Below are 115,343 nucleotides of genomic sequence, written 5' to 3'. Positions count from 1 at the left end.
CTGGGTTAAAAAATTGCCATGTGAATATGCAGTTTTCAGAATTAAGCCAGGCAGAGAGAGAATCTATCGTTGAAGCGTTGAATGACTTAATTGAGTTTACTCGTTCGTTGCCGCCATTTGTCAGTAATGATGACTGCACACTGAATATTATTAATTAACCAAAGTGATAATATATGGCGTTTTACTCGCTGGGTTTCGTATTGCCTAAAAACAGGAGTTATCAATCAAAAATATAAGCAGCAAACGGAATTAATCAGATATGAACGCTCGCCTGCGGCTATGAACTCACTGGAGTTATTACTAAATGAAGCTGGATGGATGAGCGAAAAAAAATCAGGCAACACTGGTTTCATCGCGTTTGGGAAAAGTCGCAAATCAAATATATATTGAGGCAGATAAATCTTGATTTTCTCTAGTGTCATCAAAAATACACACCGTGCTTATTATTATAGAGCTACTAAAGTAGTTGTCGAAAAATAGCCTCTATACTGTCTTACTGGTAATTATTGAATCGTGAGGCACTATGAAAAGATTCATCATATTAGTATACGGAATAAGTTGTTACATCATCGGGATGTTAAGTTTCGTTTTTATTATCAGCTTATTGTTTGGCTGGAAGTTTACAGCCATGGCTGTACCCAGCGAACATTTTACTCTTCAGCACATCAGCATCAATATTGGGCTATTACTGTTATTTTCGGTTCAGCACTCTTTTATGGCTCATAAAACATACAAAACCAGAGCCAATATTTCCCCAGCCGTAGAGCGTTCAACCTACGTTCTATCTTCTGGTATTCTATTAATTTTGATCTCTTTTTGTTGGCAACCATTGCCAGGGAAAATATGGATGTTAGATGATAGTTCACCGCTCGCACTATTACTGCTTATTTTGGAGAGCCTAGGATGGCTATTAACTGTAATTTCAACCTTCTTAATCAGCCATACAGATCTTTTCGGCTTACGCCAATCATGGATGCAATGGCAACGAAAGTCTTATACTCAACTCCCCTTCAAGCTTAATTTCTTTTATTCTTTATGTCGTCATCCAATGATGTCAGGATTATTACTCGCCTTTTGGGCTACGCCCAATATGACCAGCAGCCGTTTACTCTTTGCATCAGGTATGACAGTTTACATTCTGATTGGTATTTATTTCGAAGAGAAAGGATTACAGCAAGAACTCGGGAAACCCTACAGGGAATATTGCCAAAGTACCCCGAAACTTATTCCGAAAAATTTTAACAGGCGGAAAAATTCCGGAAGCTAATCCGGCATTAAGACCACAGATGACGCAATAATTATTTCATAATTCCGACCATCTCTTCCGGTCGGACTCGGATCCACTCATCAAATTGCTCACTTGTTAGATAACCTAGCCTAAGCGCAGCCGCTTTTAGTGTTAGCCCTTCTTTTTTCAGTTCTGCACAAACCAATAGCAATCTTTTTCTAATCCACGGCGGGTGTACTTGCCCGGGCTGGAGGTCGGGGCGCAGTGATGCGCCCAGTTGGTTACGGTACACCTCTAAAAACGCATGCCGAATACCAGATAATCCAGCGCATAGCGGCTAAACGCCTGCTGACTGAGCATTGAATGTGGAATAAAGGTACTTGCCAGAATATTGTGTTTCACATACATCGGCGAGCTGTGATGCACCGCGGCCCGGAAGCTGCGCGCTAGCCCGTCAAAGCTGATAGGCGGGCCATACGGTGCATTCGACGTAACCCAGTATTTCCCGCTTATCGAGCACAGCGGAGGGTTCGCCAAAGGTGAACGCCTCCACTGGCTGCTTTGCCTGCTGATGTTATCCGGTTGCACCACCACCCCGCGTTCGCCAGTCCCGGCGATTATCTACGCTGGCCGCCCGACGGTCAGCACTCCAGCGGTTAACGGGGATTTAAGCGGCGACATTCTCCAACGGGAAAACGTACTGGTGTCCTGTGGGCTGCAAGTGGAAGCGATTAAACACTGTCAGGAACAGCATCATGTTAAAGCCCCCCAATTACTCCGCGCCGCGCTGACTGACAGCCTGCCGCTGTTACACCCCTCCCGGGACAGCCTGAAAATGTTTATCGATGGTGGCAGCATCCATTCCACGCTGGCGCAGTCTTTACCCTTTGAGCAGCGTTATATTGCCGTTCAATCTGCTGAGCGGCATTCTTGTCGCTCTGACAACACAAACCCAACACTCCGAAACCCTGCGCCTGCTGCGCAACCTAATTCGTATTGGTACGGGGCATAAGGTGGATTTAGAAAAAGCCTTTTGCCGCGTCGCCACCGGGGATAACGTCACCGGCTGGTTAAACTGGCTGACGGCTCGCGCCGGTCAATCCCGTTCGTGGTGGGCGCCTTCGGTTCGCGAACAAGTATTAATTTTCTCGCTCGGCGGTGAGCTGGATACCGCTTTTGTGCTGCCGGGCATTTTCTCTGATGAGTTCCCGCTGCCGTCGGCCTCGGCGGATGGGATTTACCTGTTGTTCCCCGATGTCCCAACCCTTCACTATGAATCGGAAACCGGCGAACTGCGGGTCGCTGGCATTAAAACCGCCGAGGTCAATGCCAGTGAAAGCGTCACCGTGACTGCGCCCAATATTACCTGCACCGCCTCGGTCAAAATCACGCTGGATACGCCCGAAGTGGAATGCACCCATAACCTGACGACAAGTTAGATTTTGACTTCACTTTCCATGATCTGAAAGCTAAGGCATATCTGACTTAAGTGGTTCTCTTTACGACAAACAAGCAATTTCAGGGCACAAAAACACAGCTCAGACCGCGCGATATGATGGGAAAATAGCAATAGTTCCAGCAGTGGGGGATCAGTAGAGCGGGAATAATATTATGAAGGTATATTATGAAATGGAATCTTAGAAACAAAAAAACCGCCTCTCGGCGGTTAACGACATACTCATACTGCTTTGTTTTACTTATATATTTTTCCATGGTGCCCGGGGCGGGACTTGAACCCGCACAGCCATAAGCCGAGGGATTTTAAATCCCTTGTGTCTACCGATTTCACCACCCGGGCTCAGGAAAATTGGAGGCGCGTCCCGGAGTCGAACCGAGGTAGACGGATTTGCAATCCGTAGCATGGCCACTCTGCCAACGCGCCGTATTCTTCATTGCCTTACTGCTGAGGCTCGCATTTCTGCAATACCTGCCAAATTTGGAGCGGGAAACGAGACTCGAACTCGCGACCCCGACCTTGGCAAGGTCGTGCTCTACCAACTGAGCTATTCCCGCAACATCAGAACTTACTGATTTTTTTGCTATCTTTCGGCGTTTCGCTGCTGCCGTCTGATGCGATGCATTCTACTTACCTGACGCAATGAGTCAATAAAATTATCAACCTAAAACGTCCGTTTGCTGATTTTTACGGCACTTCGATCAAGGTTCGAGCAAATCTTTCCAGGCTGCGCTTAAATATTGGAACATTGACCAGAAAGTCAGCACCGCAGCGATATAAAGTAGGACAAAACTAGCCAGCTCTACGTAAGCCGTTGGACGCCATAATAAACCAACCAATGACATCATTTGCGCCGTCGTTTTGACTTTACCAATCCAAGATACCGCAACGCTGCTACGCTTGCCGATTTCTGCCATCCACTCGCGTAGAGAGGAAATGATGATCTCGCGAGCGATCATGGTGGCTGCCGGTAAAGTAATCCACCACTGGTGATAATATTCAGCAACCAGCACCAATGCTACGGCAACCATCACTTTATCCGCGACTGGATCAAGAAACGCACCAAAACGGGTAGTTTGCTTCCAGCGGCGAGCTAAAAACCCATCAAACCAATCGGTTGCAGCTGCGAATACAAAAATGCCAGCACACAAGACCGGGGCCCAAACGAACGGCAGGTAAAATGCCAGAACAAAGAATGGGATAAGTGCAACACGAAACAGGGTAAGCCAAGTCGGTATATTCAATTGCATAATGCTTCTATAGCTATATGGCGAGTATGGATATTATGAGTATGGTGCAATATTACGTTCAGTGTTTCAATGCATTGTAGATTTTTTCTGCCAATGCTTGTGAAATACTTGGCACTTTTGCAATTTCCTCAATGCTGGCGTTAAGTAACGGTTGAAGTCCGCCCATATACTTCAACAGTATTTGCCGCCGTTTCGGACCAACACCTTCAATCAGCTCTAATGCACTGGTATTTTTTACTTTTGATCTTCTCTGTCGGTGACCCGTAATTGCATGATTATGCGATTCATCACGAATATGTTGGATCAAATGCAACGCTGGCGAATCAGAAGGTAGCGATACCCCCTCGCCTTCAGCGGCAAAAAAGAGCGTTTCCAATCCAGCCTTACGGTCACTCCCTTTAGCAACACCTATTAATAAAGGTTTTTGCTTGTTCCAAGACACATCCAGTTCGGAAAAAACCTCAATAGCTTGAGCCAACTGACCTTTTCCGCCATCGATAAAAATAACATCGGGAACTTTTTGCTCATCTATTGCTTTGCCGTAGCGACGCTTTAACACCTGATTCATTGCCGCGTAATCATCACCCGGAGTAATTCCAGTAATATTGTAGCGCCGATACTCTGACTTCACCGGCCCATTCGCATCGAAAACAACGCATGAAGCAACCGTCTGCTCCCCCATGGTATGGCTAATGTCAAAACACTCCATGCGGTTTATCTCATTCAACTTCAACGTTTCCGCCAATGCTTTCATTCGCTGGTGGATAGTTGACTGTTGCGATAGCTTGGTGACTAACGCAGTCGCCGCATTGGTCCGCGCTAGTTTAAGATAACGCGCTCTATCACCTCGAGGTCGGCTTTGAATCTGAATTTTTCGTCCCGCAAGTTCGCTTAAGGATTCAGCCAGTAAATTTTTTTCTGCCAATGCAAAATCAAGCAAAATCTCGCCAGGTAAGGTTCGCGCCTGACTGCCCTGTAAATAAAACTGACCAACGAAAGTCTGAACGACCTCACTCAGCTCAGTACCATTCGGCACTTTAGGAAAGTAACTACGGCTTCCCAGTACTTTACCTTGCCGGATAAACAGAACGTGCACACATGCTAACCCCGAGTCAAAGGCGACACCAATCACATCCAGATCTTCGCTGTTCCCAGAAACAAACTGTTTTTCTGTGACTCGTCGAACAGCTTGGATTTGATCCCGAATGCGAGCCGCCTCTTCAAAATGCAGCTGTTGGCTGGCATTTTCCATGCGAGAAATCAATTGAGTCAGCACTTGTTGATCTTTACCGGAAAGAAATAGCCTAACGTAATCAACCTGACGTTGATATTCCTCATCGCTAACTAACCCACTCACACAGGGTCCTAGGCAACGACCAATCTGGTACTGTAAGCAAGGACGGGAGCGATTACGGTAAACGCTGTTTTCACACTGTCGAATTGGAAAAAGCTTTTGTAACAAAGCTAGCGTTTCGCGCACAGCATGGGAGTTTGGGAAAGGACCAAAATATTCACCCTTCTCATGTTTGGCTCCGCGATGCGTAGCAAGGCGAGGATGACTATCTGCGCTGAGAAAAATAAGTGGGTAAGATTTATCATCCCGCAGCAAAACATTATATCTAGGTTGGTAAAGCTTGATGTAATTATGTTCAAGCAACAGCGCCTCAGTTTCTGTATGCGTAACAGTGACATCAATTTGGGCGATGTTCTTAACTAATGTTTCGGTTTTGCGGCTATTAACCTGTGGGCGGAAATAGCTGGTAAGCCGCTTTTTCAAATCTTTCGCTTTACCAACATAGATAACCGTGCCCTTGGCATCATACATACGGTAGACGCCAGGCTGGCTGGTTACTGTTTTTAAAAACTCTTTTGCATCAAAGCATTCAGTCACTATTCGACAATGTCTCCGCGTTAAACAGACCGTGGCGAATCGCCAAATGGGTCAATTCAACATCGCCACTTATATTTAGTTTACTAAACATCCGGTAACGATAGCTATTTACTGTTTTAGGACTGAGATGAAGTTGCTCCGAGATTTCATTTACCTTTTGACCTTTCGTTATCATTAGCATGATTTGCAGTTCACGCTCGGAAAGACAGGCAAATGGTGTATCAACCTGCGGCTCCAGCTGACTCAATGCCATCTGTTGCGCGATATCAGAAGCGATATAACGCTGGCCCGAATGAACAGCTCGAATCGCATTGATCACATCTTGCGGCGCAGCGCCTTTGCTCAGATACCCCCCCGCGCCAGCCTGCATCACCTTGGCCGGTAAGGGATTCTCCGTATGAATGGTTAACATGATGACTTTGATATCTGGGGAGAAACGTAGAATTTTCCGCGTGGCTTCCAGCCCACCAATACCAGGCATATTCATATCCATCAAAACAATATCAACAGTATTATTGCGACACCATTTTACCGCATCCTCGCCACACTGCGCTTCACCCGAAACTTTGATACCCCTGATATCTTCCAGAATGCGTCGTATCCCTGCGCGCACCAGTTCGTGGTCATCAACAAGAAGAACGCTAATCAAAGAAAATTCTCCAAAAAAATAAGGGAGTAACCTAATCACTCTTTGTTTACGGCAGTGATATTACTTGTTTTCAGCCAAAGAATGAATACAGAATAATTGCAATTTTACATCTCTATTTTTGGTCTGATTTATTTTTATCGCGATCGCTTTTCATACGCCAATAGTTTGGCAAGTAGCCCTATTAAAGGGCGCGTTCAACGAAAGGAAAATACATCCCAAAATAAGTGATGAATTTTACAACACAATCTACTCAAATAACTAATTATTAGTGCAATAAATAGTTTACAACAAGTTATTTTTCTAATTAAAAAAAGGCAACCATCTGATACTGTTATGAATAATTACTTTCTGAACAAACATTCATCATATAAGAATAATTCCTAGCGAGCCAACTCTGCCACAGTTACAGGATTACCACATTAAAAACATGAATTAGTCTTCTATTGGCATTATTTAAACATATGGCTAACTGTAAACTTTATGAACTTAATTAAGTGAACGCACAAGTTCTTAGTTATTTAGCATAAAAATTCATTTTGACACTCAGTTGAGAATTATCCGAATCCCGTAGTGAGTATTCAGTATCTGTGCGTATCCTAACAAATAATTACCATGCGCAGAGTTATTCATAACGCTGTGATATAATGTGGTAACTGTAAAAAAATGCTGCTTTTAACCTCAATGGCACGCCAATATGAGGATAAGCCACGCGGCAACAATGTCCATTAGGAGACACTATGAGTAACACAGACTTCACTACTGCCGCCGATCTTGAGACTTTAGCTCACGAAGTTACATGCCTGAAAACCACGCTGACATTGATGCTCAAGGCAATTGGCCAGGCAGACGCAGGTAAAGTTATTCTGAAGATGGAAAGATCCTTACCTCTGATAGAAGACAAAACCCAGGCAGAAGTGTTCGAAAATACCATTGCGCAAATCAAACACGCCTTCCGTCAATAGCATCCCGCGCGTCTGATACAGACCCAAATCCCCATTGGGTCTGTTAGTTACAATTTATATAATTATCAACAAGTAAACCGTTACCCTGCTGATTCCATCTATTGGTATGAGTCTTATATGAGTCTGTTACTCAAAGCATTGTTAGGCGCAGTAGTCGTGATTCTTATTGCCCTGTTATCCAAAACGCGAAACTACTATATTGCCGGGTTAATTCCACTGTTCCCAACCTTTGCTCTAATCGCACATTATATTGTTGATAGCGAGCGCTCTATCGAAGCTCTACGCCTCACTATCATCTTCGGAATATGGGCGATAATTCCGTATCTTATCTACTTAGTTTCCCTGTATTTCTTTCTCGACCACCTGCGCCTTTCTCTAGCACTGAGCGCAGCAGTAATCTGCTGGGGTTTCGCTGCATGGATGCTCATACTCGGCTGGAGCTATTGGCATAATTAGTCATATTCAAAAGAACCTGTATAAACAGAAATAAATGGCTTAAAAGACAGGTTCGAACAGAAATTAAACAAAACATCGATTAAATTAGCCAAACAATAACAGCGTAATCGCATGAATAGCCAGAATGCCAACGGAAAAAATCAGATTTACATTACTGATACGCTTCGTTTTCTCTTCTGATGGTAACAAAATATTAACCTGTATCTTTCTAACCCTATGAATCCACAGTCCCCCTATAACTAAGAATATCAGTGATAGCAGCACCATAAGTAAAGGGCGCCCCCAGACTAAAAACTCACTTAATCCAGCAATAGCAAACCATAGAATGACAAAAATCATAGTGGAACACCTTGGCTCATCATGTAGCTGTTAACTTACGTAGGGGATTGCTAGGAGTTAATTGTTATATATTATTCAAAAACAATATAAGAATATGAGGCTAATAAAAATACTATTTGATAGTAATTAAATCTACGCAAGTAAATAAAATGCAATATTTAATACTAAGAGTCATGCCACTCCCCCTATTTTTAAGAAGTAATTGATTCTTGTTATTGTAATTTCTCAATTTTAACGATGTTTTTTGAATCAATGATTAAAGAGATTAGCAGTAAAAACCAGAATCACGCTGGAAACACCTAAAAAATAAGTTAAAAACAGAGAAAATAGTAAATAAAGGCTAAGGTTTGGGTTTGGGCTTAGGCTTAGGCTTAGGCAGATGGAGAGAAGGAGAGAGAAATTTATTGTTGAAAGGAAAGCCATCAGAGCTGAATCGCCATACATTTGGACTCAGCTCAGATTATGTAAACAGAGTAAACGCGCGAACGCTTAATCAGACAATTTTTGGCTGGCCGTCTGATGCAGTCGCACCGCCATCAACAGGAATGTTTGCTCCGTTGATGAAGCTGGCGTCATCGCTGGCAAGGAACGCCATCACCGCAGCCACTTCTTCTGGCTCAGCTGCACGGCCTAATGCAATACGTTCGTTGAACTTATCACGGATTTCTTGTGGCCAACCGTTGGTCATATTTGTTTTTACTAAACTCGGACATACCGAGTTGATACGGACGCCATCACCACCGTGATCTAATGCCATTGCACGAGTCAGATTGACGACAGCACCTTTGGCAGCACAATAATACGCCGCCCCCCAATCACCGCCTAGGCCTGAGACAGATGCCGTATTAACAATACTTCCTTTGGTTTTCAATAAATAAGGAAGCGCAAATTTAGAACAGAACACAACCCCGTCAATATCCACTCCGGCAATACGGCGCCAATCTTCCACGGTTGTTTCCAAAACGCTACCCGCAACATGAACACCCGCATTATTCAGTAAGACATCAATTCTACCGAATTTTTCAGCAATACTGTCCATCATCTTTTTAACGGCAACATGGTCAGACACATCGATCGGATATGCTAATGCTTTACCTTTTGGCAAAGAGCGCGCAACTAATTCAGCCGCTTCCTGATTCCAGTCAGCTAGTACCACAATTGCACCTTCAGAAGAGAAACGACGAGCGGCAGCTTCGCCCATTCCATTTCCACCACCGGTAATAACGACCACTTTGTTTTCAAATCGCATTTGTTACTCCCTTTGTTAACTCATCGATTCATCACACAAATAAGCGATGCTATTACCTTATAACCTTTCAGTTTCTGAAGCTAACCATAAATGGGTATAAGGTATGAAGCGCTAAAAATAGTAAATTTTCAGCACAAAAGGCCAAAATATAAGGGATTAGAAAAACATAAACATTAAATTTACTTAATTATTAGTCAGCTACTAACAAACTTAACTGCATATGTGACACCTCTGAGCTCACAGGAACTCTTCCAGTACCCACAGGCTCACACTGCCCCCATTAACGCCAAACACCCCATGCCCCTGCTCATCAATAACCACGATATCTTGTCGATTACCTAAAAAATCGCCGAATCGATGATGTTTAAAATCTTCACCTAAAAAGATATTTTTCTCAGCATCAGCACCGTTAGTCATGATAACAACACAGCCAGGCTGGTGTTCATTACCTGAACGCACAAACGCAATACAGTTATTATCATCAAAATATTCCGACTGCGCGCCGTGAGCAAATTTCTGCCTCGCCTGAATAAGCCGCTCCAATTCTGCGATTATCGGCATCTCTATTTGATACTCCTCACCATCGTCACCTTCATCCTGATAGTTTGCACCATAAAGATCAGGGTAAAAAACGCAAGGAACCCCCTGTTCCCTTAATAAAATTAATGCATATGCCAGAGGTTTAAACCAGGGTTCGACAGGGGACTCGAGGGACTGAAGCGGTTGAGTGTCGTGATTAGCCACCAGCGTGACCGCATTCATAGGATTGGTATCCACCAACGTATTGGAAAATATTTGAGCGAGATCGAAACCATCACCGGACTTTGAAGCTTGATGAAACTTATGTTGTAACGCCACATCAAACAACATCAGTTTACCTTCCACCTGCTCGAGATATTTCTGAAGTTTGCCAATATCAGGCGACCAGTATTCTGCAATAACCAAAAGGTCATTCTGAGCATGCTCACGTACATGATCTATCCACTCTTTATAAAACCATGCAGGAATATGTTTAACCGCATCTAGACGGAAACCATCACAAGGTAACGAGTCTAATAGCCAACGTCCCCAGTACTTTAATTCCTCCTTTACGGCGGGGTTACGAAACTCTATATTAGCCCCCATCAGGTAATCGAAATTACCTAATTCATCATCGACCTGATCGCTCCAACCATCATTACCATAATCATTAATAATCTTAAATATGCCGTTAGCCGACGGGTCTTCAATAGAATCTATCCCACTAAAACAAGTCTGATCCCAAATAAATTGAGAATACTGGCCTGCGCGGGCGGGAAACGTAAAGCGTGTATAAGCTTGTGCGTCTATAACTTCATCAGCAATGTGATTACGGTTATTTTCTTCTACATTCGATACTCTTACAGGTTCTTTTTCGTCCGCCCCCATTTTATGATTAAATACAACATCATAAAGAACCTGAATCTCGCATTCTTGCAGACGATCAACTGCAGCCTGTAATGCCTCTCTATCACCATATTTTGTCGCACGATTCCCTTTTTGCTCAAACTCCCCTAAATCAAATAAATCGTATGTGTCATAGCCCACGGAATAACCGCCAGACGCACCCTTATAGGCAGGCGGAAGCCAGACTACAGTTATTCCTATATCTCTCAGTTGCGAGGCTTTATCACGAACCTCTTGCCAAAGTTGACCTCCGCCGGGGGAATACCAATGGAAAAATTGAATAAGCGTCGGGTTCTTCATAAAGAGGATAGCTCCGCAGTTAAATAAAGTCGCCTCTCAGTATGGCTTAGTTTGATAAAGAGTGAAGGCTTTGCGTAGTTTGTTATTTTTGTAAAAGATGAAGATATGTGAGCAAATTCACAGAGAGGATGAAATCAATTCAAATCGGCAGAAAAAGCTTAATGTGAGAAAGGTAACTATTCTATAATCATTGATAATGTAGATATGGATTAATCACATAAAGAAACAATACCGTATGGATTAAATTCACACTGCAGTAACGTTGAGATTCCAACCATGACGTCTTTATTAATCCGTAAACTATACCGTCAGTCGTTTTCTGTAACTTTCATCTGCATCATTCTATCCCTCGCCTTTTTATTGTGTTTATCATCAATTTTTTATCTTATACATCAAAGCATTTAGTCTAAATTGGTTAGAATTCGACCTGGAATTAAATTTATGCTATTGCCCATTTAACCCCCTATGAATGCATATTTTTTACCTGTCTGAGTCATTCTCTCCCCCGTGACTCAAACTTATTAACCCATAATTTAAACAAAATCGGTTGCGTTTAATCTTCTTTGATTGAACGCGGATAACCGTTTAAAACACAAATAAGAATAATAACCATTTGCAATGATGAAGTATAACTTCTGTATACATTAACCATGCTTTCTCGTTAAATCTGCAGTTGAACCAAGGAAGAAGTGAAAAACTTCATTTCAGAGCGAAAAGCCTTGTCTGACCAATGTTGTATTGATTGGGATTATCACAACTGCATTTAGCTGGTTTTATCACCAGATTTGAAATTGGAAGCATTAATGAACGGCAGGGGAAAACTTACCTAATCTGATATTCAATGGTATAAAACTGCCAGAATAATCGCTATTCCCAGCAATGAAAAAAACGTACATAGCGTAATTAATATACGCCGCCATTTGTTCCCATTAGTTGATGAATAAATGGTATCAATAAGGTCAGAAAAAATTTTAAATAAACTTAAAAATACATTCACAACAAACCCGATCATTGCTTCAACAATGGCATAAAACAGTGAATCCATAATACTACTCATCCATAAGTAAATGTCTATCTTTCAGGATTCTACACCTTTTGTATGTATCCCATCCAGAACGCGTTTATCGAACGTTTTAACAGGACGTACTGGACAGAAATATTGGTTTTCGCCTATTTGTAACGCTGAATACAACACGGAAGAGCACGAAACGCTGGCTGAATATAACAGTGAGCAGTCCCATAACGCCCTTAACATTCTGATGCCAGCAAATGGCTTGGAAACCGAAAAGCTCAAAAAGTATGTGGAACTAAAGCAGGGACACTGACAATAGCTAGAATATAGGTGGCTTGCGTCTTAGTAATCTTTCAATCAGAGTCTTTCGAAAATAGACTTCTAATCTCTTTCTCAAAAATAGCTGTAATATAAGCTTTATACATTGCCCCATTTTTGGTTGTTCGGCACACAGCCGATCCAGTAGAGAAATATCTACAGAAACTAAAGTAAGATATAATCAGTGCGCCAATATTAATTGCGGACACACTTTCATCACTATGGAAACTTTTATTCGTTCTATTATGACTCTCGGTAAGATGAAAAAAGCCCCGTTAAATTTCCCTATTCAAGGGCAATCAACGCTCAATTTTTAATTATATTTGAATCATAAAATATAATCTGCTCTTGCGCGGGTTTTTTAATGCCAGAATAGCTGTGTCGCCCAAAATTTCTGCCGCCAATTTGTCGCCACTGTTTTGGCTGGCTTCAAATGAGGATTTTGTAATTCATTGATGTTTTTGGCTTTGTTGGTGGGTCGTGGCGGGTTCGAACCGCCGACCAATTGATTAAGAGTCAACTGCTCTACCAACTGAGCTAACGACCCAACGCGAGAATTATTCTCCTGTTGGGTCTGGGTGTCAAACACTTCATCCGATTTTTCCCTGTCATATGTTCTATATGGCGACATGGCGACAACTCATTAATTAAGCGAGTAACACAGGCGATTATTGTTAGTTGTCAGGGAACATGGTGTAATTCTAATTATTGTGATGCAGTTAACAAATATCACTGAGTGAAATTTAAACAGTAGCCATCAGGCAACATGGAGAATATTGTATAAAAAATGTTATTGTTATATTAAATTTAATCTATCTTCATTAATGCATGCCCCAAATGACAGAGTTCAACAGACAGAGTAAATAACCCAAAGAGCCAATTTAGAGCTCAAAAAAACATCACAACACAGGAAGAGGGAATGGGAAAGATGGTAGACCAATCCAAGATAGCAATAAAATCGGAACAAGAACCGGAAGAACATCTCCAGAGAAACCTTTCCAACCGCCATATTCAGTTAATTGCCATCGGTGGTGCTATCGGCACCGGGCTGTTTATGGGATCGGGGAAAACCATCAGTCTAGCTGGCCCATCAATCATTTTCGTCTACATGATCATCGGCTTCATGCTGTTTTTCGTCATGCGCGCCATGGGAGAATTGCTATTATCCAATCTGAAATATAAATCTTTCAGCGATTTTGCCGCCGACCTTCTCGGTCCGTGGGCTGGATTCTTTACCGGTTGGACCTATTGGTTTTGTTGGGTAATAACTGGCATAGCCGATGTGGTAGCAATTACTGCCTATGCGCAATTTTGGTTCCCCGGCTTCTCACAGTGGATCGCTTCATTGTTAGTGGTTCTATTACTGCTATCTCTGAATCTTGCGACGGTAAAAATGTTCGGGGAAATGGAGTTCTGGTTTGCCATGATTAAGATTGTGGCTATCGTCGCTTTGATTTTTGCCGGTTTAACCATGGTATTAATGAGCTACCAATCTCCGTCAGGCACAGTGGCCTCGTTCAACCACCTGTGGAATGATGGCGGCATGTTCCCGAAAGGAATTAGCGGTTTCTTCGCTGGTTTCCAGATTGCCGTATTTGCTTTCGTGGGAATTGAGCTAGTTGGCACCACTGCCGCAGAAACCAAAGATCCAGAAGTCGTCTTACCTCGCGCAATTAACTCTATCCCGATTCGGATTATCATGTTCTATGTATTTTCTTTGATCATGATTATGTCGGTGACCCCGTGGAGTTCCGTGGTGGCTGATAAAAGTCCATTCGTTGAGCTGTTTGTTCTAGTCGGCCTGCCCGCGGCGGCTAGCGTGATTAACTTTGTCGTGCTTACCTCTGCGGCATCTTCCGCCAACAGCGGCGTATTCTCCACCAGCCGTATGCTGTTTGGTTTGGCTAAAGAAGGCGACGCACCTAAACAATTTGGGGTGTTATCACGCCGTTCGGTTCCGGCTTCCGGCTTAACCTTTTCATGTATTTGCCTATTAGGCGGAGTCGTTCTTATTTACCTGATTCCTAACGTCATGACCGTATTTACGTTGGTCACCACCGTATCTGCGATTCTATTTATGTTCGTTTGGACCATCATTCTGTGTTCTTATCTGGTATATCGCAAACGTCGCCCTGCCCTGCACAAAAAATCCATTTATAAAATGCCTGCAGGTATTTTTATGTCCTGGGTTTGTATGGCGTTCTTTGCCTTTGTATTAGTGTTACTGACTTTGCAGGAAGATACCCGTCAGGCGCTAATTGTGACGCCGCTGTGGTTTGTTATTCTGGCTGTGTCTTACAGTCTCCTGAAAAAACGCAGAACCCGTTTGTATGAAAATAAATAGCCCCTTGGAATGATTGGGCGACAAGCCAGAGCATTTAAATGGTGATAAAAAAGCGTGGTATTGGGTCAGCCAGAGCCACGCTTTTTTTCTCTCTTAATCAAAGATTATTATGTTATTTGTGTAAATAAACTCAATCGTAATCCGCTGAGCTTTATTCCCCCAGATCATCACTCGCTATTGATTTTTTCTTCTAACGCAAATTGAAACTACAATAACAAGCTGGTTAAAGTCAGGCGATATAAATATGATCACCTACACGATAATTGTCGACGTAATACCTGAGGGTCTGTATGAATTGTTCCCTTAATACTTAACCAACCTCGTTCTGAAAATTTCACGCCTAAAATCACCATTTCATCCGCGCTATTAACCTCAATAGGTCCCCAGACTTCCCCATCAATAAAGAAGCGCTTAATCAACCATCCATTTGCAACAACTTGCACTATCGTGAGGCACCCATCTGCGTCGCGGCACAATATTGAGCCCATAAATATCCTATTTAATTAAACCTTAGCGCCAAGCATAGCCGATATATAAATGCGGTACGGAGAGCAATAACAAGGTGAGATCTGTGTCACCGTCATAGGCAAAAACAAGTGTCGTTATGTGAGTATTCAACGGATAATTACGCTGTCAGGTTGATGTCCTATTGCTGTCATCTTAGTGTCAGGTACCTGTCGTGGTGGCATCTTACACATCGTTCTATGTTGAGAGGACACAACTTATTATCAGGAAGAAAGATATGGCTATTTATCGGATTCGAGATCTAAGACTGGCACGCGGTTGGTCACAAGAACAGTTGGCCGAAATGGCCGCCCTAAGCGTTCGTACCATACAACGTATTGAAAATGGCGAACAAGCGAGCCTTGAAACATTAAGCGCTATTGCCGCAGTTATGGAATTGAAGGTGAATGAGCTGTGTTTAGTGAATGAACAAGGTGAAACGACAGCAGAAAATAAGGAGGCGACTGACCCTATCGATCAGCGCGTTGAAAATGCGCGTCTGGCTGTTGAAAAAGAAATGAACTTCTTTCGTAGATTGTTTCGTTCGCTAATACTCTGCTTGTTTCTGTTTGTGATTAACTGGTTCACCTCGCCTCAGTATTACTGGATCGGGTGGGTAGTATTAGGGTTCGGTATCTCCTTGTCCATCCAGGCAATCAATATTTTTGTCCTGGGTAATTGGATGGACCGTTGGCAGCAGAAGCGACTACAAAATAAATTACGTAAACCTTAAATCATCCTACATTTTAAGCATCATCACATTTAAAGCTAAATATACGCCTGTCTATGCAGTTGCGCCTGCGCCTTATTGGAGTATGTTTAATAAGAGTCTTATGTGCTCACTATTATCCCTTCATCAACATCATCCTATCGAAAATTGGAGAACGGCGAGATGGCGAAAATTTTAGTGCTTTATTACTCTATGTATGGACATATCGAAACGCTGGCAGAAGCCATCGCAGAAGGGGTTCGCAGAGTTGATGGCGTGGAAGTGATGGTAAAACGCGTACCGGAAACTATGCCTGCAGAAGCCTTCGCCAAGGCGGGCGGGAAAATCAATCAGTCGGCACCGGTCGCCACGCCGCAGGAATTAGCGGACTACGACGGAATCATCTTCGGTACGCCTACCCGTTTCGGTAACATGGCGGGACAAATGCGCACATTCCTTGACCAAACTGGGGGTTTATGGGCATCCGGCGCGTTATATGGCAAAGTTGCCAGCGTTTTTGCCTCAACCGGTACCGGCGGAGGGCAAGAACACACGATCACATCGACCTGGACGACCTTGGCTCACCACGGTTTTATTATTGTGCCAATCGGCTACGGGGCGCCAGAGCTGTTTGATGTCTCGCACACTCGCGGCGGTACGCCATATGGCGCAACCACTATCGCTGGCGGAGACGGTTCACGTCAGCCAAGTAATGAAGAGTTAGCCATTGCCCGCTTCCAGGGTGAACATGTCGCAAAAATCACAGCAAAACTAAATAGTTAACAACAAATGGGCATCGCATACTCTTTGCGGCGCCCTCCTTTTCTGCCAACCGGCGCTATAAAGCGACAGAAGAGCGTTGATCCAGATGGATGACACGCTGTGCCGACGCAATCGTCGACGGCCTATGGGCAATCATTATTCGGGTAATATTCAGCGAAGCGATACTCGAGTTAATCGCTGCCTCGTTAATGAGATCGAGATGGCTGGTAGCTTCGTCCAAAAATAGAATGCTTGGTCGGCGGTACAACGCTCTGGCAATGAGTAGGCGCTGCTTTTGCCCTCCTGACAAACTCCCTCCCAGTTCGCTGATAATACTTTCGTAGCCCATAGGCATGCTGTCGATATCGTCATTGATATTGGCATAACGAGCGCAGGCAATCACCCATTCTAGGTCGATATTTTTATCAAAACTGGCAATATTCTCAGCGATAGAACCGGAAAATAATTTGTCCTCCTGTAAGACGCAGGCGATACAATCCCGATAGTTATTCAGCCCTAACGCGTTTATCTCCATCCCATTGATCAAAACCTCCCCTTTAGTGGGAACCAACAGTCCGGAAATAATGTTCATCAGCGTTGTTTTTCCAATCCCTGATGGTCCAACCAAGGCTACACTTTCGCCTGCGGCAATTGTTAGCGTCAGTTCTGAGAATAACGGTCTGGAAAATGAATCGTATTGAAAGGACAAATTACGAATTTTCAACTCCGCGGGTTCACCGCGCTTGATAAAGGTCCGAGTAGGCTTAAATACCTCTCCCTCGGACAAAGCGATGTCCGAAATGCGCTCGCTGTGCAACGTTAACATGGTCAAGCTAAACGCCAGATTGATCAAATTTGATGCCCGCTCAGCAAATTGTCCGCGGAAAGTATTGAAGGCGAAATACATACCCAACGTCATATTCCCATCCATTACCATAGAAGCGCCGATCCATAGAATAATAATCTGTTCTAACATGCCGATCAGTGAGTTCACTCCACCAAACAACATATTAAGTTTAGTGATATGAATAGTTGCATTTACAGCATCAATGCTGAGATTGAGCCAATTTTGAGCACGAATGCCCGTTAGGCCGAGAGCCTTAATCGTGGACACGCCGTAGAAAGTTTCCATAAAGTGCGTTTTTGCCTTCGCATCTTTAATAATTTGTTCTTCCGACGCCTGGCGAAAATAATAATAAGTTAACAAACGCAGCAGAATATAGATTGAAGTGAATCCTAGGGCGACCCAGACCAGCCAGCCGCCGTAGAGAATCATCATAATGAGTAATCCGACGGCCATAATCCCGTCAATAATCGCGCTAACTATGCTGGTTGTCAGCGTCACTCTCAGTGTTGCTAATGAATCAAAACGCGATTGAATATCACCCAAGTTGCGCTTTTCAAAGAACGATAGCGGTAAAGTCATCAAATGATCAAACAAACCAGCCTTCCACTGCACATCCACCAGCGAATCTAACACTATAGAAAACCAGGATCTGAATGCGCTGGTGAAGGTGCGGAACAGCGTAAAAAAGACCAACCCCATACAGATTAATGCCAATAAATTATAATCTTCAGCGTTTATGACATGGTCGATAACCAGCTGCGTACCAACTGGTATCAATAGATTAATAGATTCAATCAACAGAGACAGGCAAAAAATCTTAATCAGTAACCCTCTTAGTCCCCGAATATTCTTTATTAGATCAGCCAGTTTTAAACGACTCTTTTGTGTTTTTTGGCTGAAGTTGCTGGCTGGCCACAGTTCTAACGCTACGCCGGTAAAATGTTTGGAAAACTCGGTTTTTGATATCACTCTCCTTCCTGTTGCCGGATCGTGAATAACTACCGAAGTTGCGCTGACCGTAACCAATACGACAAAATGATTAAGATCCCAATGCAAGATACAAGGAGTTTTAAGCTGATCAATTTCCTCTATATCCAACGATAGCGCTCGTGTTTTAAGCTTAAGCGCAGTTGCAATATCAACTAGGTGAGCTAAGGTCGCCCCTTGGAGAGATATTCCGTATTGCTTGCGTAAATTAAACAAATCCACATGAAATCCGTGAAATCCGCATACCATAGCCAGGCAAGCAAGGCCGCATTCAGCCGCCTCTGCCTGTATTATTCTGGGCACCCGGCGACGAAAATTAAAATCTAGGCGATTAAAAAGATCCTTCACCGTTAATTTATCCATGAATCGGTCCACCTACGCTTTTTTTCATGTCATAGAACGGCGAAAACATCCATTTATACAATGGTCTTTTCTCCATAAATATGGTTGCCTGCGCCGTTAAACCATTGGAGAGTTTCAATTGTCGTCCCTGATATAAAAGCGACTGGTCATCCATTGCGACGAGCGTCTTGTAGTAGGCCGTTCCTATATTACGATTCGAATCTTTGGGAATATTGTTATAAGTAGACATTTCTTGAGAAGATGCAGGAACGGCTGAAATAGAAATAATATGTCCGGAAAACTGGCCAAACTTTTCAAATGGAAAAGCGTCATAACGGATATTGATTCTGTCTCCGGCCATAACATAGGGGGCGCTACTAGTAGGTATCCACAATACCAAGCGATATTGCTTCCTTTCCTTTGGGGTTAACTGAGCCAAACTGTCGCCGAGATTAACCATTTGCCCCGGCGTTACGCTCAATGACTCTATTTTTCCGTCGATGGGCGCATTTATAACCAACACACCGCTTGATTCGGCCAAAGTGAGCTGCCGCTGAAGATCGATGCGCTGATACTGATACTGGGAAATCTGATTATCAAAATCAGCCAAGCGAATATTCTTTTCTGTTCTAAGGGTCGTTAGCTGAGTATTTTCCTGCATACTTTGACGATATAGACTTTGATAGGCATTTTGCTGCTGATAAAATATTGCTCGCTGATTAGCCAACTGGTCTTTGCTAATAAGCCCTTTTCTTTGATACTCCTGATAGTTATCTAAGGTACGCTGCATCTCAGCCATGCCTTTCTTAGAGGCTTCGATGAGTTTAAGCGACTCCTGATAAGCATGTGAATTTTGCGCTATCTGCTGTTCCAGATTCATCGCAATTGACAACTTATTTTCTTTTACTCGTTGAACAAGATTATCTAGCTCAATAATTTGTTTTTCTATGGATGCCATATTTTTACCACTCACATTACCGGAATCTGTTACCCTGCTAATATCAATTTGATAAATCTGCTGCCCTTTTTTTACGCTCTGTCCAACACTAACCAAGGATTGGGTAATAAATCCCTGTTGAGGGGAAAACAGATTTATAGCGTGAGATTCGGTAATAACCTCTCCGGTAATATTAATTCTTCTCGTATATTCACCCAAAGTAAGTAACGCAATAAGCATAAGAATAATAGCAATGGATACGGTTAAAACGATCCAAGGTGAGACACCTTTGATTAAAAGTGCCTTACCGTTCCATCTTGCTTTCTGATTATCCAATACTTCTTTCCGAAATATACTTTCTCTGGTCATAACGTTATGCTCTATAGAGTTGATAATGTTTCTATATCATTTACTACGTTTGTAATAATGGAATTCACCTCGAGAACAGCATAGAAGCCCCCCAAAATATAGCGCTCATCAGTGAATGTCGTACTCGCTATGATCTAAAGAATCTAACCATATAATAATCATCCGCACAGCGTTCATTAACAAAAAAAATCAGTTATAGAAATAGCCACGGTCATAAATGCACCGTAGCTAACTCCGTTATTAATGATAAAAGTAAGCTCAGTGAATATCAGCTTAGGCGCAATGCCAATCGATAATTAAAATCACAATCTCATCAAGTTTGACTCAGTAAGGTCTTTGATAAAACTGAAGACTCATCGGTGTTGGCATGAGGGTTCCCTGCTGAAAAGGCTGCGTACCAACAGGAATAGGATCCAGTGTTGGCATAACTCCAGGATTATCAATTGGAGGGACAGGCGTTGACACTGAAGGTGGCATACCGTTGTTGTACGGATTAAATGCAATTGTAACCGTAGAATTATTGATCGTAATACCGTTTGCACCAGAAACTAAGTGAGATTTTTCTTTAGTCATTTGTTTCATAAACACCTCTATATAATATGATTGATAAGTTTAGTGTAATGATATCTAAATATTTACTCTCGCAATTGCCATTCTAAATTAAAGTAATTTGAAATATTAACAATGTTCTATTATGTAAGGTTGTATTTTGATAGTGTTAAATATTTACATAACGTAAAAACCATGTAAAACACCTGTTTTATTTAGTCATATCACAACGCATTCCATTTATAAATAACTCATGCAAATGATACATATAGAGTTATTCCGAAATAAATATAAAAAGATAAACCTAGGCGGTTGATTATGGAGCAGAAAGTAAATGATGTTTTTTAAATAATTCAATGAATGTATTGTTGTTTTTTATCACTCACAGCCATTAAAAAAATTTAATCCATGCTGATTAATCCAGTCGTTTATAAACCTTTAGGTTGGGTTGTTATCACAAGACGTTAATTCCGATCAAAAAAAATAGCTGCAATATCTTCAGATACCGCAGCTATTTAGACACTCAATAACCGGCAATAATTAGGATTCCAACAACCCCTGAGCCAGATAATGATTCGCATCGGGTACGCCCGGCAGGCTAAAGAAATACCCCCCGCCAATAGGTTTGACGTACTCTTCCAGCGCTTCGCCGTTTAACCGCTTTTGCACCGCCAGAAAGGCTTTTTCCAGATTGGACTGATAACAGATAAACAGCAGCCCCATATCCAACTGACCGGAGTTCGATACACCCAATGAATAACTGTAGCCACGGCGTAGCATCAGGTTTTCCTGAGTTTCAACGGTACGCGGATTCGCCAAGCGAATATGCGCATCCAGTGGAATAACTTTACCGTCTGGATCTTTGGTGTAATCCGGCTCATCGTGTTCATGAACCATACCCAAAGGTGCCCCGCTGTGTTTATCTCGGCCAAAGATCGTTTGTTGCTCCTGCAAAGGAGTTCGATCCCAAAACTCCACCTTAAAGCGGATAATACGCGCAGCCTGATAGCTGCCGCCCACCGCCCAAGCTGGCTCTCCCACATTGTCAGGCACCCAAACCACCCGGCTGATTAAAGGTACATCATTGGTTTTGGGGTTTGCCGTGCCGTCTTTGAAGCCCAGCAGATTGATCGGCGTTTCCTTACCTTTACTGCGCGCCGAATGGGCAGAAATGAAGCCTTCACGTTTCCAACGCACGCTAAGTAGATCCGGCGTATGCTTGATAATATCGCGCAGCGCGTGAATCACCGTTTCGTTAGTATTCGCGCAGATTTGCAGCAGAATATCACCGTGACACAGACTGGCATCTAATGAATCATTAGGAAAACGGATCATTTTCTGTAAATGCAGCGGTTTTTTGGCCTGCAGACCAAAACGTTCATCGAACAATGAGTTACCGACCGACAGGGTGAGAGTCAAATTGTCGGGATAAATTTCTGGCCCCATAATTCCCGAGTCCAGCGGCGGCAGCTTGGGATCAATTTCCGGCGCACGCCCACCGCTGGTGAGAAAAGCAATTCTTTGGGTCAACAACTTAAATAAACGCGTCAGATCCGCAGGCGTCGTGGCTAAAACGTCAAAGGCGACCAGCATCATTGCTGCTTGCTGCGGCGTTAAAATTCCCGCTTGATGCGCGCCGTAAAACGGTTGTTTTTGCCAACGTTCATCTTTCTTTTCAGCGGTAACATCAGAACCTGCCGTTGCCGCCTGAGCCACTTTATTCGCCCCCAGTGCCAATGCGCCGCTCATCACGCCCATGCCTAATAACAGGCGTCTGCGCGATGGCGATTCCGCACCATCTGATGGCTGAGACGGCCCATTTAATGGGCCGGTTTTCATTACCATGTTAACCACCTCAATCCAGACCTAACACGCCGCGCAGCTGTGCCAAATCTTCCGCCAATGCGGTAATAGGGCCTTTCATGGCATTCCGATCAGCATCAGTCAGTTTTTCGTAGGATTCGAAGCCGTCTTTGGTGCGATATTTAGCCAGCAATGTATCAACGGTTTTGAAATTGGCATCAATTTTTTGCAACAGTGGTTTATCGGCTTTTTCCAGCAATGGACGCAGCAAATTCACTATCTTTTGCGCACCGTCTACGTTTGCCTGGAAATCCCACAAATCGGTACGGCTATAGCGATCTTCTTCACCGCTAATTTTACTGGCCGCGACTTCTTCAATCAGCCCTGCCGCACCGCCCACCACTTTACCCGGCGTAAAGGTCAGATCTTTGATTCGTTTTTGCAGCTCTAATGTATCCTGATACAAACGCTCGGCGAATTTATCCGCCCCTTTAGTGGTGTTATCCCCGAACAGGATTTTTTCCAGACGATGGAAACCGCTGAAGTTAGGATCGGCGGCTTTCTGCTCGAAATCATCCTCGCGAGCGTCAATGCTGCCGTCCAGATCGGAGAACAACTCAGCAATAGGTTCAATCCGCTCGTAATGCTGACGAGTTGGTGCATACAGCTGGCGTGCCAGCGCTAAATCACCTTTTTTCACCGCATCGGTAAAGGCTTTAGTTTGAATCACCAACTGATTAACTTCTTGCGTGACATACACTTTGTATTCCGCAATCGGCCCGACTAACGCCATAGCGTCAGGTTTCGTCGCCACGGCGCCTTCGGTAGCGGTGACAATCAGTTTGCCTTTCGGATTGCTCAACAGCCCGCAGGTCATGTCGTATTCACCGGGTTCCAGATTAGCCGTCATTTTTTGCGTAAAGCCCGGTGCGATGTTTTCACGCTCTTCAACCACCATCACGCCTTTCAGAATTTCCCACTCCAGCCCTTTTTGGCTGGCATTGTGTACCACAAACTGAGTTTTTCCCGCCGGAATGGTCAGCGCCATGGGCTCACACTGTTTATCATTAACGGTGATTTTTATTTGTGGAACTTTAGCATCAGCAGCCTGCGCACCGGCGCTAATAGCGAATGCGGGCAACGCCAACAACGCGGCGTGCAGTGCGGTACGACGGAAGAACCGATTAGACATGTCATGACTCCCTGACCTAAAAATAAGATTAATGGTTGGTTTTATTCGCCGCTCGAGCGTCGGATGCAGTCAGTTCGCGCTGCGGAAGGAAAAAGAAAATCAATGCTGGGATCAGATAGATAAAGTAAACGGCGACTTCACTGACGCTCGGTGCTTCCTGATAGCCCAATATACCTTCTAGGAAGGTGCCCAGTAGGGTATGCGTTGACAGCACATTCGTCAGATCGAAGGCGATATCCTGAAAATGGTTCCAGAGTCCCGCTTCATGGAATGCGCGAATGGCTCCGGCAGCCAAGCCGGCAGCAACAAAGAGGATAAACAGACTGGTCCATTTAAAGAATTTGGCCAGATGCAATTTCACGCCGCCCCAGTAGATTGCCATACCGACAAGAATGGCGCAGGTTAATCCTAAAATAGCGCCAATAGGTGCAGCAATGCCGACATCCTGCTGGAAAGCGGCTAATAAAAAGAATACCGACTCCAGACCTTCACGCGCCACGGCAAAAAATACCATTGCCACCAACGCCCAGCTCTGACGACGACCCGAGTTCAGGGCGTGATCGATAGCTCCTTCCAAATGAACCTTGACCGATTTGGATACTTTGCGCATCCAGAACACCATATAGGTCAATATGCAAACGGCAATCACCGCCACTATACCTTCAAACAGTTCTTGCTGTTTCTGCGGAAATTCACCGGTAGTTTCATTAATAAAGATACCCAGCCCAAGGCAGAGCGCTGCAGCAACAATAACGCCAGCCCAGACGGCGCCCATCCATTGACCACGCTGGGTGCGTTTCAGGTAGCTGGCAATCAGGCTGACAATCAGCGCAGCTTCAAGACCTTCGCGAAACATAATAAGAAATGGGACGAACATGCTTAACACCCCTGATGGTGGGTAACGTCAATTTAAGTAAAGAAAGGTAAAACTCACGAACGATGTTGATTATCAATCCATCGATAAAAAAAGTAAAACTTAAAACGATAGTGATTATCATTCTGCTATCGGAAAACTCAAGAAGCTCTTTCGGATTGTTGCCAATTAATATGTCTGATTATTTTCGAGATACGAATTTATAACTACGGATTGGTTGGGAAAATATTGTGTCAAGGCGGTGAGATAAATAAGGAAGGCGCTCACTGCCTGCCTGAACGGACAGCGAGCGGATAGAAAGTCTTAAATGGTTTTGAATTCTGCTTCGGCTTTATGGAAACGATCGGTCACAATTTTCGAAGGTTCACGGCCTAACAGGCTGACAATCACAATCGCGATACTGGCGAAAATAAAGCCCGGAATGATTTCGTATAATCCAAACCACGCGAACTTATTCCAGATAATCACCGTTCCTGCACCAACCAGCATACCGGCCAGAGCACCGTTACGAGTCATGCGTGACCACAGTACGGAAATCAATACCACGGGGCCGAAAGCCGCACCGAAACCTGCCCAGGCGTTACTCACCAGACCCAAAACTTTGTTTTCCGGATCGGCGGCGATAGCAATAGCGATAACCGCAACCAACAGCACCATCATGCGACCAACCCATACCAGTTCTTTCTGGCTGGCATTTTTACGCAGGAAGGCTTTGTACAGATCTTCTGTAATCGCACTGGAACACACCAGCAACTGGCAGCTTAAGGTACTCATGACCGCAGCCAGAATAGCGGACAGCAGAATACCGGCAATCCACGGATTAAACAGCAACATCGCCAGTTCGATAAAGATACGTTCGCCGTTTTCGGAAACACGCCCCGCCAGCTCCGGGTTTTGCTGGAAATAAGCAATACCGAAGAAACCCACGGCAATGGTGCCAGCCAGACACAAAATCATCCAGGTCATGCTGATACGACGCGCCTTACGGATGGTGTGATGGGAATCTGCCGCCATAAAACGAGCCAGAATATGCGGTTGACCAAAGTAGCCCAGACCCCAGCCCAACAGCGACAGGATTGCGACAATATTCAGCCCTTTCAACATATCCAGATTGGCGGCGTCTTTGGCTTTAATCACCATAATCGAGGTATCGATGCCGCCCACGGCCAGAATGACAATAATTGGTGTCAATATCAGAGCAAAAATCATCAGGGTGGCCTGAACGGTATCGGTCCAGCTCACGGCGAGGAAGCCGCCGATAAAGGTATAGGCGATGGTTGCGGCGGCACCGGCCCACAGCGCGGTGCTGTAACTCATGCCAAAGGTACTTTCAAACAACAGCGCACCGGCCACAATCCCAGACGCACAGTAAATAGTGAAGAACACCAATATCACTACGGCAGAAATCACCCGCAGCAGTTTACTTTTATCTTCAAAACGGCTAGTGAAATAATCCGGCAGCGTTAACGCATTATTGTTGGCCTCGGTTTGCACGCGCAAACGGCCTGCGACCAGTTTCCAGTTTAGATAGGCGCCCAAAGTCAGGCCGATAGCGATCCAGCTTTCGGAAATACCGGACAGAAAAATCGCGCCGGGTAACCCCATCAGCAGCCAGCCGCTCATATCAGAGGCACCGGCAGAAAGTGCAGTCACTACGCTGCCTAAGCTGCGGCCACCTAAAATGTAATCGTCAAAGTTATTCGTCGCCCGGTAGGCCATCAGGCCAATAATTATCATGCCAAATATATAAACGAGAAATGTCACCAACATTGGTGTGTTCATCATCATGCAACGTCTCCATAGTGCGTTTTATACGTTTTAATACTTCCGTTTTTCATTAATGCATCAGTTTAAAAACACCCCGCCAGCGATGGCGTTATGTCTAGTTCAGGGCGAATGCCGGAACGTGGCATTTGGTTGCACCTGAGATGATTTATCATCGAAACTAATTTGTCGAGCAGACTATCCTAGTGGACTCTCTTCTTTAGCAACAACTCTTTCAACAAAAAATTTACATAAAATTTACCCTGCATCACATTTACAATAGTTCCCGGTTTCACCTTGCACTCCAAAGTGAGTTGCACCCTAAGCAAAACCCACAAAAACCCTGTATTTCGTAATGTTAACGCCCTCCCAATGAAAACAAAGCAATCACTACGCCCAGAAAGAATGTTAAAAATCCGACTAATTTCACAGTTCGTTAATCGCCCTGATTTAACACGGTTGCACAAAGTTGCAACATGCTGGATATTGTGACTCATAAAAAACATAACTCCCTTTATTCAGGACAGGAGCCAGACGGCATGGGCAGCACAACAATGGGCGTGAAACTCGATGAGGCGACACGCGATCGTATTAAAACGGCAGCACAACAAATTGATCGCACCCCGCACTGGCTGATTAAGCAGGCCATATTTAACTATCTGGAACGCCTAGAAAATGGCGCTGATATGCCAGAAATTCCAGCGTTAGCCGCGGCTTCCCCTGCTGAAACGGACGACATTATGCCGCAATCGGTGGAAACAGCCCACCAACCATTCCTTGATTTTGCAGAACATATATTGCCGCAGTCCGTCACCCGTGCCGCCATCACCGCCGCCTATCGCCGCCCGGAAACCGAAGCCATTCCAATGTTGCTGGAACAGGCGCGTTTGCCCGCCGATCTGGCCGATGCGACTCACAAACTGGCCTACGGTATTGCCGAAAAGTTGCGCAACCAGAAAAGTGCCAATGGCCGCGCCGGTATGGTGCAAGGTCTGTTGCAGGAATTCTCTCTTTCTTCTCAGGAAGGCGTGGCGCTAATGTGTCTGGCGGAAGCGCTGCTGCGTATTCCAGATAAACCCACTCGCGATGCGCTGATCCGCGATAAAATTAGCAACGGTAACTGGCATTCCCATTTGGGCCGCAGCCCATCGCTGTTTGTTAACGCAGCAACCTGGGGTTTGCTGTTCACCGGCCGTCTGGTCTCCACGCATAATGAAGCCAAACTCTCCAGCTCTCTGAACCGTATTATCGGTAAAGGTGGTGAGCCTTTGATCCGCAAAGGCGTGGATATGGCGATGCGCCTGATGGGCGAGCAATTCGTCACCGGTGAAACCATTGCAGAAGCGCTGGCCAACGCGCGTAAGCTGGAAGATAAAGGTTTCCGTTATTCTTACGATATGTTGGGTGAAGCGGCGCTGACCGAAGCCGATGCGCAGGCTTATCTGATTTCCTATCAGCAGGCGATTCACGCTATCGGCAAAGCCTCTAATGGCCGCGGGATTTATGAAGGGCCGGGTATTTCCATCAAACTCTCTGCCCTACACCCGCGCTATAGCCGCGCTCAATACGAGCGTGTGATGGATGAGTTATACCCTCGCCTATTGTCCCTGACGCTACAGGCTCGCCAGTATGATATTGGTATCAATATCGACGCCGAAGAGGCGGATCGTCTGGAGATCTCCCTCGATCTGCTGGAAAAACTGTGTTTCGAGCCGCAGTTAGCCGGTTGGAACGGTATCGGTTTTGTCATTCAGGCTTATCAAAAACGCTGTCCGTTCACCATTGATGCAGTGATTGATATGGCACAGCGTAGCCGTCGTCGCCTAATGATTCGTTTGGTGAAAGGCGCTTACTGGGATAGTGAAATTAAGCGCGCACAGGTTGAGGGTCTGGAAGGCTATCCGGTGTATACCCGTAAGGTGTATACCGATGTGTCTTATCTCGCCTGCGCCCGTAAACTGCTGGCTGTACCAAACCTGATTTACCCTCAGTTCGCTACCCATAACGCCCATACTTTATCTGCCATCTATCATTTGGCGGGCAATAACTATTATCCAGGTCAATATGAATTCCAATGCCTGCACGGCATGGGCGAGCCGCTGTACGAACAAGTGGTAGGAAAAGTGGCCGATGGCAAGCTCAATCGCCCGTGCCGCATTTATGCACCGGTAGGCACCCACGAAACGCTGCTGGCTTATTTGGTTCGTCGTCTGCTGGAAAATGGCGCTAATACCTCGTTTGTAAACCGTATTGCCGATGCAACGCTACCATTAGATGAGCTAGTCGCCGATCCGGTTGCCGCTGTAGAGGCGTTGGCCGCCACTGAAGGTCAGTTAGGTTTGCCTCATCCACGTATTCCATTGCCTCGTGATTTATACGGCAGTGACCGCGCCAACTCCAGCGGTTTGGATCTGGCTAATGAACATCGTCTGGCCTCACTCTCCAGTGCTCTATTAAGCAGCGCCACCCAGCCTTGGTGCGCAGAACCGATTATTGATGCCGAACGGGATCAGAGCGGCGTAGAACAACCGGTCATTAACCCGGCAGAACCGAGTGATGTGGTGGGTTATGTACGTGAAGCCAGCGCCGATGAAGTCAGTCGCGCGTTGGATGCTGCCGCAGCCGCTGGCCCAATCTGGTTTGCCACACCGCCGACAGAACGCGCCGCCATTTTGGTACGCGCCGCCGAGTTGATGGAAGCTCAAATGCAAAGCCTGATGGGCGTTCTGGTGCGCGAAGCCGGTAAAACCTTCAGCAACGCCATTGCAGAGGTACGCGAAGCGGTAGATTTCCTGCATTATTACGCCGGAATGGTTCGGGATGATTTCTCGAATGACAGCCATCGCCCGCTTGGCCCGGTGGTTTGTATCAGTCCGTGGAACTTCCCGCTGGCCATTTTTACCGGACAGGTTGCCGCAGCCCTCGCCGCAGGTAACAGCGTGCTGGCAAAACCGGCGGAACAAACCCCGCTGATCGCTGCTCAGGCGGTGCGTATTCTACTGGATGCAGGTATTCCGCAGGGCGTATTGCAGCTGTTGCCTGGTCAGGGTGACAGCGTTGGTGCCTTGCTGGTCAATGATGCGCGAGTGCGCGGCGTGATGTTCACTGGCTCTACTGAAGTTGCCAGCATTCTGCAACGTAGCATTGCCGGTCGCCTCGACCCTCAGGGTCGTCCAACCCCGTTAATCGCAGAAACCGGCGGTTTGAACGCAATGATCGTGGATTCATCCGCCCTGACCGAACAGGTGGTTACCGACGTGGTTGCTTCCGCCTTTGACAGCGCGGGCCAACGCTGCTCTGCCCTGCGTATTCTGTGTATTCAGGAAGACGTGGCTGAGCACACGCTGCAAATGCTGCGTGGCGCTATGGCGGAATGTCGTATGGGAAATCCTGAGCGTCTGTCTACGGACATCGGCCCGGTTATCGATGCAGAAGCCAAAGCCGGTATTGAGCGCCATATTCAGGCGATGCGTGCCAAAGGTCGCAAAGTCTATCAGGCCGCGCAGGCGAATACTCAGGATGAGAAAGAGTGGCAACGCGGCACCTTTATCAAACCGACGCTGATCGAATTGGATAGCTTTGACGAGTTGCAAAAGGAAGTCTTTGGTCCGGTACTGCATGTCGTGCGTTTCCAGCGACAGAACCTGACCGCGTTGGTGGATCAAATCAACGCTTCCGGTTATGGCTTAACGCTGGGTATTCATACCCGAATTGATGAAACCATTGCTCGCGTCACCGATCGCGCCAAAGTCGGCAACCTTTACGTCAACCGTAATATGGTCGGTGCGGTAGTTGGGGTGCAACCATTCGGCGGAGAAGGGCTATCCGGCACAGGGCCGAAAGCCGGTGGGCCACTGTATTTGTATCGTCTGCTGTGTAGTCGTCCGGAAGACGCGGTAACGTCAACCTTGGCGCGTCAGGACAGTGAGCATCCGCAGGACGTCACCGCACGTGAATCCCTGCTGACCGCTCATCGCGCCCTAGTTAGCTGGGCCAACGAACAGAAGCAAAGCGAGCTAGTTAGCCTGGCTGAACGCTACGGTGATCTGGCTCAGGGCGGAACTATTCGTCTACTACCGGGGCCAACCGGTGAGCGCAATACCTATGCGCTACTGCCGCGTGAGCGGGTGTTGTGTCTGGCGGATAATGAGCAAGACGCTTTGATTCAGCTGGCGGCAGTGCTGTCGGTTGGCAGTCAGGTACTCTGGCCAGACAGCGGTATTCAGAAGGAATTGTTCCGTCGCTTGCCTGCAGCCGTACAGAGTCGACTAACCTTAACGCCGGACTGGCAGAGTGAGAAGGCGGTATTTGACGCAGTGATTTACCACGGTGATGCCGATCAGCTACGTACCCTGTGCGAGCAAGTGGCGCAGCGGGACGGCGCAATTGTGTCAGTACAGGGCTTCGCGCGCGGTGAAACCAATATCCTGCTGGAACGTCTGCTAGTGGAGCATTCACTCAGTGTGAATACCGCCGCTGCCGGTGGCAACGCCAGTTTGATGACTATCGGCTGATCGTTTGATGGTTGGTGTCTGTATGACGGAAAGGCTCTTAGGAGCCTTTTTGTTTTTTAGGTTCGAAATCTAAGGTTAGTCTGAAATCGGATCGAGTTTCGGTCGATATTCGATGAGTGAATATCTTGCCTCTACAACCTCAACCGAATTGAGGCTCCTCGGCGCGCCATGAGCCGCAGGGCCAAGCTGGAATTCTGAGCAAGCCCGCAGGCGAATCTCGCTCTGCTCACAAGGCGAGGAGAACATAAGGGAAGTTTGTAGATGCCAAGCGTGGGTGCAGGGTTAGGGCGACTGCCAACCCTGCTCGGAAGCCTTCATGGCGAATGAAGATATACGGGGTATTGGGATTTTGAAACGCGCCCCCTGGGTATCATCTGTTATTTAGAAACTTATCTAAGAACTGCTTCGTGCGCTCATGCTGCGGATTTGCAAACAATGCCTTCGCTATCCCCTGCTCGACGATCTGCCCGTGATCCATAAAGATCGCCCTGTCAGCTACATCGCGAGCAAAACTCATTTCGTGAGTCACGATCACCATAGTGCGTCGTTCTTCCGCCAAAGCTCGAATGGTGTTGAGCACCTCGCCCACCAGCTCAGGATCCAGCGCCGAAGTCGGCTCATCGAATAAAATCACTTCAGGCTGCATCGCCAAAGCCCTTGCTATCGCAACTCTCTGCTGCTGACCGCCAGAAAGACGGCGCGGATAGGCATTCTCCTTGCCGCTCAACCCTACTTTTGCCAGCAACGCGCGCGCCCTTTTCTCTGCGGATTCGCGCTTTTCCCCTTTCACAATCACCGGTCCTTCAATAATATTTTCCAGCACTGAACGATGAGGGAATAAATTGAAGTTCTGGAACACAAAACCCACCTGCTGACGCAGCGCTCGCACCTGCTTTTGCTGCTTACTAATAGGTTTAGAACCGTCAATCTGAATATCACCAACGCGAATAGTGCCAGAATCAGGAATTTCCAACAGATTAATGCTACGTAACAAGGTTGTTTTACCTGAGCCACTCGGCCCAATAATCGCCACCACTTCGCCGGTATTGACCTGTAGATCGATGCCATGCAGTACCTGTTGACCGTTAAACTGCTTGGTCAATTTCTTCACTTCAATGGTACTCATCGTTACTCCTGATCCTGACGATTAACATGTGCTTCTAATCGATTCTGCAGCGCCGACAGCAACGTAGCCATAATCCAGTAAATCAACGAGGCGGCCAGATACATGGTAAAGACTTCCAATGTACGCGAAGTCACTAACTGTGCCTGCCGGAACAGTTCCGGCACCTGAATCGTTGCCGCCAGTGAAGTATCTTTTACCAGCCCGATAAAACTGTTGCCCAACGGCGGGAGCGCCGTGCGCCCGGCCTGCGGCAGAATAACCCGATAGAGGGTCTGCCAGCGCGTCATACCGATACTGGCCGCGGCTTCCCACTGCCCTTTCTCAATCGAAGAAATAGCAGCCCTAAGCGTTTCCGAGGTATAAGCGGCGGTATTTAGAGATAAACCGAGCAGTGCAGCCGGCATCGGGTCCAGTTCAATATTGAATTGCGGTAAACCGTAATAAATCATAAACAACTGGGCGATCAACGGCGTGCCGCGAAATATTGAAACGTAGAAACGAGAAAACAGTGAAAAAGGTAAAAAATGGGACAAACGCATCATAGCCAGCATAAAGCCCAGCGCTAATCCCAGAAACATTCCCCCCAGACTGAGCTGGAGGGTTAACCAGGCACCTTTCAGTAAAAATGGTGCTGAATCCAGCACCAGTTGAATGCTTTCTTGCATTATTTAGTTACGTCCGCACCAAAATATTTCTCTGAAATCTTCGCCAAAGTGCCATCTTTCTGCATTTCAGCAATTGCCTGATTGATCGCCGCTAACAGCTCCGGATTATTTTTTCGCAGCGCTACGCCAGATTCCTGGCGGGCAAAAGCCGGCCCCGCAGCAACCAAGGTATCACCGGTTTTCTTCACCAGATCCAGCGCGGCTAAACGGTCAACCAGAATGGCATCGGTACGACCAATACGCAGATCCTGATATTTAGTTGGGTCATCATCATAAGTACGAATATCAACGCCTTTCAGATTGGTTCGCAGCCATTGCTCATAGTTACTGCCCAAACCGACTCCGACCTTCTTGCCCTGCAAATCTTCCGGCTTGTTGAATTTGCCTTCGTTGCCTTTTTTAACCAGAACCTGAATACCAGAAATCGTATAAGGCGTTGAGAAATCGTATTTTTTCTTACGATCTTCGGAAATGGTTACCTGATTGATAGCGACATCAATACGTTTGGACTCCAGCGATGCCAGCATGCCGTCCCATTTGGTAGGCTGTATTTTCGCCTTCACACCCATGTGTTCCGCCAATGCATTTGCGAAATCCACTTCGAAACCGGTCAGCTTGCCGTCTTCACCTTGGAAGCTAAACGGCGGATAAGTTCCTTCCAGCCCGACAATGAGAGTTCCACGTTGCTTAACCTGATCCAACAGATCGCCTGCCGCATAGGATTTGACGTTCAAACCCGTAGCCAGTGCCACCGCCATCATGCCCAGAACCACTCGACGACGTACAATTGAAAAGCCCATAGATACCCCGATTGTCATGTTTATCGTTTTGATATCGCTACGTTATCAGTCTTATGAATCAAATAAAGGAATATAACCTGATAACTATAGTTGAAAATGGAATAAATAATATCGATCCTCATATATGAGGATGATAGGCAAACAATGCCGGCGCGCCACCTGTATGGATAAATAATATTGGTCCGTTATCACAGAAGCGCTGTTGTGCCAGTCCGTCGATCAGCCCAGCCATGGCTTTACCGGTATAAACCGGGTCCAGTAACACCCCTTCCTGCTGCGCCAATAACTGCACAGCCGCCGTGCCTTCATCATTAGGAATACCGTACTGCGGGCCGAAGTATTCATCCCACAAATTGATATCCGCAACGGTAGAAATACCGAGGGAAAGAGCCAGGTCTCGCTGAATTTGTGCCACTTTTGGCCGCTGCTCTTCGGCTTTGCGTGAAACGGTCACACCAATCAATTCCACTTCCGGCAATAACTGTTGTAAACCCACCGCCAGACCGGCATGAGTTCCTGCACTACCGGATGCCACTACGACTGAGCTGAAATTAACTTTGCCCTGCGACTGCGCGGCTATCTCCAGCGAACACTGAATGTAACCCAAGGCTCCCAAAGCATTAGATCCGCCCACCGGCACCACATAAGGACGGAATCCCTGCGCCTCCAATCGGGTAGCCAGCTCGGCCAATTGCGCATTGGGGTCGACCAAAGCGTCACACATCACTACTTCCGCATTAAACAGGTCCAATAGCAGGCGGTTACCGTTGCTCAGATAGTTTTCTGCCTGCGTTCCCATCGGGTTTTCCAACAGTGCCACGCAATGCAAGCCTAGTTTGGCTGCAACGGCGGCAGTTTGCCTAACGTGGTTAGATTGAATAGCCCCCGCCGTGACCAGCGTATCCGCACCCAGCCGTAAGGCTTCCGCAGCCAAAAACTCCAGTTTACGCAGTTTATTTCCCCCCAGAGCAACCGGCGTGACATCGTCTCGTTTGATGTAAATTTCACGGCCTAAATAATCAGACAAGCGGGAAAGTTTTTCTAAGGGCGTGGTATGCCCAACCAGATCCAGACGCGGAAATTGCGCCAGTTTTTGTTGAAGAGTCACAGATCCTCCAAAGGAATGAAATAGAACGATTCTATAGATTTATCAGATGTCAGATGATTAATCACTGACTTTAGTGAAGGCTAAATCGATTATTAGAGTATACAAATGCAAAACGCCCGACGAGGCAATATTCTCCCGTCGGGCGTTAATCAAGAACTGAATAAAATTTAGTAATTTTTTTGCCAGGCCAAATATTGATCGTATTTGCGCAATGCAATGCGATAATTATTATGTGCCGCATTTGGCAGATCGTCGATAATTCGCTGATGCATGGTCTCACTGGCAAATTTCTCTGCCGGATAATTACTTGCCACCAGCATTTCATCCAAACGACGCAGACGCACCACATATTCCCTAACGGTACTGTGACTCATCTCAGTTTGTTCAAATAAATATTGTTTGAATGCCATAATGTCAAAATAACCCGGCGAACTATTACAATATATCTCACTGCAAAAGCGGCACAGCGCCGTCAACTCATTTTGTAAATTAACCCAGACCTGATCGTCAATCGGCTGATCCATTCCGGCAATGGCTTCTTTATTAATAATTTGCCCACGGAAAACCAACGCCATACGTTCCAATTGTTTATTACAGTGGGAGCAGTGGGTTTGAGTGTGTTTATAATCTTTTAGATAGCGGCTCAGGGGCCTTTTCTTTAAGGTAAGTCCAGACATAAGAAGACCTGCATAAATTAGGCTAAAGCAAAAAATAAAATTGAGCGAATGTGAATTAAGAGTCGTTATTCAGGCGGGCACGTAAGCGTTTAATCGCCTGGCTATGAAGCTGGCTGACGCGGGATTCCCCCACCTCTAGCACTGCGCCGATTTCCTTCAGGTTCAGCTCTTCCTGGTAATACAGCGTCAGCACCATTTTCTCGCGTTCAGGCAATGCCTCGATCGCTTCAATGACGCGCTGACGGAGATTCCCTTCCAACAGGTGCTGCAACGGATTGGCATCATCATGCCCTTCCAATACGGGTTCAACGCTTTCGCCGTGCTCCTCCCGCCACTCATCGTAGGAGAACAGCTGGCTATTATTGGTATCCAATAAGATTTGGCGGTATTCATCCAGATTGATATCCAGAATCTGGGCAACCTCTTGTTCCGTCGCCGGTCGCCCGACTTTTTGTTCAACCTGACGCATAGCCTGTGCCACTTCGCGCGCATTGCGGCGAACGCTGCGTGGTGCCCAATCGCGGCTACGCAGCTCATCCAGCATTGCACCGCGAATACGTTGCACGGCATAGGTGGTAAAGGCAGTCCCCTGTAGCGCATCGTAGCGTTCGACGGCGTTCAGCAGCCCAATACCACCGGCTTGCAGCAGGTCATCCAGTTCTACACTGGCAGGCAGGCGAACCTGCAAACGCAGTGCCTCGTGGCGAACCAGAGGAACGTAGCGTTGCCAGAGGGAATTTTTATCCATCACGCCTTCGGCGGTATATAGATCGCTCACTATGACAGGCACCTACGGGTAAGAGAGTCGTACCATTATCCTGTCAGGTCACGCAGACAATCGCCGGAATAGACATAGAAAAGGGCGGCTATTTGCCTTATGCGCTTTTTTAGTTCGGGAGTGACAAAGCATTTCTGTATAAAATAGTTGGCGCAGGCCAGTTTAAACCTGCGCCACAGCACGTTTGACTACACCAGCAGTTGCAAAAGAGATAAATCGTCGTTCACTTTGACTTGATCGATTTCATGGATAAAATCGGCGGTGGCCTTGGCGCTATGCTGGCGGAAAGTGTGATAGGAGTAGAAAATATCGATAACATGTTCTTCGGTCAGATCGCCAACTTTAATCAAATGAGCGCTGATCAACGACTTGATGAAGAAATAATCGACCACCAGAAGATACAGGCTCTTTAGCAGAGGCTGATCGCCTTTCATTGCAAACTGGTCGTGGTGTAAACGGTATAGGAAATAGTTACGCAACAGATAAGGACGCTGGTTCAGGAAAGGCATCGCCTGCTCATTCCATACGTTACCCAACTGTTTCATCCGTTCTTCCAACTGCTCATTATCAAAATCGACCACCAAGTGGTTGATTAAATGGCCCAAATAACCAAATAACGTTTCGCGGCCGCGCGCGTGTGGTGCATCAGTAGTAAACTTCTGCAACCGCATTAATAGCTGCCACTGAAGTCCCTGATTAAATGGAATGTTACTAAGATATCCTGCAATGTCACCATTCTGTAATTTATTGACCAAATCACCAAAGGCGGTTTCCATTGCGGGTAACTTACTTTCTACATCACCGCTTAATTTTTGGTAATACAACAAGAATGATGTGATGGCGTAAAGATTTTCTTCGATACGGCTTTGCTCCGGCATAATTAAATTGGCGCAGAACAGATTAACCAACTGATTTTCCATATTCAGATCAGAGGCTTTGAAATTTCCCGTTTGAGTAATAGTCGTCGCCTGCATATTTAATGCATTAGGATTCAGCAATACTTGGCGCGCAGCTTCCGGACAGGAAATGGTTAACGTATTTAATTTTTGCTTTTTATATATATGCTCCATACGCGGATAGGTAGCACAAGTGACGCTTAATGCTCTCCCCCCCAGACGTTTATGCACATTACACAGACGCTCTTCATCTAAATAAGGACAATTTTGTTCTTCATTCAACTTTATGGAAGCCCAATTTTCCTGACTTTTTTTACTCACAATAATATTGGTTACAGCGATACGTCTGATATCCGCATTCTGGCTTTTCGCATATTTTCGATAAGTATCTTTATCGAGTGTAATACTCCAGCGTTTACAGCAATGGTCGCGGCAGGCAGAGCCTACACAGCTAAAGTTAGCCACATAATCTGGCTGAATGACCTGAAGTTCTTTCACTTAATACCCCTTCCCGTTGCTGGAATGCTTGCATGTATCATAGGCTAATACCCTTATGGGGATGCTACCCTATGACAAAAGGCGGCTTAGAGCCGCCTTTGCATAATTAAACCCTGACCAAATTAACGCAGCAGTGACAAGACGGTCTGCGGAACCTGGTTAGCCTGTGCCAATACGGAAGTCCCCGCCTGTTGCAGGATCTGCGCACGGCTCATGTTGGACACTTCGGTAGAGTAGTCGGCATCCTGAATACGGCTACGTGCAGAAGTCAGGTTGTTGACGGTGTTGTTCAGGTTAGTAATGGTTGACTCAAAACGGTTCTGAGACGCACCCAAAGTACTGCGCTGGGTATCAACCGCTTTCAGGGCTTTATCGATAGCAGCCAAAGGACCACCCGCATCTGCAGTACCGGTAGCGCCACCGGTAACGGTGCCTTTCAGTACGTCGAAGCCTTTCGCCGCTACGGTACGCACGTTGCCGTTAACCGCTTCGCCTGCGTCAGTCGCTTCTTTCATTTTGGTATCGAGAACCGCTTTAGCTGCGGTGGTATCAGGCAGTTTAGTGGCATCGGCATCAGAGATTTTTTTCTTCGCGTCGTAATCAGTTTGTGCTGTATCAACCGCAGCTTTCTTAGTAAATGCGTAAGTATTGACGGTATCGCCAGACACGCCGCCAGCGCCCGCTGCTGCTAAGTTCCAGCCTGCGCTTGAACCGATAGCGATGCTGATTTTCTCGCCGTCTTTAGAACCCACCTGGAAATCGTAGTTGGAATCGGTCGCAGTACGGTTATCCAATACTTTGATGCCGTTGAAATCGGTTTGCTTGGTGACGCGGTTGATTTCTTCCATACGCTGGTTAACTTCAGACTGGATGGAATCGATATCAGACGCAGAGTTAGAGCTGCTTTGCGCCTGAACGGTCAGGTCACGTACGCGCTGTAGGTTGTTGTTGATTTCGCCCAACGCGCCTTCCGCGGTCTGAGACAGTGAAATACCGTCGTTCGCGTTACGCGCAGCCTGAGTCAGACCGTTGATGTTAGAAGTAAAACGGTTGGCGATAGCCTGACCCGCAGCGTCATCCTTGGCACTGTTAATACGCAGACCAGAAGACAAACGCTCAATGGCGGTGCCCAAAGAAGACTGGGATTTGTTCAGGTTATTTTGTGTCATCAGAGACAGGCTATTAGTGTTAATTACCGCCATGGTATTATTCCTTAAATATGTTTCGGCTAATGTTTAGGCTTCTTGCCTACGGCTTCAATCACCGTCCCCTTATTTATCGGCATCTGCATTCATAGCTTTAATTAAATCGCGTGTTTTTATTAAAAAAAACAATAAATAACAGACACAAAAAAGCCCCCGCAATGCGGAGGCTCGATACCTTACTCGACTGGAAATTAACGCAGCAGAGACAAGACAGTTTGTGGAACCTGGTTAGCCTGTGCCAATACAGAAGTCCCCGCCTGTTGCAGGATCTGCGCACGGCTCATGTTGGACACTTCGGTAGAGTAATCGGCATCCTGAATACGGCTACGTGCAGAAGTCAGGTTGTTGACGGTGTTGTTCAGGTTAGTGATGGTTGACTCAAAACGGTTTTGAGACGCACCCAACACGCTGCGCTGAGTATCAACCGCTTTCAGGGCTTTATCGATAGCAGCCAATGGACTACCACCATCTGCAACGCCAGCAGCGCCGCCGGTAACGGTGCCTTTCAGTACGTCGAAGCCTTTCGCTGCTACGGTACGCACGTTGCCGTTAACCGCTTCGCCTGCGTCAGTCGCAGTTTTCATCAAAGCTGGCATTTTGGCAGTTTCTGTATCCAATGCAGCTTTAGCTGCAGTGGTATCAGGCAGTTTAGTGGCATCGGCATCAGAGATGGCTTTCTTCGCCAGGTAATCCGTGTTTTTAGCATCAACAATCACTTGTTGATCGCTAACGGCTTTCGTGGTTTTGAATTCGTAGGTGTTTACAGTATCGCCAGACACGCCGCCAGCGCCCGCTGCTGCTAAGTTCCAGCCTGCGCTTGAACCGATAGCGATGCTGATTTTCTCGCCGTCTTTAGAACCCACCTGGAAATCGTAGTTGGAATCGGTCGCAGTACGGTTATCCAATACTTTGATGCCGTTGAAATCGGTTTGCTTGGTGACGCGGTTGATTTCTTCCATACGCTGGTTAACTTCAGACTGGATGGAATCGATATCAGACGCAGAGTTAGAGCTGCTTTGCGCCTGAACGGTCAGGTCACGTACGCGCTGCAGGTTGTTGTTGATTTCGCCCAACGCGCCTTCCGCAGTCTGAGACAGTGAAATACCGTCGTTCGCGTTACGCGCAGCCTGAGTCAGGCCGTTGATGTTAGAAGTGAAACGGTTGGCAATCGCCTGACCCGCTGCATCGTCCTTCGCGCTGTTGATACGCAGACCAGAAGACAGACGCTCAATGGCGGTGCCCAAAGTAGACTGGGATTTGTTCAGGTTGTTCTGAGTCAGCAGAGACAGGCTGTTAGTGTTAATTACCGCCATAGTATTATTTCCTTTAAATATGTTTCGGCTAAGGTTTAGGCTCATTGCCTACGGCTTCAATCACCGTCCCCTTATTTATCGGCACTAACATTGATATCTTTAATGAATCTTTACCCTTCATACAGATTTTTATTCAAACGCCTAAAACAAAAAAGCCCCCGCGATGCGGAGGCTCGGTACCTTACTCGACTGGAAATTAACGCAGCAGAGACAAGACAGTTTGTGGAACCTGGTTAGCCTGTGCCAATACGGAAGTCCCCGCCTGTTGCAGGATCTGCGCACGGCTCATGTTGGACACTTCGGTAGAGTAATCGGCATCCTGAATACGGCTACGTGCAGAAGTCAGGTTGTTGACGGTGTTGTTCAGGTTAGTGATGGTTGACTCAAAACGGTTCTGAGACGCACCCAAAGTACTGCGCTGAGTATCAACCGCTTTCAGGGCTTTATCAATGTCAGCCAATGGTGTGGTGCCCGGAGCTTTGCTATCTGCACCAACGGTGCCTTTCAGTACGTCGAAGCCTTTCGCCGCTACGGTACGCACGTTGCCGTTAACCGCTTCGCCTGCGTCCGCTGCCAGCTTCATTTTAGCGTCAAGATCGGTTTTCGCTGTAGCTGTTATAGTGATATCCGCAGCGAGGCCAGATGCATCAGAGGTTTTCTTCGCTGCATCATATGCAGTTTGTGCTGCTGAAGCGTCTGTAGTTTTAGTGAAAGCATAGGTATTCACTGAATCAGATGAAGTGCCATCTGCTTTCGCCGCAGCCAAGTTCCAGCCGGCGCTTGAACCGATAGCGATGCTGATTTTCTCGCCGTCTTTAGAACCCACCTGGAAATCATAACCAGTATCGGTCGCAGTACGGTTATCCAACACTTTGATGCCGTTGAAATCGGTTTGCTTGGTGACGCGGTTGATTTCTTCCATACGCTGGTTAACTTCAGACTGGATGGAATCGATATCAGACGCAGAGTTAGAGCTGCTTTGCGCCTGAACGGTCAGGTCACGTACGCGCTGCAGGTTGTTGTTGATTTCGCCCAACGCGCCTTCCGCGGTCTGAGACAGTGAAATACCGTCGTTCGCGTTACGCGCAGCCTGAGTCAGACCGTTGATGTTAGAAGTGAAACGGTTAGCAATCGCCTGACCCGCTGCATCGTCCTTCGCGCTGTTGATACGCAGACCAGAAGACAGACGCTCAATGGCGGTGCCCAAAGTAGACTGGGATTTGTTCAGGTTGTTCTGAGTCAGCAGAGACAGGCTGTTAGTGTTAATTACCGCCATAGTATTATTTCCTTTAAATATGTTTCGGCTAAGGTTTAGGCTCATTGCCTACGGCTTCAATCACCGTCCCCTTATTTATCGGCACCTGCATTCATAGCTTTAATTAAATCGCGTATTTTTATTAAAAAAACCAATAAATAACAGACACAAAAAAGCCCCCGCAATGCGGAGGCTCGATACCTTACTCGACTGGAAATTAACGCAGCAGAGACAAGACAGTTTGTGGAACCTGGTTAGCCTGTGCCAATACAGAAGTCCCCGCCTGTTGCAGGATCTGCGCACGGCTCATGTTGGACACTTCGGTAGAGTAATCGGCATCCTGAATACGGCTACGTGCAGAAGTCAGGTTGTTGACGGTGTTGTTCAGGTTAGTGATGGTTGACTCAAAACGGTTCTGAGACGCACCCAACACGCTGCGCTGAGTATCAACCGCTTTCAGGGCTTTATCGATATCAGCCAATGGAGTCGTGCCGACTGCCAGACCAGCTGAATCCACATTACCTTTCAATACGTCAAAACCTTTTGCAGCAACGGTACGCGCATTGCCGTTAACCGCTTCACCAGCTGCGGTTGAAGTATCCAAAGCCGTTTTGAAGGCTGTGTTAGAGGCAGTCAATGCAGTATTAGCCGTACCGACAGCGGTAGTAGCGGTATCAAATGCAGTTTTAGCTGCGGTGGTTGTAGCAATATCACCGGGAGCAGCAGATGCATCAGAGATTGCTTTCGCAGCCAGATAAGCGCTGTTCTTCGCCGCAGCGTCAGCCGTTTTGGTATCAAAGTCGGTTTTTTTCGTCGTTACATCCGCTTGGGCAGTACCCAACGCGGTAGTAGTTTTGAATGCGTAAGTGTTTACAGTATCGCCAGACACGCCGCCAGCGCCCGCTGCTGCTAAGTTCCAGCCTGCGCTTGAACCGATAGCGATGCTGATTTTCTCGCCGTCTTTAGAACCCACCTGGAAATCGTAGTTGGAATCGGTCGCAGTACGGTTATCCAATACTTTGATGCCGTTGAAATCGGTTTGCTTGGTGACGCGGTTGATTTCTTCCATACGCTGGTTAACTTCAGACTGGATGGAATCGATATCGGATGCAGAGTTAGAGCTGCTTTGCGCCTGAACGGTCAGGTCACGTACGCGCTGTAGGTTGTTGTTGATTTCGCCCAACGCACCTTCCGCAGTCTGAGACAGTGAAATACCGTCGTTAGCGTTACGCGCAGCCTGAGTCAGACCGTTGATGTTAGAAGTGAAACGGTTGGCGATCGCCTGACCCGCTGCATCGTCCTTCGCGCTGTTGATACGCAGACCAGAAGACAGACGCTCAATGGCGGTGCCCAAAGAAGACTGGGATTTGTTCAGATTGTTTTGTGTCATCAAAGACAGGCTATTGGTATTAATTACCGCCATAGTGATATTCCTTCAATGTAGCTGATGAGTATTATTGGCGATTTGACTGAGTTATCGTCGCCATCACCAAAGGCTATCGGCACCTGCGCCGAGATCTTTAATCCGCAATTGAAATCACTCTGCCTTAATGCATAAATATGCACCCGAAATACTAGTCATTCAGTTCAATAGCGCAAATAGCTGTACTTAATGCCCCGCTATTCCATCCATCACTATTTATATTTTATGTGTAAACTTTTTTTACTCCTGGCCGATAACGCTATCACGACACTTGAATATTAAGGATTAGACATGGCAAGTATCAGCTCATTAGGTAGCGGTTCAGGAATGAACTTAAGTGAACTTTTAGACGGTTTGTCTGCAGCAGAACAAAAGCGTCTAACCCCTCTGACTCAGCAACAAACTAGCTTTAAAGGAAAGCTATCTGCATTTGGCGTGCTGCAAAACGCACTGGCAAAAGTGGAAACTGCAGCGGCTGCCCTGAAAAAAGCAGACACAATAAACGGCACGTCCGTCAGCAGTAAAAATGATGCATTTAGTGCAACAACCGACAGTGCTGCTAGCGCAGGTAGCTACAATATTGAAATTTCGCAATTGGCTCAGGCGCAATCCTTGCTATCCGGCAAAATGCCTAACCCAAAAGATAATTTGGGCAATAGTAATGAAACAAGAACCATTACTATTACTCAGCCTGGCCAAGAAAAGCCGATGGAAGTTACATTGGCAAAAGATAAAACCTCCCTGACTGATATCCGCGATGCTATCAACAAGCAGGAAGGCAGCGTTACCGCCAGTATTATGAAGGGGGATGACGATACCTATTACCTTTCGCTGACCTCAAAAGAAACCGGCACCAAGTCGGAAATGACCGTTAGCGTGACTGGCGATGATGATTTAGGTAAAATCCTGAACTATACGCCGGGAAGCACCAGCGCCGATGGCATGAAACAAACCGTTGCAGCAGCGGATGCCAAATTGAAAGTCAATGGCATTGATATCACTCGTCAAAGTAATGTGATTACCGATGCACCTGCTGGTGTGACGCTCACATTGAAGAGCCTTACGAAAACTGATACACCAGAAATTCTGACCGTGGTGCGCGATCCAAAAGCGACCAAAGAGGCGATTCAGGCTTTTGTCGATGCCTATAACTCACTGCAAACCACTTTTAGCTCACTGACCAAGTATACCGCGGTTGAAGCAGGTCAAGAGCAGTCGTCTGGCAACGGTGAATTGGTCGGCGACAATACGCTGCGTAATATTCAGACCCAACTGAAATCCCAGTTATCTTCTGCTCAAGGTGGCGATGTCAAAACCTTAGCCAGCCTGGGGATCACTCAGGATCTTAATGGGAAGCTGAAAATCGATAACGATAAACTGGATAAAGCGCTGAAAGAAAAACCAGGCAGCGTTAACCAGTTCTTTGCCGGAGACGGTGAAACTACTGGGTTTGCAACCCAAATGGATAAACTGCTGAACGGTGCCCTTGATACCTCGAAAGGTACCCTGAAAAGTGCAACTGACGGGATCAACCGTTCATTGAAAAATCTGGATAAACAGGTTATTTCAACAACAGCCAATATCAATGCCACTATTGAACGCTACAAGATCCAGTTCGGTCAGCTAGATAAATTGGTTACCTCGTTCAAAAACACAGGCAACATGCTGTTGGCACAATTTAAATAACAAAGGATAGGAAACATGTACAACCGGTCAGGGAGCCAGGCTTACGCACAGGTTGGATTGGAAAGCGGAGTCATGAGCGCCAGCCCCCACCAGTTGATCGTGATGCTGTTCGACGGGGCGCAAAGCGCCCTGGTTCGCGCACGTATTTTGATGAATCAGGGGGAGATTGCCGCAAAGGGATTAGCTATTTCCAAAGCTATCAATATCATTGATAACGGCCTGCGTACTGGGCTTGATATGGAAAAAGGCGGCGAACTGGCAGAAAATCTGTCAGCGTTGTATGACTATATGTCACGTCGCTTACTGCATGCCAATTTGCATAATGACGAGCAGGCTATTGTCGAAGTCGAAGCCTTGCTTGAAAATATTGCTGATGCCTGGCGGCAGATCGGCCCCAATTATCAACCCAATTAGGACCCCATTTAATGGAACGTCACCAGCACCTTCTATCCGAATATCAACATATCCTGACCCTCAGTGAACAAATGCTTGCCTTTGCCATTGAGGGAAATTGGGATGCGCTGGTTGATCTGGAAATGACTTATCTGAAAGCTGTTGAAAGTACCGCCAACGTGACCATTTCTTCTTGCTCATCTCTTTCACTGCAAGAGATATTAAGAAAGAAATTAAAAACTATTTTAGATAATGAAACTGAAATTAAGCGTTTATTACAGCTACGCCTAAATGAATTAAGCGAACTGGTCGGACAATCAACCCGACAACAAGTGGTAAATAATACTTATGGTCAGTTCCCAGACCATGCAGTGTTATTAGGTGAAACACAATAGTGATGGTTTTATCAACATAACAACAAGATAGATATTCTCATTTTACATTCGAATGAAATCATTAACATTGCAAGTAATATTTTTTATTACTCTGGATGAGCGTGATTTTATCGGTGTGTTTGCCCTGTTTACATGGCTATTTGTGTGTGCCAACAAACCAGTTTTTTTTCTCGACGAAATAGCACTACGCACTAAATTTGTATTAAAATAAGTTGCTAGTCTGGTGCGCAACGCGTAAAGATATTCTCAGGTAAAGACTGTGAAATGAATATCGATGGAACGTACAATTAATCTATGTTCGGGGATTGGCAGTTCAACGCATGTTATTCAACATACTGAGCTTGCACTCACCTCGATTTATATACAACACCCACTGCTGATTATGGTTAACCACGGCCATAAGGTTATTCGCTGGGCAAACCAGGAATGTATAATCCTGCCCGGCGAGATGGTCGCTATCAGCGGTGGTCAAACTATAGATATTATCAACGGATTATCTGCAGATGGGGTTTTCTTCAGCCATACGCTGAGTATTGATCCTCAGTTAATCAATACATTTGCCCATAATCCCAAAACCAATGACCTGTCCGTAATACCGGCTGTCATGCCGGTGCGCAATCCTGCACCGGAATTTATCAATGCTTTCACCAACACTTTTAAGGTATTAGCTGATAACAATGATATTCCGAAGCCCATCATTCGCCATCGCATGGTGGAGCTATTACTTTGGCTGGCCCAGCGTGGCGTTAAATTCTTAATAAAGGATGCAGAAACGCTGACAGAAAAAGTACGCTGCTGTCTGGCAACCGACCCTCATAAAATATGGACGGTTGCCGAGGTCGCAGAGCGAATGTCTATGAGCGAAGTGGTATTACGACGGAAACTTTCTGCCGAGAACGTAGTATTACGCAATTTAATGATTGATGTCCGCATGACCAGCGCATTAACGCTGTTACAAGCAACCGACTGGCCGATATCATTAATTGCCAACCGCGTCGGCTATGAGAGTTCATCACGCTTTGCAGAGCGATTCCGTAAACGTTTTGGCTTTGCACCAACAGCCATACGCGGCCACCACCGGCTGACATCAGGCTCGTTGGAAACAGAATCGCAATACAATAGTGATTTTAAACCGTCCTATTCCTAACCTGTTATAGCGGCAGGCGGCGGGCAAGCTATTTTAAAAAATTTAATGTTATTCTTAATTGAATATCGACGCGTTAGCGCATTACCAATCCGCATTTTTTATCTTCGAAAAAATAAATAAAAGAGTTTAAAATCAACAGATTAATGATGACAACCATACCTGTTGAAATACGGTTTTTGTAATAGCAACTATTATAAAAGCAATCGGGGGTAATCTGCACGCGGGTACCTATGTTACGAATGACTCTGAGTCTTAAAAACCGTTACCCTTTGCATATCCAGATCGCATCCTTATTTACGCTGCTAATTCTGATCATTGGCGCCGTCATTATTTTGTTCAATCACCACCAGCTCACCAAACTGACCGAAAGCAGCACTCTGGAACAATATCAAAAAACAGGGAAAGCCATTGCCGCAGAACTGAATAGCATTACTCACTCTATGTCTATGTCAGTCAATATGTTAGCTAGCTTAGCTATAACCGAAAACACCGCCTTTGAACAACAAACGCTCTCGGTTGAACGGCTCAGCGAAATTTTAAATTTAAATAAATATGCCAGTGCCATTTATAGTGGTCATGACAACGGTGATTTCTTTCTTCTAAGACGAGCCAGTAATACTAATCGGCCTATATTAGGTGCTCCTCCCAATACCGAATGGATAATACAGCGCAGCCAAATAGCCGGAAAATCACCGATAAAAGACTATATTTTCCTTGATGCGCAGCAACAAATAATTTCTAACCGGCGGGTAGAAATGGATCCTTTCGATCCGCGATTACGCACTTGGTTTACCTCGGCATTGCAGAATAACGGGGTCACGATCTCGCCGGTTTATATCTATCAAGCTACAAAAGAACCGGGAATAACCTTTAGCAAAAGAGCGTTAAATAGAAGCTCGGTCGTGGGGATGGATATATCACTCGCTTCACTGAGTGAGTTCTTACAACAGCAAAATTTACCTATTGGCAGTCAGGCCGTCATTATTGATGCAAAAAATGATGCTATCGCGAGTTTAAATTCAAAGGGAGATCGCAAAACTCTTAGCCCAGTATTAATGTCATTATTAGGCCTCAAAACATCATCTACGGAGGCAGCCAGCCAAAGCCATATATTTACCAGCGAACAGCAAGAATGGTATGGCAGCATCATTCCGATAAATGAGAATGGTTATCAATTAATTATTGCTACACCATCGTCGTATCTTACCGCTAATGCTAACCAGATTCGTAATAACTCAACCCTAATTGCCTGTGCTCTCCTGTTATTATCCCTACCAATCATTTGGTTCTTTTCTCTAAGAATATCCCACCCCTTAATACGCCTACGTCAGGATGCCGATGCCATTAGCCATTTACATTTTGATGAACGGGAAAGTGAACCGTCAATTATTCAGGAAATTGACGAATTACATGCATCAATGAAGAAGATGAAATTGACGCTCAATCAATTTATTTCGATGGGAAATATACTCGCCGCTGGCCACAACTTCGCGGCGCAAATGGAGGGGTTATTATTGGAAACCACACAGATTGCCAGTATGTCTGGTGGTATTATTTTCCTGAATGATGACAAAAATCCTGCATTCCGCCCTATCGCCTTTCAATGGAAAAACCAGGCCATTGACGTTAGCAACATGCCTAAACTGGCCATTAGCGATAGCTATTTCACCCCGTTTAACTCAGTGATGTGGGGCAGAACCTCATCGGGAATAGTGAATAAAGATAATTTGTGGCCTGCCCTGCATGAGGTTTTGGCCGACCAGCTCCCTCTGCATTTTATTATTGCCCCGATACGAGGACATGACGATGAGTTATTCGGATTCTTATTACTCTTTGATGATGAGTCGATGAATCATGAAAGAAAGTATTCACGGATACAGTTGGTTAATGCACTGGTCGGTAGCCTGTCCATTTCTGTCGAAGCACAGCATTTACTGCAGGAGCAAAAAAGCCTGCTAGATTCCTTTATCAAGCTGATTGCAGGCGCTATTGATGCCAAAAGCGCTTATACCGGCGGACATTGTCAACGGGTTCCGGTTATTACCGAAATGCTGGCGAAGGCTGCCGTTGAAATGAAAGAAGGCCCCTTTGCCGATTTCACTTTGAGTAATGATGAATGGGAAGAACTGAATACTGCATGCTGGTTACATGACTGCGGGAAAATTACCACTCCCGAATTTGTTGTTGATAAAGCCACCAAACTGGAAACCATTTATAACCGGATTCATGAAATTCGTATGCGCTTTGAAGTATTAAAACGAGAGAAAGAAATCGACTTTTTACGCCAATGCCTCGCCCAACCTGAGCAAGAACCCGATTGGTCGCAGATAAATCAGGAATTACGGAAACTGGATGAGGATTACTATTTCATTGCCCAGACCAATATTGGTCAGGAGGGATTATCCGATGAAGCCGTTAAGCGTATTCATGATATTGCTCAATACCGCTGGACACGGACGCTCGATGATAGAACCGGCCTAGGCAATGAAGAGATGTCTAGGAAAAACCGCACCCCACAAAAACCCTTACCGGCTCAGGAGCCACTCTTGGCGGACAAAGAGGAACATATTATTTATCGGGACGATAAAATCAAACATCCAGAATACTATGATTTCAAAGTGCAGCCACCGACTCATCTGTATAACCATGGTGAAGTGTATAACCTGAGTATTAGACGCGGGACGCTGACGGAAGAAGACCGTTATAAAATCAATGAACACATCATTCAGACGATCATCATGCTGAAAAAGCTCCCCTTCCCTCGTACCATGTCAAACGTACCAACCATTGCCGGGGGACATCACGAAAGAATGGATGGGAAAGGTTATCCTAATCAACTGAATGCCCAGCAGATGAGTCTGACCATGCGCATGATGGCCATTGCTGACGTATTTGAAGCGCTGACTGCGGCAGATCGCCCTTATAAATCAGGTAAAAAGCTGTCCGAGTCATTAACTATCATGGCGAATATGGTTAACGACAACCATCTTGATCGACAATTGTTTGTCTTGTTTATCGAATCGGGAATCTGGCAAGACTACGCAAAAACCTATCTTCAGCCCGATCAAGTCGATCTCATCGATATTACCACCCTACTACGTAAGGTTAGCACCCCGTGATACCGAGAGATCTGACTATCAACGCGATGGATAGAGATTACGGCGATTAAAGATATCGTTGCTAAAATAGTGCCACGCCGGAATGGAAGTTACCGGCGTGGGATAAAAGCTATTGGCAATAATGGAATATCGCCAGTGCTGTCTGAAAAATCAATTTGCCTTCACGCAGCTACCAAAGAACATTTCAGTGATCAGCTCATTATTAATAGTTTCACCGCTGAGTGTTCTGACTAACAGTTCACTCCCCAATAGCTGCAGAGAGAAGACCATATCGGGATTAACTCGTTTAATTTTCGGCTGATTCTGGCTTTCATTGACTAACGAAATTGTTTTCGTCTCTGGCCCTGCCACTTCTTTCGCTGCCAAAAGGGTAAAGACATTCTCGGCATCGCTATTACACAGGGTAATAATATATTTCGCCTTATCTGCACCGGCGACTTTCAACGTCGCAACGGATGATGGATCGCCAGTCACCACGTCTGCGCCTTTCGGTAACTCCGCCGTTGTTCCGGTAGCCACTACCAGGGTAACCAGTTCGCCACGATCCCGCAGACCTTGATATACATTCAGTGCCAATGGGGTTGTACCGACAATAATAAAATGATTTTTACGTATCACGTGAGAGATCCTGCCTTTAACGATTCGCTGGATATTATGGCTAATCATCGGCCCGACAATGGCTGTAATCGATGCTGCGAATACCGTAATACCCATAATAATAATCGAAAGCGTAAACATGCGAGCATGCGTGGTCGCCGGAACAATATCGCCAAATCCTACCGTTGACATCGCCACTATAGCGAAATAGAACGCCGTCGGTAGATCCTCCACCGTAGGCGAAAATTCAGCACCTAAATAAAGCGTGCCAATCACCGCGTACAACAGCAGTGAAGAAATACTGACGATAGCAAATAAGCTGCTACTGGCCAGACTTTGATGATCGAACTGCCGCCAATAAATCAGTAATCCAAGAATAATAGCGACGGACAAACCGGTAATATGCACATCAGTATTACCGTTCATAAAATTCAGCAATGTCATTGCCAGCAGCAAAAACAGAGTGAAGACCCAAGCGGTACGAGCTTTAAGCGCTAAACCTATCGCCATCAGAATAAGGCTAAGGCCAATGACAAAACGGGGAATCTCCAATAGCCCTAACATGGACAACGTTTCTTTCCATGTACCTATGCTACCCAAGGTTTGGGGAACATAACTTAAGGTACGGGAAAGGACCGGCCCTAATATTAGGTAACCGTTAATAGCGACCATTACGGCCAGACAAAAAGTGGGGGATATACGCCCTTTAATCCTGTGAAATAATCTCATCAATAGACTAACCATCAGTGATAAAGTGGTTTTAGTATAGGTTTTATCTGAGTGAAAATATAGAGTTAAGCCATCGATGACTCTGCGATAGATAAAACCCGGAATATATCTCCCGGGTTTATTTATTTTTCAGGCTGCGCAATTACATTTTATGCTTTGGTTGGCGGGCATCCCATTTGCTCTGATAATACGCCGGGCGTTTTTTTCAACCCGGCCTGAATCTCTGTCGGTAAGTCCGACCACAGAGTTAAACCAGCACGGCGCTCAACATCACTGACCGTGGCCTGAAAATCACAAAAATTGGCCGTGGCGGGCGTATCCTGATCCAGGATAAAAGTGGCGTAATGATTGACTGCCGGGCTGTTATTGATGAAAATAATTTTCCAGTAACCGCTTGGAATTTGGTGCGATTTTTTCGCATTAGGCAGTTTTTCCATAGAACGTTCATACAGCGGCCCAGTGACGGTGTAAACCGCGCTAATATCTGCTCTGTTCGCCAGTTTCCGTTCCTGATCTTCCAGTCTCGCCCATGCCCCCTGATTTAACGCGGCCTTTTGCGGTGTAATATTGGACAAATAATTAAGGCTCTGCCAGTCAGAGACGGCGGCCAGACTGGCTAGCGGAGCTTGATGTCCCCGATCGACTTTCAGCACTTGATTCGCATTTTTATAATCATCTGGGCTTAGAGTATCGCTGGCAGGTAAATCCGGATCGGTTTTCCAGTTACGCGGTCGGCTGCTAGCCTGAGTAGATTTTGTAATCTTGTAGGCAACCCAGTTAGCAAATTTAGTACCGGGATTATTATTCAATGTATAACTATTTCGAACCAGAGTCTCATCACTCTGACTTCCCGTTGGACACCCTACCGCACAGTTATCTATGCCTGCTATGCCGCGATCTATGCCCAGCAAAGCCTGAGGCGCTGGTGGTAATGGCGTCGTGGTACAGGCTGCAACCAACAATACCGGAGCAAAAGCAAAGATTTTACTGCTTAATTTCATACTCATGGATTCATCCTTTTTATTCCAAGATTTGTATGTAAACACAGCATTGATTAATACAACAATTGTGTTGATAACAAATAGTGAGTTTTCACTGTGGCATGAAAATATCCTAGACCCCACCCATTATCACCAAAATGAATGTGATTAAAGGATGCACAAACAAAATCAATTAAATCATGTCGAATATAGAATTCGACTATAGCTGTTCCTTTCACGTTAATGAGTCATTCTTATTTAACATTAATTGAAATGAACAAACACATAAATAATAGATACCAACACATACAATAGAGACGCCTTGCAATATAAGGCTTACCTGACGACTTATTTAATTTTTGCCTCTTGACCTCCGTCGATTAATTGACGGATTGATTAATGAAGTCAGTTAAATGAAAGGTTAATCGAAATTTAAATTAAGGATATTTGATTTATGCGCTACATACCATTACTGGCCATTCCGATATTAAGCGCCTGCGGCATAGGCTTCTTTAAATATGATTCTCTGCCCGTTGTCCGGGCGACGGTTTTCACTACCGGAGCCACTAAACAATCAGTGATGAATGCCGGAGGACCACCGGATAGTATGATGATAACCAGTAAGATACGAGGCAGTTGTCTTAATTATACGTTACGAAAAGATGGCTATACCTCACCGTTCTTCGTTGCCTTAAACCGTTATGATCAGGTGGTAGAACATGGTTATATGACCTGTCAGGAGGCTGACAGTAGGATTACTTCGGATAGGCCACTATAATTCTAAACATTAACCCTATGACAATGTAGAGTAATGCATGGAAAAGAACTTCAGTGGCTCTAGGAAACCAGAGTTTTACTAAGAGTTATAAATAGAAAAATAATAATTAACTAGGGTAGCTCTTTCGTTTGGGGCTACCAGTAATTTTTATGCCAAGTGGGAAGCCACTAACAATTAGAAATTATAATCCCATCGTGTTTTTAATTACGAACCCTGCCCGATAACCAACGCCACCTATGATCGCAAACATAGCAATTCTTTTATTCTTATTCATAAACTCATCCTTGATGGTTAATGGCCTTAGACCATCATGTCCATGAAAATAATTTTTCTGCTCTCAGCCTTATTTTGATGGCAAGCATCATCTGAATAGCCGCGTTGTCATCAAACGCCCATATTCATCACTTCCTGATAGGCCGAAACCAACTTATTACGTACCTGAATTCCCATTTGCATGGAGATCGAGGATTTTTGCATATCGACCATCACATCATTTAAACCAATGCCCGGTTTACCCAGCTCAAAATTCTGTGCCTGAGTGCGAGCCGTTTGTTGCACTTCACTGATTTTACCCAGTGCGGCCTTCAGTTCGCTGGCAAAACCCGGCTCAGCCGGCAGCACGTTGGCCGTTCCTGCCGCCTGTAATGCGCTGACCTGCATTTGTTGCAAAACACCTTCAATACCTTGAATGGACATAAAAACCTCAGTAAAAAGCGCGTGCTCAGGACGGATATTCTTTATGCCCGGCACAGATTGGTATTTTCAGGCTGACACCCTAACACATCATTTTTTAGCTAAACCGGCTAATTAGATACAAAAACACCGCCTTATTGACTCATCAAATTCCCTTAATCCGACAAATAATGGCATGCCCATAAAAGGGGAGACCGGCGATTGCTGCTTTGTCGCTTACGTACCAGGGAGTCTGTTTTGTTTCGATACACTACTTACACAAATACTAACGTCAACGTTGTCCAGCCTGGCAAGGAATGCGTATGAATGCCTCGATAACTGGCGTAGAGAACCGTGAGAATGGCTTTAGCGGGCTGTTGAATCGCCTGCGCGCCAATCCAAAAATTCCGTTACTTATCGCCGCTGCTGCCGCAGTGTCGATCGTTGTCGCCTTAATGTTATGGGCAAAAAGCCCGGATTATCGCGTCCTTTACAGCAATTTGAGCGATCGCGATGGCGGCGCTATTGTCACTCAACTGACTCAGCTCAATATTCCTTATCGCTTTGCCGAAAACGGCGGTGCGCTGCTGATTCCGGCAGACAAGGTGCATGAAACCCGTCTACGTCTGGCGCAGCAAGGGCTGCCGAAAGGCGGTGCCGTTGGCTTTGAACTGCTGGATCAGGAAAAATTCGGCATCAGCCAGTTCAGTGAACAAATCAACTATCAACGGGCGTTAGAGGGAGAATTATCCCGCACTATCGAAACCCTCGGCCCGGTCATGAACGTACGCGTTCATTTGGCATTGCCGAAGCCTTCGCTGTTTGTTCGTGAACAAAAATCCCCTTCTGCTTCTGTCACTCTGGCTTTACAGCCGGGGCGCGCATTGGATGATGGTCAAATTAACGCCATCGTTTATATGGTCTCTAGCAGCGTTGCCGGTCTACCTCCGGGTAACGTCACCGTCGTTGACCAAACGGGCCGTCTGTTGACGCAATCAGACAGCGCCGGTCGCGATTTGAACGCCGCTCAGCTGAAATTTACCAATGAGGTCGAAGCCCGCTTCCAACGCCGCATTGAGTCTATTTTGGCTCCGATGGTCGGTAACGGAAATGTCCACGCTCAGGTCACCGCACAGGTTGATTTTGCGACCCGCGAGCAAACGGACGAAGAATACAAACCGAACCAACGTCCTGAACAGGGGGCGGTACGGTCACAGCAACTCAGCCAAAGCGAACAGGTTGGCGGCACGCCAATCGGCGGCGTTCCGGGCGCTTTATCCAATCAGCCTTCGGCCACACCGGTTGCACCAATTGAAACTCCGCCAGCCGGCGCAGCGCCGGGGGCTACCGGTGCAGCCGCGAATACCGCCGCAGCCACTGCGGCTAACCGCAGCACCGCCGCCGGCACTGGCAACCGCAATAGCGCTCCGGGCAGCAGTCGTCGGGATGAAACCACTAACTATGAAGTTGACCGGACGATTCGCCACACCCAGCAGCAAGCTGGCATGGTGCAGCGCCTGTCCGTCGCTGTGGTGGTTAACTATCTGGAGACCGATAAGAAAACCGGTAAGCCGATCGCGCTGAGCAAAGATCAGCTGGCACAAATTGAGGCACTAACCCGTGAAGCCATGGGCTTCTCCACCGCTCGTGGCGATACGCTAAACGTGGTCAATACACCGTTTACCGCAACCGAAGAAACCAGCAGCGCCCTGCCGTTCTGGAAACAACAATCCTTCTTCGAGCAGTTGATGAGTGCCGGTCGTTATCTGTTGATTCTGCTGGTTGCCTGGATTCTGTGGCGCAAACTGGTACGTCCGTTTATCGCTAAGAAACAGGAAGTGAATCCAGCGATTACTGCGGCCAATACCGCAGCGCAGACGGCACAAACCGCTGAAACCGTCAAACAGAGCAAAGAAGAGCTGGCCCTGCGTAAGAAATCACAACAGCGTGTAAGCGCTGAAGTTCAAGCCCAGCGTATCCGCGAACTTGCTGATAAAGATCCACGCGTTGTCGCGCTGGTAATTCGTCAATGGATGAGTACAGACCAATGAGCCTGACCGGAACTGAAAAGAGCGCCATCATGCTGATGACGCTGGGCGAAGACCACGCCGCAGAAGTGTTCAAACACCTCTCGTCGCGGGAGGTGCAGCAACTGAGTACGACCATGGCGAGTATGCGTCAGGTTTCTCATCAGCAATTAATTGACGTGTTAGTCGAATTTGAAGACGACGCAGAGCAATATGCGGCGTTAAGCGTCAACGCCAGCGAATACCTGCGCGGCGTATTGGTGAAAGCCTTGGGGGAAGAACGTGCCTCCAGCCTGCTGGAAGATATTCTGGAATCTCGCGAGACCACCAGCGGTATGGAAACCCTCAACTTTATGGAACCACAGATGGCGGCGGATTTGATTCGGGACGAGCACCCGCAGATCATCGCCACCATTTTGGTTCACCTGAAACGCGGTCAGGCTGCCGATATTCTGGCGCTGTTCGACGAACGTCTGCGCAACGATGTCATGCTGCGTATCGCCACCTTCGGTGGGGTTCAACCGGCGGCGTTGGCGGAATTGACCGAAGTGCTGAACAACCTGTTGGATGGCCAGAATCTCAAACGCAGCAAAATGGGCGGTATCCGCACCGCGGCCGAGATTATCAACCTGATGAAAACCCAGCAGGAAGAAGCGGTTATGGACGCCATGCGCGAATACGATGGCGAACTGGCACAAAAGATTATCGACGAGATGTTCCTGTTCGAAAATCTGGTTGGTGTCGACGACCGCAGCATTCAGCGTTTGCTACAAGAGATCGACTCCGAGTCCCTGTTGGTGGCATTGAAAGGGTCGGATCAGGCTCTGCGCGAACGTTTCCTCAGCAACATGTCTCTGCGTGCTGCCGAGATTCTGCGCGACGATCTAGCCACTCGTGGGCCAGTGCGTATGTCTCTGGTAGAAAGCGAGCAGAAAGCGATCCTGCTTATCGTCCGTCGCTTGGCGGAAAGCGGAGAGATAGTCATTGGCGGCGGCGAGGACATCTATGTCTGATCAGCTGAATGCCCTGCCCTGGCAGCCGTGGTCTCCCAAGGATTTCGCCAGTCAGTTTGATGACGCTCCGGCTACCCAGCCGGAAGTCGCTATGACCGAGTTTACCGACGAAGAAGGCGAACCACAGGAACCCGACCAGCAGCAAGTGCTGCAAAGTTTGCAACAGCAGGCGGAGCAACAGGGTCGCCAGCAAGGTTTCGCCAAAGGTTTGCAGGAAGGCTTGGATCAGGGCTATCAAACCGGGCTGCTGGAAGGGCGTGAACAAGGTTTGCTGGAAGCGCAGAAACTGCAAGAGCCGATGACCGCTCACTGGCAGGCGTTGGTCGCAGATTTCCAAAATACGCTCGATTCCCTCGACAGTGTCATCGCTTCTCGTTTGATGCAATTGGCGCTGACGGCGGCGAAACAGATTTTGGGGCAACCGGCTATTTGTGACGGCACCGCACTGCTGGGTCAGATCCAACAACTGATTCAGCAAGAACCTATGTTTAACGGCAAACCGCAGTTGCGCGTCAATCCAGACGATTTGGCGATGGTGGAGCAACGCTTAGGCGCCACCCTAAGCCTGCATGGTTGGCGTTTGCTGGCCGACAGCCAAATTCACGCCGGTGGTTGTAAAGTCAGCGCAGAAGAAGGCGATCTGGATGCCAGCGTCGCAACCCGTTGGCATGAGCTGTGCCGCCTGGCCGCACCGGGAGATTTGTAATGACCGCCCGTCTTGGCCGCTGGCTGACTACACTGGATAAACTGGAAGAGCGAATCGTTCAATCGCCTACGGTTCGGCGCTATGGTCGTTTAACCCGTGCCACCGGTCTGGTTTTGGAGGCCACTGGTTTACAATTGCCCTTGGGCGCAACCTGCCTGATTGAACGACACGACGGCGGTGAAGTGCAGGAAGTCGAAAGCGAAGTGGTTGGTTTTAACGGCCAGCGCCTGTTTTTGATGCCGTTGGAAGAAGTGGAAGGCATTGTGCCCGGCGCGCGCGTCTATGCACGCATTACCGCCAATGGCGCTTCCGCTAGTAAACAACTGCCTCTCGGCCCTGAGTTGCTCGGACGCGTACTGGATGGCAGCGCCAAGCCGCTGGACGGTTTACCCGCACCAGAGACCGGTTATCGCGCACCGTTAATCACGCCGCCGGTTAATCCGTTGCAACGTACCGCTATCGAACAGGTTCTGGACGTGGGCGTGCGTACTATCAACGCCCTGCTCACCGTGGGTCGCGGTCAGCGTATGGGTCTGTTTGCCGGTTCCGGCGTCGGTAAAAGCGTGTTGCTTGGTATGATGGCCCGCTATACCCAAGCGGACGTCATTGTGGTCGGGCTAATCGGTGAACGTGGTCGTGAAGTAAAAGATTTTATTGAAAATATTCTTGGGGCAGAAGGTCGCGCACGTTCGGTCGTCATTGCCGCACCGGCCGACGTTTCTCCTTTATTACGTATGCAGGGCGCCGCTTACGCGACTCGTATCGCCGAAGACTTCCGCGATCGCGGTCAGCATGTGTTGCTGATTATGGACTCCCTGACTCGTTACGCCATGGCACAGCGTGAAATCGCGTTGGCCATTGGCGAGCCGCCGGCCACCAAAGGCTACCCGCCTTCCGTCTTCGCCAAACTCCCGGCGTTGGTCGAACGAGCCGGTAACGGCGTCAGCGGCGGCGGTTCTATCACCGCTTTTTATACCGTATTGACCGAGGGCGACGATCAGCAAGATCCGATTGCCGACTCCGCCCGCGCTATTTTGGATGGCCACGTGGTGCTGTCCCGCCGTTTGGCCGAATCCGGTCATTATCCGGCTATTGATATCGAAGCCTCTATCAGCCGAGCCATGACAGCGCTGATTGATGAGGATCACTACAGCAAAGTTCGTCAGTTCAAACAGTTACTGGCGAGCTACCAACGCAACCGCGATTTGGTCAGCGTCGGCGCCTACGCGGCAGGCAGCGATCCGCTGCTCGATCGCGCAATCTTGCTTTACCCCCAGATGGAAACCTTCTTGCAGCAAGGAATGTTTGAGCGAAGTAGCTATGAGGATGCCTGTCAGCATCTCAAGGCGCTGTTTCCCGGCTGATTGGCCGTCAGCTCACTGACGCCAATCTTCATTCCGTAATAGATGAGGAATACGATGAAAAGTCAATCACCTCTCGTTACCCTGCGCGACCTTGCGCAGAAGGCCGTCGAAAAGGCCAGTACACAGTTGGGACAGGTGCGTCAATCGTACCTGCAAGCCGAGCAGCAACTGAATATGTTGCTTAACTATCAGGATGAATATCGGGTCAAGCTGAACGATACCTTATGCGATGGGATGGCCTCCTCAACCTGGCAGAATTATCAGCAGTTTATTCAGACGTTGGAACTGGCAATCGATCAGCACCGGCAGCAGCTACTGCAATGGAATCAGCGCGTCGATTTAGCCGTCAAGCACTGGCAAGAGAAACAACAACGCCTCAACGCGTTCGAAACCTTGCAGGAACGGGCGGAAACCACCCAGCGTCACCATGAAAACCGTATGGATCAAAAATTGATGGATGAGTTTGCCCAGCGCAGCTCACAAAGGAGCCTGAATTCATGAATCTGTCTGTACTGCCCGGTGTTGCGACACCAACCGAAACTGAGGGTACAGCGTCTTCTTCTATCGCCGCGTTATTCAGCGATGCCGGTTTACCCGCGGATTTTGCCGACCTACTAGGTGGTCAATTGAGCCAATTGGCTCAGAAGCTGGATGCTGCCGATGCCAAAGCGCTGAAATCCTCTTTAGCCGCCGTCACCGGTAACATTGCCGACGTCGAAGGTGATAAAACCAGTCAGGGCAGTAGCAAACTTAACCAGTTGCTGGCCGCATTGGGTGATATCACCGCGACGCTGCCAGCGGGATTAACTGCCGCAGGTCAGACAGGCGAGTCTCATGGCAAGAAAGTAACACCAGAAGACGATCAAAAACTGGAAATTCAGACCGATAAACCCGACCTGAACCCATTGCATACTTTGCTGGCGATGTTACCCCATCAGGTAGCAACCACACTGGCAAACGGCAACGGCCTGAAATCAGGGCTAACCGCACAGGATAATCTGAATGCTGGCTCCAAAGGTAGCGCCGCAGGTAAAGGCGAAGCTCTGGGCAGTGTGCTGGGCTTAACCGGTCAGGATAAAGAGCTGAGCGCGCTGCTGGGCACCACTCTAAGTAACGGTAAAAAAGAAGGTGGTAACGCCGCTAATGACCTATTGACCGAGGTGAAAACCAAAACCGAGAAGGTAGAACTGCGTCAGAACCGCCCTACCGGTCAGACACAAGACAATAGCGCCATGGCTGCCAATAAAACCGCTGCGTTGAGTGCGTTAATCGCCCCGACAGAAGCAATCAATAGCGGCGATAAAGCCTTGTTAACCAGCGCTATCACGCCTTCATTACCTCCGGTCTCCAGCCCAATCATGACGGCCCCCACAGGCGGTCTTGCTTCCGCCCCGGTTGCCGGCCATTTGACCGCTCAGTTGGGCAGTCAGGAATGGCAGCAGGCGTTAGGCCAGCAGGTATTAATGTTTAGCCGCAACGGCCAGCAAAATGCCGAACTGCGTTTGCATCCGCAGGAATTGGGTGCGCTGCAAATCAGTCTGAAGATCGAAGATAATCAGGCGCAGTTGCACTTCGCCTCAGCTCACGGTCAGGTTCGCGCCGCGCTGGAAGCCGCGCTGCCGGGGCTGCGTCATGCTTTGGCTGAGAGTGGGATTCAATTAGGCCAGAGCAGTGTCAGTAGCGAAGGATCGTCTCAGTGGCAGCAAGCTCAGCAACAGCAGCATCAACAAAATCAGCAAAACTATGCGGCTAATGGCCAGCCTGCTTATGGCGAAACCGGTGAGTCGGCTGATTCTCTGACGCCGTTGGTGACACCAGCCGCGCTGCAATCTTTAGCATCCGGCAACGGCGGTGTTGATATTTTCGCCTAAAATTGAACAAACGGGCGAGGTAGGCCGTTTTTTCCCACCTATTCTGCCTATTGCCGGCGATGATACGCGGGATAATCATCACCATTATTCGTTTAACGCGGGTAGGTTGTCAGAAGTTGCCAAGGTGGCGATATCTGTCAACGAGTCATACCCGCGTTATTATGCAGATACACGAAACAGGAATTTGTCTTCCCCATGTCTGATAACACCTTCCCGGCCAAGCGTAAAAGTTCAATCTGGGTGATTCTGCTGGTACTGATTGCCGTGGCTTCTGCTGCGGGTGGCGGCTATAGCTGGTGGGTACTGCACAACAGCAAGCCTGCGAACGTTAAACCTGTCCCTGTGGCTCCGGTATTTATGCCGCTCGACACCTTTACCGTTAATCTGATCACGCCGGACAACAACCTGGATCGCGTGCTGTACATCGGTTTGACTCTGCGCCTGCCGGACGAGAATTCCCGTCGCGCGCTGAACGACTATTTACCGGAAGTTCGCAGCCGTCTGCTGCTGTTACTGTCTCGCCAGACTGCCGAAAGTTTGGCTAACGAAGAAGGCAAACAGCGGTTAGTGGCGCAAATCAAAACCGTCCTCAGCCCGCCAATGGTTAAAGGTCAACCTAATCAGGTAATCAGCGACGTGCTGTTTACCGCATTCATACTGCGATAATCATTATGGGCGACAGCATACTTTCACAAGCAGAGATTGACGCACTGTTAAACGGCGACAGCGGAAACGATGAGCCGGTTGCCATAGTCGGCAGTGACAGTGACGTTAAGCCTTACGATCCGACAACCCAGCGCCGCGTGGTGCGTGAGCGTCTGCACGCGCTGGAGATCATTAACGAGCGTTTTGCCCGTCAGTTCCGCATGGGGTTGTTCAACCTGCTCCGTCGTAGCCCGGACATCACGGTAGGCCCGATTAAAATCCAGCCTTACCATGAATTCGCCCGTAACCTGCCGGTGCCAACCAACCTGAACTTGGTGCATCTCAAACCGCTGCGCGGCACTGCGCTATTTGTATTTGAGCCAAGTTTGGTATTTATCGCCGTCGATAACCTGTTCGGCGGTGATGGCCGTTTCCCGACTAAAGTGGAAGGCCGCGAATTTACCCATACTGAACAACGGGTGATTACCCGCATGCTGCGTTTGGCGTTGGACGCCTACCGCGACGCCTGGGCCGCTATTTACAAGATCGACGTGGAATATGTCCGTTCCGAGATTCAGGTGAAGTTTACCAACATCACTACCTCGCCGAATGACATCGTGGTCACCACGCCATTCCACGTGGAAATCGGCGCGCTAAGCGGCGAATTCAATATCTGTATTCCTTTCGCCATGATCGAACCGCTGCGCGAGCTGTTGACCAATCCGCCGCTGGAAAACTCACGTCAGGAAGACACCCACTGGCGCGAAACGTTAGTAAAACAGGTTCAACACTCCGAGCTGGAGCTGGTGGCCAATTTTGCTGAGATCTCGCTGCGATTGTCTCAGATTTTAAAACTGAAACCGGGCGATGTATTGCCGATAGATAAGCCAGACCGGCTGATCGCCCACGTTGATGGCGTACCGGTGCTAACCAGCCAGTACGGTACTCTGAACGGGCAATACGCCCTTCGTGTTGAACATCTGATTAACCCTATTTTGAATGCTCTAAATGAGGAACAGCCCAATGAGTGACCCTAAGCTGCCGTCTGGCGATGGAAAGGAATCCGTGGATGATCTGTGGGCTGATGCGTTTAACGAGCAGCAAGCGACAGAAAAACCAACGGCAACAACCGAAGGCGTATTCAAATCGCTGGAGGCACCGGACGCACTTGGCAATTTGCAGGAAATCGATCTGATTCTGGATATTCCGGTAAAACTGTCCGTGGAGCTAGGCCGCACCAAAATGACCATCAAAGAATTGCTGCGCCTATCGCAAGGTTCCGTGGTTTCTCTGGATGGTCTGGCCGGTGAGCCACTGGATATCCTGATTAACGGTTACCTGATAGCACAAGGTGAAGTGGTGGTAGTGGCGGATAAATACGGCGTACGTATTACCGACATCATTACACCATCTGAGCGTATGCGCCGTTTAAGCCGCTAATGAGTGAAGCACAAACGCCGGTCACCGGTTTCGCCAATTCTCACCCTGGCGTGAGTAGCCAGACTACCGTTCCTGCGGCACCGGCCCTTCCGGCTGGTGCGGTATTAACGCAGGTTGGTAGCGTTCTCGGCGGCGTTATTTTACTGATTCTGTGCGGTGCCTGGCTGGTAAAACGGCTGGGCTTTGCTCCACAGGCGCGTAATAACAAATTGCTGAATGTGCGCGCTAGCTGTCAGGTTGGCCAACGTGAGCGCGTAGTCATTGTGGAAGTAGATAACACCTGGTTAGTGCTGGGCGTCACTTCGCAGCAGGTCACTCAGCTGCACACGATGGAACGCCCTCCGGTAGACCCTACCGTCGAACCAGATACCACCAAACCGGCTGATTTTCGTCAGCTACTGCAAAAAATCCTGAAACACCCGGAAAAATCGGCATGACGTCTCAGCGCCCTGAATTCAAGGCCACTTTTGCCTTAACGGTGCGGATGCGCCGTCTGCTTACCACCCTATTCACTTTCACCGCCCTGTTGTTCTCACCGGCGGTGTTTGCGCAATTACCCGGCATTATCAGCCAGCCTCTCGCCAACGGCGGGCAAAGTTGGTCGCTACCGGTACAAACCTTAGTCCTGATCACGTCGCTGAGCTTCCTACCGGCGGCGTTGCTGATGATGACCAGTTTTACCCGAATCATTATTGTGCTGGGTTTGTTACGTAACGCCCTCGGCACGCCCTCGGCTCCGCCGAATCAGGTTTTGTTAGGTCTGGCACTGTTTTTGACCTTCTTTATCATGTCTCCGGTGTTCGACAAGGTTTATCAGGATGCTTATCTGCCGTTTAGCCAGGATAAGATCAGCATGGACATCGCCATAGATAAAGGCTCGCAGCCGCTGCGGGAATTTATGCTGCGACAAACCCGGGAAACCGATTTGGCACTGTATGCCCGTTTAGCCAATCTGCCTGCGTTTGAAGGCCCGGAAGCGGTACCCATGCGTATTTTGCTACCGGCCTACGTCACCAGCGAGCTGAAAACCGCCTTCCAGATCGGTTTTACCGTATTTATTCCGTTCCTGATTATCGATTTGGTAGTCGCTAGCGTATTAATGGCCCTCGGTATGATGATGGTGCCACCGGCGACGATCTCGCTACCCTTTAAGCTGATGTTGTTTGTTCTGGTGGATGGCTGGCAATTGCTGCTAGGTTCACTGGCGCAAAGTTTCTACAGTTAGCCTGAAATTGTCTCATCCAGCTCATTTTATACAAAGGTAGGCTATGACTCCTGAATCGGTAATGGCGCTTGGCACTGAAGCGATGAAAATCGCCCTAGCACTGGCCGCGCCGCTGTTGCTGGCTGCGTTGGTCAGCGGTCTGTTGGTCAGCCTGCTACAGGCCGCCACGCAGATTAACGAAATGACCCTGTCTTTCATTCCAAAAATTCTGGCGGTCTTCGCCACTTTGGTGATCGCTGGGCCGTGGATGCTGAATTTGATTCTGGATTACATGCGTAATCTGTTCACCAGCTTGCCTACGCTGATCGGCTAAACATGCTTTCTTTTGATACCAGCCAGCTTAGTCATTTAGTCAGCCAATATTTCTGGCCGCTGGTCCGCGTATTGGCGCTGATCAGCACCGCACCGGTTCTGAATGAAAAATCGATCAACCGTAAGGTCAAAGTCGGCCTAGGGGTAATGATTACCTTTCTGATTGCACCGTCCCTGCCGGTCATTAATATTCCAATTTTTTCCGCCGGAGCTATTTGGGTCGCCATTCAACAAGTGATCATCGGCGTCGCTATTGGCCTGACCATGCAGTTCGCCTTTGCAGCTATTCGTTTAGCGGGGGAAATCATCGGGTTACAAATGGGGCTGTCTTTCGCTACTTTTTTCGATCCCTCCGGTGGCCCCAATATGCCCGTGCTGGCGCGATTGCTGAACCTAATCGCAATGCTGCTATTCTTGTCCCTCAACGGCCATTTATGGCTGATTTCTATGTTGTCCGACAGCTTCCACACGCTGCCCATTCAGTTTGCGCCTCTAAACGGCGGCGGGTTCCGCGCCTTAACCGAGATCGGTTCTCTGATCTTTATCAGTGGACTTATGCTCGCGTTGCCCCTGATCACGATTCTGCTCACGCTAAACATGGCGCTGGGCATGTTAAACCGCATGACGCCACAGCTTTCGGTATTCGTGATCGGTTTCCCCCTCACTTTAACCATAGGTATGCTGGTTCTTGGCTTGTTAATGCCGAGTCTTGCTCCCTATTGCGAGCATCTGTTCGGTGAGTTCTTCGATCGTCTGGCCGGTGTTGTTGGCGGGATGGCCTGAAGTTAGCGCCCTCTTTCTCTGAGTCCCCATCATTTTGCGTCACGGATTACTGGCAGTTCGAGCAATCATCACTCTGCTATAACGGAGTGATTTGGTAATCCATTACGGCTGGACGTTAACCTGAAACGAGGCTAAAGATTGGGGTTTTAATAATAAAAAGGTGGTATGTCACCCCAAACCTTAGTGGGAAAAGATGACATACCGAAAAGTGCACCCGGTTTAAGTACACTTAAAAGGGGACCCGCCGAGCTAGTCAGCGGGTAAGAACGCAGGTTATTAACGGTTAAGCTGGAACAGGGACATGCCTTGCATATCGCTGAAAGCTTTATACGAAGCCTGTAATGCGGCTTGTTGCATAACGTAGGATGAAATCGCGGCGTTCCAATCTACATCCTGTAAATCGCTAAGCTGTTGTTTGTTTATCAGAGTACGGTCGTCGCCCAGGCTATCCAGACTGTCCAATTCCTGCAATTGAGTACCAATTTCAGCCTGAACGGACAGGATATTATTCAACGAGTTGTCTAACCCGCGAATCCCTTTATCCATCGCATCCGCTGAGAGCTGTTTATCTGCTTCCGATGCACCATTCATTGGCATTTTCAGCGCGTTCAATACGGTATCGATGGTATTGAAAATATTGCTTTCTGACGCTGGCGTCGTACCGGTAGCCGGATCGGTTGGCTCCGGACGCGCATTGGCTGTCAGACTCATAAACACACTGGAACCGGTGTGGCCCACGGTCATGTTACGGAAAGAATCAACCTGTTGAGTCTTAGGCTCATCACCACCGTTATAGGTTACCGCGCCGGTCACCGGATCGGCAACGAAAGGAGGTTTGTCATTCTTAAAACCGCCAAACATGTAGTTGCCGTTGCCATCCGTGGAGTTAGCCTGATTTAACAATTGATCCTTCAGGCCCTGCAACTGAGTCGCGTAAGAAGCCCGGTCATCATCACTCAGGGAGTCTTTGCTAGCACTGATCACCAACGCTTGCATTTGCTGCACGGTGCTGGTTGACTGCGCCAGAAAATTGGTTTCCAAAGATGAAGTCTGGCGCGCATAGCTGCGGCCTAAGGCAAATTGCGCATTCTCCGATTGAGCCTGAGACAGCATGATCACCTGTGAGGCAGCCATGGGATCATCCGAGGGGTTAATCACTCGTTTGCCGGTCGAAATCTGTTGGCCAGACTGCAACCACAGAGATTGGGCATCAGTGATGCCGCGCATATTTTGCTGATACAGCATGCTGGTACTAAGGCGCACGATGTCAGTTCCTTTTAGCGTCTGTTCTGCAAGCCGTTTCGCAGAACAGTGATTGAGTATTTATCCCCGCAGGGTTCGGTTTAACGAATTTCCAGCAAGGAATTAAACAAAGTCGAAGCCACTTGGATAACCTGCGCATTGGCCAGGTAATATTGCTGGAAACGCTGTAGATTGCCGTACTCTTCATCCAGGTTTACCCCGGAAATGGACTGCTGCTGCTCATCAAGCTGCTTCACGATATTGAACTGCGCGGTACTGTTCACTTTCGCCGTGCTAGTTTGGTTACCCACATTACTGACCAAACCGGCGTAAGCACCGGACAATGTCGCTTTGCCGTTGACCAATTGCTTATTTTGCAGCTCCAGTAACGCCTTAGCATTGTTATTATCGCCTTTCCCCCCGTCCACACCGGTTGGGTCCACGCCCGCAGCGGCAATTTTAGAGGAATCCTTGATTGCCACATCCAGGTTAGAAATAGTATTGGCCACCGGTTTGATGGTGAACTTATCGTTCGCCGCTACGCCTGCACCGACAGAAACATTCAGGCCGTCAAAGCTCAGGCTGCCGTCAACTTCGGTTTTAGGCGTAATTTTACTGTTGTCTGATAGACGCGTAACCTGCCAGTTGGTGCCGTCGAATTCCATGCTGTAATCACTGGCCTGCACTTCGCTGGTGTTGCTGTAGCTCACATCCAGATGACCGGTACCGGTGTTTTTGGAATTGCTGACGCTGTTTGGCTGAGCAAAGCTGAAGAACTTCTCGCCTGGATCGCCGTTGATATCAAAGCCTTTTTCGTGCTGCTGGTTAAAGCTATCGGCCATCACCAACGCCAACTGCCCTAATTGGTTGCGAGCGCTATCCAATGCTTCACTGCGGAATTTCAGCGTACCGCCCAAAGAGCCGGAGGTAATGCGGGATTCGTCCAGCTCAGCCACACCACCCAGACCGCGGTCGTAACCGATGGTCATCCGAGTGCCGTCAGCGCTAGATGGGATTGCACGCATATTATAAGAATTCGAACCCTGCACCAGCGATAAACCACCGGCGAAGGACACGTTATAAGCGTCGCCGTCTTGCTGGGTCACGGTGACCGGAATAATGGTGTTCAGTTCGCTCACCAACTGATCGCGCTGATCGAGCAAAGCATTTGGCTCACTGCCGCTGCTGCCGCGTAAACGGGTGATCTGGTCGTTAAGTTTGGCGATTTGCTCAGAATAGTTATTAATCTGGGTAACGCTGTCGCTAATTTTCTGGTTAACACCGTTATTCATGTCTTGCAGATATTTATCCGCATTCTTGAATTGGTTTACCAACCCTTCGGCTTTACCCAACACAGTTTTACGCGTCGCGTCATCGTTGGGAAGGGTTTCCAGACCTTTTAGATTACTGAAGAAATCCTGCATGGTAACGGACAGGCTGTTATTTTTATCCGCCAACAAGTTATCAATCTGCGAGATCTGATTGTAATAAGTTGTCAGACCGGCGCTTTGAGTTTGGGCTGAACGTAACTGATTATTAATAAAGGAGTTGTACTCGCGATTTACGCCGGTCACGTTAACACCGTTACCGAGGAAACCCGCTGGAGACAACGTGCCGCCCGCTTGCGCAAAAATAGCATTCTGGCGGTTATACCCGGCGACCTGGAAGTTGGTAATGTTATTACCCACGGTGCTCAGGGCGTATTGCGCCGCGCTCAGACCACTCATCGCGGTATTAATCAGATTGTTGGACATAAAGAAATCCTTTTACGGCAGGCGATCGTTAGTCTGTGCCACCTGCGGTGATGAATAAGGTTACTGTCTGAGGGGTACAAGTCCCCGCGCAGCCTGTAATATTTATCGGCCAAAGATCGGATAACTTGAGTAAATTTGGCAAAAAATACCCATTATTCCGATGGATTACGGCGATGTTCCTGCTAAAAAAAACCGCCCGGGGATAAATCACAGGGCGGTCAGGGTTTTACACGGTCGGTTTGCGGCCTTCCGTTAGAAAATTTGGCTTAAATCATGGGTATAGGCTTTTACGGCCTGATTCCCTGCGCTCTTCATTTGCTGAATAACGCCCACCAATTTCTGTGCGTATTGTGGATCGGTAGCGTAACCCGCTCGCTGCAGGGCGTGTGCCGCCTGCTCTGGCGTATTCGCCGCCGCCACTTCCGCATAGCGAGGATTTTTGGTCAGTAATTTAACGTAGTCGCTAATCGCTTCGACGTAAGAACCGTAAACGCGGAAGCTGGCCTTGGTTTTCTTCGCCACTCCTTGCTCGTACTCCGTGGTTGTGATTTCACTAACCGGCCCTTCCCAACTGCTACCTGCTTTAATACCAAACAGGTTGTAGCTGGATTTGCCTTCCGCCGTCGGGATTTCGCGGCGCCCCCAACCTGATTCCAGCGCCGCCTGCGCCACAATCAGTTGATGAGGAATGCCACTCTGCTGACTGGCCACTTTGGCCGGGATCGACAGACGGGAAACGAAGTTATTGTTATTGAGTGACAGCGGGCTGGCACCTTCCGGCGGAGGCGTGGGAATTGCCCGACGCATCATCTGCGCCAGCGCCTGTGCCGGCAGGGTTTGCATCACTTCTTTATCCAGCGCCATCGGCACAGTACCGGCCGTTTCACTTGGCGACTGGCTACCGGAAAGCTGCTTCACCATCATGTCGGCCAGACCGAGACCTTTCACCGACATTTCCTGCGCAATCTGCTGGTCATACATAGAGGTATATAATCGCGTTTGATCGCTGCTCAGCGGGCCATCTTCCGGCATGGCGGAACGCATACTTTTCAGCATCATCTGCACAAACATCCCTTCAACCTGCTGAGCCACCTGTTTCAGGTTACCCTGCGGGTCTTTTGCCACATCACGCTTTAAGGCGTTCAGGGATTGAGCGTCGTATGCCGCCCCAGACATTGCCATCAAATCGCTCATCAGATAATTTCCAATTTAGCCCGCAGACAGCCGGCGCTTTCCATCGCTTGCAAAATAGACATCAGGTCGATTGGCGTTGCACCCAGAGAATTCAACGCGCGAATAACATTGTTCAGATTCGGGCTGGCATTCACTTTTTGCAACGCGCCCCCTTCCTGACGTACCGATATCTGGGTATTTGGCGTGACGACGGTCTGACCACCGCCGAACGGCGTATCCGGCTGGCTGACGGTATTTTGTTTGTCCACCACAACCGACAGATTGCCCTGCGCCACCGCACAAGAATCCAGCACCACGTTACGGTTCATCACCACCGAGCCAGTGCGGGAATTGATAATGACCTTGGCATCGCCTGGATCGACATTAACGGGAATATTCTGGATATCCGCCAGGAAACGCACCTGTGAGCTGCTGCCGCTTGGCACCAGAACCTGAATGGTACGGGCGTCAATCGCGGTGGCGGAACCGAAGCCACGCGAACGGTTGATCGCATCGCTTATCTGCTGCGCCAGCGTAAAATCTTCATTATTTAACTGAAGGTTAAGCACGCCGCTGCTGCCAAAAGTAGTCGGTAATTCTCGTTCGATAGTCGCGCCATTGCTGATTCGACCACCGGTCAACTGGTTAACAGTTACGCTGCTGCCGCCTGAAGACGCCCCAGCGCCTCCGACCAAAACGTTGCCCTGCGCCAACGCATAAACCTGATTATCCACGCCTTTCAGCGGCGTCATCAGCAAAGTCCCACCGCGAATACTTTTGGCGTTACCCATGGAGGAAACCACCACATCGATGGTTTGTCCGGTACGAGAAAACGCAGGCAATTTAGCGGTAACCATCACCGCCGCCACGTTTTTCAGCTGCATATTGGTACCCGGCGGCACAGTAATCCCTAACTGGGACAACATGTTGCTCAGGCTTTGAGTGGTAAAGGGAGTCTGCATGGTCTGGTCACCGGAGCCATCCAGCCCCACAACCAGTCCGTAGCCAATCAGGGCGTTATCCCGCACGCCCTGAACGGTAACCAAATCACGAATTCGCTCTGCCGATGCCGGCAGCCACACCAATGACAACAGTGCGACAAAAAGCGGGATGAGAGATTGTTTACGCATTAATAGGCCTCTTAGAACGGCGAAACATTAAGGAAGAACCGCTGCAACCAGCCCATGGTTTGCGCTTCATTGATATAGCCATTACCCACGTATTCGATACGTGCGTCCGCCACCTGAGTTGAGGTAACGGTGTTGCTGCCGCTGATGGTGCGTGGATTGACGACCCCGGAGAAACGGATAAATTCGGTTCCCTGATTGATCGCAATCTGCTTCTCTCCCACGACATGCAGATTACCGTTGGCCAGAACCCGATCTACGGTCACGGTAATAGTGCCGTTAAAGGTGTTATTGGCATTGGCTCCGCCTTTACCGCCAAAGGTGCTATCGCCGGAAATATCCAGATCGGCACGGGCGTTGCCCAGTAAACCCTCCAGATAGCGCGGCGCAGTGGCTACGCCAAATTTGCTGGCACCGTTACGGCTGGCGTTGGCAGAAGAGCTTTTGCTGGCGCTGACGTTTTCCTGCAAGGTAATGGTCAGCGTGTCGCCGATATTGCGTGGGCGACGGTCTTCAAATAGCGGCTGATAACCATAATTCATTGGCTGAACAGCCTGAAAGATTGAGCCATTCGGCAAAGGCGCACTCGCTGGCGCGGGTTGCGCAGAGGTGGTGCCATCCACCAGTGGTTTATGCGGAATATACGCACAGCCATTGAGCAGCAGCACCGCCATTGTTGGCGCACAGACCCATCTCAATCCACTTAATTTTCTGAACGGCGAAGTATCCATCTCTGTTTTTATTACCTGTAACCAAGGGGGTAAGCTGCCTTGAACCCCAAAATTCCAATCGGCCTAACGCAGTCAGGGGGCAATCCTGCCCCCCGAAAGCTATCTTAGATCTGAGTCAGTTTTTGAAGCATCTGATCAGAAGTTGTTACCGCTTTACTGTTGATTTCATAGGCACGTTGGGTCTGGATCATGTTGACCAGCTCTTCCGCCACGTTGACGTTAGAGGTTTCAACATAGCCCTGATACAGCAAGCCTGCGCCGTTCAAGCCTGGCGTACTTTCATTCGGTGCGCCGGAGCTGGCGGTTTCCTGATACAAGTTTTCGCCTACGCTTTCCAGACCTGTGTCGTTGATAAAGGTTGTCAACGTCAGTTGCCCGACCTGCTGAGCGGCGGTTTGCCCCTGCTGAGTCACGCTAACGATACCGTCACGCCCTACCGTGATGCTCAAGGCATTGGCAGGAATCGTGATGGCCGGTTGCACCTGAAAACCCCCGGCCGTTACCAGTTGACCGTTCTGATCCATCTGGAATGAACCGTCACGGGTATAGGCGTTGGTGCCGTCAGGCAGTTGCACCTGGAAGAATCCCTGCCCTTTGATGGCGATATCTTTACTGTTATCAGTCTTGGACAAGTTGCCCTGGCTGTGCAGACGCTCAGTGGCCACCGGACGAACACCAGTACCGATTTGCAGACCGGACGGCAAGGTAGTCTGCTCCGAGGACTGAGCCCCCGGCTGACGCATGGTTTGATACAGCAAATCTTCAAACACGGCGCGCTGACGCTTAAAGCCATTGGTGCTAACGTTTGCCAGGTTGTTGGCAATGACGTCCATGTTAGTTTGCTGGGCATCCAAACCGGTTTTGGCAATCCATAATGAGCGGATCATCAGTGTACTCCTCTGCGCCTAGGCGCTTAACTCATAGCTAACAGCTGGTTAGCGCGCTGTTCGTTCTCATCCACGCTGTGAATGACTTTCATCTGCATCTCAAAACGGCGGGCGTTGGCGATCATATCCACCATAGTTTCCACCGGTTTAACGTTGCTGCCTTCAATCACGCCGGGCATCACTTTGACCAGCGGATCGTTCGGCAACGTAGCGCCACGCTGTTGTTGCGTAGCCGGCGTCAGATGGAACAATCCGTCATCGCCGCGCGTCAGCTCACTGCCCTGTGCCTGAACCAGTTTTAACCGGCCAATCTGAGCAATGGTGTTCGGCGGATCGCCCGCGTTCAACGCCGAGATGGTACCGTCAGCCGCGATAGTGACTTCCGCTTGCGGCGGTACGTCAATCGGACCGTTATCCCCCATCAGCGGATAACCCTGCACCGTCATCTGACCGTCGGCAGAAACTTGAATGTTACCGTTGCGGGTATAACCCTCGGTGCCATCTGGCAACTGCACAGCCATAAAGCCGTCTTGCTGCAGCGCCACATCCAGCGGGCGACCGCTGTAGTTCATTGGCCCCTGACTCATATCCGCACCGGGCGTAGATGCCGCCACCAACGTACGCGTCGCCATGCTCGGCCCGTCAATCGGTACTGCCCGCAATGCAGATAACTGCGCGCGGAAGCCCGGCGTTGAGGCATTTGCCAGATTGTTTGCAGTAACGGCCTGCTGCTCCAGCGTCTGCCGGGCGGCACCCATCGCGGTATATATTGCGTGATCCATGCTGCTATCCCGTTAGCGCGATTAGCGCAGGTTGACCAGAGTTTGTAAGATCTGATCCTGGGTTTTGATGGTCTGAGCGTTGGACTGGTAGTTGCGCTGAGCAACGATCATATTCACCAATTCTTTACTCAGATCCACGTTGGAAGACTCCAACGCACCGCTGGTCAGCGTACCGAAACCACCACCGCCTGCCGTACCCAAAATGGCGTTACCGGAAGACGCCGTTTCTTTCCAAACGTTATCGCCCTGAGAAGACAAACCTTCCGGGTTAGCAAAGTTAGTCAGTACGATCTGGCCCAGCAACTGTTTCTGTTGGTTAGAGTAAGTACCGATCACGGAACCGTCTTTTTCGATCTGGAAGCCAGTGAATTCACCTGCCGCATAGCCGGTTTGGTTCTGGGCTGAGATGCTGTCAGTACCGGTATTCTGCTGCTTGGCACCGGCCAGATTCAGCGTAAACGTCTGCGCTGGTGCACCATTCAATGCGGCCATCGGCACATTCAGGGTGAATGGCGTTGCGCTTGGAGCACCTGCACCATCGGTGGTGTCGGTCAGCAGACCGTTAGTATCGAAGTTCATGGTGCCTTGCTTATCGGCTTTAGAACCGGCCACGCTGGTGTCCTGGGTGTATACGTCCCAAGTGTTGTCTTTGGTTTTCACAAAGAACACGCTGACATCGTGGCTATTACCCAGACTATCGAAGGTGGTGATGTTGTTAACGAAGCTATAAGTGTCAGGTTTCGCCGGATCGAAAGTTTCGGTGATTGGCTTGTGAGATGAATTCAGGTTAGCGACCATATTGCCGGAAGTGGTCGCTTTCGCGCTGATCATGCCCTGTGGAATCGTCAGCGGAACCGGCTGAGCGCCCTGCTGAACCGTTGGCGGTGTACCTGTGGCCGGATAACCGGTCAGGTGCAGGCCCTGCTGATTAACGATGTTACGGTTTTCATCCAGTTTGAACTGGCCGTTACGCGCGTAGAAAATACCGCCGCTGCTGTCTTGCATACGGAAGAAACCGTTTTGGCTGATAGCCAGATCTAAACGGCGGTTAGTGGTGGTTGGGGTACCGTCGTTGAAGTCCTGAGTGATACCGGCGACTTTTACGCCCATACCGGTTTGAGAACCGGCAAACATATCGGCGAAAGATACGGAACCTGATTTAAAACCAGAGGTAGCCGAGTTGGCAATGTTGTTACCGATCACATCCAAGTTACTAGACGCTGCGTTTAAACCGCTGACTGCTTGAGAAAAACCCATGTTACTCTCCGTTAGGATTCAAGGCGTTGATACAACATCAAAACGCCGGGTAAATGAGAGAACCAAACTCTTGTCTGGCCCACTGCTTTATCAAAATGCTTTCCGTGCACGAAGCAGCGGACTTACAGAATTTGGCGAACTTCATCCATCGTCACGGTGCCACGCGGGCCGAGATCCAGCTTGGTCCCCTGAGCGCCCTTGGTTACACCATTGACCACACCAAAGCTCAGGGCCGTTGGGTTCAGTGACTCCACACCGCTGCTGGCGGCGATACTGACGCTGTAAGCGCCATCCGGTGCGTTGCTGCCGTCTTCCAGCTTGCCATCCCAGGTAAAGACATGAACGCCTGCCTCTAAACCACCAGGGAATTCAATCGTTTTGACTACGTTACCGTTGGCATCGCTGATAGTGGCGGTCACTTTGTCGGCCCCGCGCACCAGCTCCATACCGAACGGCGTCGTGCTCACGATGTCGTCCTTCGAACCGGCCAGAATACTGTTGCCCGGCACCATCACGCCATGGCCAATGAGCGCACTCGCCTGTAACGATTGACCGTTATCAATCTGACCTGATATCGAACCCAAGGTCGTATTCAACTTCTCAATACCTTGAACCGTACTGATTTGCGCCAGCTGAGTGGTCAATTCATTGTTTTGTAGTGGATTAGTTGGGTCCTGGTTTTTCAACTGGGCAACCAACAGCGTCAGGAAGCTGTTTTGCATTTCTTCGCTGCTACCAGCACCGCCGAGAGTCTGTTTTTGCTGAAGCTTGGCAGCGGTATTGGGAATGGTGTTGTCCAAGCTGTCATTCATTGAGGTATTAATTGCCATTGTCGGCTCCGATTATTGGCCCAAAGTCAGCGTTTTGAGCATCATGGATTTAGTGGTATTCAGCACTTCCACGTTGGCCTGATAGCTTCGGGAAGCAGAAATGGTGTTCACCATCTCCCCCACCACATCCACGTTCGGCATACGCACATAGCCTTTGGCATCCGCCAACGGATTACCGGGCTGATACACCAAACGATCCGGAGCCGTGTCTTCTACGATCTGCGCGACACGAACGCCGCCGGTTTCCTGAGCACCTTGATTGGCAACCTGAAACACCACCTGCTTAGCGCGATAAGGCTGACCATCCGGCCCGGTTACGCTATCGGCGTTGGCCATGTTACTGGCGCTCACGTTCATCCGCTGGGATTGCGCAGACAACGCAGAGCCGGCGATATCAAATATATTCAGTAAAGACATACGCCTTATCCTTGTTGTAACACTGACATCATCCCTTTGATCTGGCTGCCAAGAATGGTCAGATCGGTTTGATATTTCAGGCTATTATCGGCGAAATTGGTACGTTCACGGTCCATATCTACCGTGTTGCCGTCCATCGAGGGTTGGTCTGGAACTCGGAACAGCAGATCCAGATCCGGCGGCTGAATATTTTGAGCCGGAATATGACGGGCTGCGGTCAAACTGAGTGACATCCCGCTGCCGTTAACACGCCCTTGCTCCATCACTTTTTGCAGTTGGCTGGAGAAATCGATATCGCGAGCCTGAAAGCCCGGCGTATCGGCGTTGGCAATATTGGCAGACAAAATTTCCTGCCGCTGAGCGCGAAGATTTAGCGCCTCTTGTTGAAAGCGCAGAGCACCGTCCAGTTTGTCGAGCATAGCCCCCCCGCGAGGTTAGAATTTGGAGTCGACAGCATAAACGGCGTTAGGGAAAGCCTATCGTTTGAATAAGGGCAAAATGCGTCGCTATTTATCCCCTTAACCCTTTTCAGCTACAGGTACACTAGTGGGGAAGCAGTCAATCTATCGGGCCGTTAAAAGCGGCCTCAAGACGTCAGGGGATTCCATGAAAGCAGGCGGTGTCATCGGGTTGGGCTTGGCGTGGCTGTGTGCAGGAACCGCGCAGGCAACGGATCTGGCTGAACAGATTGACCAGTTCTTTCACAACCAATTCCCCTCGGATACCCGACAGGTTGAAGTGAAAATAAAAACGCCGCAGGCACAATGGCCGCAGTGTGAAAATCCCGAAATCTCGCTACCGGCCAACGCGCGCCCTTGGGGTAACGTCAGTTTGTCGGTGCGCTGCGGTCAGCAACGGCGTTTTATGCAGACGCAGGTGCAGGTCACGGGGAAATATCTGGTTGCCAGTCGCCAGATCTCTGCCGGTGAGAAGCTGACAGAAAAAGACATGACTTATCAGGAAGGACGATTAGACACCTTGCCGCAAGGCGCGTTAAACGAGGCGCGATTTGCTAAGGGTACGATCAGTTTGCGTCATATTAATGCCGGACAACCGCTGACTAAGGCCATGCTCAGGCGCTCATGGGTGATCAAGGCCGGTCAGGTGGTTCAGGTTGTCGCGCAGGGAGAAGGCTTTAATATCAATAGCGAAGGCAAAGCGATGAACAACGCCGCCCTACAAGATAACGTTCGGGTACGTATGGCGTCGGGTCAAATCGTCAGTGGCACCTTGGGTGACGATGGCGTTATTCGCATTATGTTATAGTGATTAAAGTTTTTATCATCGTTGCCGATAACCATTAACAAGCAGTTATTCGCGGGTGAATTAGCGTAAATCCCGCCACCAGTTTGCGGGTCACTAATCTAAATCCCGCCATGAAGGGAGTAACACCATGAGCATCGATCGCACACAGCCACTGTTGCCGGTCAGCCCGGTACAACCGCGCGAAACCAGCGAGGCGGCGCAGCAAATGCGTAAGTCTACTCAGGCTAAAGCGCATGTTAGCGGCACGCAGGTTAAACTCAGCGACGCGCAGGCCAAGCTGATGCAACCGGGCAGTCAGGATATTAATGTAGAACGTGTAGAAAGTTTGAAACAGGCTATTCGCTCCGGCCAACTGACCATGGACACCGGTAAAATTGCCGATGCCCTGTTAAAAGACGCTGCGGATTATCTTAAAAATAGTTAATTATGTAAGGATAAGTGGCGGTGGAAAGATTACAGACCAATCTGGATCAACAGCTGGAATGTTTAGATACGCTGTCCGTGGTTATCGCTGAGGAGCAGCGATTACTGTGCGACGGGCGAATTCACGGCGTGGTTCTGCAAGGGATAACCGAGCAAAAAAGTTCGTTATTAGCGACTCTGGATTATCTGGATCAAAACCGTCTGGCGGCAGAGACTGCGGCCAAAATCAAAGCCCCTTATCAGCAAGTTCCTACGCTGGCCGAGCGCTGGGAGCGAATCCTGAAAAAAGCCGAAAAGATGCGTTATACCAATCTGCACAACGGTTTTTTGCTGAATCAGCACATCGCGCACAATGATGAGGCGCTGGCGGTATTGAATACGCGCCACGGTCAGTCTCTGTATGGCCCGGATGGCCAGTCCCGCGGCGCTAGTCTGCTGGGACGTAAAATCGGCGTTTAAACTTCAACCTGCGGTTGATTTTTGAGCTGATTATCTGACGGTGGTAGCGTTCGCAGCGCATCACCGTTAAAGGTGAATCTTTTCCTTTCTTATTTCCTCTGGTTTTTCACGCCATTATTCTTCATAAAATTAATATTTCTCTTTTACTTTCTTCCTTTCGTGCCTTTGCACGTACCGCTAAGTAACGTGCCAATCTGAGTCTCTCTCGCATAGGGATTTTTATTGCAGCAGGGGTCAGATAACTCGTCTGGACAACATTAAAAGCCAGTTAAAAATTGGTTGTCGGATCAAATTTAGGTTGATCTTTGATGGGGGAATACCTCTCCTTTCCCCCAACCGAATCAAGGCAAGTAGGCGCGAGCAGGGATGAGACCAAGAGGAACAGCCGTCAGCGTGCCTTGCACCGCTGGGCTAGGATAGGATGGCTAAAGCCAGCAGGCGAATCTCGCGCTGGCTTGCCGAAAGAAGAGTACGCGAGGGAAGTTCGCAGAACCCCACTTTCGCGCCCCCCTGCTCAGATGCCTTCACGGTGAATAAGGTGACCGTAAACTGCTGGGCCTGCGAAACCTGATCTGAACGTAATTTTCGTCTAACTTATTAGATGTGAAGACACAGTAAGAAAGTGAGGAAAAACCAAACGACGAAGCTTTAACCGTCGGCTCCCGTTGTATTTACCTTTTATCACTCTGAGGTGAATCAGATAAAAAAGAATCAATACCATAAATTTTGAGCCGCTAAAAAGCGGCTCAATTGAAAGGTATGGGCAATCAGAATCTGTTTCCCTTAAAAAGGGAATTCTATTGATAATTCACTATCACCTGATTACTCATCACCTGTAACGGTGGATTCACTCGCCCCTGCCCTTGAATCATATAGACAAAAGTCAATGGACTTGTTGCAGACTCCCCCGCCAGACCACGGCTGATACCGCTACCGCCGTTCAAATCAATACAGCGAGAGGGAGAACAAAGCTTCATTTGCAAACCGTTGGGAGCGGCGGAAAGCAACTGTATCCGCCAGCTAACCGACACAATGCGATGATCCGCAGTGACATAAGGCGTGGTCGGGCGCAATACCGGCGATGACGTCGGCACGCCGCGTAAAGTCTGTGTCACACCAATATCATCGGCAACCCAACTGCCGGAAGCACTATATGCGCCCCACGACACCGACACTAACGCGGCTAAAATCAAAGCATGAAACTTCATTAGGCGGCTCCAATGGTGGATGTCATGCGAATTTGACGATTGTCGCCAATCTCCAGATTGGACAGCACCACCATTTGCGGCAGACTGCGACGCAGGAAGCGAGCCAGCAACGCACGCAACGCATGGTTAACTAGCAATACCGGCGGTGCGCCCAACATTTCCTGACGCTGCAACGCCTGTTTCGACTGCTCCAGCAAACGATCCGCCAGCCCCGGCTCCAAACCACCGCCGCCCTGCAAGGCTTGCAACAACAAACGCTCCAACGCCGCATCCAGGCCGATAACTTGTATTTCTCCGGTACCAGGGAACCACTGCTGTGCGATCGAGCGTCCCAGCGCCACACGCACTACCGCCGTCAGCTCGTACGGATCGGTTTGGTTCGGCGCATGTTCCGCCAGCGTTTCAATAATGGTTCGCATATCGCGAATCGACACTCGCTCGGACAGCAAATTCTGCAACACTTTGTGGAAAATGGTCAGAGACACCACACCCGGAATGAAATCTTCCGTCAGCTTAGGCATTTCTTGCGACACACGTTCCAGTAACTGCTGCGTTTCCTGACGACCGAATAACTCACTAGCATATTGACTGATCAAATGGTTTAAGTGAGTCGCCACCACGGTGCTGGCCTCAACCACGGTAAAGCCCTGAATCTGTGCCTGTTCACGCAAAGCACTCTCAATCCAGACCGCAGCCAGCCCAAAGGCCGGATCCTGTGTCGCTTCACCGGGTAATGTTCCCACGGCATTGCCGGGGTTAATAGCCAGCCAGCGTCCCGGATGGGCTTCGCCGCTGCCGATTTCCACCCCTTTCATCAGGATACGGTAGCTGGCAGGCGGTAATTCGAGATTATCCCGAATATGTACCACCGGCGGCAAATAGCCCATTTCCTGCGCAAATTTCTTACGAATACTGCGGATACGCCCCAATAATTCGCCGTTTTGCTGGAAATCCACCATAGGGATCAGGCGATAGCCCACTTCCATGCCCAGCGGATCCTCCAGTTGCACGTCTGACCAAGTCGCTTCGGCAGCTTGCTGTTGATCCTGCACCACCGGCTGTTCTGCCACTGCAGGCTGACTGGTCTGTTTGCCTTTTAAACGCCAGGCCAAAGCCAGTAAAGCCGCGGTGAACAACAGGAACACAAAATTCGGCATTCCCGGCACCATGCCCAGTAACCCCAGCACGCTGGCGCTCAGCACCATCACTCGCGGGTTATTGAACAGTTGGGTGACCATTTGCTGGCCCACGTCCTGATCGGTACTGACACGGGTTACGATAACACCGGCGGCAGTAGAGATAACCAAGGCCGGAATCTGCGCAACCAGACCGTCACCGATGGTTAGCAAGGTATAGGTTTCAGCCGCGTGGCCCACGGCCATATCATGCTGCATCACCCCAACCAATAAACCGCCGACTACGTTAATCACCATGATAAGCAAACCGGCTACGGCATCACCACGAACGAACTTACTGGCACCGTCCATTGAGCCGTAGAAATCGGCTTCCTGCGTGACTTCAGAACGTCGTTTTTTTGCTTCTTCTTCGCCAATCAAACCGGCGTTAAGATCGGCATCGATAGCCATCTGCTTACCGGGCATTCCGTCCAGTACAAAACGTGCGCCCACTTCGGCAATACGCCCCGCACCCTTGGTGATAACCATAAAGTTAATCACCACCAGAATAATAAATACGACGATACCGATGGCGAAGTTACCGCCCACCAGGAAGTGGCCGAAAGCTTCTACCACCCGCCCCGCCGCAGCTGCACCGGTATGACCGTCCATCAGGATGATTCGGGTCGAGGCAACGTTAAGAGATAAGCGTAATAAGGTAGAAAACAGCAGGATAGTTGGGAAAGCGGCAAACTCCAGCGTGCGCTGAGTAAACATCGCAACCAGCAATACCATGATGGACAGCGCAATATTGAAGGTAAACAGCAGGTCCAGAATGAACGGCGGCAATGGTAAAACCATCATCGACAAAATCATCAAAATCAGGATTGGACCGGCAAGTACCTGCCACTGCGTGTCTTTAAAATTGCCCGGTAAACGAAGCAGGGCGGCCAAGTTAGCCATTAGTCTCACTCTCTCCAGCAAAATCCAGTGCATCCGGCACCGGCAGATTTTCAGGTTTTTTAGGAATCAGCCCACCTTCCAGCTTCCAGCGTTTAAGCTGATAAACCCAGGCAAGAACCTCTGCTACCGCGGCGTACAGGGTGGCAGGGATATGCTGACCGATCTCACTATGACGATACAGAGCACGAGCCAGCGGCGGCGCCTCTAACATCGGGATGCGATGTTCAGCACCTAACTCACGAATTCGTAATGCTATTTCTCCTGCGCCTTTGGCTAACACTCTCGGCGCACTCATCTTGTTCTCGTTATACTGCAAAGCCACCGCGTAGTGCGTCGGGTTGGTCACAATCACATCCGCCTGCGGTACATCGGCCATCATGCGACGACGCGCCATCGCGCGCTGCTGTTGGCGAATACGTCCTTTAACGTGTGGATCCCCTTCCTGATCCTTGAATTCGTCGCGTATTTCCTGCTTGGTCATGCGGAGCTTTTTGATATGACTCATAATTTGATAAAACACATCAAAACTCACCATAGGCGTTAAGCCCAACACCACGATAAAACCGCAGAACAAAATCAAACGTAGGGCATCACCTAGTGCGGCAAGGGGCGGAGCCGCTATCAGCCGCAGCATATCAGGCCAGTAGTGCCACAAAAACATGCCGGTGACCCAGCCGACTAACGAGGCTTTAAGAATCGCTTTCAGCAGCTCGGCCAACACTTGCGAAGAGAACATACGCTTCAAGCCAGAAAGCGGATTCATGCGTTTTAAATCGAACTTAAAGGATTCGGCGCTAAATGAGATACCGCCCAGCAACATAGGAACCGACAGCGCGACCAATACCAATCCAATAAATACCGGTAACAGCGCCGTCACGGTTTGCATCAGCAACATGCCAATCTGTCGTAGCATATGCTTTTCATCACCAATCACGCTGTGGTCAAACTGTAATCCCTGCGCGATCATCGCCGCCAGTTGCCGCCCGATAGACTCGCCAAAAACCCATAGGATCGACAAACCGGCCCCGAGCATCAGCATCGAGGTCAGTTCGCGTGAGCGCGGAATCTGGCCTTTTTCGCGAGCCTTCTCCAGCTTATGGGCTGTGGGTTCCTCGCTCTTTTCCAGATCGCTATCTTCAGCCACAGTCAGTGTCCCTGTTCAGCTTGGGCGTTCCTGTTAAGAATAAAAAATTAAAGGAAAAACAATTGCCGGTAGCATGACAAAAATTTTCCAGGGTGATGGACGGAACAAAGCAGCAATTAGGCGGTTATTTCTCTGATAAGACGGCGGGCCTCCCCTTGCTCAATGCATATTTTTTAAGCCGCAGGGAGATATAGGCGGTTGAAAACTCAACGCCGCATTCGGTTTTATTACTCTCTCTTTATTAAAAACAACGCTTAGCCGAACTAATGATAATTAATATCCCGGCATAAACTCCTGATAGTAATTAGCTAACCGTTTATGTAAAAGACAGGTTCTAGATGATATAAACAAACAGAAGTGGGCAATTATTAACCATATCAGAGCCATTAACCAAGAATAACTAACATTCACTATTAGTGTAATAAACCGATAACCAATTCAATCAAAAAGGATTTGAAATGAAAAGATTTGACGTTACTTATGACATTAAAGATAACCATAGGAAAATGTTACCTCTGGTTAAATCCAGCGATTTACTTGTTGTAAGAATGAAAGCTGGGAAAGAATTTTCCGACACAATGGATAAAATCATTAAAGATGAACCTTTACATTACAATTTATTGTTTAATATCAGCAATGTAAACGTCACCGTGGTTCAGATTGAAGGGGAAGGGAATGTTATCAATGAATTGAGAGAAAAGCTTTCCACCGATCGGGATGTCAGATTTGCCGGTTTCGGCTTTAGGAATGAACAAACTGCCGAGCCCATCATTTATACAGAAAATATCTTTATCAAATTCAAGGATGATATTAAAAAAAACCAATGTGAAGATATTATCAATAAATACAATCTTATTATAAAAAATGAAATTTCATTCCTTAAAAACGCCTATTTTATTTCAGCAATAGAAGATACTGGCGATGATATATTTACTATCACCGAGAACATACTGAATTGTGAAGAAGTGGAAAATTGTCATCCTGAATTAATTCACCATAAAATGCCTAAAGCGATTCACCCCAATCAATGGCATTTAAAGAAAACCACCGTCAGGACAGAAACGGATGTCGACGCCAGCGCTAACGTTGAAGCCGCCCACGAAATAACTCGCGGCGCGGGTATCACCATTGCCATTATTGATGATGGCTTTGATATCCAGCACCCTGAATTTATGCGGCCGGGGAAAGTCGTCCATCCCCATAACTATGAAATTGGTTACGAGAATGAAAATCCTTTGCCGGATAAAAGTGACCGACATGGAACCGCCTGCGCCGGCGTGGCCTGCGCCGATGGTTTGTATGGCGCATCCGGCGTAGCACCGGCGGCAAATCTGATGCCTATTCGTCTGGCCGATGGATTAGGCTCCATGGGGGAAGCTCTCTCTTTTGTTTGGGCTGCGGATAAAGGCGCGGATATCATTTCTTGCAGTTGGGGTCCCGCTGACGGTATTTGGTTTGATCCTGACGATGAATATCATGATAGAGAAATCGAATTACCCGCGCTCACGCGTCTAGCCATTGACTATGCGGTAGAAAAAGGGCGTAACGGGAAAGGATGCGTGGTTTTCTTTGCCGCAGGCAACGGTAATGAATCGGTCGATAATGACGGTTACGCCAGCAATGACAAAGTCATAGCCGTTGGTGCCTGTAATGACCGCAGTACCCGCTGCGCCTACAGCGACTATGGCAAAGCGCTGTGGTGTACCTTCCCCAGCGGGGATTTCGCCTATCCTGAGCAATTCCACCCCGCCCCACTCACCTCCGGCATCTGGACCACCGATGTACGTAATCAGGAAGGGTATAATACTGGTATGACGCTAACCGGGGATATCTTTGGTAATTACACCAATAAGTTCGGCGGCACCTCCAGTTCCTGCCCTGGTGCCGCTGGTGTGGCCGCCCTGATTCTGTCCGTCAATCCATCGCTCACCTACCTTGAGGTCAGAGATATCATCCGTGATTCCTGCGATAAAATAGATCAAGAAAACGGCAAGTACGGTGAAAATGGCCACAGTAAATGGTACGGCTACGGACGAGTCAATGCGGAAAATGCAGTGTTGTTAGCCAAATGCTGGCAGGAAGAAGTGAGGGACGTACTATAAATCTGTGACAACGAGTGAAGCGCTATTTTTCAGTTGGATAACCAGTAAAAATGATTGCCAGGCAGTAAATTGCAGATGAGGAGAATTTCCTCATCTGCATTTAAACGTTCACCGTCAGCTTAGAAACCTAGGCTATCCAGCAAATCATCAACCTGATCCTGGTTTGCAATTACCCCTGCACCGTTTTTATCCAGCTGAGGGCCATTAAGTAAACTATTGACTGGTTGAGGTTTTGCCGTTTGTTCCGGAATATTTTCCATCAGCACCATTAATAACTGTTTCTCAATTTCCTGCACCACATCCATCATGCGCTTGATCACCTGACCGGTAAGATCTTGGAAATCCTGCGCCATCATAATCTCCAACAGCTGTGCGTTGGTGAAAGAGGTGTGTTCCGGTACCAAATCCAGATATTCGCGAGTATCAGTGACCAGTGAACGTGCATCAGACAATTCGATCGGATTAGCAAACCATTCATCCCAGCGAACTTTAAGCGCTTTAGCCGATGACTCCAGCTCGTTTTGGCGTGGTTGAGCCGCCTCAACACAGTTCAGCGCACGTTCCGCCGCCTGTGCCGTCATGTGAACCACATAGTCGAGACGATCGCGTGCATCTGGAATCGCTTCCGCCGCCTGAGCTATCGCCTGATCAAGCCCCAGCTCACGCAGGCTGTCACGCAGCATACGTGTCAGATTACCAATCCGGCTGATTATATCACTGGCTGATGCCGCATCAGTTGCGGGCATTGGATGGTTATTCATCTCGACTCCTTACATGCCCAATTTTTCAAAGATCTTATTGAGTTTTTCTTCCAAGGTCGCTGCAGTAAAAGGCTTCACTACATAACCGCTGGCACCCGCTTGCGCAGCCGCGATAATATTTTCTTTTTTGGCTTCTGCCGTCACCATAAGTACCGGTAAAGCTGCGAGCGCGCCATCCGCACGAATGGTTTGCAACAATTGCAGGCCGTCCATGTTTGGCATGTTCCAGTCAGAAACCACAAAATCAAAACCGCCTGCGCGTAATTTGTTCAATGCGTCAACGCCGTCTTCAGCTTCGTCCACATTGTTAAAGCCCAGCTCTTTTAGCAGGTTTCTGACAATACGACGCATGGTCGAAAAATCGTCTACCACTAAGAATCTGAGATTTTTGTCCGCCATACTTACTCCTAAGGTTTGTTGCTCACCGCTGAGCTATTGAAAACAAAAGCCGATTTACACCGGAATATTAAAATCTGAAGCCGATCCCTAGATACGTAAGGCTTGACCACTGCTTATCTGCGCCAACATACGCTGGCTTACCTGGTTCAGATCCAGTACTTCATTGACGCCACCCATGCCGATGGCTTCACGTGGCATACCAAACACCACGCAACTGGCTTCGTTCTGGGCAATGGTATAGGCGCCAGCCCGATGCATTTCCAACAAACCGGCGGCACCGTCATTACCCATACCGGTTAAAATCACGCCGACGGCGTTACGCCCCGCGCACTGGGCAACAGAACGGAACAGTACGTCAACCGACGGGCGATGGCGATTCACCGCCGGGCCATCGTGAATACGTACCTGATAGTTTGCGCCGCTGCGGGTCAGTTCCAAATGGCGATCCCCCGGTGCAATGTAGGCATGTCCCGGTAACACACGTTCGCCGTCTTCCGCTTCCTTTACCGTAATTTGACAAAGTTTGTTCAACCGTTCGGCAAAAGAACGGGTAAATCCCGGTGGCATATGCTGAGTAATCAGCAACGCCGGACTGGTCGGCGGCAACGGCTGCAATACGGTACGAATCGCTTCGGTTCCTCCGGTGGAGGCGCCAATGGCAATCAGTTTTTCACTACTCAGCAACGGAGCGTGACTCAGCATGACCGGCGCATTATCCGTAATTCGTCGTGGCAACCGGGCTTTCGCCGCGGTGCGGATTTTTTCTGCAATCAGTTCGCTATAAGCCAGCATCCCTTCGCGGATACCCAGTTGAGGTTTAGTGACAAAATCAATCGCCCCAAGCTCCAACGCTCGCATAGTAATTTCGGAATTCTTACCGGTTAATGACGACACCATCACTACCGGCATAGGTCGCAGTCGCATCAATTTTTCAAGAAAATCCAGGCCATCCATGCGTGGCATTTCAACGTCAAGTGTCAGTACTTGCGGATTAAATTTCTTGATCAAATCACGGGCAACCAGCGGATCTGGCGCCGTAGCGACCATTTCCATATCCGGGTGACTATTAATAATCTCGGTCATTAACTGGCGCATTAATGCTGAATCATCAACGCACAATACTCTGATTTTACTCATCACCTCTCCTTGGTCAGTCCATAAACGGTCTGCCCGCGCAAATAGAATTCCCGACTAATTTGACTGAAATTCTCCGAGTGGCCAGCAAACATCAGGCCGCCGGGTTTTAGCAAAGGAACAAAGCGGCGCAAGATGCGTTCCTGCGTCTCTTTATCAAAATAAATCATAACGTTACGACAGAATATCGCATCGAACTGTCCCGGCAGCGCCCATTCCGGCGCTAACAGATTAAGCTGCTGAAAAGTCAGCATATTGGACAGTTCCGGTCGAACCCGAACTAAGCCTTGATGAGGGCCTGTTCCGCGTAAGAAATAGCGCTGCATCTGTTGAGCAGAAAGCGAGCGCAATTCATCCTGTCGATAAACGCCACTGGTGGCCTTTTCCAATACCTGAGTATCAATATCACTGGCCAGAACCTGACAGCTACCGGCGCGATGCCCTAAGGTATCGCTCAATGTCATCGCGATAGAATAAGGTTCTTCTCCCGTCGAAGCCGCGGTACTCCAGACCGTATAATTCCCTGGTCGCTGGCGAGCATGTTCAGCCAGAATCGGAAAATGATGGGCTTCGCGGAAAAAGGCCGTCAGGTTAGTGGTTAAAGCATTAACAAACGCTTGCCATTCTGCGCTATTCGGATCGGTTTCCAGCAACGCCAGGTATTGACCAAAATCATTAATATTCAGCAGACGCAGGCGTCTCACTAGGCGGTTATAAACCATTTCCCGCTTGTGATCGGCCAGTACGATACCTGCCCGCTGATAAATCAGCTGGCAGATACGTCGGAAATGCACATCCGACAGCGGCAACCGTTGTACCATCTGGTTTAATATCGACCCAGAATCTGGGGGTGTTGACTTAGGAGATGGTTTCATCCGGCCTCACCCTTAAAAAAATGACACGCTACGCCGTTTGACAATCTGAGATTTCCTTAACAACAGGTTGCTTATCTGCACCTGTAGCCTCCTGCCAATCCCCATCGTAGCCATCTTGCGCCAAACGGAAGACTGACACCGCATGGGAGAGATAACCTGCTTGCTCTTCCAATGCGTTGGCTGCAGAAGCTGCCTCTTCCACTAATGCGGCGTTTTGCTGTGTTACCTGATCCATCTGGGTGACCGCCAGCGAAACCTGCTCGATACCGCGGCTTTGCTCATCCGAGGCCGAGGCAATTTCCCCCATAATGTCAGTAACTCTTGTTACAGAACGGACGATTTCTTCCATGGTGGTGCCTGAGTTTTCTACCAAAGTAGAGCCCTGACGCACGCGACCAACGGATTCGTCGATAAGTCCTTTAATTTCTTTTGCGGCCTGCGCACTGCGCTGAGCCAGATTCCGCACTTCACCGGCGACAACGGCAAACCCGCGACCTTGTTCACCGGCACGAGCCGCTTCTACCGCCGCGTTTAGCGCCAGAATATTGGTCTGGAAAGCAATGCCGTCGATTACGCTGGTAATTGCGCCGATTTTATGAGAACTCGCAGCGATTTCGTGCATAGTGCTGACCACATCGCTGGCCAGAGCGCCACCTTTAGCGGCGGTTGCCGAAGCATCCTTGGCTAATAGCGTTGCCTGACGGGCGTTATCCGCATTCTGTTTTACCGTTGCGGTTAATTGCTCCATGCTTGCCGCGGTTTCTTCCAGAGAAGCCGCCTGCTGTTCCGTTCGGGCAGAAAGATCGTTATTACCTGCGGAAATCTCCTGAATACCGGTCAACATGGATTCGGTGCCGTCTCGCACTTTGCTCACCGTGCTAATCAGCGACTGCTGCATAATGCGCAAACTGCCGAATAATTGACTGATTTCATTACGCCCGGTAACTAAAATATTGCCCGCTAAATCCCCTTGGGCAATACGGTCAAAATGCTCACGCATAATCGCCAGCGGCGTCACAAACATGGTCCGCAGCCAGATCAGGCAAGATATCGCCATAGAAATCACCAGCACCACTGCGCCAGCGAAAATCCATTTGGAAAGTAAATAAGCCTGCCCATTTTCATGGCCAGATTCGGCAATAATTTCAGAGGTATGCTGTAGGTATTGCACAAAATCAGCTTCAAACAGATCCTGAGTTTTCTGGGTCGGTTGATCCATAAACTCTTGTAACTTGCCGGCTTCGAGGAACACGATCAATTCCCGCAGCGCAGCGCGTAAATTCTGATAGCTGGCTTGTGTCGCGTCGGTTAATTCACCGGCGCTGGTGTCAACACGGGGTACAGCTAGGAATTGGTTAAAGTAGAGATCTGCTTTCTGTAACGAACTGCGGGCATTGCCCATTAATTCGTTGACCTTTTCCTGTGGTACGTTGAGAGCCGCACGGGTAGCCGCGCGGTTTAAGGTATTACGAGCCTGAAGCAAGGATACCCAACTCAGGCTTAATGCATCCCGTTGCTGGCTACTCAGATCCACTCGGTTGAGATTTTGGTAGTCTGCACGAAAAGCAGTAAACGACAGACCACTTGATATCAACTGTATAGAGCAAATCATCATCAGTAACAGGAAAAAGCTGGTAGAAATCCGGATTCGGCCAAACATCGTAACCTCTTCTCAGCCGGCTCTAAGGCCGGCTTTTAATATTATATTTTGTAGGGTCTAGAAAGTTTCCCAATTCTCTTGCAGGTCACTTCCCAGTGTTTTTTTAGCAGTACCGGTCTGTTCCACTACCGGCTGCTTGGTTCTTCTCACATCTTTATTACTATTACCGTTATCCACCCGCAGGATGAAAACAGACATCGATTGGGTCAGCAGACTAGCCTGCTCTTCCAACGCCGCAGCGGCGGAAGCAGATTCTTCAACCAACGAGGCGTTTTGTTGCGTTACGCGGTCCATTTCTGTCACCGCCTGACCGACCTGATCAATACCGCGACTTTGTTCATCAGAGGCGGAAGCGATTTCGCCCATGATGTCAGTGACGCGGGTCACCGCATTCACGATGTCACCCATGGTTTCCCCGGCGCTTTCTACCAGCACGGAGCCCATGTCTACCCGGTTAACCGAGTCTTCGATCAGACCTTTAATTTCTTTTGCCGCCTGCGCACTACGCTGTGCCAGGTTACGAACTTCACCCGCGACCACCGCAAAGCCACGACCTTGTTCACCGGCACGCGCGGCTTCTACCGCTGCGTTTAACGCCAGGATGTTGGTCTGGAAGGCAATACCGTCAATAACGCTGGTAATATCGGCGATCTTCTGTGAACTACCGGCGATGTCATGCATGGTTTGCACCACGTTAGCCACCACTTTGCCGCCTTTTTGCGCGGTTTCAGAAGCACTCAGCGCCAATTGGCTTGCCTGACGAGCGTTTTCGGCATTCTGTTTCACCGTTGCGGTCAGCTGTTCCATGCTGGCGGCGGTTTCTTCTAGAGAAGCGGCCTGCTGTTCAGTACGAGCAGACAAATCGTTGTTACCCGCAGCGATTTCTGACGCGCCGCTATAAATAGCATCGGCACCCATACGCACGCCGCTCACGGTGTTGATCAGCTCTGACTGCATGTTCTTCAGACTGGCTGCCAACACACCCATTTCGTTACGACCCAGCACTTCGATCGGCTGAGTCAGATCACCGCCAGCGATGTGTTTGATGTGTTCAATCAAACGATTCAACGGATTGATCAAAATGTGTTGGATACCGAACCAAACGATCAGCATCACTGCCACTACTGCGATCAGAATCGCAATCAGAATACTCATAGCAACGGTGAATGACTTATTACTGTCTTCTACCGCTGAGGCATACAGGTTGTCGTTTAGCGTACGGTAAGCGGTGTAATCTTTTTCAAAGGCGTCTTGGAAACTGGTGGTCGGCTGATCGAAGAACTCTTTGATTTTGCCGGCTTCCATTAACTGGATCAGTTCGGCCAACGCACCCACGTATGCATCATAAGTCTGTCTCATGCGTTGGGTACTTTCAGCGCTCTGTCGGCTATCCACTGGAATCTGTTCGAAATCAGCGTAACTTTTTTGCGCTTTAACCAGCGTGTCTTTCGCCAAGGTCAACAGCTCAGGCAACGGCGTACCGCTACCGGTACCGTTCGCATCCGCCATATAGCGAATCCCTGCGCGGTTCAGGGTATTTCGGGTTTGAACCAGATTGACCCAGCTATCGCTCAGTGAAGATTGTTGCTGACGAATAACCTGCAAAACGGCAAAGTTTTCTTTATCGTTTTTGAGGGAATTAAAGAAAAGCCCGCCAGAAATAAGCTGTAAGGCACCAAATAACACCAACACCAGCAATAAACTGGTGACCACTTTCATACGCTTGAACATGTTATCCCTTCATAAGTACGTCAAATCAAAAGTACGTCAATTACATGTGTTATCGGCAGCGGCAGGGGGAACTTTACCTGAGGGCACAACTATTTTGCGGCACCAGAGGGGAGCTTTTGAGCGGCAAACACGGTATTCACCTGTAAGAAAAGCGGGGTTTCCCCCGCTGGTATCTATTTAATTAACCTTTCGCAACGCTGTCGATTAACGACATTTCTTCGCTACTCAAGAGTTTTTCGATATCCACCAAAATCAGCATTCTTTCCCCGAGCGAGCCAAGACCCGTCAGGTATTCAGTTGCAAGCGTCACGGCAAACTCAGGTGCCGGGCGGATTTGCTCGTTGGTTAATGACAGCACGTCGGACACGCCGTCAACCACGATACCCACCACGCGCTGATCGAAATTCAAAACGATCACCACGGTATTTTCGTTGTAAGACACATTGTTCTGCGCGAACTTCACGCGCAGATCGATAATCGGCACAATGACGCCGCGCAGGTTGGTGACGCCTTTAATAAACGCCGGCGTGTTTGCAATGCGCGTGACCTGATCGTAACCGCGAATTTCCTGCACTTTCAGAATATCAATGCCGTACTCTTCATCACCCAGCGTAAAAATCAGGAATTCTTGTCCTACCGTTTCGCCAGCCAATTTAGTGACGGTTGCTAGTCCTGCCATGTTTCTACCCTTCAATCAATAGGTTGAATGTATAATCTATTCCACGAAGCCGTTCAGCCCGGCCAGCGCGGTTAAACTCAACTAACCGCACGGCGTGAATAGGTTGTTATGCTTATATTCAGGAATGCCAACTTTAGTCGGCATCCTGTGTCCATATTCGGACTGGCTACGCGGCATCCTCAACGGATACACGCTTTTCCCGGTTTAACGCCTGTAGAGCAGAAACATCAACGATCAGAGCAACGCTGCCGTCACCCAGAATTGTCGCGGCAGAAATACCCGGCACTTTGCGATAGTTACTTTCCAGATTTTTCACCACCACCTGATGCTGGCCAATCAACTGATCGACCAACAACGCATAACGACGGCCTGCACTTTGCAGAATCACCACAATGCCCTGAGTGGCTTCAGTTTTAGCATTAGCAACGTCAAAGACCCGGTATAACTCAACCAAAGGAAGATACTCACCGCGCACCTGCAATACGCGCTCGCCCCCCGCCAACGGATGTAAATCCTCCGCCTGAGGTTGCAAAGATTCCATCACCGCATTCAATGGCAGAATGAAGACTTCATCATTCACTTTGACCGACATACCGTCCAGAATCGCCAGCGTTAGCGGCAGCAGGATACGAATAGAAGTGCCCTTCCCTGCCTGGAAACTGACCTGCACATGGCCGCCCATTTCCTGAATATTTCGTTTCACCACGTCCATGCCCACGCCGCGGCCGGAAACATCCGTTACCTGCTCAGCGGTGGAAAAGCCCGGTGCAAAAATCAACATGCCGACGTCTTCATCGCTCATGTGTTCATTCACCGCCATGCCCTGTGACATCGCTTTAGCCAGAATTTTTTGACGATTCAGACCGGCACCGTCATCGATCACTTCAATACAGATATTGCCGCCCTGATGCTCTGCCGACAGCGTCAAATTGCCGACCGGGGATTTACCCGCTGCGATACGGGTTTCAGGATCTTCAACGCCGTGATCCAGGCTGTTACGCACCAAATGCGTCAACGGATCGATGATGCGTTCGATCAGGCTCTTGTCCAGCTCGGTAGAACTGCCCAATAACGTCAGTTCTACTTGCTTATTCAGCTTGCTAGCCAGATCGCGAACTAAACGTGGGAAGCGGCTGAATACATATTCCATCGGCATCATACGAATCGACATAACCGACTCTTGCAAATCCCGGGCGTTACGCTCCAACTGCCCCATACTGTTAAGCAGATCGCCGTGCGCTACCGGATCCAGAGTACTGGAACGCTGAGCCAACATTGATTGGGTGATCACTAATTCACCCACCAGATTGATCAATTGGTCAACCTTCTCAACCGCCACGCGAATACTGGTTGATTCGCTGGCTTTTGGCCGCGGTTTAGCTGGCTCAGCGCCGGTAGCCGGAGCAGGTTTTACCGCTTCCGCTACCGGTGCCGCTGTAGCAGGTGCCGCTTCCACTGCTGGCGCGCTTGCCGCAGGTGCATTTGCCGCGGGTATAACCGCGTCCGCTCCTGCCGGTGCTTCTACAAAACTGATTTGTTCCGGCTCCAAAACGAAGCACAGTACGGCACAAATATCGTCTTCACTCACTGAAGTTATCAGCGTCGCTTCTAGGCTATTTTCACCCTGATGGGTGTCTTTCACGTCACCCAGATTGCCCAGTTCCTCCAGCATCAGCGGGATTTCCTGTGGCTTCAGGCCAGACAGGCAAATACGCATTCCACCCTGAACCAGAGCCGGGGTCGCCGTGGTTTTAGCCTCGCTGGCCGCCGCAGGTGCGTTAGCCGCAGCCGCCGGTTCTAATGCTTCAAGTGCCAGTTGGCGCAATGCCTGACAGATATATTCAAAGCTATCCCGATTGGGTTCTTGGGAGGTTTTATAGGCGTCCAACTGTTCTTGCATGATGTCTTTTGTTTCCAAAAACAGGTTGATGATGTCAGTGCTCAGGCGCATTTCATTGCGTCTGGCACCATCCAACAAGTTTTCCAGCAGATGGGTTGTTTCTTGTAACACGGTAAAGCCGAAGGTTGCGGCCCCGCCCTTGATTGAATGCGCTGCACGAAAAATCGCATTGAGCTGTTCATTATCAGGCGCTAATGGGTCCAGCAATAACAGGTGCTGTTCCATGTCTGCCAGCAGTTCGTCTGCTTCATCAAAGAATGTTTGATAAAACGCGGTAATATCCATGCTCACGTTGTCACCTCTACTGTGCGTCGCGGCTTGTCGGAGAGACAGGTACTTGAGATTCAGGTGCAGCTGGCAACGATGTTGTTGGCCCAGTGGCGACTGAGGTAGCCGTCTCCGTATTCGGTTGTGGTGGCTCTGCTGCCGGCGGCGGAGTGACATCCGCGGCGACCGGCGGTGTCACTACCGGTGCGTCGGGTGCTGCCACTGAATTCCCCACTACCGGCGACTCAGCGACCGGCGCAGACTGTGTTGTTACCGCAGAAACAGCTGGCTCGACGGCCAGTGCGGTCTGCGGTGCAACCGTTGCAGTGGACTCCGTTCCTGCGACAGGTTGTGCACCAGATTCGAGCTGTTTCAAACCTTCAGCTTTCTCAATATCCAGCGCTTTGTTATCCAGATTCTCGTGTTCAATGCTTTGCTGCGTTTGTTTGTTCAACACCAAAATACTGATGCGTCGGTTCACTGGATCAGTGGCTCTCTGCTCTTTTAACCCCATGGTTGACGCCATGCCCACCACCCGCAGCACCTTCCCTTCCGCCAACCCGCCGGTCAGCAATTCGCGCCGTGAAGCATTAGCACGATCGGCAGAGAGCTCCCAGTTACTATAGCCACGTTCACCGCTGGCATAAGGTAAATCATCAGTATGGCCTGACAGACTGATTTTATTCGGAATATCATTCAAAATTGGCGCAATCGCCCGCAGAATATCGCGCATGTACGGTTCAACCTGCGCGCTGCCCATCTGGAACATAGGCCGATTTTGACTATCAATAATCTGAATGCGTAAACCTTCATCCATCATGTTAATCAGTAGGTGTGGACGTAGCGCTTTCAGGCGAGGATCGGACTCAATCAGTTCGTCCAGTTTCTCCCGCAGTTTATTCAACCGATTTTCTTCCTGCCGAGCTTCAGCCGATTTACTTTCTTTCCTCACTTCGCCCTGTTGTTGGGTGGGATCGTCGCCACCGCCAGGTATCGGACTGGTACTGGAACTGCTTTTATCGCCGCTGGTTAAAGCCACTTTCAACGGCGTACGGAAATATTCTGCAATCTGCGTCAGCTCTTGAGGGCTGGAAACCGACAGCAACCACATCACCAAAAAGAAAGCCATCATCGCTGTCATAAAGTCAGCATAAGCAATCTTCCATGAGCCGCCGTGATGGCCTCCCCCATGTTTGCCTTTACGCCTCTTAACCAGAATAACGGGGTGATTCTGATGCTTCATGCGTCCTCTTCTGTCGCTTGAGGTGCAGGAGCTTTCACTCTACGCACATGTTCTTCGAGCTCGATAAATGACGGGCGCTCTGTGGTGTAAAGGGTTTTGCGGCCAAACTCTACGGCGATTTGCGGCGCATAGCCGTTCAGACTGGAAAGCAACGTCACCTTGATGCACTGCATCATTTTGGTAGTTTCAGCACTTTGCTGACGCAATAGGGTTGCCAGCGGAGAAACAAAACCGTAAGCCAGTAAAATACCGAGGAAAGTCCCAACCATTGCATGAGCAATTAACGCGCCAAGTTCAGCCGCAGGTCTGTCGGCAGAAGCCAGGGCATGAACAACCCCCATCACCGCGGCCACAATACCGAAAGCGGGTAATGAATCGCCCACCATGGCCAGGCTACCTGCGGGGACTTCGCTTTCCTGTTCGAAGGTCTCTATTTCTTCTTCCATCAGCGCTTCAATTTCGAAGGCATTCATATTTCCGCTGACTATTAAACGCAAATAGTCGGTAATAAACTCGACTAATATTTTATCGGCGAGAATACGAGGATAATTAGAGAAAATTTCACTTTGCTGGGGATCTTCAATATCATTTTCGAGTGACAACATTCCCTGCTGACGCGATTTAGCTAATAACCGATACAACAATGCCATTAAATCCATATATAGCACTTTGTTATATTTAGATCTGCGCAATAGCTTCGGCATTGCGCGCAATGTGGCTTTTATCGCTTTACCGTTGTTACCAACAATAAATGCCCCAATACCGGCACCAGCGATAATTAAAAATTCCGACGGCTGATAGAGCGCACCAAGGTGCCCCCCTACCATCATGTAGCCACCGAGTACCGCACCTAGTACCACGATATAACCCAAAATAACTAACACGTGACATCCTTAGCAAAGTGTGTGGGTGGAAGGTGAGGTGTCTTGCGGAGTTTAAGATCCATCGAAAGTCGCTAGTATCAGACAAACCAAGTATCCATACCGGGCCTGCCTGACAAAAATCTAACAATCAAATCTCACTTAAACTGCGCGTCTAACCTGCTCATCCAGCAGTTGTGTAGTTATATCGGCAGGTTGCGGAGAAAGTTTACGTTTTTTTACTGCGCGGGAAGGTGGCTGGCAAAGACTACAGACAAAACTGTTACGCGGTTGATGGGCGTGGGTGATAAAAGTCCCCCCACAGCAGCTGCAGCCAGAAAGCTGCAACATGCCGCTATCAACGAATCTCACTAAGGTCCAGGCACGGGTCAAAGCCAGTAACGGCGGCTCTTCCACACGATCCGGACACTGTTCCAAATAGAGCCGATAAGCTTTAATAACCGCTTCAACACCGGTACATTGCCCACTTTTCAGTAAGAAACTGTAGGCGTTATAAAACATCGATGAATGAATATTTTGTTCCCAGGTCATGAACCAATCTGTCGAGAATGGCAACATTCCCTTCGGCGGCGGACTCCCCCGGAGCTCTTTGTAAAGTTTAATCAGACGGCCACGGCTGAGCTGAGTTTCACTTTCGAGCATTTGCAAACGCGCACCTAAGGTAATCAGCTCCATTGCGAGATGAATATCCTTGGCTTCCTGAACAATACTTTTCTCAACCATCGTCATGCTCTTTTTTTAGACGCACTACCGTCTTTCAACGATAACTCATGCAGTAAGTGGCTTGACAATAAAATCCCAGTATGGATTTGCTGCAAATCATCCACGCGAGATTCTTTCGTCAGATGATGAATAGTGTTGTGATCGTTAAAGCGAAAATGGCAAACTAATTGATTCGTTTCGGCCAATTTAACCATTTGAGGCAACGTTAATTGAGATAATGCGTCGGCCATAGTATCCGTAATACCTAAACGAAACATGGCAGATGCTTTTTCATCATTAATTAAACGCTGTGCTAAAAGCAAATATGACAAATTAATATCATAAATATGTTTGAGTAATTCAGACGTACTCATCTTATTATACATCCCGACAGATTATGTTTTAAAACATAAGTTGGGTGAAGGTGTTTATCACCCATGACCTGGGATCCTTCCCGTTATACCGTTTATTAAAACGTATAGAACTAAAAGTAATTAAAAGACTACTGGTATCACAGAAAAAAAAACCATTTCGTTACGTAATCTCATGTCAGACGCTTGGGCTACAGTATTTTTCGACCGTTCTATTATTGCGTCACGTTCATGAAACTTTTCTTACAAATATTAGGAATATTCCTAAAGAGGGCCAACTCTACTCCCGAATCGTCGGCACATACAACGTGGGTAGTGATTTATTTTAAATGTAATGTGACACGAGTCACAAAAATAAAATATAATTTTCTTAAATATGGTGTAGCTAGCTTATTTTTTAATCAATTTGGCGCTTAAAAAACAAGCTCAAGTCAGAAACCATCTTAAAATCCAATCATATAAGCCTAATTCTTAGCTTTTTTAGATCAATTCGAACAAAAACATCACCAAACCAAAATAACGGAGCAAAAATCTGCCATGAGGCGGAAATCCTAGAATTAATCGCTATTAAGTAAATTAAATGTTCGGCAAAACTATAAGTAACCTTAGTAAACTATATTTTTAGCCGAGTAATCGTGGCATTTAAAAACTTTTAGCTGCCATTTGGTAAGCGTTCAAATATTAACCAGCCATCAATAATCGGTTAAAAAGGCGCAAAACAGGTCATGAAAGCCACAACGGACGTAACAAAATATTTCAATTTGTGTCATCGTTCTACTGTGCTCGGAGATAATGCATTAAATGTGGTACATACCCGTACTTTTTGCAAAGGTATAATCCTGTTTTGGGTGAAATTCATACAGCAAACCCGTTTATCGGGTCACGTTATATACGATTGACGCTATTTTATGCTATGAATTTAACAAAAAGATTAACTGTGAAGCAGATCCCATCCTCAAGCCTGCCTATCCCCTACTCTTTAGCTATGATGTTGTTTAGTGGAGAGAATAATGAAATATCAAAATGTACTGGTTGCTGTTTCACTTTCGCCGGACAGTCAGCAGCTAGTCGACAAGGCTGTTTCAATTGTTCGTCCACATAACGGTAAAATTTCTTTGGTCACGCTAACCACCGAACCGGAAATGTATAATAATTTTGCAGCGCCGATGCTGGGCGATCTGCGTAATCTGTTACAGGAAGAAGCCCACTTATTTATGGCCGAGTTACAGGCCAACGCCAATTATCCCATTGCTGAAATGGCCGTTCTCCACGGCGAATTAGCGGATAGCCTGACTTACGTCAGTCATAAACGGCAAATAGATTTGGTTATTTGTGGCCATCATCACGCCAGCATGATGAATAAAATCTACTGCTCAGCTACTCGATTAATCAACGCCAGCCGCGTTGATGTCCTTATCGTTCCGCTATAACCCCTTCGTCGCAGCACGCCTCACTGAGGCATTTTGCGCAATATCCATTATTCTTTTTGCAGCACCTAACGAGGTTTGCGCAAGCCAAACCTCATTCAGACCTGTAAGACGAGCAAGGAACTCAACATGCCTCAAGATAAAATCCATAACCGTCGTATTGTGCTAGCTTCCAGACCGAAAGGCGCACCGACAGCGGATAATTTTCGCTTAGAGATCAAAGATATTCCTCAACCGGCGGCAGGAGAGATTTTGCTAAGAACCCGCTATTTATCTCTTGATCCTTATATGCGTGGTCGCATGAGCGATGCTCCATCTTATGCCCCTCCGGTTGCCGTTGACGACGTGATGGTCGGCGGCACGGTTTCCCGGGTTGAAGCCTCACAACATCCGGATTTTAAAGTCGGTGATTGGGTATTGTCCGCTAACGGATGGCAGGATTACGCGGTTTCTGACGGCCGCAATGTGAAAAACCTTGGCCCATCACTGTCTCATCCTTCTCGCTCACTAGGTGTTTTGGGCATGCCTGGATTTACCGCCTATATGGGATTACTGGATATAGGACAGCCAAAAGAAGGTGAAACACTGGTCGTTGCCGCCGCCAGCGGCGCGGTAGGTTCGGTTGTTGGACAAATCGGGAAAATTAAAGGGTGCCGTGTAGTTGGCATTGCCGGTGGCGCAGAAAAATGTCGCTATGTGGTAGAAGAACTGGGATTTGACGTCTGTATTGACCATCAAGCCACTGATTTTCCTCAGCAATTGTCTAAGGCCTGCTCTGACGGTATAGATATTTACTACGAAAACGTCGGCGGTGCCGTATTCGATGCGGTCTTACCTCTGCTAAACACCCGCGCACGTATTCCTGTTTGCGGAATGATTTCACAATATAACGCCACCGCATTACCTGACGGTCCGGATCGCCTACCGTTATTGCAAGGTCTGATTTTACGTAAACGCATCAGAATGCAGGGGTTCATCATTTTTGATGATTATTCTCATCACTACGGTGAATTTATCAAACAGATGAACGACTGGCTCGAACAGGGCAAGATCAAATTCCGCGAAGATTTAGTTGATGGATTGGAGAATGCGCCACAGGCCTTTATGGGTCTGCTGCAAGGTAAGAACTTTGGTAAGTTGGTTATTCGCGTAAGTAACGAATAAACAATAAAGCCGGGGCCAGAAGGCCCCGGTGAATAGGTGAATAGGTGAATAGGTGAATAGGTGTACGACGCCGTTTAATCAGAATCTTTAATTTACAGCCACTCTCCAAAACGACGGATATAGAATCGCTTCATTAATTGCGCAACCACGCAATAACTAACCAACGTACCGGCTAACCACGGGAAATATTGCCACGGCAGCGGCTGCAGGCCGACCAGCGCGCCAAGAGGTGAGAACGGAATATAAATACCAATCGCCATAACCAATCCGGTCATCAATAAAACGGGTAGCGCAGCGGTACTTTGGATAAACGGAATTTTTTGCGTGCGCAACATATGCACAACCAATGTTTGCGATAGCAGCCCCTCAATAAACCAGCCAGACTGGAATAACGCCTGATGCTCTACGCTATTAGCGGCAAAGACAAACCACATTAATGCGTAGGTAGTAATATCAAAAATAGACGAGGTTGGACCAATCCATAGCATAAAGCGGCCAATGTTTTTCGCATCCCACTTACGCGGTTTGCGCAAAAATTCTTTATCCATTTTATCCCAAGGCAACGAGAGCTGGGAAATATCGTACATCAGATTTTGCAGCAGCAAATGAATTGCCAGCATCGGCAAAAATGGAATAAAAGCGCTAGCAACCAACACGGAAAACACATTGCCAAAGTTGGAACTGGCGGTCATGTTTAGGTATTTGATGATATTACCAAAGGTTTCGCGCCCTTTGATTACCCCCTCCTCCAGCACCATCAGATTTTTCTCTAGCAAAATGATATCAGCGGATTCTTTCGCTATATCTGTTGCGGTATCAACCGATATTCCCACGTCGGCGTCGCGCAACGCCGGCGCATCATTAATACCATCGCCGAGGAAACCGACCGTATGCCCGTTGGCCTGCAACATTTTCAATACGCGAGATTTTTGTAATGGCGTTAGTTTGGTGAATACCGTGCGCAGCTCTACCTCACGCGCCAGCGTTTCGTCATCCATCAACTCAATATCGCTGCCACCGAGTGGTTCTCCCGGCTCCAAACCAACATCACGACAAATTTTGCTGGTGATAATCGGGTTATCGCCGGTTAAAACTTTTATCGCTACGCCATTTTCACGCAGTGCCGCAATGGCCGCCGCCGCACTTTCCTTTGGCGGATCGAGGAATGTCAACACCCCTTCGACAATCAGCGCTTTTTCATCGTGAATACTGAGAGGAACATCGCTGACCTGCGATCCCATATCCCGAGTTGCTAGCAGCAGAACCCGGAAACCATCCTGATTGTATTGGCTGGCTAGAGTCAGCAATGCCTGCCGACGGGTATCATTCATCGGCAAAATCTGATCGCCATCGCGAATATGGCTACAGATTTGGAGCATTTCTTCCACCGCACCTTTGCAGATCAACTGCTGCCGCTGATCCTTATCTTTCACCACAATGGACAAGCGGCGACGCACAAAATCGAAAGGTAATTCATCGACTTTATTGTAACTACGTAAAGGATCGATAACTGATTTACCGCGGCTAAAACTGATAACCGCCTGATCCATCAGATTCCGCATACCACTTTGATGATAGCTATTGAGCCAGGCCAATTGCAGGACACGGGTATCGTTACAGCCTTTCGCATCTAAATGATGCTCCAGAATGATACGATCCTGAGTCAATGTGCCGGTTTTATCCGTGCACAACACATCCATAGCACCGAAGTTTTGTATAGCATTTAATCGCTTAACCACCACTTTTCTTTTGGCCATGGCGATTGCGCCTTTTGCCAAGTTAGAGCTGACAATCATGGGTAACATTTCTGGCGTTAAACCCACGGCAACCGCTAACGCAAATAATGCCGCTTCCGTCCAATCACCTTTGGTAAAACCATTAATCAGTAAAACAATGGGAACCATAACCAGCATAAATCGGATCAACAACCAGCTAACGCTGTTGACGCCACGGTCAAATGCAGTTTGAGAACGCGATCCTACGATAGATTTCGCCAGCGAACCAAAATAGGTGTGTCCTGCGGTAGCCACGACTACCGCGGTCGCCGTTCCACTCGCCACATTGGTTCCCATCAAACAAACGTTAGATAATTCCAGCAGCTCGCTTTCGCTACAGGCCTCCGAGGTAGTTGATTTTTGGCTTACGCAGCTTAATGCATCGTATTTTTCGATAGGAATTGCTTCGCCAGTCAAAATTGCCTGACTGATAAACAGATCCCTTGAAGAAACCAATCTGAGATCGGCAGGAACCATATCTCCGGCAGACAAATAAATAATATCCCCCGGAACCAATTCTTTAATCGACACCTCCCTTTTAACCGGCTGCACGCTGTGTTTTTCACGACGCATTACCGTTGCGGTAGTTCTTACCATCGATTTCAAGGCTTCCGCTGCTTTATTGGTCCGGTATTCTTGCCAGAATCGCAAAAATCCGCTCAGCAGTACCATAATCACAATAATACTTACGCCGGTAAGATCGGTTTCTTCCCCTTGTTTCATCGGCAGCCAGTAATCAGTGAAGAAACTGATCGCCGCCAGTACCATTAGGACAAAAATAAACGGATTATTAAAAGCAGCAACCAGCTGTATCAACGCATGCGGCGCTTTATCGTGAGCAACTTCGTTTGCGCCATATTGCTCAAGGCGCTCCAGCGCATCCTCTTCGGTTAAACCATTTAAATTGGCATTCAATTTGGATAAGGTTAAATCCAGACTATTTTTGGCCTCTTGTGCAACGACAAAAGGTTTGTTTTTTTCACGGCGATAATTTTCCGCTTGCCCTGTTTTCATTAACTTGGTCATAACGCATCTCTTTTTATTTCATACTCATCACGCAAGGTTTATCCTCCCAATTATTTTGAGAATAAACTGACGTCGAGATTTATTTATTGCGTTGCCAACCAGATTAATTTAGATCGAAATTAACAACGCTCAATTAATTTAACTCCGGGGTGCTCGTCCATAACGACTCCTTACTACCACTTGGGTGAGAATGGTTTATTATTTATGGTTAATAGTTTTGCCAGAAAACAGTAAATTTTCACATGGGCAATTCTGACGCTACTCGCCAATGAACCGCACTGACGCTTCGTTCCAAACTGACGCGACAAACAATACCTTCTATTTCTTTTTGTGCCGCTGGCGTTGCCATTATTTCGGCACACACTTCTAATTGACCTGGACGAGAAATATCTGAACTACATAAAGATTGCAAACGAAGTGCCATTCCATTTAATGCCTGCAATATTAGCGTTCTCACCAATATTTCATCTTCAGTACCACAGGTTACCTGAATGCGATAACGAACTTCCAGATCGAGGGCCTGTCTTTGGGGCTGTAGATTAATTCGATGAGCAGCTTCGCGTAGTAATATATTAGCGCTCAAAATAATCGCGGTCGCGCATACCGCATGCCATTCAAGCCCCAGTCCACACAGAACGCCCACCGCAGCGGAACACCATAGCGTCGCAGCCGTGTTCAACCCGCGAATATTCATGCCGTCGCGCATAATAACCCCGGCCCCCAAAAAACCGATCCCAGAAACAATTTGTGCGGCAATTCGCCCAGGACTATCCGGAGATGTTACGGCAGAACTAAGAACAAATATCGCAGCACCTGTCGCTACCAAAGCATAAGTGCGTAATCCCGCCATACGCTGACGCCATTGACGCTCTGCGCCAATTAATGCGCCCAAAGTCGTAGCGAGTAATATATTTAAGACAAACGGAGTCAATGACATGATTCTATCCATATTATTAATGGAAGAGTAATCATGTGCTATTTAGCACACAGGTAATTGTGCTAAGAGAATACTCAGCAATTAACTGAACTTAAAACCAGGAGGAAATAGAGAGTGACCGTTGAATACCATAATAAAATCCAAATAAACTCACTCGATGAAAAAGACCATCGATTATTTATAATTTACCAGGGTATGCACAGTTCAGAATAAAACTTGAGGGTGCTGCCCGCCATGTTCGGCAAGCAACAAATCAGTAGGAGATGAGTCAGCTTGCCTTGCTTATTTGACTACAACTTTGGGTGTCCATTAATTCTCTCCACTGAAATTTTGCATGATTATAGATTCAGGGAATAAGTATGTAAAGCGTGGTTTATTCAACAAATCATAAACGACAATTATTCATTAGGAAATATAATTAAATACTTCATTTACGTTGATAATTAAGTGTATTTCTCTCAAAAAAGGAAGATATTCTTATCATTGAGTTTATTACTCAAGAAAAAAATAATCTTCTGGCGTTCAATTAAGCCGATGTATGAGTTTCCGTAATGCACAGCACGCCTGATTTTCGCTATCCGGGCAGTGAACTAAGATGTCTTTAGTTCACTGGGCGCAAGCTTACTCGTTTCAGCTACTTCTTAATCTAACTCTGAGAGATTAACAAACGTCCAAGTCCTGAATCAGATATTGCATCACTCGCATATCGTATTCTTCGAAAAGATAATTGTGATTATCCCAACCGAACCCTGTAATTCAATCTGCATGAAAATTTCAGTCAGGTCATCAGGTCATCTGGATTTTAGATCTGATGTTCCCTTACTCAAGCATAATCTCATCGCCACCAGCCGTTTTTTCATTCACAGGGTGCTATTGCATCAGCTACCGAACTTTGCACAGACCACTCAACCAGAATGAGAGGAAGATGAAAAACAGCATATTACCACTATGCTACGTTAAGCCAATTCAGTTTTGCTGATAAATCCCTTGATAAATTTGCAGCTTTATCGGCCTTATAGGTTCTATTCTTTAGTTTTATGAACGTATTTAATCAGTTTTGCGATCTCTGTCGCATATATAACCCTAAGCATTTCGGGGCAATGGCCGATAGGTTTTAAAAGTACTCTATGCAGTTTATGTAGTTAATTACCAATGTGAATAAAGTTCTGTCCGGTTACTACCTCTCCCTTCGATCGCCTTTAAGACGGAAATAATAATGAATAGTGGAAGTACACAGCAATTAATAGATACAGCTACGCCTTCGCAGGCAAAAGTCATGTTTATTAATAATATCCGCCTGGTTACTCTGTTTGTGGCAATTTTGGTTGGCATACTGGCATTGTTTGCCGTGGCCATTGGCACATCTAGCTACTTCTTAAAGCAAAGTAATCAGTCTCTTGAGCACGCAACTAAAGAAGTGGACATTCGCCTGGGGTTATCCAACAGCTCAGATTATCTCCGAGCGGCCCGCTTAATATTGATTCAGGCCGCTTCTGCCGCACGCATTGGCGACACGGAAAGTTATCAATCCAGTTTAAAAGCGGCGGAAAATCGTCTGGCTGATTCGCAAAAGATGTTTGATCGTTACTTCAATCGCCCAGGTAAAGATAAAAATGAGTTAGCTTTGGATATACCGCTTAAGAAAGCCTACGAACAATATCGCAGCGAAGGGATGATGCCGATGTTGGATGCCTCACAACAGGGGCACTTTGAGGAAGTTATTTCTCTCGAAGCGGAAAAGCTGAAACAGTTAGATATGGCCTATAGCGAACCTTTACTCGCTGCGATTAATTACCGTGCAGAGCAAGCCGATCTGATAAATCAATCGGCTAAACAAGAAACACGGTTAGGTTATATATTAATGGGCGGAGCCTTCATTTTCACCGTACTTCTGACTTTAGTGACTTTTTTAGTCATTAGTAAAGTGATTATTAAGCCCATGAATGTGCTGGTCACCCGCATCCAACGGATTGCGGATGGCGATCTAACTCAACCGACTATTCCATTCGGCAAAAACGAAATTGGTGTTCTAGGCAGCAATATCCAGCAGATGCAGGAATCATTATCCAGAACCGTTGAATCCGTCAGAAATAGCGCAGATTCTATCTATCAAGGGACCAGTGAAATAGCGTCTGGAAATACTGACCTATCGGCGCGGACAGAGCAACAGGCCGCATCTCTGGAACAAACTGCCGCCAGTATGGAACAGCTAACCGCCACGGTAAAACAAAACTCTGAAAACGCTCATCATGCCAGCCAACTGGCAGCCAATGCCTCCAGCAAAGCTCGTGAAGGTGGCGATATTGTCAGCGATGTCGTGAGCACGATGGATAAAATATCTCTTAGCTCAATGAAAATTGCAGATATCACCAACGTTATCAATAGCATAGCATTCCAAACTAATATTCTGGCGCTAAACGCGGCGGTCGAAGCAGCCCGAGCAGGGGAGCAAGGACGTGGATTTGCAGTTGTCGCCAGTGAAGTTCGTCACTTGGCTCAACGTAGTGCGGACGCGGCCAAAGAAATCGAATCTCTGATTGAGGCTTCCGTTGATCTGGTCGGCGACGGTTCGATTTTGGTTTCTGATGCAGGAAAAGCGATGAAAGAGATCGTAACTGCGGTCACTCATGTTACGGATATTATGGGTGAAATTGCCTCTGCTTCCGATGAACAAAGTCGGGGCATTAGTCAGGTAGCTCAGGCAGTTTCTGAAATGGATAATGTCACGCAGCAAAATGCCTCTTTAGTGCAGGAAGCGTCAGCGGCGGCGGCATCACTAGAGCAGCAGGCATCAATGCTGACTCACGCAGTGGCTGTTTTCCAATTAAATAGCAAAGGTAAAAATACGGGTGTACAGCCCACAGGTAACGCAAAAGCAAACAATAATTTCAATGCTAAAAAGCCAGAACTGGATACGGAAAACTGGGAAACATTTTAAGCGAGTTACTCATGCCGATTACTGAATGTTCAATGCGTTAGCAGATAGCAGGCTAAAATTGATGTAAAAAACCGGAGACAGGGAATCCCCATCTCCGGTTTCTTGTCTATAGGCTTAATCAATTCAACGTGGTTCCACGAAAGTCCCGTCTTTGCTATCAATTTCGTTAAAGAACCAAACTCCATCGGGATAATCCTTCAGTGAAACCAGATACATAACGCCCTCACTGAATTCCTCAACCTCAAGAACCACGCCTTCACGTCTCGGGCCGCCGTCGGTTTTAACTGTCACCAGATCGTTAACTTTCATAGTCTTACCCTATATTTAACCAATGCAGCTAGTGTAGTACATAATAGAGTGAGAATGATAAGGTTTACGCATACCATAGTGGCATCCAACAGCAATTACCAATAGGTAGTATTTTAAATAAGGATGCACTGGCTGGTAGCTTTCGAGGATCGATTATCTGGAGGAAGAACGGAACGTGTAGGTTAGGTCATAGCATATTACAGATAACAAAAAACCCGCCTGAGCGGGTTTTTTCAATTAATCAGCGAGAGGCCGATTAGATTGCAGTTACGTTTGCTGCAGACGGACCTTTAGCACCGTTCTCGATAGAGAACTGTACGTTCTGGCCTTCAGCCAGGGTCTTGAAGCCTTGATCTTGGATTGCAGAGAAGTGTACGAACACGTCTTTGCTGCCGTCAGCTGGAGTGATGAAACCGAAGCCTTTAGACTCGTTGAACCACTTTACTTGACCTTTCATCATGTTAGACATGTTTATTTCCTTAATTAAAAAATTTTTGCCACCATGGGCGTGTTATAGCCGGTTATCAGTCGTTACTTATGGAGGCACTATGAAGGAAATTCGTCAGTGAAGAGCTATCAACGATAACGCTTTAAATATGAACTACTTTACTCAAGATGTCGTGCATAAATAGGTCTGTACCACAGGCCGAGACGCATTAACTCATGATGGGCTTTTAATAGCAACTCTTTTTATTACAGGAACCGAATATTGTGATTCACATGCCTAAAATTAAGGCAAAGAAGCCGTTTTTTATTCACTTTCCCCAGCCATAGCCTGCTGCGCACACCATTTCATTCAATACTGCCACGTCTTATTACGCGGCATTGGCCCAAATGCTTTTCACTCTAACTCACGTTTTTAGCTATCAACGCAATGACTTAAATCAGCTTAACTATAAAATTGTGTTAAATCTGCGAGTTTCAGCCCCTACGCCAATTTCGTTGCGTATAATTTTCTAAATGAGTTTTCTCTATAAAGCTCAGTGACCCGACAAAATAAAACCTGGCTTCTGGCTTCTGGCTTCTGGCTTCTGGCTTCTGGCTTCTGGCTTCTGGCTTCTGGCTTCTGGCAGGCGATTTTAACCTTTTACTGCTTCCATAAAAAATTCATGCCACAATTTTGCTATTATGTTCAGCAAGTTCTGTTGCTGAGAAACTGTTTATGAAAACCAAATCCGTAACGCTCGATGATGTCGCACATTACGCGGGTGTATCCTATCAGACCGTTTCTCGCGTATTAAATCAGGCTCCGAATGTCTCAGACAAAACCAGAGCTAAAATAGAACAGGCAATGATAGCACTGCACTATGTACCAAATCGCGTTGCCCAACAGCTAGCAGGAAAGAACAGCTGTACGCTTGGGTTAGTCACAACCAATTTATCTTTACATGCGCCATCGCAGATTGCCTCAGCAATAAAGATAAAAGCCCGCCAATTAGGTTTTAGCGTTGTCATCGCCATGATTGACCATTTTGACGAGCAGGCCTGCCAGCGCGCTGTGAATGAACTCCTGGCTCAGCGGGTTGAGGGGATATTAATCAATGCGCCATTAACTCAGCAGCAAAGTGCAGAAATAACCCATCAATGCACCAAAGTTCCCGTTATATTTCTGGATGTTGATCCGCAATCAACGGCTCATAGCGTCGTTTTTGACCCGTTTCAGGGCGCCAGACAAGGTGCTGAACATTTATTGGCGTTAGGACATCAGAAGATAGTTCTGATCGCAGGCCCTAAAGACACAATTTCTTCCCAACTACGCTATCAAGGCTGGTTAACCACGTTAGCCCTGAGCGGCTTAAAGCCTCAGAAAGTGTTCTACGGAGATTGGAGTGCACACAGTGGCTATCTTTGCGCAAAATCCCTTTTACAAAGCGGCACCTCTTTTACCGCTATTTTGGTTGCCAGCGACCAAATGGCTTTGGGGGTTTTACGCGCCCTTCAGGAACAAGGTCTTAGCATCCCAAAAGATGTTTCTATCGTTGGATACGACGACACCGACGATAGTGCCTATTTTCATCCCCCTTTAACGACCGTCAGACAAGATTTTCGTCAGCTAGGCGAGAAAAGCCTGCAACAACTGGTCGCGCGACTTCGCACTAACCATGACACCCAGCCAAACGCTCTGCTTTTAAGCCCCGAACTTGTGCTTCGTCAAACGACCGCACCAGTAAATAACGTTCCAATCATGTCGCGAGCGACACCACAAGAGCTTGCGGAACAATTGGTACAAATAGCGAATCGTCTGGGCACCTTGTAGCTCGAAATAAACATTACGTGTTACTCGCTCACATATCATCAGCGATAAATCAATTTATCGAGCCTTCTCGGAAAAAAATTCACGATTTTTTGCATAACCTAAAATAAATGCGATCTCACTCGCTTATTCATTTTTTACCCATTTACAAGCGATTATTTCCCCTTCAAGGTAAGCAAAACAATAAATGTGAGCGCATAACATTTATTGTGGCTATATAGGGGATTGAGTGTCGTCTATCCGCTGAATGCGAGCTCCGATAATCAAACGGTAAAAGAAGGCTGAAAATGAATGCAGAGATGATAAGACAAGGTCATCGTGAGAAATCACTGGTAAATATATTGTCTCGACGTGACTGGGAGAATCCTGGTATCACTCAATATAATCGACTGGATGCTCATCCCCCCTTTCGCAGCTGGCGTGATGTTACTCAGGCTCGTAATGATACCGATTCGCCAAGTCTGCATTCTTTAAATGGATATTGGCATTTCAGTTATTTTGATCGCCCCGAAGCCATTCCCAGTAATTGGATTACTCAGGACTTACCTGAATCAACTCTTTTACCTGTACCTTCAAATTGGCAGTTATTTGGTTTTGACACGCCTATTTATACTAACGTCCAATATCCGATACCTGTTAATCCACCCCATGTACCTGATTTGAATCCCACCGGCTGTTATTCAACGGAATTCATACTTAATCCCTGCTGGCCAGCATCCGGTCAAACCCGCATCATTTTCGACGGTGTCAACTCAGCGTTTCACCTGTGGTGCAACGGCAACTGGGTTGGATATTCGCAAGACAGCCGCCTGCCTGCTGAATTCGATATTAGTCCCTATCTTCAAGCCGGAACTAACCGTATTGCCGTGCTGGTATTGCGCTGGAGTGATGGCAGCTATCTTGAGGATCAGGATATGTGGCGTATGAGCGGAATTTTCCGCGATGTAACGTTGCTGCATAAACCCGATATCCATCTGTCTGATATCCAAGTTAAGACGCTACTGGCACCGGATTTCCGCTCCGCAGAACTCTCAGTATTGGCGGCGATCAATGCGCCTCTATTGCAACCTCATATTGCCGACAATTATTTGATAGAGGCTCAGCTTTGGCTGAATGATGTTCTGATTGGGCAGCAAGTACAGAGTATGGGGAGCAAAACAGTTGATGAGAGAGGTAACTATCCAGAACGTGTCGAATTGATACTACCGGTGGATTCGCCCCACTTATGGAGCGCTGAACAACCCACACTTTATCGCGTTGTTGTTGCTCTCAAGTCTTTGGATCAAGAAATCATCGAGGCGGAAGCTTATGACATAGGTTTTAGGAAAATCGAAATTGATAAAGGACTCCTCAAGCTAAACGGCAAACCCTTACTTATCCGCGGAGTCAATCGCCATGAGCATCATCCGCTGACAGGCCACACAATAGATGAAGCCTCTATGCGTCAGGATATTCAGTTAATGAAACAGCATAATTTCAATGCCGTTCGCTGCTCTCATTACCCAAATCACCCGCGGTGGTATCGTTTATGCGACCAACTGGGCCTTTATGTGGTCGATGAAGCTAATATTGAAACTCACGGGATGCAGCCGATGAGCCGATTGGCTGACGATCCACGCTGGTTCAATGCATTCAGTGAACGCGTCACTCGAATGGTACAACGAGACCGTAACCATACCTGCATTATCATCTGGTCCCTTGGTAATGAATCAGGTCATGGCGCAACTCACGATGCCCTGTATCGCTGGATCAAAACCAACGATCCAACCCGTCCTGTTCAATATGAAGGTGGCGGAGCCAATACTGCTGCTACTGATATTCTCTGTCCGATGTATGCCAGAGTGGATCAAGACCAACCTTTTGATACCGTGCCTAAGTGGTCGATAAAAAAATGGATTGGCCTACCTGAAGAGTCCCGGCCATTAATCCTGTGTGAATATGCACATGCAATGGGGAATAGTTTTGGTGGCTTTGATCGTTACTGGCAGGCCTTCCGGCAGCATCCACGCTTACAAGGGGGATTCGTTTGGGATTGGGTTGATCAAAGCCTGGCTCGCCATGATGAAAACGGGAAAGCCTACTGGGCCTACGGTGGCGATTTCGGTGATACTCCTAACGACCGCCAATTTTGTATAAACGGATTGCTTTTCCCTGATAGAACACCCCATCCTAGCCTTTATGAAGCACAGCGAGCACAGCAGTTCTTTCAATTTAGGCTTGTCAGCACCACCCCACTCACAGTGGAAGTAACCAGTGAATTTCTATTCCGCCATACTGACAATGAACATTTATACTGGCGACTAGAACTGGATGGCGAAATAATTCAACATGGAAATATTCCTATTGATATCGCCCCTGAGCGAAACCAAAAGCTACACTTAGATTTATTACCAGCGACCCTAAAGTTACAAGGCGAATTGTGGCTACACGTTGAGATTAGACAACCAACCGCTACCCAGTGGTCTAAAGAAGACCACAAGTCAGCGTGGCACCAATGGAAATTACCTACCACTCTACCTTCATTGACCCAAGCATCAACCACCGCATCGAAGCAAAATATCTCCCTGATTGGACATCCTCAACTTGCATCTAATGAGCAATATTGGATTGTTGAAAATAATCATCAGCGTTGGTTATTCGACCGACAAAGTGGTTTATTAGAACAGTGGTTAATTAATGAAAAACCGCTTTTACTTACTCCGCTTCAGGATCAGTTTATTCGCGCTCCTTTAGATAATGATATTGGTATCAGCGAAGCGACGCGGATTGATCCAAATGCCTGGGTTGAGCGCTGGAAACAGGCCGGAATGTATCAACTTGATCGCCGTTGTATCTCAATACATGCCAGCGCAGTGTCTAATGGCGTATTGATAACCGCAGAATATGAGTATACCGCCTCTCAAGGAAGTTTATTAAAAAGCCGCTGGGTCTATCATTTTAATGACCGAAATCAGATGAAAATTGAAGTCAATGTGACACGGGCCTCAGGCTCCCCCCCTCCAGCCCGGATAGGCATGAGGTGCCAATTGAATCTGGTCGAATCACAAGTCAGATGGCTTGGGTTGGGTCCACATGAAAATTATCCCGATCGCCAACTATCTGCGACTTTCAGCCATTGGACTTTGCCTCTTGAATCGCTTCACACTCCCTATACGTTCCCTAGTGAGAATGGCCTGCGTTGTAACACCCGCAGCTTAAGCTATGGCAATTTACAACTAACAGGTAGCTTCCATTTCGGGATTAGTCGCTACGGCTTGCAACAATTGATGGAAACATCTCATCAACATCTGCTGAAACATGAAAAAGGGACTTGGTTAAACATTGATGGTTACCACATGGGCGTTGGTGGGGACGATTCTTGGAGTCCCAGTGTCAATAATGATTTCCTACTTAATGCGGAAAACTATCATTACCAAGTCTGCTGGCAGTTCAACTAATTAAGGAACTTAAACCGGCTTTTTTATGGCGCAAGGTTTAGGATTAATACCTATATAACGGTCGATGGGTTTACCCATACAATCAAAATGATCCGAAGTATCTCTTAGTCCTGAAGTCATTAATTTTTAGCACTTTTATGCGCCCAACCTATTGGGCGCCTTTTTTATTTATTTCTTTCTATCGTACCTTACTTTCCGTATCTGACTTGCACTCTACGAGTGGATTATTGTCACAATGAGGCTAATATGGTCAGCACTCAGAGGGTTTTATTAAACTATTAACCTTTTCTGTGAATCAGAACTCATTGGCTACTCAATGAATTCGCCACAACTAAAGAGGAATGATATGTCTTCAATAACCTCCGATAATCGCATGGTTGCGATAGAAATAACCCAATTTGGTCCACCTTCCGTCTTAATGGCAGGGAAACGCCCTATCCCTACTCCAGATGAAGGGCAAATTTTAGTCAAAGTTGCGGCTGCTGGCGTTAACCGGCCCGATGTTCTGCAACGTCGCGGCCATTATGCCCCGCCACCGGGCGCATCAGACATTCCGGGGTTAGAAATTTCAGGTGAAGTTGTAGCCTTGGGACAAAAAACAACTCGGTTCAAGATAGGCGACAAAGTTTGTGGCCTGATCGCAGGCGGTGGTTATGCTGAATATTGTGTGATACACGAAACAAACGCCCTCCCGGTTCCGAAAGGTTTATCAATGGTTGAGGCTGCGGCGTTACCCGAAACCTTTTTCACCGTCTGGACTAATTTATTTCAACGTGGCGGCTTAAAAGCAGGCGAAACCGTGCTGATACACGGTGGTTCCTCAGGCATTGGTACAACCTCAACCATGCTAAGCAAAGCGTTTGGCGCAGCAAAAATAATTGTCACCGTCGGATCGGAAGATAAGCGAGAAGCTTGCCTGGAACTGGGCGCTGATGTGGCGATTAACTACCACACTCAGGATTTTGTGGCTGAAACAAAATTAGCCACTGAAGGCAAAGGTGCCGACGTTATTGTCGATCTCATCGCTGGTGACTATGTAGCACGCAATTATGAAGCCGCTGCGATGAATGGCAGAATTGTACAAATAGGTACGCAAAATGGTCCAGCTAAAGATCTGAACTTGATGCCGATGCTATTAAAACGCCTGACACATACTGGCTCGACGCTACGTTCACGAACCGTGGCAGAAAAAGCATTAATTGCAGAAGAGTTACAACTAAAAATTTGGCCATTGATAGAGAAAGGGCAGCTAAAACCACAGATTTTTGCGACTTTCCCTATCAAGGAGGCCGCCGCCGCACACGAATTAATGGAAGCTAGCACTCATTTTGGTAAAATTGTGCTCACGTTCTAACGTCAAATAGTCACCTCGTGCTTGATAAAACAAGTAGAGTGTTCAATCTCATCAGGTTCTCTGCTCTACTGAGTTATAGCTCAGTAAAGCAGAGAATGATGTCGTCACCAGCAGGTGATAACAGTGTTCAAAAACTCACGAAACGCAGAAACCACCTATAACAGTTAGGACAGGTAATTCATCAAACTGATATACTTGAGGACGCATTTCTCGTGCTAATCTATAGCAATAGATAATAATCTCTATGCAACTCATCTGCAATTACAAGGTCATCGCGATGGATATAATAAAAGAAATACTCATTGAAGACATTGAGAAAATCAATAAAAAAGAAAACCGAAATGGTCGTCTTGACTTTAATATTGAGTTCATTCATAAACATCCATATTTGTGCTTGGCAATGCTGGTTTCATATTTTTTTGTTCTAATTCTGATGCTATTAACACCTTATTTTGGCACTTATTACGTTATTGGTTTTACTGCATTTTTTGTCATCATGTCAGCAATTTTATTGATGGAAATAAAGCCGATATTTAAATTTGAAGACATTGGTGTACTCGATCTCCGCGTTTGCTATAACGGCGAATGGTTTTTCAGCCGCGCTCTGTCTCCAGAAGCAGTGGCTAAATTACTTGAAAATAAAAATATCAATGATGACTTTAAAAATAAGATTAAACGCATCATAGAAAATAAAGGCGAAATCGATTTCTACGATGTTTACGATCTGGCCTACTCAAAAAAGCAAGTATCCCCGATTGCTGACTCGCGAATTGTGCCAGTCTAATCCGATGATGTGTACTTGATACAAAAAGCCTTGATTATCATGGCTTTTTGTATGTCAATTTTTTATTAGAGCCATCACCGTTCAGTTAACTGATTAATATTCAAATACATTGATTCAATTTTCTACGTTTCTTAGCTAGAGGAAGGTGATACACCGTCTATCGCTATCCCCTCTCCCCCCCTCTCTATAACGATCTAATCTAGGAGAATGATGCTTAGCTCATTAAGCATCATTGTTCTCATAATATTCAAAACAATAATCACCTAATGGGATACTCTGCATAAATGCCACTTCATTACTTACTCTGCCACTAACCGGAATCTTCTGTTTATTCGCAATTTGCCACAAAAGTGCAATTAATTATTAAAAAAAAGTTATATTATTTACCACTGACTAAAATAATCTAGGCCGGATATCTGATGAATTCTAACTCTATCGCCCCAGATCCGATGATTCTCACTCTCCCTTACCAACATTGGGGCAAGAATGAGCATGTCACTCCCGATGCAATCGAAGCCTTAGAACAGGGAAAAGTCCTTTTTTTACCGAATCTGGCTTTCCCTTTAAGCTCACAAGAGAAGCAATTACTGAATCCAGCGCTGGTCGATATAAAACGCAAAAACATCAGTTTCAAACCTCAGGAAGGTGTACTTACCGGTGTTACGGATGAAAGTAAAATCGAGTTAACTCGCCAGTTGCTTGAGCGCTATTATCAACACTGCGTTAGTCTATTAGGGCAATTATTACCTGAATATACCCATGCCCTACGCAGCCCAACTAACAGCCTGAGGCTTCATCCAGTCACCGCATGGCGGGACAAAACGTCTTGGCGAAAAGATGATAGCCGTTTACACGTTGATGCTTTCCCCTCAAGGCCTAATTACGGTGAGCGGATTATTCGTATTTTCACCAATATTAACCCCCATGGTGAAAATCGCTCCTGGCGAGTAGGTGAAGATTTCCAGCAGTTGGCGAGCCGTTATCTGCCAAAACTCGATCGCTACTCACCTATTAGCTGCTGGTTACAACATAAAGTTGGTATCACCAAACTCCGACGCAGCCATTACGACCATTTAATGTTGCAGCTACACGATAAAATGAAATCTGACGCAGATTATCAGCAAAATGGCCAACAAGTTGCGATCGAATTTCCGCCAGGTAGCAGTTGGATTTGTTTTTCAGATCAAACACCACATGCCGCAATGGGAGGCCAATATATGCTGGAACAGACCTTCCTATTACCGGTAAAAGGTATGAAACACCCAGAGCAGTCACCGTTAAAAATTCTTGAATCGCTCACTGGCCAACAATTGATCTAACTATTTCGCTTATCCAATCCGTTCAGCGCCATTAAGTGGAATGGCACGGTCTCTTCGAATATAAACCTATGGTGCCCTAACCGCCCTCAGTCTTGATTGACGAGGGCGTTTCTTTATATGAATTCCCACGTCACTGTTTGCTCTCTTCTCTTTGAGATTACGCCTACGAAGTCTAATGTGCTTCAACCGGCAGTGATATATCTATTCAGTGGAAAAATTTTTACGAAGAATGTCGTAGAAGGGATAGTCGCTCAATAGCCTGAAAAATTGCATGAAAAACGGCTCCTAGTCATAGGAGCCGTAATAGTACCGTAATTTATAGATCGATCTAAGGATCTTCAAACTTGGTCTCTCGCACAAGGCGGGTTTTCTTTTGACAATTCTTATCGGATAGAAAACAGGGGTTTCTAATCTGATAATTAGCCGTTATTGCCTGTCTTTACAGGGCAACAACATTGGCAGCCGAAGGTCCTTTCGC

98 protein-coding genes, 4 tRNA genes and 5 pseudogenes (1 of these 107 running past the window's edge) are annotated in these 115,343 nt (G+C 47.7%); 45 read left to right on the top strand and 62 right to left on the bottom strand.

Translation table 11 applies throughout. The features are described from left to right. Both AD970_RS06800 and AD970_RS06795 read left to right on the top strand, forming a co-directional pair. A protein-coding gene (locus AD970_RS06800; protein WP_049597564.1) for a hypothetical protein crosses the window boundary here: on the top strand, positions 1 to 158 show its 3' portion. It extends 154 nt beyond the left edge of the window; the window shows 158 of its 312 coding nt (coding positions 155-312); its start codon lies beyond the left edge, outside the window; the stop codon is at positions 156 to 158. A 365-nt stretch (positions 159 to 523) separates the two neighbouring features. Beyond that, positions 524 to 1,267 carry a methyltransferase family protein gene (locus tag AD970_RS06795; protein ID WP_072080602.1) on the top strand — a complete coding sequence of 248 codons (744 nt, stop codon included), beginning with the start codon at positions 524 to 526 and terminating at the stop codon, positions 1,265 to 1,267. A gap of 150 nt (positions 1,268 to 1,417) precedes the next feature. On the opposite strand, the pseudogene AD970_RS06790 reads toward AD970_RS06795, so the two are convergent. Next, positions 1,418 to 1,781, bottom strand: a pseudogene (locus AD970_RS06790) (phage portal protein); the annotation flags it as partial. An 18-nt stretch (positions 1,782 to 1,799) separates the two neighbouring features. Between AD970_RS06790 and lysC the strand changes: the two are divergent. The 4 genes and pseudogenes from lysC to AD970_RS20430 all read left to right on the top strand — a co-directional run. Beyond that, positions 1,800 to 1,994: pseudogene (gene lysC, locus AD970_RS20065) on the top strand (Rz1-like lysis system protein LysC); the annotation flags it as partial. Positions 1,995 to 2,015: 21 nt separating this feature from the next. Then, positions 2,016 to 2,240 carry a phage tail protein gene (locus tag AD970_RS20060; protein ID WP_235786917.1) on the top strand — a complete coding sequence of 75 codons (225 nt, stop codon included), beginning with the start codon at positions 2,016 to 2,018 and terminating at the stop codon, positions 2,238 to 2,240. Continuing rightward, a pseudogene (locus AD970_RS06780) lies at positions 2,167 to 2,661 on the top strand (phage baseplate assembly protein V); the annotation flags it as partial. The gene AD970_RS20060 and the pseudogene AD970_RS06780, both read left to right, overlap by 74 nt. Then, positions 2,661 to 2,824: pseudogene (locus AD970_RS20430) on the top strand (integrase); the annotation flags it as partial. The pseudogenes AD970_RS06780 and AD970_RS20430, both read left to right, overlap by 1 nt. Before the next feature lie 116 nt (positions 2,825 to 2,940). Here the strand turns inward: AD970_RS20430 and AD970_RS06775 are convergent. The 6 genes from AD970_RS06775 to uvrY all read right to left on the bottom strand — a co-directional run bounded on the left by AD970_RS06775 (position 2,941) and on the right by uvrY (position 6,474). Beyond that, positions 2,941 to 3,026, bottom strand: a tRNA-Leu gene (locus tag AD970_RS06775). A 10-nt stretch (positions 3,027 to 3,036) separates the two neighbouring features. Then, a tRNA-Cys gene (locus tag AD970_RS06770) sits at positions 3,037 to 3,110 on the bottom strand. A 55-nt stretch (positions 3,111 to 3,165) separates the two neighbouring features. Further along, positions 3,166 to 3,241 (bottom strand) — tRNA-Gly (locus tag AD970_RS06765). 144 nt (positions 3,242 to 3,385) lie between these two features. Then, positions 3,386 to 3,934 (bottom strand): CDP-diacylglycerol--glycerol-3-phosphate 3-phosphatidyltransferase, encoded by a 549-nt coding sequence (pgsA, locus tag AD970_RS06760; protein ID WP_049597562.1) that lies wholly within the window; start codon positions 3,932 to 3,934, stop codon positions 3,386 to 3,388. Positions 3,935 to 3,992: 58 nt separating this feature from the next. Further along, entirely contained in the window at positions 3,993 to 5,825 is a 1,833-nt protein-coding gene (gene uvrC, locus AD970_RS06755; protein ID WP_049597561.1) for an excinuclease ABC subunit UvrC, read from the bottom strand. Then, positions 5,818 to 6,474, bottom strand: coding sequence for a UvrY/SirA/GacA family response regulator transcription factor (gene uvrY / locus AD970_RS06750; protein WP_049597560.1), 657 nt, complete (start codon positions 6,472 to 6,474; stop codon positions 5,818 to 5,820). Before uvrY ends, uvrC begins: the two co-directional genes overlap by 8 nt. A gap of 737 nt (positions 6,475 to 7,211) precedes the next feature. Between uvrY and AD970_RS06745 the strand changes: the two genes are divergently transcribed. After that, entirely contained in the window at positions 7,212 to 7,436 is a 225-nt protein-coding gene (locus AD970_RS06745) for a DUF2594 family protein (RefSeq protein ID WP_049597559.1), read from the top strand. Positions 7,437 to 7,553: 117 nt separating this feature from the next. Further along, positions 7,554 to 7,892 (top strand): GlpM family protein, encoded by a 339-nt coding sequence (locus AD970_RS06740; protein WP_049597558.1) that lies wholly within the window; start codon positions 7,554 to 7,556, stop codon positions 7,890 to 7,892. An 84-nt stretch (positions 7,893 to 7,976) separates the two neighbouring features. On the opposite strand, the gene AD970_RS06735 is transcribed toward AD970_RS06740, so the two are convergent. From AD970_RS06735 to amyA, 3 genes are all read right to left on the bottom strand, one after another. Then, on the bottom strand, positions 7,977 to 8,231 hold the full coding sequence (locus tag AD970_RS06735) for a hypothetical protein (RefSeq protein WP_049597557.1): 255 nt from the start codon (positions 8,229 to 8,231) through the stop codon (positions 7,977 to 7,979). 493 nt (positions 8,232 to 8,724) lie between these two features. Next, the gene (locus tag AD970_RS06730; protein WP_049597556.1) at positions 8,725 to 9,480 is read right to left on the bottom strand and encodes an SDR family NAD(P)-dependent oxidoreductase; all 756 of its coding nucleotides are present in this window, start codon (positions 9,478 to 9,480) and stop codon (positions 8,725 to 8,727) included. A 237-nt stretch (positions 9,481 to 9,717) separates the two neighbouring features. Beyond that, positions 9,718 to 11,205: an alpha-amylase gene (gene amyA / locus AD970_RS06725; RefSeq protein ID WP_049597555.1), complete on the bottom strand. Its 1,488-nt coding sequence runs from the start codon at positions 11,203 to 11,205 to the stop codon at positions 9,718 to 9,720. Positions 11,206 to 12,310: 1,105 nt separating this feature from the next. On the opposite strand from amyA, the pseudogene AD970_RS20515 reads away from it, so the two are divergent. Together AD970_RS20515 and AD970_RS18705 are read left to right on the top strand one after the other, a co-directional pair. Next, positions 12,311 to 12,516: pseudogene (locus tag AD970_RS20515) on the top strand (integrase core domain-containing protein); the annotation flags it as partial. Between the two features lie 120 nt (positions 12,517 to 12,636). Continuing rightward, positions 12,637 to 12,852: an ogr/Delta-like zinc finger family protein gene (locus tag AD970_RS18705; RefSeq protein WP_072080600.1), complete on the top strand. Its 216-nt coding sequence runs from the start codon at positions 12,637 to 12,639 to the stop codon at positions 12,850 to 12,852. 154 nt (positions 12,853 to 13,006) lie between these two features. Here AD970_RS18705 and AD970_RS06715 read toward each other — a convergent pair. Beyond that, positions 13,007 to 13,082: transfer RNA gene (locus AD970_RS06715), tRNA-Lys, on the bottom strand. A gap of 381 nt (positions 13,083 to 13,463) precedes the next feature. On the opposite strand from AD970_RS06715, the gene cycA reads away from it, so the two are divergent. The 3 genes from cycA to wrbA all read left to right on the top strand — a co-directional run bounded on the left by cycA (position 13,464) and on the right by wrbA (position 16,875). Further along, a complete protein-coding gene (gene cycA, locus AD970_RS06710) occupies positions 13,464 to 14,879 on the top strand; it encodes a D-serine/D-alanine/glycine transporter (protein ID WP_209429067.1) in 1,416 nt (471 codons plus the stop codon). A gap of 742 nt (positions 14,880 to 15,621) precedes the next feature. Continuing rightward, positions 15,622 to 16,116, top strand: coding sequence for a helix-turn-helix domain-containing protein (locus AD970_RS06700; protein WP_049597551.1), 495 nt, complete (start codon positions 15,622 to 15,624; stop codon positions 16,114 to 16,116). 159 nt (positions 16,117 to 16,275) lie between these two features. Continuing rightward, the gene (wrbA, locus tag AD970_RS06695; RefSeq protein WP_049597550.1) at positions 16,276 to 16,875 is read left to right on the top strand and encodes an NAD(P)H:quinone oxidoreductase; all 600 of its coding nucleotides are present in this window, start codon (positions 16,276 to 16,278) and stop codon (positions 16,873 to 16,875) included. Positions 16,876 to 16,930: 55 nt separating this feature from the next. Here the strand turns inward: wrbA and AD970_RS06690 are convergent, their stop codons facing one another. From AD970_RS06690 to putP, 7 genes are all read right to left on the bottom strand, one after another. Beyond that, positions 16,931 to 19,051 carry a peptidase domain-containing ABC transporter gene (locus tag AD970_RS06690; RefSeq protein WP_049597549.1) on the bottom strand — a complete coding sequence of 707 codons (2,121 nt, stop codon included), beginning with the start codon at positions 19,049 to 19,051 and terminating at the stop codon, positions 16,931 to 16,933. Beyond that, positions 19,044 to 20,336: an HlyD family secretion protein gene (locus AD970_RS06685; protein WP_049597548.1), complete on the bottom strand. Its 1,293-nt coding sequence runs from the start codon at positions 20,334 to 20,336 to the stop codon at positions 19,044 to 19,046. Before AD970_RS06685 ends, AD970_RS06690 begins: the two co-directional genes overlap by 8 nt. A gap of 324 nt (positions 20,337 to 20,660) precedes the next feature. Then, a complete protein-coding gene (locus AD970_RS19570; protein ID WP_157045471.1) occupies positions 20,661 to 20,918 on the bottom strand; it encodes a hypothetical protein in 258 nt (85 codons plus the stop codon). Between the two features lie 507 nt (positions 20,919 to 21,425). Then, the gene (efeB, locus tag AD970_RS06680) at positions 21,426 to 22,730 is read right to left on the bottom strand and encodes an iron uptake transporter deferrochelatase/peroxidase subunit (protein ID WP_049597547.1); all 1,305 of its coding nucleotides are present in this window, start codon (positions 22,728 to 22,730) and stop codon (positions 21,426 to 21,428) included. Positions 22,731 to 22,740: 10 nt separating this feature from the next. Beyond that, positions 22,741 to 23,880: an iron uptake system protein EfeO gene (gene efeO / locus AD970_RS06675; protein WP_049597546.1), complete on the bottom strand. Its 1,140-nt coding sequence runs from the start codon at positions 23,878 to 23,880 to the stop codon at positions 22,741 to 22,743. Positions 23,881 to 23,908: 28 nt separating this feature from the next. Continuing rightward, complete coding sequence (efeU, locus tag AD970_RS06670) at positions 23,909 to 24,757, bottom strand: iron uptake transporter permease EfeU (RefSeq protein WP_049597545.1); 849 nt, start codon at positions 24,755 to 24,757, stop codon at positions 23,909 to 23,911. A 300-nt stretch (positions 24,758 to 25,057) separates the two neighbouring features. Continuing rightward, entirely contained in the window at positions 25,058 to 26,542 is a 1,485-nt protein-coding gene (gene putP / locus AD970_RS06665; RefSeq protein WP_049597544.1) for a sodium/proline symporter PutP, read from the bottom strand. A gap of 515 nt (positions 26,543 to 27,057) precedes the next feature. On the opposite strand from putP, the gene putA reads away from it, so the two are divergent. Beyond that, the gene (gene putA, locus AD970_RS06660) at positions 27,058 to 31,032 is read left to right on the top strand and encodes a trifunctional transcriptional regulator/proline dehydrogenase/L-glutamate gamma-semialdehyde dehydrogenase (RefSeq protein WP_049597543.1); all 3,975 of its coding nucleotides are present in this window, start codon (positions 27,058 to 27,060) and stop codon (positions 31,030 to 31,032) included. 370 nt (positions 31,033 to 31,402) lie between these two features. Here putA and tcyN read toward each other — a convergent pair whose 3' ends face one another. The 11 genes from tcyN to AD970_RS06605 form a co-directional block, all read right to left on the bottom strand. Further along, positions 31,403 to 32,158 (bottom strand): L-cystine ABC transporter ATP-binding protein TcyN, encoded by a 756-nt coding sequence (gene tcyN / locus AD970_RS06655; RefSeq protein ID WP_049597542.1) that lies wholly within the window; start codon positions 32,156 to 32,158, stop codon positions 31,403 to 31,405. A 2-nt stretch (positions 32,159 to 32,160) separates the two neighbouring features. Continuing rightward, a complete protein-coding gene (gene tcyL, locus AD970_RS06650) occupies positions 32,161 to 32,823 on the bottom strand; it encodes a cystine ABC transporter permease (RefSeq protein ID WP_049597541.1) in 663 nt (220 codons plus the stop codon). Continuing rightward, positions 32,823 to 33,623 carry a cystine ABC transporter substrate-binding protein gene (tcyJ, locus tag AD970_RS06645; RefSeq protein WP_049597540.1) on the bottom strand — a complete coding sequence of 267 codons (801 nt, stop codon included), beginning with the start codon at positions 33,621 to 33,623 and terminating at the stop codon, positions 32,823 to 32,825. The genes tcyL and tcyJ overlap by 1 nt, the downstream gene beginning before the upstream one ends. Before the next feature lie 118 nt (positions 33,624 to 33,741). Continuing rightward, a complete protein-coding gene (locus tag AD970_RS06640) occupies positions 33,742 to 34,731 on the bottom strand; it encodes a D-cysteine desulfhydrase (protein ID WP_049597539.1) in 990 nt (329 codons plus the stop codon). Positions 34,732 to 34,898: 167 nt separating this feature from the next. Further along, a complete protein-coding gene (gene fliZ / locus AD970_RS06635) occupies positions 34,899 to 35,408 on the bottom strand; it encodes a flagella biosynthesis regulatory protein FliZ (RefSeq protein ID WP_049597538.1) in 510 nt (169 codons plus the stop codon). Positions 35,409 to 35,463: 55 nt separating this feature from the next. Next, positions 35,464 to 36,186 carry an RNA polymerase sigma factor FliA gene (locus tag AD970_RS06630; protein ID WP_049597537.1) on the bottom strand — a complete coding sequence of 241 codons (723 nt, stop codon included), beginning with the start codon at positions 36,184 to 36,186 and terminating at the stop codon, positions 35,464 to 35,466. Positions 36,187 to 36,374: 188 nt separating this feature from the next. Beyond that, positions 36,375 to 37,580: a flagellin lysine-N-methylase gene (gene fliB / locus AD970_RS06625; protein WP_049597536.1), complete on the bottom strand. Its 1,206-nt coding sequence runs from the start codon at positions 37,578 to 37,580 to the stop codon at positions 36,375 to 36,377. Positions 37,581 to 37,702: 122 nt separating this feature from the next. Beyond that, positions 37,703 to 38,782, bottom strand: a complete 1,080-nt coding sequence (locus AD970_RS06620) for a flagellin N-terminal helical domain-containing protein (protein ID WP_049597535.1) — start codon at positions 38,780 to 38,782, stop codon at positions 37,703 to 37,705. Between the two features lie 194 nt (positions 38,783 to 38,976). Beyond that, positions 38,977 to 40,098 carry a FliC/FljB family flagellin gene (locus AD970_RS06615; protein WP_049597534.1) on the bottom strand — a complete coding sequence of 374 codons (1,122 nt, stop codon included), beginning with the start codon at positions 40,096 to 40,098 and terminating at the stop codon, positions 38,977 to 38,979. A gap of 196 nt (positions 40,099 to 40,294) precedes the next feature. Continuing rightward, positions 40,295 to 41,374 (bottom strand): FliC/FljB family flagellin, encoded by a 1,080-nt coding sequence (locus tag AD970_RS06610; protein ID WP_049597533.1) that lies wholly within the window; start codon positions 41,372 to 41,374, stop codon positions 40,295 to 40,297. A 196-nt stretch (positions 41,375 to 41,570) separates the two neighbouring features. After that, positions 41,571 to 42,776: a FliC/FljB family flagellin gene (locus AD970_RS06605; protein ID WP_049597532.1), complete on the bottom strand. Its 1,206-nt coding sequence runs from the start codon at positions 42,774 to 42,776 to the stop codon at positions 41,571 to 41,573. 291 nt (positions 42,777 to 43,067) lie between these two features. Here AD970_RS06605 and fliD point away from each other — a divergent pair, with 291 nt between their 5' ends. The 5 genes from fliD to AD970_RS06580 all read left to right on the top strand — a co-directional run bounded on the left by fliD (position 43,068) and on the right by AD970_RS06580 (position 49,516). After that, positions 43,068 to 44,462, top strand: coding sequence for a flagellar filament capping protein FliD (fliD, locus tag AD970_RS06600; RefSeq protein WP_049597531.1), 1,395 nt, complete (start codon positions 43,068 to 43,070; stop codon positions 44,460 to 44,462). A 15-nt stretch (positions 44,463 to 44,477) separates the two neighbouring features. Then, positions 44,478 to 44,876 (top strand): flagellar export chaperone FliS, encoded by a 399-nt coding sequence (fliS, locus tag AD970_RS06595; protein ID WP_038241981.1) that lies wholly within the window; start codon positions 44,478 to 44,480, stop codon positions 44,874 to 44,876. An 11-nt stretch (positions 44,877 to 44,887) separates the two neighbouring features. After that, positions 44,888 to 45,250: a flagella biosynthesis regulatory protein FliT gene (fliT, locus tag AD970_RS06590; RefSeq protein ID WP_049597530.1), complete on the top strand. Its 363-nt coding sequence runs from the start codon at positions 44,888 to 44,890 to the stop codon at positions 45,248 to 45,250. Between the two features lie 274 nt (positions 45,251 to 45,524). Further along, a complete protein-coding gene (locus AD970_RS06585; RefSeq protein WP_049597529.1) occupies positions 45,525 to 46,397 on the top strand; it encodes a helix-turn-helix transcriptional regulator in 873 nt (290 codons plus the stop codon). A gap of 230 nt (positions 46,398 to 46,627) precedes the next feature. Further along, on the top strand, positions 46,628 to 49,516 hold the full coding sequence (locus AD970_RS06580) for an HD domain-containing phosphohydrolase (protein WP_049597528.1): 2,889 nt from the start codon (positions 46,628 to 46,630) through the stop codon (positions 49,514 to 49,516). 150 nt (positions 49,517 to 49,666) lie between these two features. Here the strand turns inward: AD970_RS06580 and kch are convergent, their stop codons facing one another. Next, on the bottom strand, positions 49,667 to 50,842 hold the full coding sequence (gene kch / locus AD970_RS06575) for a voltage-gated potassium channel protein (RefSeq protein ID WP_049597527.1): 1,176 nt from the start codon (positions 50,840 to 50,842) through the stop codon (positions 49,667 to 49,669). A gap of 149 nt (positions 50,843 to 50,991) precedes the next feature. Beyond that, positions 50,992 to 51,843, bottom strand: coding sequence for a DNA/RNA non-specific endonuclease (locus AD970_RS06570; protein WP_157045477.1), 852 nt, complete (start codon positions 51,841 to 51,843; stop codon positions 50,992 to 50,994). 433 nt (positions 51,844 to 52,276) lie between these two features. Here AD970_RS06570 and AD970_RS06565 point away from each other — a divergent pair, with 433 nt between their 5' ends. Next, positions 52,277 to 52,600, top strand: coding sequence for a hypothetical protein (locus AD970_RS06565; RefSeq protein WP_049597526.1), 324 nt, complete (start codon positions 52,277 to 52,279; stop codon positions 52,598 to 52,600). 384 nt (positions 52,601 to 52,984) lie between these two features. On the opposite strand, the gene fliE is transcribed toward AD970_RS06565, so the two are convergent. Then, positions 52,985 to 53,296 (bottom strand): flagellar hook-basal body complex protein FliE, encoded by a 312-nt coding sequence (gene fliE, locus AD970_RS06560; RefSeq protein WP_049597525.1) that lies wholly within the window; start codon positions 53,294 to 53,296, stop codon positions 52,985 to 52,987. 299 nt (positions 53,297 to 53,595) lie between these two features. On the opposite strand from fliE, the gene fliF reads away from it, so the two are divergent. From fliF to fliR, 13 genes are all read left to right on the top strand, one after another. Then, entirely contained in the window at positions 53,596 to 55,323 is a 1,728-nt protein-coding gene (gene fliF / locus AD970_RS06555; RefSeq protein ID WP_049597524.1) for a flagellar basal-body MS-ring/collar protein FliF, read from the top strand. Next, a complete protein-coding gene (gene fliG / locus AD970_RS06550) occupies positions 55,320 to 56,312 on the top strand; it encodes a flagellar motor switch protein FliG (RefSeq protein ID WP_049597523.1) in 993 nt (330 codons plus the stop codon). The genes fliF and fliG overlap by 4 nt, the downstream gene beginning before the upstream one ends. Then, a complete protein-coding gene (gene fliH / locus AD970_RS06545) occupies positions 56,305 to 57,018 on the top strand; it encodes a flagellar assembly protein FliH (RefSeq protein WP_049597522.1) in 714 nt (237 codons plus the stop codon). Before fliG ends, fliH begins: the two co-directional genes overlap by 8 nt. Continuing rightward, positions 57,018 to 58,382 (top strand): flagellar protein export ATPase FliI, encoded by a 1,365-nt coding sequence (fliI, locus tag AD970_RS06540; RefSeq protein WP_049597521.1) that lies wholly within the window; start codon positions 57,018 to 57,020, stop codon positions 58,380 to 58,382. Before fliH ends, fliI begins: the two co-directional genes overlap by 1 nt. A 54-nt stretch (positions 58,383 to 58,436) precedes the next feature. Then, a complete protein-coding gene (gene fliJ / locus AD970_RS06535; RefSeq protein ID WP_049597520.1) occupies positions 58,437 to 58,883 on the top strand; it encodes a flagellar export protein FliJ in 447 nt (148 codons plus the stop codon). Continuing rightward, positions 58,880 to 60,253, top strand: coding sequence for a flagellar hook-length control protein FliK (locus AD970_RS06530; protein WP_049597519.1), 1,374 nt, complete (start codon positions 58,880 to 58,882; stop codon positions 60,251 to 60,253). The genes fliJ and AD970_RS06530 overlap by 4 nt, the downstream gene beginning before the upstream one ends. A gap of 195 nt (positions 60,254 to 60,448) precedes the next feature. Beyond that, on the top strand, positions 60,449 to 60,919 hold the full coding sequence (gene fliL / locus AD970_RS06525) for a flagellar basal body-associated protein FliL (RefSeq protein ID WP_049597518.1): 471 nt from the start codon (positions 60,449 to 60,451) through the stop codon (positions 60,917 to 60,919). A 5-nt stretch (positions 60,920 to 60,924) separates the two neighbouring features. Continuing rightward, positions 60,925 to 61,929 carry a flagellar motor switch protein FliM gene (fliM, locus tag AD970_RS06520; RefSeq protein WP_049597517.1) on the top strand — a complete coding sequence of 335 codons (1,005 nt, stop codon included), beginning with the start codon at positions 60,925 to 60,927 and terminating at the stop codon, positions 61,927 to 61,929. After that, the gene (gene fliN / locus AD970_RS06515; protein ID WP_049597516.1) at positions 61,922 to 62,338 is read left to right on the top strand and encodes a flagellar motor switch protein FliN; all 417 of its coding nucleotides are present in this window, start codon (positions 61,922 to 61,924) and stop codon (positions 62,336 to 62,338) included. Before fliM ends, fliN begins: the two co-directional genes overlap by 8 nt. Continuing rightward, positions 62,338 to 62,775 (top strand): flagellar biosynthetic protein FliO, encoded by a 438-nt coding sequence (gene fliO, locus AD970_RS06510; RefSeq protein WP_049597515.1) that lies wholly within the window; start codon positions 62,338 to 62,340, stop codon positions 62,773 to 62,775. The genes fliN and fliO overlap by 1 nt, the downstream gene beginning before the upstream one ends. 47 nt (positions 62,776 to 62,822) lie before the next feature. After that, complete coding sequence (gene fliP, locus AD970_RS06505) at positions 62,823 to 63,563, top strand: flagellar type III secretion system pore protein FliP (protein WP_049597713.1); 741 nt, start codon at positions 62,823 to 62,825, stop codon at positions 63,561 to 63,563. 43 nt (positions 63,564 to 63,606) lie between these two features. Next, complete coding sequence (gene fliQ, locus AD970_RS06500) at positions 63,607 to 63,876, top strand: flagellar biosynthesis protein FliQ (protein WP_049597514.1); 270 nt, start codon at positions 63,607 to 63,609, stop codon at positions 63,874 to 63,876. A 2-nt stretch (positions 63,877 to 63,878) separates the two neighbouring features. Then, positions 63,879 to 64,658 (top strand): flagellar biosynthetic protein FliR, encoded by a 780-nt coding sequence (fliR, locus tag AD970_RS06495; protein ID WP_049597513.1) that lies wholly within the window; start codon positions 63,879 to 63,881, stop codon positions 64,656 to 64,658. 276 nt (positions 64,659 to 64,934) lie between these two features. Here fliR and flgL read toward each other — a convergent pair whose 3' ends face one another. From flgL to flgB, 11 genes are all read right to left on the bottom strand, one after another. Continuing rightward, positions 64,935 to 65,921 (bottom strand): flagellar hook-associated protein FlgL, encoded by a 987-nt coding sequence (flgL, locus tag AD970_RS06490; protein ID WP_049597512.1) that lies wholly within the window; start codon positions 65,919 to 65,921, stop codon positions 64,935 to 64,937. 80 nt (positions 65,922 to 66,001) lie between these two features. Further along, the gene (flgK, locus tag AD970_RS06485) at positions 66,002 to 67,654 is read right to left on the bottom strand and encodes a flagellar hook-associated protein FlgK (protein ID WP_049597511.1); all 1,653 of its coding nucleotides are present in this window, start codon (positions 67,652 to 67,654) and stop codon (positions 66,002 to 66,004) included. A gap of 252 nt (positions 67,655 to 67,906) precedes the next feature. Then, the gene (gene flgJ, locus AD970_RS06480) at positions 67,907 to 68,848 is read right to left on the bottom strand and encodes a flagellar assembly peptidoglycan hydrolase FlgJ (protein ID WP_049597510.1); all 942 of its coding nucleotides are present in this window, start codon (positions 68,846 to 68,848) and stop codon (positions 67,907 to 67,909) included. Then, positions 68,848 to 69,957, bottom strand: a complete 1,110-nt coding sequence (locus AD970_RS06475; protein ID WP_049597509.1) for a flagellar basal body P-ring protein FlgI — start codon at positions 69,955 to 69,957, stop codon at positions 68,848 to 68,850. The genes flgJ and AD970_RS06475 overlap by 1 nt, the downstream gene beginning before the upstream one ends. Before the next feature lie 11 nt (positions 69,958 to 69,968). Then, positions 69,969 to 70,685 carry a flagellar basal body L-ring protein FlgH gene (gene flgH / locus AD970_RS06470; protein WP_049597508.1) on the bottom strand — a complete coding sequence of 239 codons (717 nt, stop codon included), beginning with the start codon at positions 70,683 to 70,685 and terminating at the stop codon, positions 69,969 to 69,971. Positions 70,686 to 70,789: 104 nt separating this feature from the next. Continuing rightward, entirely contained in the window at positions 70,790 to 71,572 is a 783-nt protein-coding gene (gene flgG, locus AD970_RS06465; RefSeq protein WP_049597507.1) for a flagellar basal-body rod protein FlgG, read from the bottom strand. A 26-nt stretch (positions 71,573 to 71,598) separates the two neighbouring features. Then, entirely contained in the window at positions 71,599 to 72,354 is a 756-nt protein-coding gene (locus tag AD970_RS06460) for a flagellar basal body rod protein FlgF (RefSeq protein ID WP_049597506.1), read from the bottom strand. A gap of 21 nt (positions 72,355 to 72,375) precedes the next feature. After that, entirely contained in the window at positions 72,376 to 73,611 is a 1,236-nt protein-coding gene (flgE, locus tag AD970_RS06455) for a flagellar hook protein FlgE (RefSeq protein WP_049597505.1), read from the bottom strand. Positions 73,612 to 73,733: 122 nt separating this feature from the next. After that, entirely contained in the window at positions 73,734 to 74,441 is a 708-nt protein-coding gene (gene flgD, locus AD970_RS06450) for a flagellar hook assembly protein FlgD (RefSeq protein ID WP_049597504.1), read from the bottom strand. A gap of 12 nt (positions 74,442 to 74,453) precedes the next feature. Next, the gene (flgC, locus tag AD970_RS06445) at positions 74,454 to 74,858 is read right to left on the bottom strand and encodes a flagellar basal body rod protein FlgC (protein WP_049597503.1); all 405 of its coding nucleotides are present in this window, start codon (positions 74,856 to 74,858) and stop codon (positions 74,454 to 74,456) included. A 5-nt stretch (positions 74,859 to 74,863) separates the two neighbouring features. Then, positions 74,864 to 75,277, bottom strand: coding sequence for a flagellar basal body rod protein FlgB (gene flgB / locus AD970_RS06440; RefSeq protein ID WP_049597502.1), 414 nt, complete (start codon positions 75,275 to 75,277; stop codon positions 74,864 to 74,866). 187 nt (positions 75,278 to 75,464) lie between these two features. On the opposite strand from flgB, the gene flgA reads away from it, so the two are divergent. From flgA to AD970_RS06425, 3 genes are all read left to right on the top strand, one after another. Beyond that, entirely contained in the window at positions 75,465 to 76,124 is a 660-nt protein-coding gene (flgA, locus tag AD970_RS06435; protein WP_049597501.1) for a flagellar basal body P-ring formation chaperone FlgA, read from the top strand. A gap of 127 nt (positions 76,125 to 76,251) precedes the next feature. After that, the gene (gene flgM / locus AD970_RS06430; RefSeq protein WP_049597500.1) at positions 76,252 to 76,548 is read left to right on the top strand and encodes a flagellar biosynthesis anti-sigma factor FlgM; all 297 of its coding nucleotides are present in this window, start codon (positions 76,252 to 76,254) and stop codon (positions 76,546 to 76,548) included. 14 nt (positions 76,549 to 76,562) lie between these two features. Beyond that, complete coding sequence (locus AD970_RS06425; RefSeq protein WP_049597499.1) at positions 76,563 to 77,006, top strand: flagella synthesis protein FlgN; 444 nt, start codon at positions 76,563 to 76,565, stop codon at positions 77,004 to 77,006. Between the two features lie 797 nt (positions 77,007 to 77,803). On the opposite strand, the gene AD970_RS06420 is transcribed toward AD970_RS06425, so the two are convergent. The 3 genes from AD970_RS06420 to flhB are packed head-to-tail and all read right to left on the bottom strand — an operon-like array spanning position 77,804 to position 81,436. After that, positions 77,804 to 78,214: a flagellar protein FlhE gene (locus tag AD970_RS06420; protein ID WP_049597498.1), complete on the bottom strand. Its 411-nt coding sequence runs from the start codon at positions 78,212 to 78,214 to the stop codon at positions 77,804 to 77,806. Beyond that, positions 78,214 to 80,292 carry a flagellar biosynthesis protein FlhA gene (gene flhA, locus AD970_RS06415; RefSeq protein ID WP_049597497.1) on the bottom strand — a complete coding sequence of 693 codons (2,079 nt, stop codon included), beginning with the start codon at positions 80,290 to 80,292 and terminating at the stop codon, positions 78,214 to 78,216. Before flhA ends, AD970_RS06420 begins: the two co-directional genes overlap by 1 nt. Further along, entirely contained in the window at positions 80,285 to 81,436 is a 1,152-nt protein-coding gene (gene flhB, locus AD970_RS06410) for a flagellar biosynthesis protein FlhB (protein ID WP_049597496.1), read from the bottom strand. Before flhB ends, flhA begins: the two co-directional genes overlap by 8 nt. A gap of 458 nt (positions 81,437 to 81,894) precedes the next feature. Between flhB and AD970_RS06405 the strand changes: the two genes are divergently transcribed. After that, a complete protein-coding gene (locus tag AD970_RS06405; protein ID WP_049597495.1) occupies positions 81,895 to 83,538 on the top strand; it encodes a S8 family peptidase in 1,644 nt (547 codons plus the stop codon). 119 nt (positions 83,539 to 83,657) lie between these two features. Here the strand turns inward: AD970_RS06405 and cheZ are convergent, their stop codons facing one another. The 12 genes from cheZ to flhD form a co-directional block, all read right to left on the bottom strand. Beyond that, positions 83,658 to 84,299, bottom strand: coding sequence for a protein phosphatase CheZ (gene cheZ, locus AD970_RS06400; RefSeq protein WP_049597494.1), 642 nt, complete (start codon positions 84,297 to 84,299; stop codon positions 83,658 to 83,660). Positions 84,300 to 84,308: 9 nt separating this feature from the next. Next, positions 84,309 to 84,698, bottom strand: coding sequence for a chemotaxis response regulator CheY (gene cheY, locus AD970_RS06395; RefSeq protein ID WP_049597493.1), 390 nt, complete (start codon positions 84,696 to 84,698; stop codon positions 84,309 to 84,311). 87 nt (positions 84,699 to 84,785) lie between these two features. Then, positions 84,786 to 85,835: a protein-glutamate methylesterase/protein-glutamine glutaminase gene (locus tag AD970_RS06390; protein ID WP_049597492.1), complete on the bottom strand. Its 1,050-nt coding sequence runs from the start codon at positions 85,833 to 85,835 to the stop codon at positions 84,786 to 84,788. Next, a complete protein-coding gene (cheR, locus tag AD970_RS06385; RefSeq protein WP_049597491.1) occupies positions 85,835 to 86,707 on the bottom strand; it encodes a protein-glutamate O-methyltransferase CheR in 873 nt (290 codons plus the stop codon). Before cheR ends, AD970_RS06390 begins: the two co-directional genes overlap by 1 nt. Before the next feature lie 28 nt (positions 86,708 to 86,735). Beyond that, positions 86,736 to 88,367 carry a methyl-accepting chemotaxis protein gene (locus tag AD970_RS06380; RefSeq protein WP_049597490.1) on the bottom strand — a complete coding sequence of 544 codons (1,632 nt, stop codon included), beginning with the start codon at positions 88,365 to 88,367 and terminating at the stop codon, positions 86,736 to 86,738. 57 nt (positions 88,368 to 88,424) lie between these two features. Continuing rightward, entirely contained in the window at positions 88,425 to 90,098 is a 1,674-nt protein-coding gene (locus AD970_RS06375; protein ID WP_049597489.1) for a methyl-accepting chemotaxis protein, read from the bottom strand. Between the two features lie 181 nt (positions 90,099 to 90,279). Continuing rightward, a complete protein-coding gene (cheW, locus tag AD970_RS06370) occupies positions 90,280 to 90,777 on the bottom strand; it encodes a chemotaxis protein CheW (protein WP_049597488.1) in 498 nt (165 codons plus the stop codon). Positions 90,778 to 90,943: 166 nt separating this feature from the next. Beyond that, on the bottom strand, positions 90,944 to 92,962 hold the full coding sequence (gene cheA, locus AD970_RS06365) for a chemotaxis protein CheA (RefSeq protein ID WP_049597487.1): 2,019 nt from the start codon (positions 92,960 to 92,962) through the stop codon (positions 90,944 to 90,946). A 16-nt stretch (positions 92,963 to 92,978) separates the two neighbouring features. Continuing rightward, complete coding sequence (motB, locus tag AD970_RS06360; protein WP_049597486.1) at positions 92,979 to 94,187, bottom strand: flagellar motor protein MotB; 1,209 nt, start codon at positions 94,185 to 94,187, stop codon at positions 92,979 to 92,981. Further along, the gene (motA, locus tag AD970_RS06355) at positions 94,184 to 95,071 is read right to left on the bottom strand and encodes a flagellar motor stator protein MotA (protein WP_049597485.1); all 888 of its coding nucleotides are present in this window, start codon (positions 95,069 to 95,071) and stop codon (positions 94,184 to 94,186) included. Before motA ends, motB begins: the two co-directional genes overlap by 4 nt. A gap of 138 nt (positions 95,072 to 95,209) precedes the next feature. Then, on the bottom strand, positions 95,210 to 95,791 hold the full coding sequence (gene flhC, locus AD970_RS06350) for a flagellar transcriptional regulator FlhC (protein WP_049597484.1): 582 nt from the start codon (positions 95,789 to 95,791) through the stop codon (positions 95,210 to 95,212). 2 nt (positions 95,792 to 95,793) lie between these two features. Continuing rightward, complete coding sequence (flhD, locus tag AD970_RS06345; RefSeq protein WP_038242066.1) at positions 95,794 to 96,144, bottom strand: flagellar transcriptional regulator FlhD; 351 nt, start codon at positions 96,142 to 96,144, stop codon at positions 95,794 to 95,796. Between the two features lie 1,007 nt (positions 96,145 to 97,151). On the opposite strand from flhD, the gene uspC reads away from it, so the two are divergent. Together uspC and AD970_RS06335 are read left to right on the top strand one after the other, a co-directional pair. Further along, complete coding sequence (uspC, locus tag AD970_RS06340; protein ID WP_049597483.1) at positions 97,152 to 97,571, top strand: universal stress protein UspC; 420 nt, start codon at positions 97,152 to 97,154, stop codon at positions 97,569 to 97,571. A 126-nt stretch (positions 97,572 to 97,697) separates the two neighbouring features. Then, the gene (locus AD970_RS06335; protein ID WP_049597482.1) at positions 97,698 to 98,732 is read left to right on the top strand and encodes an NADP-dependent oxidoreductase; all 1,035 of its coding nucleotides are present in this window, start codon (positions 97,698 to 97,700) and stop codon (positions 98,730 to 98,732) included. A gap of 92 nt (positions 98,733 to 98,824) precedes the next feature. Here AD970_RS06335 and mgtA read toward each other — a convergent pair whose 3' ends face one another. Both mgtA and AD970_RS06325 read right to left on the bottom strand, forming a co-directional pair. Next, a complete protein-coding gene (mgtA, locus tag AD970_RS06330; protein ID WP_049597481.1) occupies positions 98,825 to 101,533 on the bottom strand; it encodes a magnesium-translocating P-type ATPase in 2,709 nt (902 codons plus the stop codon). Between the two features lie 238 nt (positions 101,534 to 101,771). Continuing rightward, complete coding sequence (locus AD970_RS06325; RefSeq protein WP_049597480.1) at positions 101,772 to 102,470, bottom strand: MgtC family protein; 699 nt, start codon at positions 102,468 to 102,470, stop codon at positions 101,772 to 101,774. Between the two features lie 1,216 nt (positions 102,471 to 103,686). Here AD970_RS06325 and AD970_RS06320 point away from each other — a divergent pair. Beyond that, the gene (locus AD970_RS06320) at positions 103,687 to 105,408 is read left to right on the top strand and encodes a methyl-accepting chemotaxis protein (RefSeq protein WP_049597479.1); all 1,722 of its coding nucleotides are present in this window, start codon (positions 103,687 to 103,689) and stop codon (positions 105,406 to 105,408) included. A 123-nt stretch (positions 105,409 to 105,531) separates the two neighbouring features. Here the strand turns inward: AD970_RS06320 and dsrB are convergent, their stop codons facing one another. Together dsrB and cspE are read right to left on the bottom strand one after the other, a co-directional pair. Continuing rightward, entirely contained in the window at positions 105,532 to 105,717 is a 186-nt protein-coding gene (dsrB, locus tag AD970_RS06315) for a protein DsrB (RefSeq protein ID WP_049597478.1), read from the bottom strand. 256 nt (positions 105,718 to 105,973) lie between these two features. Then, positions 105,974 to 106,186, bottom strand: a complete 213-nt coding sequence (gene cspE, locus AD970_RS06310) for a transcription antiterminator/RNA stability regulator CspE (RefSeq protein WP_002210893.1) — start codon at positions 106,184 to 106,186, stop codon at positions 105,974 to 105,976. Between the two features lie 693 nt (positions 106,187 to 106,879). Between cspE and AD970_RS06300 the strand changes: the two genes are divergently transcribed. The 5 genes from AD970_RS06300 (at position 106,880) to AD970_RS06280 (ending at position 114,865) form a co-directional block, all read left to right on the top strand. Continuing rightward, the gene (locus tag AD970_RS06300) at positions 106,880 to 107,974 is read left to right on the top strand and encodes a LacI family DNA-binding transcriptional regulator (protein WP_049597476.1); all 1,095 of its coding nucleotides are present in this window, start codon (positions 106,880 to 106,882) and stop codon (positions 107,972 to 107,974) included. A 284-nt stretch (positions 107,975 to 108,258) separates the two neighbouring features. Beyond that, entirely contained in the window at positions 108,259 to 111,408 is a 3,150-nt protein-coding gene (locus AD970_RS06295) for a beta-galactosidase (protein ID WP_049597475.1), read from the top strand. A 346-nt stretch (positions 111,409 to 111,754) separates the two neighbouring features. After that, complete coding sequence (locus AD970_RS06290) at positions 111,755 to 112,762, top strand: NAD(P)H-quinone oxidoreductase (protein ID WP_049597474.1); 1,008 nt, start codon at positions 111,755 to 111,757, stop codon at positions 112,760 to 112,762. 277 nt (positions 112,763 to 113,039) lie between these two features. Then, complete coding sequence (locus AD970_RS06285; protein ID WP_049597473.1) at positions 113,040 to 113,546, top strand: YlaC family protein; 507 nt, start codon at positions 113,040 to 113,042, stop codon at positions 113,544 to 113,546. Positions 113,547 to 113,965: 419 nt separating this feature from the next. Further along, complete coding sequence (locus tag AD970_RS06280; protein ID WP_209429064.1) at positions 113,966 to 114,865, top strand: Kdo hydroxylase family protein; 900 nt, start codon at positions 113,966 to 113,968, stop codon at positions 114,863 to 114,865. Positions 114,866 to 115,343 lie beyond the last annotated feature (478 nt).

Origin of the sequence: Yersinia nurmii (assembly GCF_001112925.1) — a bacterium.
Taxonomy (GTDB): Bacteria; Pseudomonadota; Gammaproteobacteria; order Enterobacterales; family Enterobacteriaceae; genus Yersinia; species Yersinia nurmii.
Note: the sequence above shows the minus strand (reverse complement) of the source record. Positions and strands in the feature narration are given on the sequence as shown.

What these genes read in the sequence shown, in the direction of transcription:
- AD970_RS06795 (WP_072080602.1), top strand. Translation starts at nt 524, where the DNA reads ATGAAAAGATTCATCATATTAGTATACGGAATAAGTTGTTACATCATC.
- pgsA (WP_049597562.1), bottom strand. Translation starts at nt 3,934, where the DNA reads ATGCAATTGAATATACCGACTTGGCTTACCCTGTTTCGTGTTGCACTT.
- AD970_RS06745 (WP_049597559.1), top strand. Translation starts at nt 7,212, where the DNA reads ATGAGTAACACAGACTTCACTACTGCCGCCGATCTTGAGACTTTAGCT.
- AD970_RS06740 (WP_049597558.1), top strand. Translation starts at nt 7,554, where the DNA reads ATGAGTCTGTTACTCAAAGCATTGTTAGGCGCAGTAGTCGTGATTCTT.
- AD970_RS06735 (WP_049597557.1), bottom strand. Translation starts at nt 8,231, where the DNA reads ATGATTTTTGTCATTCTATGGTTTGCTATTGCTGGATTAAGTGAGTTT.
- AD970_RS06730 (WP_049597556.1), bottom strand. Translation starts at nt 9,480, where the DNA reads ATGCGATTTGAAAACAAAGTGGTCGTTATTACCGGTGGTGGAAATGGA.
- amyA (WP_049597555.1), bottom strand. Translation starts at nt 11,205, where the DNA reads ATGAAGAACCCGACGCTTATTCAATTTTTCCATTGGTATTCCCCCGGC.
- cycA (WP_209429067.1), top strand. Translation starts at nt 13,464, where the DNA reads ATGGTAGACCAATCCAAGATAGCAATAAAATCGGAACAAGAACCGGAA.
- AD970_RS06700 (WP_049597551.1), top strand. Translation starts at nt 15,622, where the DNA reads ATGGCTATTTATCGGATTCGAGATCTAAGACTGGCACGCGGTTGGTCA.
- wrbA (WP_049597550.1), top strand. Translation starts at nt 16,276, where the DNA reads ATGGCGAAAATTTTAGTGCTTTATTACTCTATGTATGGACATATCGAA.
- AD970_RS06690 (WP_049597549.1), bottom strand. Translation starts at nt 19,051, where the DNA reads ATGGATAAATTAACGGTGAAGGATCTTTTTAATCGCCTAGATTTTAAT.
- AD970_RS06685 (WP_049597548.1), bottom strand. Translation starts at nt 20,336, where the DNA reads ATGACCAGAGAAAGTATATTTCGGAAAGAAGTATTGGATAATCAGAAA.
- AD970_RS19570 (WP_157045471.1), bottom strand. Translation starts at nt 20,918, where the DNA reads ATGAAACAAATGACTAAAGAAAAATCTCACTTAGTTTCTGGTGCAAAC.
- efeB (WP_049597547.1), bottom strand. Translation starts at nt 22,730, where the DNA reads ATGGTAATGAAAACCGGCCCATTAAATGGGCCGTCTCAGCCATCAGAT.
- efeO (WP_049597546.1), bottom strand. Translation starts at nt 23,880, where the DNA reads ATGTCTAATCGGTTCTTCCGTCGTACCGCACTGCACGCCGCGTTGTTG.
- efeU (WP_049597545.1), bottom strand. Translation starts at nt 24,757, where the DNA reads ATGTTCGTCCCATTTCTTATTATGTTTCGCGAAGGTCTTGAAGCTGCG.
- putP (WP_049597544.1), bottom strand. Translation starts at nt 26,542, where the DNA reads ATGATGATGAACACACCAATGTTGGTGACATTTCTCGTTTATATATTT.
- putA (WP_049597543.1), top strand. Translation starts at nt 27,058, where the DNA reads ATGGGCAGCACAACAATGGGCGTGAAACTCGATGAGGCGACACGCGAT.
- tcyN (WP_049597542.1), bottom strand. Translation starts at nt 32,158, where the DNA reads ATGAGTACCATTGAAGTGAAGAAATTGACCAAGCAGTTTAACGGTCAA.
- tcyL (WP_049597541.1), bottom strand. Translation starts at nt 32,823, where the DNA reads ATGCAAGAAAGCATTCAACTGGTGCTGGATTCAGCACCATTTTTACTG.
- tcyJ (WP_049597540.1), bottom strand. Translation starts at nt 33,623, where the DNA reads ATGGGCTTTTCAATTGTACGTCGTCGAGTGGTTCTGGGCATGATGGCG.
- fliZ (WP_049597538.1), bottom strand. Translation starts at nt 35,408, where the DNA reads ATGTCTGGACTTACCTTAAAGAAAAGGCCCCTGAGCCGCTATCTAAAA.
- AD970_RS06620 (WP_049597535.1), bottom strand. Translation starts at nt 38,782, where the DNA reads ATGGCGGTAATTAACACTAATAGCCTGTCTCTGATGACACAAAATAAC.
- AD970_RS06615 (WP_049597534.1), bottom strand. Translation starts at nt 40,098, where the DNA reads ATGGCGGTAATTAACACTAACAGCCTGTCTCTGCTGACTCAGAACAAC.
- AD970_RS06610 (WP_049597533.1), bottom strand. Translation starts at nt 41,374, where the DNA reads ATGGCGGTAATTAACACTAACAGCCTGTCTCTGCTGACTCAGAACAAC.
- AD970_RS06605 (WP_049597532.1), bottom strand. Translation starts at nt 42,776, where the DNA reads ATGGCGGTAATTAATACCAATAGCCTGTCTTTGATGACACAAAACAAT.
- fliD (WP_049597531.1), top strand. Translation starts at nt 43,068, where the DNA reads ATGGCAAGTATCAGCTCATTAGGTAGCGGTTCAGGAATGAACTTAAGT.
- fliS (WP_038241981.1), top strand. Translation starts at nt 44,478, where the DNA reads ATGTACAACCGGTCAGGGAGCCAGGCTTACGCACAGGTTGGATTGGAA.
- fliT (WP_049597530.1), top strand. Translation starts at nt 44,888, where the DNA reads ATGGAACGTCACCAGCACCTTCTATCCGAATATCAACATATCCTGACC.
- AD970_RS06585 (WP_049597529.1), top strand. Translation starts at nt 45,525, where the DNA reads ATGGAACGTACAATTAATCTATGTTCGGGGATTGGCAGTTCAACGCAT.
- AD970_RS06580 (WP_049597528.1), top strand. Translation starts at nt 46,628, where the DNA reads ATGTTACGAATGACTCTGAGTCTTAAAAACCGTTACCCTTTGCATATC.
- kch (WP_049597527.1), bottom strand. Translation starts at nt 50,842, where the DNA reads ATGAGATTATTTCACAGGATTAAAGGGCGTATATCCCCCACTTTTTGT.
- AD970_RS06570 (WP_157045477.1), bottom strand. Translation starts at nt 51,843, where the DNA reads ATGAAATTAAGCAGTAAAATCTTTGCTTTTGCTCCGGTATTGTTGGTT.
- AD970_RS06565 (WP_049597526.1), top strand. Translation starts at nt 52,277, where the DNA reads ATGCGCTACATACCATTACTGGCCATTCCGATATTAAGCGCCTGCGGC.
- fliE (WP_049597525.1), bottom strand. Translation starts at nt 53,296, where the DNA reads ATGTCCATTCAAGGTATTGAAGGTGTTTTGCAACAAATGCAGGTCAGC.
- fliF (WP_049597524.1), top strand. Translation starts at nt 53,596, where the DNA reads ATGAATGCCTCGATAACTGGCGTAGAGAACCGTGAGAATGGCTTTAGC.
- fliG (WP_049597523.1), top strand. Translation starts at nt 55,320, where the DNA reads ATGAGCCTGACCGGAACTGAAAAGAGCGCCATCATGCTGATGACGCTG.
- fliH (WP_049597522.1), top strand. Translation starts at nt 56,305, where the DNA reads ATGTCTGATCAGCTGAATGCCCTGCCCTGGCAGCCGTGGTCTCCCAAG.
- fliI (WP_049597521.1), top strand. Translation starts at nt 57,018, where the DNA reads ATGACCGCCCGTCTTGGCCGCTGGCTGACTACACTGGATAAACTGGAA.
- fliJ (WP_049597520.1), top strand. Translation starts at nt 58,437, where the DNA reads ATGAAAAGTCAATCACCTCTCGTTACCCTGCGCGACCTTGCGCAGAAG.
- AD970_RS06530 (WP_049597519.1), top strand. Translation starts at nt 58,880, where the DNA reads ATGAATCTGTCTGTACTGCCCGGTGTTGCGACACCAACCGAAACTGAG.
- fliL (WP_049597518.1), top strand. Translation starts at nt 60,449, where the DNA reads ATGTCTGATAACACCTTCCCGGCCAAGCGTAAAAGTTCAATCTGGGTG.
- fliM (WP_049597517.1), top strand. Translation starts at nt 60,925, where the DNA reads ATGGGCGACAGCATACTTTCACAAGCAGAGATTGACGCACTGTTAAAC.
- fliN (WP_049597516.1), top strand. Translation starts at nt 61,922, where the DNA reads ATGAGTGACCCTAAGCTGCCGTCTGGCGATGGAAAGGAATCCGTGGAT.
- fliO (WP_049597515.1), top strand. Translation starts at nt 62,338, where the DNA reads ATGAGTGAAGCACAAACGCCGGTCACCGGTTTCGCCAATTCTCACCCT.
- fliP (WP_049597713.1), top strand. Translation starts at nt 62,823, where the DNA reads ATGCGCCGTCTGCTTACCACCCTATTCACTTTCACCGCCCTGTTGTTC.
- fliQ (WP_049597514.1), top strand. Translation starts at nt 63,607, where the DNA reads ATGACTCCTGAATCGGTAATGGCGCTTGGCACTGAAGCGATGAAAATC.
- fliR (WP_049597513.1), top strand. Translation starts at nt 63,879, where the DNA reads ATGCTTTCTTTTGATACCAGCCAGCTTAGTCATTTAGTCAGCCAATAT.
- flgK (WP_049597511.1), bottom strand. Translation starts at nt 67,654, where the DNA reads ATGTCCAACAATCTGATTAATACCGCGATGAGTGGTCTGAGCGCGGCG.
- flgJ (WP_049597510.1), bottom strand. Translation starts at nt 68,848, where the DNA reads ATGAGCGATTTGATGGCAATGTCTGGGGCGGCATACGACGCTCAATCC.
- AD970_RS06475 (WP_049597509.1), bottom strand. Translation starts at nt 69,957, where the DNA reads ATGCGTAAACAATCTCTCATCCCGCTTTTTGTCGCACTGTTGTCATTG.
- flgH (WP_049597508.1), bottom strand. Translation starts at nt 70,685, where the DNA reads ATGGATACTTCGCCGTTCAGAAAATTAAGTGGATTGAGATGGGTCTGT.
- flgG (WP_049597507.1), bottom strand. Translation starts at nt 71,572, where the DNA reads ATGATCCGCTCATTATGGATTGCCAAAACCGGTTTGGATGCCCAGCAA.
- AD970_RS06460 (WP_049597506.1), bottom strand. Translation starts at nt 72,354, where the DNA reads ATGGATCACGCAATATATACCGCGATGGGTGCCGCCCGGCAGACGCTG.
- flgE (WP_049597505.1), bottom strand. Translation starts at nt 73,611, where the DNA reads ATGGGTTTTTCTCAAGCAGTCAGCGGTTTAAACGCAGCGTCTAGTAAC.
- flgD (WP_049597504.1), bottom strand. Translation starts at nt 74,441, where the DNA reads ATGGCAATTAATACCTCAATGAATGACAGCTTGGACAACACCATTCCC.
- flgC (WP_049597503.1), bottom strand. Translation starts at nt 74,858, where the DNA reads ATGTCTTTACTGAATATATTTGATATCGCCGGCTCTGCGTTGTCTGCG.
- flgB (WP_049597502.1), bottom strand. Translation starts at nt 75,277, where the DNA reads ATGCTCGACAAACTGGACGGTGCTCTGCGCTTTCAACAAGAGGCGCTA.
- flgA (WP_049597501.1), top strand. Translation starts at nt 75,465, where the DNA reads ATGAAAGCAGGCGGTGTCATCGGGTTGGGCTTGGCGTGGCTGTGTGCA.
- flgM (WP_049597500.1), top strand. Translation starts at nt 76,252, where the DNA reads ATGAGCATCGATCGCACACAGCCACTGTTGCCGGTCAGCCCGGTACAA.
- AD970_RS06420 (WP_049597498.1), bottom strand. Translation starts at nt 78,214, where the DNA reads ATGAAGTTTCATGCTTTGATTTTAGCCGCGTTAGTGTCGGTGTCGTGG.
- flhA (WP_049597497.1), bottom strand. Translation starts at nt 80,292, where the DNA reads ATGGCTAACTTGGCCGCCCTGCTTCGTTTACCGGGCAATTTTAAAGAC.
- AD970_RS06405 (WP_049597495.1), top strand. Translation starts at nt 81,895, where the DNA reads ATGAAAAGATTTGACGTTACTTATGACATTAAAGATAACCATAGGAAA.
- cheZ (WP_049597494.1), bottom strand. Translation starts at nt 84,299, where the DNA reads ATGAATAACCATCCAATGCCCGCAACTGATGCGGCATCAGCCAGTGAT.
- cheY (WP_049597493.1), bottom strand. Translation starts at nt 84,698, where the DNA reads ATGGCGGACAAAAATCTCAGATTCTTAGTGGTAGACGATTTTTCGACC.
- AD970_RS06390 (WP_049597492.1), bottom strand. Translation starts at nt 85,835, where the DNA reads ATGAGTAAAATCAGAGTATTGTGCGTTGATGATTCAGCATTAATGCGC.
- cheR (WP_049597491.1), bottom strand. Translation starts at nt 86,707, where the DNA reads ATGAAACCATCTCCTAAGTCAACACCCCCAGATTCTGGGTCGATATTA.
- AD970_RS06380 (WP_049597490.1), bottom strand. Translation starts at nt 88,367, where the DNA reads ATGTTTGGCCGAATCCGGATTTCTACCAGCTTTTTCCTGTTACTGATG.
- AD970_RS06375 (WP_049597489.1), bottom strand. Translation starts at nt 90,098, where the DNA reads ATGTTCAAGCGTATGAAAGTGGTCACCAGTTTATTGCTGGTGTTGGTG.
- cheW (WP_049597488.1), bottom strand. Translation starts at nt 90,777, where the DNA reads ATGGCAGGACTAGCAACCGTCACTAAATTGGCTGGCGAAACGGTAGGA.
- cheA (WP_049597487.1), bottom strand. Translation starts at nt 92,962, where the DNA reads ATGGATATTACCGCGTTTTATCAAACATTCTTTGATGAAGCAGACGAA.
- motB (WP_049597486.1), bottom strand. Translation starts at nt 94,187, where the DNA reads ATGAAGCATCAGAATCACCCCGTTATTCTGGTTAAGAGGCGTAAAGGC.
- flhC (WP_049597484.1), bottom strand. Translation starts at nt 95,791, where the DNA reads ATGGTTGAGAAAAGTATTGTTCAGGAAGCCAAGGATATTCATCTCGCA.
- flhD (WP_038242066.1), bottom strand. Translation starts at nt 96,144, where the DNA reads ATGAGTACGTCTGAATTACTCAAACATATTTATGATATTAATTTGTCA.
- uspC (WP_049597483.1), top strand. Translation starts at nt 97,152, where the DNA reads ATGAAATATCAAAATGTACTGGTTGCTGTTTCACTTTCGCCGGACAGT.
- AD970_RS06335 (WP_049597482.1), top strand. Translation starts at nt 97,698, where the DNA reads ATGCCTCAAGATAAAATCCATAACCGTCGTATTGTGCTAGCTTCCAGA.
- mgtA (WP_049597481.1), bottom strand. Translation starts at nt 101,533, where the DNA reads ATGACCAAGTTAATGAAAACAGGGCAAGCGGAAAATTATCGCCGTGAA.
- AD970_RS06325 (WP_049597480.1), bottom strand. Translation starts at nt 102,470, where the DNA reads ATGTCATTGACTCCGTTTGTCTTAAATATATTACTCGCTACGACTTTG.
- AD970_RS06320 (WP_049597479.1), top strand. Translation starts at nt 103,687, where the DNA reads ATGAATAGTGGAAGTACACAGCAATTAATAGATACAGCTACGCCTTCG.
- dsrB (WP_049597478.1), bottom strand. Translation starts at nt 105,717, where the DNA reads ATGAAAGTTAACGATCTGGTGACAGTTAAAACCGACGGCGGCCCGAGA.
- cspE (WP_002210893.1), bottom strand. Translation starts at nt 106,186, where the DNA reads ATGTCTAACATGATGAAAGGTCAAGTAAAGTGGTTCAACGAGTCTAAA.
- AD970_RS06300 (WP_049597476.1), top strand. Translation starts at nt 106,880, where the DNA reads ATGAAAACCAAATCCGTAACGCTCGATGATGTCGCACATTACGCGGGT.
- AD970_RS06295 (WP_049597475.1), top strand. Translation starts at nt 108,259, where the DNA reads ATGAATGCAGAGATGATAAGACAAGGTCATCGTGAGAAATCACTGGTA.
- AD970_RS06290 (WP_049597474.1), top strand. Translation starts at nt 111,755, where the DNA reads ATGTCTTCAATAACCTCCGATAATCGCATGGTTGCGATAGAAATAACC.
- AD970_RS06285 (WP_049597473.1), top strand. Translation starts at nt 113,040, where the DNA reads ATGGATATAATAAAAGAAATACTCATTGAAGACATTGAGAAAATCAAT.
- AD970_RS06280 (WP_209429064.1), top strand. Translation starts at nt 113,966, where the DNA reads ATGAATTCTAACTCTATCGCCCCAGATCCGATGATTCTCACTCTCCCT.